Genomic DNA, 115343 nt, shown 5'->3' with positions numbered 1-115343 from the left:
CGAGTACGTCGCCGCCGAACGGCCCGCCACCTCGGACAACCCGAACCGCTCCAGCAGTTCGTCCGCCCGCTGCCGGGCCGCCCGCCGGGACAGATGCTGCAACCGGCCGAAGAGGACCAGATTCTGCCGCCCGCTGAGGACCTCGTCGACCGCGGCGTACTGCCCGGTCAGCCCGAGCACGCCACGGACCTGCTCCGGCTGGCGGGCAACGTCGTACCCGGCCACCCGGGCCTGACCGGCGTCGAACCGCAACAGCGTGGTCAGGATCCGGACCGCGGTGGTCTTGCCCGCACCGTTCGGCCCCAGCATCCCGTAGACCGTGCCGGCCGGCACGATCAGATCGAGCCCGTCCAGGGCCCAGGTCGTGCCGTACCGCTTGCGCAGCCCCTCGGCGACGACCGCTGACGTTCTGTTGTTCATGCCACCGACGGTCCCGGACCGCGCGCACCGGCCACGCACCGCGCGCTGACCGGCAGGCGCTCCGGATCCACCGCCCGCGCACCGCCCGCTGACGGCACCGTCCCGGGGGCCGGTGGCCCGGGCCCGACCGGCCCCGGCTCAGGACCGTTCGAGCAGTTCGAGCGCGGCCGTACGACTCAGCGCCGCGCCCCGCGCGAAGATCCGTTCGTACGCCGCGTCACCGAGCCGGGCCCGCACCGAACCGGCCACCGCCGTGCCGGCCACCGCCCCCGACGGATCGGTGCCGTCCTGCAGGGCAGACACGGCGCCGAGCAGCAGGCAGGCCCGCTCGGGGTCACCGGCCCGGAGCACCGGCCCGATCCAGCCCTCGACCGCGACCGCGAGCATCGCCGACTCCCACACCCCCACCGGCGCGGCCAACACCTGCCGGTAGCGTGCCCGCGCCTCGTCCGGCGCGCCCTCCGCCTCGGCGATCTGACCGAGCATGACCAGCGCGGCGATCCGGATCCCCTCGGCACCGAACCAGCCGGTCGGGCACTCGGCGAACGCCTGCTCGGCCAGCCGGCGAGCGCCCGCGAGGTCACCCCGGCGCCGGGCGATCTCGCCGAGCCCGAAGCGGGCGGCGGCCAGCAGTTCCGGCGCCCCGGCCCGCAGCGCCAACTCGGCCACCCGTCGGTAGTCCGCCGCCGCCCCGTCGAGTTCCCCGAGGCTGACCCGGCCGTCACCCCGGGTACGCAACAGCTCCGCCATGTCGAGGGTGGAGCCGAGTTCGTCGACCAGGCGCATCGCCTCGTCCAGCAACGCCGTCGCCGCCTCGCCACGGCGGAAGGCGAGCTCGATCATGGTGGTCAGCGCCAGTACGCTCCCCCAGCGCTCGCCGAGTGCCCGGAACCGTGACAAGGCACGGTCGAACTCCTCCCACGCCGCGTCGTACCGGTTCTCCATCATCCGCACCATGCCGACGCCGAGCGCGGCCAGTGCCTGGCTCCAGGGGTCGGGGCCGATGACGTGCCCCCAGGACTCCGGCACCCCCTTCGCCAGGATGGGCAGGTCCGGAGGCGGGCCGGCGGCGACCCCGGACAGGTAGAACAGGAACGGCTGGCTCGGCGGCCGGCCCAGGGTCCACAGGATCTCGCCGGCCCTGGCGACGGCCCCCGCCGCCGGACCGTACCCGCCGAGCGAGGCGTGCAGGATGGCGAGCGCGTACTCTTCCGCCAGACCGGGCGGGGGTGCGGCACCGAGCCGGGTGACGAGCTGACCGGCGAGCGCGGCCCCCTCCCCGCGCAGACCGCGCAGCCACCAGTAGAACGACAGTGCCGCGACCAGGCGGAGCCCCAGGTCGAGGTCGGCGTCGGCGACCGCCCGGCGCAGCGCGAGGTGCAGGTTGTCCCGGTCGGCGTCCAGCCGGCGCAGCCACTCCAACTGGTCCGCCCCGCGCAGCCGGAGGTCGGCGGTACGGGCCAGGTCGAGGACGTATTCGGCGTGCGCCCGGCGCAGCGGCTCCGCCTCGCCGGCCTCGACCAGCCGCTCGGCGCAGAACGCCCGGACCGTCTCCAGCATCCGGAAGCGTCCGCCGCCCGCCTCCACCAGGGACTTGTCGACGAGTCCGGTCAGTACGTCGAGCACGTCGGCGGAGTCGAGCGGCCCGCAGACCCGCTCGATCGCGTCCAGGTCGGCCCCACCTGCGAAGACGGTCAGCCGTCGGGCCAGTCGCTGCTCGGTCCCGTCCAGCAGGTCCCAGCTCCACCGCACCACGGCGCGCAACGTCTGGTGCCGGGGCTGCGCCACCCGGCTGCCCCGGTTCAGCAGGCGGAACCGGTCGTCGAGCCGGGCCGCGACCTCCCCGACCGGCAGCGCCCGCAGCCGGGCGGCGGCGAGTTCGATGGCCAGCGGCAGACCGTCGAGGGTGCGACAGATCCGCAGCACCGCGTCGACGTTCGCCTCGTCGACGTCGAAGCCCGGGGCCACGTCGGCGGCCCGGTCGACGAAGAGCCGTACCGCGGCGTAGCCACGCACGTCGGCGACGCTGACCTCCGTCGCCGGCACCGCCAGACCGGAGACCGGGCACACCGCCTCGCCGGTGATCCCCAGTGGTTCCCGGCTGGTGGCCAGGATCCGCAGCCCCGGACAGCTGGCGAGCAGTCGGGCGGCGAGCCGGGCCGCGTCGGCGACCACGTGCTCGCAGTTGTCCAGCACCAACAGCAGCTGCCGGTCGGCGAGCGCCGCGACCAGTCGGTCGACGACGTCCCGTGGCCCGCCGGGCGCCCGCAGTGCCGCGTCCCGCAGGTTCAGCGCGGCCAGCACCGCCGGCCCCACGTCCGCCCCGTCGACCAGCCCGGCCAGCTCGACCATGCGGACGTCCCCGGGCTGCCGCCCGGCCGCCTCGATCGCCAGCCGGGTCTTGCCCACGCCGCCCGGGCCGTGCAGCGTGACCAGCCGGGCCTCGTCGAGCAGTTTGCCGATCCGCCCGAGTTCGTCCTCCCGCCCGACGAAGCTGCTCACCTGGCCCGGCAGCCCGGCCCCCGGACCGGTGCGGGTGACCTGCGGCGTCGAGAGGTACGCCGACACCGGACCCGGCGGTCCAGCCGGGGCGGTCTCGGCCGGCCGGCTCTCCTCCGCCTGCGGAACCTTCTCAACCGGTCCAAGCGGCGCGGCGGACCGGGGCATGCCCCGTCGCACCGTCGGCCCGTCCGACTGTCCCACCGCATCGCCGTGCCGCACCGTCCGGTCGTCACGCGGCCGGGCCGGATCGTCATGCCTGCGGCCCGGATCGTCACGCGGCCGGGCCGGATCGTCATGCCTGCGGCCCGGATCGTCACGCGGCCGGGCCGGATCGTCATGCCTGCGGGCCGGGCCGTCGCGCAGCAGGGCCGGATCGTCGCGCAGCAGGGCCAGGTGGAGCGCGGCGAGATCCGGCGAGGGGTCGGCGCCGAGTTCGTCGGCGAGCAGGCGCCGCCCCTCGGCGAAGACGGCGAGCGCCTCGGCCCGCCGGCCGCCCGCGTGCAGCGCCCGCATCAGCTGGCCCCGCAACCGCTCCCGCAGGGGGTACGCAATCAACAGGTCCCGCAGTTCGCCGATCGGCGGTCCCGGCTCGGCCAGCCCCAGTTCCGCCTCCACCCGGTCCTCGATCGCACCGAGCCGCAGCTCCTCGAGGCGCACCGCCTGCGCCGCCGCGTACGGGGCCGGCCGTACATCGGCCAACGGCTCGCCCCGCCACAGCTCAAGTGCCTCACCCAGCAGCTTCACGGCGGATCGCCGGTCGCCGTCACGCAGTGCCCGGTGTCCCGCCTCCGCCAGCCGGGTGAACCGGTGGACGTCGACGTCCTCCCGGTCGATGGTGAGGCGGTAGCCCGCCGGGTGGAACTCCAGCAGCGTCCCGGCTCCGGCTCCTCCAGCACCGGCACCAGCTCCAGCTCCGGCTCCGGCTCCGGCTCCGGCTCCGGCTCCGGCTCCGGCTCCGGCCAGGATCTGCCGCAGTCGGCTGACCTGCGACTGCAGGGCGTTCGCGGCACGTGCCGGCGGATGGTCGCCGTACAGGGCATGGATCAGCCGGTCGGCGCTGACCACCCGGCCCGCGTCGAGCAGCAGCAGCACCAGCAGGGCACGGAGCCGGGCACCGCCGACGGCGAGTCGAGTGCCGTCGTCGGCGTACACCTCCGTCACGCCCAGGATGCCGAACCGCATGCCGTTGATTCTCACCCAACCGCGCTTTCCACATTTCACCGCGCGGAATGGAGACATCTGGCTAGCTTTGGAGGTGTTCAGTGTCTTTCGCGCAGTTGGGAGGGTCGGCCATGGACGTCGAGGTCACCATCCGGGTGGACGGGACGGACCGCCGGCTCACCGTGGACACCCGGACGACCCTGCTCGACGCCCTACGGGAACGGCTCGGCAACACCAGCCCGAAGAAGGGCTGTGACCACGGCCAGTGCGGCGCCTGCACGATCCTGCTCGACGGGCGACGGGCGAACAGTTGTCTGGCTCTCGCGGTGGCGCACGACGGCGCCGAGATCGTCACCGCCGCCGGCCTCGCACCGGACGGTCAGCTCCACCCGATGCAGCAGTGCTTCATCCGGCACGACGCCTTCCAGTGCGGCTACTGCACGCCCGGCCAGATCGTGTCGGCCGTCGCCATGCTCCGCGAGGCGGAAGCCGGCTGGCCGAGCGCGGTGACGATGGACAGCCCGGACGGCGGCGCCGACGGCGGCCCGGTCCGGCTCGACGCGGACGAGATCCGCGAGCGGATGAGCGGCAACCTCTGCCGCTGCGCGGCGTACGCGAACATCGTCCCGGCGATCGAGGAACTCGCCCGCCGATGAGACCCTTCCGCTACACCCGTGCCGACGACGTCGACGGTGCCGTCGCCCTGCTCGCCGCGACACCGAACGCCGCCTTCCTGGGCGGCGGGACCAACCTGGTCGACCTGATGAAACTCGACGTCGCCACCCCGGAACTGCTGGTCGACGTACGTCGGCTCACCTCCGACCGGGTCGACGAGCTGCCCGGCGGCGGCCTGCGGATCGGGGCCGCCACCCGGAACAGCGACCTGGCCGCCGACCCGCTGCTCCGGCACCGGTATCCGATGGTCTCCCAGGCCCTGCTCGCCGGCGCCTCCGGTCAGCTCCGCAACCTGGCCACCGCCGGCGGGAACCTGCTGCAACGCACCCGCTGTGTCTACTTCCAGAACGTCACCACGCCGTGCAACAAGCGACAGCCGGGCACCGGGTGCTCGGCGGTCGAGGGGTACCACCGGGAACTCGCCGTCCTCGGCACCTCGCCGGAGTGCGTCGCGACCCATCCGTCCGACTTCGCCGTCGCGCTCGCCGCGCTGGACGCGGTGGTCGTGACGAGCGGGCCGGACGGTGAACGGCGCATCCCGATGGTCGAACTGCACCGGCTGCCCGGGCAGGAGCCGCAGCGGGACACGACGCTGACACACGGCGAGTTGATCACCGCCATCGAGCTGCCGCCGCTGCCCTTCGCCACCTGCTCCCGCTACCGCAAGGTCCGGGACCGGGCGTCCTACGCCTTCGCCCTGGTCTCGGTGGCGGCGGCACTGGACGTGGCGGACGGGATGGTCCGGGACGTCCGGATCGCGCTCGGCGGGGTGGCGCACAAGCCGTGGCGGGCGACCCGGGCCGAGGAGCTGCTGCGTGGCGGCCCGGCCCGGGAGGACCGGTTCCGCGCGGCGGCCGAGGCGGAACTCGCCGACGCCCGGCCGCTGCCCGGCAACGCCTTCAAGGTGCCGCTGGCCCGGAACACCCTCACCGGCACGCTGCGCGAGCTGACCACGGGACAGGTCTGAACCGGCTCCCTGGGTCGTCTGCCCACCTGAGTAGGTTGAACTGGTTGAACCTCGCACAACCTGGCCCGCGTCCCGGGCCGCACGACGGCAGGAGAACACCCCGATGAGCGAGCAGCTGGCCGTACCGACCCTTCCGCTGGCCAACGGCGCCCGGATCCCCCAGTTCGGCCTCGGCACCTGGCCGATGTCGGACGCCGAGGCGGAACGGGCCGTCGCCGAGGCGATCGGCACCGGCTACCGGCTGATCGACACCGCGTACAAGTACGGCAACGAGACGGGTGTGGGTCGCGGGCTGCGCGCCTCCGGCGTACCCCGGGAGGAGCTCTTCGTCACGAGCAAGTTGAACGGCGAGTGGCACGGCCGGGAGAAGGTCCGGGAGGCGTTCCGGGACAGTGTCGGCAAGCTCGGCGTGGACTACCTCGACCTGTACCTGATCCACTGGCCGATGCCCTGGCAGGACCGGTACGTCGACGCCTTCCTCGGCCTCACCGACCTGCTGCGGGAAGGACTGGTACGGGCGATCGGGCTGTCCAACTTCAAGCCGGCGCACATCGACCGGATCCGGGCCGCGACCGATGTCACGCCCGACGTGAACCAGATCCAGTTGAACCCGACGCTGACCCGTGAGGCCACCCGGGCGTACGACCGTGAACACGGCATCGTGACCCAGTCGTGGGGGCCGATCGGGCACGGCCGCGAACTGCTCTCCGAACCGGTGGTGACGGAGATCGCGGAGCGCTACGGCCGGACGCCGGCGCAGGTCGTGCTCCGCTGGCACGTCGAGCTGGGGCTCGTGCCGATTCCGAAGACCTCCTCGCCGGAGCGGATGAAGACCAACATCGACATCTTCGACTTCTCGCTGACCCCGGCGGACGTGGCCGCGCTCTCCGCCCTCGACCGGGGCGAGGAGGCGGCCACCGACTCAGACTCGGTCGGGCACTGAACCGCCGACCGGTGCCGGCGCCCGCCGGCACCGGTCAGGGCAGCTCCATCGTCTCGGTGGTGGCGATCTCACCCAGCGCCGCGTCCAGGTAGTCGCCGACCGGCCGACCGGTGACGGCCAGCAGGTCGGCCACCAGCAGCGGGGCGTGCCGGGCCGCCGTCGACCGGTCCGGCGGCGGCACCTCCCCGACCTCCGGGTGTACGCCGAGCGCGCCGGTCAGCAGCAGCGCCAGCGCCTGGACGTCCAGGTCGGGCAACCAGACGGCGTTGGTCCGGACGCAGCGGGTCAGCACCGCCTGGACGTCCTCGCCGGCCAACCCGTCCGGGTGCGTCTCCTCGAGCTGCATCCGCAGCACGGCGCCGAGCACCCGGCCGACCTGCTCCTGGTTCTGCGCGGCCAGGTCCTCGACCGCCGCCTCGAAGGCGGTGAGGTCCCGGACCCGGGCCGCCTCGACGGCGTCGACCGTGGCACGCCTGATGGCCTGCACCACCACCGGTACGGAAGTCATCCGCCCATTCAACCGGACCCGGCCCGGACCGCCGCCACCGGCGGCTCATCCCGCCCACCGCCACCGGTGGCTCATCCCCTGCCCGGGCCAGGCTCGTCCCCCGCGCCCGCCCGGGCCAGGCTCATCCGTCGTTCCGGCCACCGTTGAGCAACTGGTCGAAGGACGTGGTCAGCGCGAACGGGTCGGCGACCGTGGCCGGCTCCCGCCGGACGATCTCCTCGGCCAGTTCGTCCGCCGCACGGCTGATCCGACTGTGCAGACTGCCCTGCGGGTCACCGCCGCCCCAGTCCTCCGGGGCCGCGAAGACCCCGGTCGGCACGACGATCGCCCGCAGGTAGCTGAACATCGGGCGCATCGCGTGGTCCAGGGCCAGCGAGTGCCGGGCGGTGCCGCCGGTGGCGGCGATCAGCACCGGTCGGCCGAGCAGGGCCTCGTCGCCCAGCACGTCGAAGAACGACTTGAACATTCCGCTGTACGAGGCGTTGAAGATCGGCGTGACCGTGATGACGCCGTCGGCGGCGGCGACGGTGTCGAGCGCCGCCTTCAGCGACTCCGAGGGGTAACCGGTCGACAGGTGGTTCACCACGTCGTGGGCGTGGTCGCGCAGCTCCACGACGTGGGTCTCGACCTCCGCGTGCCGGCGGGCGAGTGCCGCGCCGGCCGCCTCCGCGAGCCGGTCGGCGAGCAGCCTGGTGGACGACGGGACCCGCAGGCCGCCGGAGACCACCGCGAGGGTACGTCTCATCGGTCCGCTCCCGCCTCGACCACGGCACCCGTGCCCGTACCGGCCGCCTCGGCGTCCCGCGCGGCCTTCAGGCTGGCGTGGGTCGGCGCCTCCGGCACGTGCGCCGGACGCAGCGCGGCGAACTCCCGGCGGAGCACCGGAACCACCTCCTCACCGAGGAGGTCGAGCTGTTCGAGCACGGTCTTCAGGGGCAGGCCGGCGTGGTCCATCAGGAAGAGCTGGCGCTGGTAGTCGCCGACGTACTCGCGGAAGCCCAGCGTACGGTCGATCACCTGTTGCGGGCTTCCGACGGTCAGCGGGGTCTCCCGGGTGAAGTCCTCCAACGACGGGCCGTGGCCGTAGACCGGGGCGTTGTCGAAGTAGGGCCGGAACTCCCGGACCGCGTCCTGGGAGTTGCGCCGCATGAAGACCTGGCCGCCGAGTCCGACGATGGCCTGGTCGGCGGAGCCGTGCCCGTAGTGCGCGAACCGCTGGCGGTACAGCCCGATCATCCGCTGGGTGTGCTCCTTGGGCCAGAAGATGTGGTTGGCGAAGAAGCCGTCACCGTAGTACGCGGCCTGCTCGGCGATCTCCGGGCTGCGGATCGACCCGTGCCAGACGAACGGCGGGACGCCGTCCAGCGGCCGGGGCGTCGAGGTGAACGACTGCAGCGGGGTACGGAACTTGCCGGACCAGTCGACCACGTCCTCCCGCCACAGCCGGCGCAGCAGGTCGTAGTTGTTGATAGCGAGCGGGATGCCGTTGCGGATGTCCTGCCCGAACCAGGGATAGACCGGCCCGGTGTTGCCCCGGCCCATCATCAGGTCGACCCGACCGTCCGCGAGGTGCTGCAGCATCGCGTAGTCCTCGGCGATCTTCACCGGGTCGTTGGTGGTGATCAGGGTGGTGGCGGTCGAGAGCAGCAACCGGCTCGTCCGCGCCGCGATGTAGCCGAGCATGGTGGTCGGCGAGGAGGGTACGAACGGCGGGTTGTGGTGCTCGCCGGTGGCGAAGACGTCAAGACCGACCTCCTCGGCCTTGAGCGCGATGGCGACCATCGCCTTGATCCGCTCGCCCTCGGACGGCAACCGCCCGTTCGTCGGGTCCACGGTGACGTCGCCGACGGTGAAGACCCCGAACTGCATGATCAGCTCCTCGCGTGAAGACCGCCCGGGCGCGTCTGTCCCGGCACGTTCCCCACAACATACTTGACTCGGCAAGTATTCCGGACGGGCAAGGGTCCCTCCCTCCCGACGCAGCCCAGGTGTTAGGAGGGGGCCCTTCCTATACAAAAGGCGATGACAAGGGGCCCTTCCTTGCACCGGGGGTGGGTGCGCTATTCATGTCGGATGGAGACTGGCAGCCCGGTGGAGCCGCTCGACGAGTGGCGCCGGCCCGGGCCGAATCCGACGCAGCGCCGCCGCGATCTGTACCTCGGACTGTCGACGGCCGCCGCCGCCATGCTCAGCGTGGTCCTCACGAACAGCATGGGGTTGTTCCCGCTCGGCGCCCCGCCGTCCTGGCCGGAACAGTTGGCCGGGGCGGTGGCGATGTCCCTGCCGCTGATCTGGCGGCGTACCCGTCCCGAGGTGGTGACGATCGTGATCGCCGTGGTGTTCATCGCCGCCCAGGCCCGGGGGAACCCGGAGACGTTGGCCTCGTCGTCCGCCCTCTTCATCGCCCTCTACACGCTCGGCGCCTGGGGCCGACACCGTCGGTGGGCGGCCTGGATCCGGATCGGGGTGATCTTTGCCATGTTCGCCTGGTTGGCCACGTCTGCCACGATCTCGATCATGACGAGCCCCGGGCCGAACTTCGAGGGCGCCGCCGGCCCGCTGCATCCGCTGCTGGCCGCCAGCCTGTACAGCATCCTGTTCAACCTGGCCTTCTTCCTGCTGGCGTACCTGCTCGGCAACAGCACCTGGATCTCGGCGCGCAGCCGTCACCAACTGCGGGTGCAGGCCGAGGAACTGCGGCGGTCCCGGGGCGCCGAGGCCGAGCGGGCGGTGACCCAGGAACGGGTCCGGATCGCCCGCGAACTGCACGACGTCGTCGCCCACCACGTCTCGGTGATGGGGGTGCAGGCCAGCGCCGCCCGCCGGGTCATGGAGAAGGACCAGGCAAAGGCGCGGACCGCCCTCACCGCGGTGGAGCAGAGCGCCCGGACGGCGGTCGACGAACTGCGGCGGATGCTCGGCGTGCTGCGCAACGCGGGCGCCACCGACCGGACCGGGGCGGACACCGGCGACCACACCAGCGGCTACGGCCTGGACCAGGTCGACTCCCTGGTCCGGGGTGCCCGTGACGCCGGCCTCACCGTGGCGTACCAGACCTTCGGTACGCCGCTGCCGGTGCCGGAGTCGGTCTCGCTCGCCAGCTACCGGATCGTCCAGGAGGCGCTGACGAACACCATCAAGCACGCCAGGGCGGGCGCCGTCGACGTACGCGTCCGGTACCTGCACCGCGAGGTCGAGGTCGAGGTGACCGACGACGGACGGGCGGTGCCGGCGACTCCGACCGCCCGGCCAGCGGCGACCGGTGGACTCGGCCTGATCGGCATGCGGGAGCGGGTCGCCGCGCACGACGGGATTTTGGAGGTCGGCCCCCGCCAGGACGGCGGCTTCCGGGTACGCGCCCGCTTCCCGGTGGTCCCACCCGGGCGGGCCGTCGAGGACGACGGATCGGTCCGGTCTGTCGGACAGGCGGCCACGGCATGACCAGCGGCCCCATCCGGATCCTGCTCGCCGACGACCAGCACCTGGTCCGGACCGGCCTGCGGATCATCCTCGAGACGGAGGACGACGTCGAGGTGGTCGCCGAGGCGGTGGACGGCCGGCAGGCGGTCGAACTGACCGCGGCACACCGCCCGGACGTCGTCCTGATGGACGTCGAGATGCCGCACCTGGACGGGCTGGAGGCGACCCGGCGGATCGTCGCCGACGGTGGGACCGACGGACCGGCCGTACTCATCCTCACCACCTTCGACCGCGACGACTACCTCTTCGCCGCCCTGCAGGCCGGGGCCAGCGGGTTCCTGCTCAAGAACGGCACCCCGGAGGACCTGATCGACGCGGTACGCGTGCTCGCCCGTGGGGACGCGCTGCTCGCGCCGCAGATCACCCGGCGGGTCATCGCCGCCTTCGCGTCGCCCGCACCGGCGGGCCCCGCCCGGACACCGACCCAGCGCGGGGGCGCCGTCGGACCGGCCCGGGGCCGGCTCTCCGAACTCACCGAGCGGGAACGGGAGGTGCTGGTCCAGCTCGCCGCGGGCGCCTCCAACGGGGAGATCGCCCAGCGGATGGTGCTCGGTGAGGCGACGGTGAAGACCCACGTCTCCCGGGTGCTGATGAAGCTCGGCCTGCGGGACCGGACCCAGGCCGTGATCTTCGCGTACGAGCACGGCGTGGTGACCCCGGGCGCCGCCGTCGACTGAACCGGTGCGGTCCGGACCGGCCGCCCACCGTGCCACCCGCACTGTTCCGTCGTGTACTTCCGCCGCACGGTTCCGTCGCGCGGCGGACGTCAGGGGCGCCGACGCGGACTAGCGTCTACTCCGCCGGAGCAACGGTGGCTCCGGCAGCACAGACTGGCGGAGGAACTGGATGCTACGTGTCTCGTCCGTGAACCGGACGTTCGGTGATCGGAGGGTGCTGGACGACATCTCCTTCGAGGTGGCGCCGGGGCGGATGACCGGGTTCGTCGGTGCGAACGGCGCCGGCAAGACCACCTCGATGCGGATCATCCTCGGCCTGCTCGCGGCCGATTCCGGTACGGTGAGCTGGCACGGCGCCCCGATCACCCGCGCCGTACGGCAGCGCTTCGGCTACATGCCGGAGGAGCGTGGGCTGTACCCGAAGATGAAGGTCCGCGAGCAGCTGACGTACCTCGGCCGGCTGTACGGGCTCGGCGCGGCGGACGCCCGACGCAGTGTCGACGAGTTGCTGGACCGGATGGGTCTGACCGAACGGGCCGACGACCTGCTGGAGACGCTGTCGCTCGGCAACCAGCAGCGGGCGCAGGTCGCCGCGGCACTGGTGCACGACCCGGAGCTGCTCATCCTCGACGAGCCGTTCTCCGGCCTCGACCCGATCGCGGTGGACGTGGTCGCCGGGGTGCTGCGGGAACGGGCCGCCGACGGCGTACCGGTGCTCTTCTCCAGCCACCAGCTCGACGTGGTGGAGCGGCTCTGCGACGACCTCGTCATCATCGCCGCCGGTGCGGTCCGGGCCACCGGCAGCCGTACCGAGCTGCGGTCCCGGTACGCCGCCGCCCGGTACGAGCTTGTCGTCGACGGCGACGCCGGCTGGGTACGCGACCTGTCCGGGGTGTCCATCGTGGACCTGGACGGGGCCCGGGTCGTGATCGAGCTCGCCGATCCGGCCGACGACCAGCGGGTACTGAACGCCGCGCTGGAGCGCGGTCCGGTACGCGCCTTCGCCCCCGTCGTCCCCTCGCTCGCCCAGATCTTCCGGGAGGTCTCCCAGTGACGACCACATCCGCCCCCTCCCCCGCCCGTCAGACCCAGCCGGGGCGACCGGACCGGACCGGACCGGCGGCCAGCACCAGCTCGTTCTGGGCGGCGACCCGACTCGTCGCCGGCCGGGAGATCACGGTCCGGCTGCGCGACAAGACCTTCCTGTTCAGCACGGTCTTCTTCCTGCTGTTCGCGCTCGGCTCGGCGGTCGTGCCGGCGATGTTCGCCGGTGACAGCTCCACCGTGGCGGTCGCCGCCGGCCCGGAGGCGGCCAGCGTGCTGGACCGGGCCGGCCTGGAAGTGGTCGCCGCGCCCGACACCCAGCGGGCCGAGCAGCTCGTCCGGGACGGGGACGTCGACGCCGCCGTTGTCGCGGGCGACGGTCCGGGCGGGATCCGGATCCTCGCCATGAAAGAGGCTCCGGACGATCTGGTGTCCGCGCTGAGCAGCTCACCGCCGGTGCAGTTGCTCGACCCGGACGCGGTCGACCCGGTGGCGGCCTTCCTGATCCCGTTCGCCTTCGGGATGGTCTTCCTCTTCGCCTCGCTGAGCTTCGGCATCCAGATCGCGCAGAGCGTGACCGAGGAGAAGCAGACCCGGATCGTCGAGATCCTGGTCGCCGCCGTACCGGTCCGGGCGCTGCTGGCCGGGAAGGTGCTCGGCAACGGCGCGCTGGCGCTGGGCCAGGTGGCGCTGATCGGGCTGGTCTCGGTCGTCTCGATGCGGCTGATGGACTCCGGCCCGCTGCTCGGCCTGCTCGGTCCGGCGATCGGCTGGTTCATCCCGTTCTTCGTGGTCGGGTTCGTGCTGCTGGCCTCGCTCTGGGCGGTCGTCGGTGCGCTGGTCAGCCGTCAGGAGGACATCTCCGGGGCGTCCACCCCGATCCAGATGCTGGTCATGATCCCGTTCTTCGCGGTCTCGTTCCTCAACGACAACCCGCTGGCCATGGCCGTGCTGTCGTACGTGCCGTTCTCCGCGCCGACCGCGATGCCGGTGCGGCTGTTCGCCGGCGACGCCGCCGGCTGGGAGCCGTTCCTGTCGCTGCTCGTGCTGCTCGGCGCCGCGGTCCTGTGCCTGGCGCTCGCCGCCCGGCTCTACGAGGGGGCACTGCTGCGGACCAACGGCAAGACCTCGGTACGGGTCGCCTGGCAGGACCGGGAGATGCGTTCCGCGGCCTGACCGGCCGGGGTTGACCAGACAGAGTCAGGGTCGTTTCGCGGCGAGGCCGGCACAGCGCCTCGCCGCGGCGATCCGGCTCTCACTCCGGCCCCGGGTCACTTCCGGGTCAGTCGGGCGAGCAGTTCCAGCTGTCGGGGGTCCTGCAGGGCGGATCCGACGGCGACCACCCGGCAGCCGGCGTGCAGGAAGTCGGCGGCGTTGTCGGCGTCCACTCCGCCGGTGGCGACGAACCGCACGGTGGGGAACGGCGCGAGCTGGGCCCGGATCCAGCCGGCACCGAGCTGCGCGGCCGGGAACGCCTTGAGCCAGGTGTGACCGGTACGCAGTGCCTGGTTGATCTCCGAGGAGGTGGCCACGCCGGGCAGATGCGGCAGGCCGAGAGTGGCGCATTCGGCCGCCACCTGCGGGTCGTACCCGGGTGCCACGGTGAAGGCGGCGCCCGCCTCGTGCACCGACCGGGCCTGCTCCGGGGTGACGACCGTGCCGGCGCCGACCGGCCGGCCACGGTCCCGGCCGGCGGCGAGGGCCGCGTGCAGGGAGGGCAGCGCGTCGGTGCTCTGCACCGGCACCTCCACCACGTCGACGCCGATGTCCCAGGCGCGTTGGCAGAGTTCGACCGTCTGCGCGGGCGGCAGGCCGCGCAGGATCGCCATCACCGGCTGGTCGGTGAAGAGGGTGTCGAAGAAGGGTGTGGAGTGGGTGTCCACCTCGGCTCCGTTCATGGTCGGCGGTCCGCGTTCCACCCGAGGTCACGGGAGATCGCGGTACCGGTCTCGGTCAGGTCGGGCAGGTACTCGCGGAGTTGCCGCAGCGGAGCCAGCGCCCGCAGCGCGGTGATCGACACCGCCGCGACGACCCGGCCCCGGGCGTCCCGGACCGGCACCGCCACGCAGTTGACGAAGTCCTCGAACTCGCCGTCGTCCTCCGCCCAGCCACGCTCGGCGATCCGGTCCAGCTCCGCGCGGAACGCCTTCGCGCTGGTGATGGAGGTGGCGGTGTGCGGCCGGAAGCTGATCCTGGCCAGGAACCGGTCCCGGGCCTCGTCGTCGAGGTACGCCAGGACGGCCTTGCCGACGCCGGAGGTGTGCGGGTCGACCGTCTGACCGACCCGGGACCGCATCCGTAACGCTCCCCGACCGTCCACCTTGGCCACGTAGACGATCTCGTCGTCGACGAGTTGGGCGAGGTGCACGGTGTGGCCGTACCGGTCACCGAGCCGGACCAGGTGCGGGTGCGCGATCGGGTGCAGCTCCAGGTGGTCCACCGCCTGGTGGGCGAGCGCCACCATGCGGAAGCCGACGGTGTACCGGCCGGCCACCGACCGGGCGAAGCCGCCGGCCTCCAGGGTCTGCAGCAGCCGCAGCGCGGTGGACTTGTGCACTCCCAGGTGCTCGGCGACCTCGCCGAGCGAGCGGGGCCGCTCCGCGAAGAACTCGATGATGCTCAGGGCACGCTCGACGGTCTGGGACACGTGGTCGCTCCCGGTCAGGCCCGGGTTGCGGCCGGCCGGTCCGTACCGTGCCAGACGTCCGACGTGGTGCCGAGTTCGGCGCAGATCGTCTCCACCGGGGGCAGACTGGCGAAGTCGCCGACCGAGCCGAGCGCCGCGGTGGCGACCAGGTGCCCGAGCCGGAGCCGGGCGGTCTGGTCGAGCCCGCGCAGCGCGCCGGACAGCCAGCCCGCCGCGAAGGCGTCGCCGGCCCCGACCGGCTCGACCACCTCCACGCGCCGTGCCGGTACGGTCGTCGTCCCGCCGTCGTGGAACGCGACGGCGTCCACCGCCCCGTTCTTCACCACCAGGGTGCCGGAGGCGCCGAGCAGGTCGCGGACCTGCTCGGGGGTGTGCACGTCCCAGAGCCGGGCCGCCTCGTCGAGGCCGACGAAGACCACGTCGGCGAGCCGGGCCAGCCGGAGCAGTTCGGCGGCCTCGTCACCGGTCCAGAGTGCGGGCCGGAAGTTGACGTCGAAGGAGATCAGTCGGCGCCCGGCCGGCCGGCTCGTGATGAGCTGGTCGACCAGGTCCCGGCAGGTCTCGGAGAGGGCCGGGGTGATGCCGCTCAGGTGCAGTACCGGGGCCGGTACCTCGGCGATCCGGTCCGCGTACGCCCGGTCCATACCGGCGGCGGCGGATCCGCGCCGGTAGTAGTAGACGCGGGTGCCGTCCGGCCCGGGATCCTTGAGATAGACGGCGGTCGGCCGGGTCGGGTCGACCTCGACCAGCGAGGTGTCGACACCGACCTCGGCGACCTGACTCACAACAAGATCACCCAGCGGGTCGGCACCGACCCGGCTCGCCCAGGCGGCGCGGTGGCCCAACGCGGCCAGGAACATCGCGACGTTGGACTCGGCGCCGCCGGCCCGGAGGACGAACGTCGACTCCGCGTCCAGCCGTCCGCCGGGCGTCGGAGTCACCATCACCATGGTCTCGCCGACGCAGACGGCGTCGAGGTGTCGCGGGTCGTCCGAGGTCGGTACCGAGATCACCGCAACCCACCCTCTCCGTTGCAGATGTTGCAACGCGCTACTCGTCATGCGCATCGCCGGATGCGGGGCACCACCCTAGACCAGCAGGTGCCGGGACCGCCAACCCGGACGGTCAACGCGGCAGCGGCGGGGCCAGCCAGCGCAGATGCCCGTCGGCCCGGAGCAGCGGTACGGCGACCTCCAGCTCCGGACCGTGGAACGCCAACTCCTCCCGGGCCACGACCAGCCCGTGGTGCGGCGCGGACGGTGGCTCCTGCCACACGTGGTAGAGCGGCCCGTCGTCGCCGATCGAGTCGATCGCCCGGTCGAAGGCCGCCCGCCGCACGGCCGGTACGTGCATTCGGGTCGCCGCGTGGAAGACCACCCGCGGCTCGCCGGCCGGCAGGCTCCGGCCCAGCCGGGGGCAGACGTCGACGGCGTCGCCCGCGATGACGGTGGGCGGGTCCGCCGCGACGCTGTCCAGGGCAGCCTCCAACAGCGTCGCCGCGTCCCGGTCCTCGGGCCAGACCAGGGCCCGGAGCCACCGCCGGTCGCGCACGTCGGTCACGTCCACCGGATGCAGGTCCACCCCGGTCCGACTCGCGATCCTCGGTACCTCGTCGAGGTCCGGCGGCGGCGAGTCGCCCCGCCACCGGCTGTCGACGGTGAGCGGCGCGTCGGCCGGACCGAAGCGGTGCTCACCGATGGCGTACCGGTAGCGGTCGACGTGCAGGTGGATGCCGGCGCTCGCACCGACCTCGACCAGGTGCACCGGTCCCGGGCAGTGTTGCCCGACGACCCAGAGGGCGTACCGCAACCCGACCACCCGGCGTACCACGTTCGTCTGCACCAGCCGGGTACGGATCACCTCCGTCACCGGATCCTGATACCTTCGGCAGAAGTCGAGCAGGGCGGGCCCGGCGTCCGCCGGATCGGCCGCCGACGCGCCCATCAGCGACGGATAGAACCGCCGCAGCGGGTGTGGCACCCCGCTCAGCAGCAGATAGTGCACCGCCCCGAAGAGCAGGTACGACGGTTGCTGACCCTGACGCCGGTGCACCAGCAGGTCGAGGATCTCCGGTTCCTCCGCCACCACCGGGCAGAGCGCCCGGTAGAGCGGGGACGTCTCGAACACCTCGGGCGACTCCGCGAAGTGTGCCGACAGGCGCCCGATCTCCCGGCTTGAGGCCATACCCCTCCCGTCGACGGTGTCCACGTCCCGCTCCGCGACTCCCCCGTAGATGCTCCGTCGGAGGTGTTACCGGACGGGTGCCCGGGCGCCGTGTCCGGGCTGTGAGTTGAATTACCAATCGCCGGACGGGGAATGCCGCCGGAGCCCTGCGGTTGGTCGCTGTTGTGATCTTCTCTGTCCGGGCCCGCAATGCCCGGCACCAGCCGAAAGGACGCCATGACCGTCACCGGTGAGCACGTCGAGGCGCCCGCGCCACCCCGTACCCCGGGCGACCTGATGAGCCGCGCCCAACGGCTCAGACTTGTTCTTGTCCTCGGCTCGTTGATCGCCATCGGGCCGTTGACGATCGACATGTACCTGCCCGCGCTGCCCTCCATCGCGACCGACTTCGAGACGCCGTCGGCGGCGGTGCAGCTGACCCTCACCGGAACCCTCGCCGGGCTCGCCTTCGGCCAGCTGTTGATCGGCCCGTTCTCGGACGCCGTGGGCCGGCGTACGCCACTGCTGGCCGGGCTGGCCCTGCACATCGTCGCCTCGGCGCTCTGCGTGATCGCGCCGAACATCGGGGTGCTCGGCACGCTGCGGGTGCTGCAGGGGCTGGGCGTCGCCGCCACCTCGGTGGTCGGCATGGCGGTGGTGCGTGACCTGTTCAGCGGTTCCGAGTTCGCCCGGATGCTCTCCCGACTCATGCTGGTGATGGGCGCGGCACCGGTGCTCGCACCCACCCTCGGCAGCGAACTGCTGCGCTGGACGCAGTGGCAGGGCGTGTTCGTCGCGCTCGCGATCTTCGGCCTGCTGTTGATCACCGTGGCGGCGCTCGGGCTCCCCGAGACACTGCCCCCGCGGCGTCGCCGGCGCGGCGGGGCGCTGGACACCGCACGGACGTACGGTGGGCTGCTGCGGGACCGTACCTTCCTGGGACTCGTCCTGGTCGCCGGGCTGGCGATGGCGGCGCTGTTCGCGTACGTCTCCGGGTCGTCCTTCGTCTTCCAGGAGCAGTACGGCCTGAACGAGCAGGAGTTCGGATTCGCCTTCGGCGCGGGCGCGATCGGCCTGATCACCGCCACCCAGTTGAACGTCCGGCTGCTGCGCCGGTACTCGCCGCAGCGGATCCTGGTCACCGCGCTGGTTGTCGGCAGCCTCGCCGGGTTCGCGCTGCTCGGTTTCGCCGTCACCAACTACGGCGGCCTGCCCGGCATCCTGGCGTCGCTCTGGGTGGTGCTGGCCGCGTCCGGGCTCGCCATGCCGAACGCTCCCGCGTTGGCGCTGAGCCGGCACGGGGAGGCGGCCGGCACGGCGGCGGCGCTGCTCGGCGCGGTCCAGTTCGGCGTCGGCGCGGTGGCGGCACCGCTGGTCGGGGTGCTCGGCAACGGCAGCGTCGGGATGGCGCTGGTGGTCGTCGGCGGGATGGTGTCGGCGCTCACCGTCCTGGTGGTCGTCGTCCGGCCGGCCCGGCTCCCGACCGCCGACCTCGCGGTCGCCACCGCCGCCCTGCACTGAACCCCGCAGGCGTCGCGCCCCGCCCCGGCGCGCGGGACCGCCCCGGCGGTATCCGCCGCCGGGGCGGCGCGTACCCGGGGGCGGGGCGGTCCCGCGCGGCGGCGCGTCCTCCCCGGCGGCGTCGGGCGGTGCACCGTCGGGAGCGGCGGTCCCGTCACCTCACGGTCACGCCCGCTGCGGCACGGTGAGGATCTCGGCTCCGTCGTCGGTGATGGCGATCGTGTGTTCGCTGTGTGCTGTCCGGCAGCCGGTCGCGCTCCGCAGGGTCCAGCCGTCGGCGTCGGTGACGAGCGTGGCGGTGTCCGCCATGACCCATGGCTCCAGGGCCAGCAGGAGCCCGGGACGCAGCCGGTATCCGCGACCGGGCTGGCCCGTGTTCGGGACGTGCGGGTCCTGGTGCATCGTCGATCCGACGCCGTGACCACCGAACTCGGTGTTGACCGAATATCCGGCCGCGCGGAGGACCGAGCCGATGGCGTGCGAGATGTCACCGATCCGAGCCCCCGGCCCGGCTGCGGCGATTCCGGCCCGCAACGCGCGCTCGGTCGCGTTGATCAACGCGACGCTCTCCGGCGGCTCCGTGTCACCCACCACGAAGCTGATGGCGGAGTCGGCGACAACTCCGCCCTTGGCGACGGCGAGGTCGAGCGACAGCAGGTCGCCGTCGGCGAGCGGATAGTCGTGGGGAAGCCCGTGGAGTACGGCGTCGTTGACCGACGTGCAGATGTAGTGGCCGAACGGCCCGCGTCCGAAGGACGGCTCGTAGTCGACGTAGCAGGACTGCGCACCGGCCTCGACGATCATGGCCTGGGCCCACCGGTCGATGTCCAGGAGGTTCGTGCCCACCTCGCAGCGGCTCTTCAGGGTCTGCAGGATGTCGGCGACCAGGGCGCCCGCCTGCCTGGCTCGGGGTAGTTCGCTCGGGTTCAGGATCTCGATCATGCGATGCCCACTCGGTCAGCCAATAAGTATCCCGGCCATATTATCCCGGTACTAGAATCGGATCCATGGTCAGGTTGCCGCTCACTCCCGCGGAGGTCGAGCGCGGGCAGCGCCTCGGTGCCCTCCTGCGTCGCGCCAGGGGAAAACGCTCGATGCTCGGTACCGCACTGGCCGCGGGTGTCTCGCCGGAGACCCTTCGGAAAATCGAGTCCGGTCGGGTGGCCACCCCCGCCTTCCCGACCATCGCCGCGATCGCCGACGTCCTCGGCCTCTCCCTCGACGCGGTGTGGTCGGAGATCAACCGACCGGAGGGCAGGGTCGAGTTCGCCGGGTCGGGCCACGACCCCGCGCACCGGTTGGCCTCCTGAGTCCCGCGGCGAGAGATTTCCCGGGAGCGGCCGGCTCTGCGTCAACCAGCGCGAATGCTCCGTGCTGCTGCGCAAGGCGGCCACGCTGGGCTGACCTCTCCCGCGCCGCTGGCAGGGGCGGGTCACGCCGTCAGCCGAAGCGCACCCGGGCAGCCGTGGTCAGCGGTCGCGGTCGGCGGACCGGGACGTGGAAGCTACCGGTGGCGGCGCTTGCGAGCGGCTCCGCCGTGGCGGACCGGGTTGCCACCGCGCGCCCGGGACGCCGTACCGCGCCGGGCCGGGTCCGGCCCGGCTGACGACGCCGCCCCAGCGGCCGCCCAATGCGCCGGGTGGGTCAGCCCCGGCGGCAGAGCAGTGCCGGCATCTCCACGGGCCGCGTCGAGCTGGGACTGGACCAGGAAGATGCTGCCGGTCAGGTTGGCGCCCCGCAGGTCGGCGCCGCGCAGGTCCGCCCCGGTCAGGTCGGCCAGGTGCAGGTTCGCGCCGCGCAGGTCCACCCCGATCAGGTACGCCCCGCGCAGGTTGGCACCGCGTAGGTCGACCCGGCGCAGGTCTGCGCCGATCAGGTCGGCGCCGCGCCGATCGGCACCCGAGGCACCGCCCCGGACCAGATCACTGGTCCTGACCAGCAGGGTGTTCACGTACCGGCGGTGGTCGTCGACGTCGAGGGCGACCAGGGCCTCCGGCCCGCTTCGGGTGAGGGCCACGGTCCGGTCCCGGGCCACCCCGAGGTCGTCCGCCAGGCTGTCACCGGGCTGCGGCGCCGACGCCTCGGTCAGGGCCAGCGCCTCGGTCAGGTAGTACAGCAGCTCGTGCAGGTGCCGCATGACCGGGAAGACCGCGAACATCGGCCCGGCGAGCGCCGGCTCGTCCCGCCAGGTGCGTCCGCCGAAGGTCACCTGGGTGACCTGCTGCCCGGCACCGAAACAGTCGAAGACCGTACATCCGGCGAAGCCCCGGTCGCGCAGCTGGGTGTGGATGCCGCAGCGGAAGTCGTCGCCGAGATTGGGGCAGGCGTGACCGGCGGGCTTGTCGATGGCGAAGTCGGCCGAGGCGGCGAAGGCGGGGACCACACAACACAGGCCGGCGCAGCGGCCGCAGTCGGCACGTAGCCCGGGCCGGCCGTCCGCCGGGCCGCCGGTGGGTCCCGCCGGGTCGCCGGCCGATCCGACCTGGTCGTCACGCCCGGCGGCTGTCGCGTTCTCCGCGCTCACGATGACCTGCTCCCCCGATCCTCGGCCACCCGGTTGTCGGGCTGAGCTGGGACAAAGGGTACCGGCCGTCCGCTGGCGGGGCTCGCCGCGCAAAGGTTCGGATGATCCACTCCTGCAGGCCAACCGGCATTCATCCCCGGCCTCTACCGTCCGATCGATTTCCGGCTACGAGATGAGGAGCGATGGGAGTTATCAAGCGGGTCGGCGTGGGCGCCGCGGTCGCCGCCCTGGCGATCACCCTGCCGGGTGCGGCGTCGGCCGCGAACCGGGGTGACTGGGGGCGGGCCGAGCTGGTGCGGTTCGCCGTGTTGCCGGCCGAGACCTACGTGCCGGGCAGCGAGCCGGCCGGGTCCATGCTCGGCACCGCGCCGGTCAACGGGATCAGCGCGCCCTTCGCCGACCAGCCCGTCCAGGGCTTCAGCGGCGTACTGCGCAACAGCGACGGCACCTTCGACGTGCTCTCCGACAACGGCTTCGGCAACAAGGCGAACAGCGGGGACTTCCTGCTGCGGATCCAGCGGGTCGCGCCGGACTTCGGCACCGGTCGGGTCGACGTGCTGGGTGGGCTCAACCTCACCGACCCGAACGGCAAGGTGCCGTTCCCGCTGACCCGGCCGGACCGGGTGCTGACCGGCTCCGACTTCGACGTCGAGTCGATCACGCGTACGGCGGACGGGACCTACTGGATCGGTGACGAGTTCGGGCCGTACCTGCTGCACTTCGACCGGGCCGGCCGGCTGCTGGACGCGCCGGTGCCGCTGCCCGGGGTGTTCGCACCGGAGAACCCGGGCCGGGGAACCACGCCGTCCAACCTGAACAGCAGCAAGGGTTTCGAGGGGATGGCGCAGTCCCCCGACGGCCGTTTCCTCTACCCGCTGCTGGAGGGCACGGTCGCCGGTGACCCGGCCGGCTCGCTGCGGTTCAACGAGTTCGACCTGACCACGGCGGCGTACACGGGTCGGCGCTGGACGTACCAGCTGGACGCGCCGGGCAACGCGATCGGTGACGCGATCGCCGTCGACCGGGACCGTTTCCTGATCATCGAGCGGGACAACGGCGAGGGCGCCACGGCGGTGACCAAGAAGATCTACCTCGCCGACCGGCGGGACCGCGACCGGAACGGCCAGCTGGACAAGACGCTGGTGGCCGACCTGATGGACATCAACAACCCGAAGCGGGTGGGTGGGTTCGACAAGCGGTTCACGTTCCCGTTCCAGACCATCGAGGACGTGGTCATCCTCGACGACCGCACCATCGCGGTGCTCAACGACAACAACTTCCCGTCCTCGGCCGGTCGTACCCCGGGTAAGGCGGACAACAACGAGTTCATCGTGCTGAAGCTGGACCGTGACCTCGACGCGGACAAGCGGATCCTGAACCGCCGCTGACCCGCCGGCCGACCTCGGCGGCGGTGCGGCGTGGACGCACCGCCGCCGGGGTCGGCGACTCAGCCGGCCCGGCCGGCCGGCTGCGGCTCGGGCTCCGGGCCCGGCAGCGGGTCGCCGGTCTCCAGCAACGTCTTCAGGCTGGAGAGCAGCTCGGACCAACCGCCGCCGACGCTGTCGAGCAGGGCACTGTCGGGGGCGAAACCATCGTGTACGACGGTCAGCCTGACCACCTCACCCCGTGGCTCGATCTCGAACCGCACCTTCGTACGCGGTTCCTCGGCCAGTTTGGCGACCTCGGCCGGATCCATGTCGTACGCCTTGGCGAACTCGGGCGTGAAACTGTGCCAGGTGTAGGAGAGCAGCCGGTAGGGCTCGGCCTCGAGCACCACCTGGGCCGGGTCGGCGATCCGTACGTCGTTCGGCAGCATCCAGGCCACCTCCGAGCCGACCTGCCAGTCGGATCCGAAGGTGACCCCCCAGTAGCGGCTGGTGAAGGCGGGGTCGGTCAGCGCCTGCCAGAGGCGTTCCGGGGTGGTGCGGATGAAGGTGGTGTAGACGAATTCACGGGTGGCCATGGGCGCCTGCTCCAATGCTCGTTTGAGGTCGGCGAGGGCCGTCACCCGCCCGCGTTCGTACCGCTGGATCCAGCGGTCGGTGATGGCGTTGATCGGCTCCGCGTTGAGGTAGTGCAGCTTCTCCCGGCCGCGCCACAGCGTGGTGACCAGGTTGGCCGCTTCCAGCACCGCCAGGTGCTTGCTCACGGACTGCCGGGTGGACGCCATCCCGGCGCAGAGTTCACGCAGACTCTGCCCGTTGCGGGCGTTGAGGGTGTCGAGCAGTTGTCGCCGGGTGGCGTCGGCGAGCGCCCGGAAGACCTCGTCCATGTTGTCGTTCCCGGCGCGCACCGCCTGTCCACCTGCCCGTCCCGGTCCTGAACCAAACATGCAACCAATCGGTTGCCTGAACAATAGGCAGCCGATTGGTTGCATGTCAACCGGATCAACCGAGGCGCCGGCCCGACCGGCTCGGCGGGACAGGACCCGACTCAGCCGGGCAGGGTCACCCCGCCGATCGGCGCCAGCACCTCACCCGTGTAGTACGACGAGAGCTGGTCGCTGGCGAAGAAGACGTACGACGGGGCGATCTCGTCGGGTTGGGCCGCCCGCCCCATCGGCACCTGCTGGCCGAAGTCCTGCACCTTGTCGGCGGGGAAGGTGGCCGGGATCAGCGGGGTCCAGACCGGGCCGGGCGCGACGCAGTTGACCCGGATCCGCTTCTTGATCAGTGACTGGGCCATCGAGTACGTGAACGCGATGATCGCGCCCTTGGTGGCCGAGTAGTCGATCAGATGGTCGTTGCCCTTGAGCCCGTTGATCGAGGCGGTGTTGATGATCGCCGAATTCTCCGGCAGGTGTTCGAGCGCCGCCCTGGTCACCCGGTAGTAGGAGTGGATGTTCACCGCGAAGGTGTGCAGCCACTGCTCCTCGGAGATCTCGGTCAGCGAGTTCGCGTTCTGCTGGTAGGCGACGTTGTTCACCAGCAGGTCCAGGCCGCCCAGTTGCGCCACCGTCTGCGCCACGACCTCCCGGCAGTGGTCCGGCTCGGCCAGGTTGCCGGGAAGCAGCACGCAGCGGCGCCCGGTCGCCTCGACCAGCTTCGCGGTCTCCCGGGCATCGTCGTGTTCCTCCAGGTAGGCGATCGCGACGTCGGCGCCCTCCTTGGCGAAGGCGACCGCCACCGCCCGGCCGATCCCGGAGTCACCGCCGGTCACCAGCGCACGGCGCCCCTGCAGCAGGTCCCGGCCGGTGTAGTCGGCCATCCGGTCGCGGGGGCTCGGCGCCATCTCGTCCGACTCCCCGGGGTACGGCTGCTCCTGTGCTGGCGGTTGGGGCATATCGTCGAAAGAGTTCATTTCAGGCCGATACCCGTGGTTTCCGGCCGCCAAACGCCGGTGCACCCGCCGGGGACCTCCCGGGGCAGGGTCAGTCGCAGAGCAGGTCGAGTACGGCGCGCTCGGCGGCGGGCCCGGGCGGCACGTCGGCGAGCGGGGCCAGCCGCCCGGCGTGGTAGAGGTCGAGCAGGCGCGGGTCGACGTACGAGGCCCGGGCCACCGCCGGGGTGTTGCCGAGCAGGTCCGCCACCTCCCGCATCACCGCCGCCGTCGCCCGTCGCCGTCGGGTGGCGGAGGGCTCCGGACCGGTGGCGGCGAGACGGGTCGCGGCCAGCACGGTGGCGTGCCAGGTACGGAAGTCCTTGGCCGTCATCTCGCAGCCACCGGCCTCCCGCAGATACTCGTTCACCTCCTCGGCCCGTACGTCGTGCCACCGGCGCCCCTGCCAGTAGGCGAACAGTCGTTCCCGTCCCCGGTGCCGGCGGCGCAGGTCGCGCAGCACCTGGCAGACCTCCGGGTCGGTGATCCGGCGACGCTGCTCGATGCCGCCCTTCGCCGGGAACTCGAGTACGACACAGCCGCCGCCACCACGGACGTGGTCGGGCCGCAGCGTCGCCACCCCGAAGCTCGGCGCCTCGCCGCTGGCGTACCGGTCGCCGCCGATCCGGAACATGCCCAGGTCGAGCAGTCGGACGATGGTGGCCAGCACCCGGGGTCGGGTCAGTCCCCGGCCCCGCAGGTCGCTCTGCACGTGCTTGCGGAGGTCGCCGAGGTGCTCCGCGACCTCCAGCACGTGCGCGAACTTCTCCCGGTCCCGTCTGGCCCGCCAGACCGGGTGGTAGAGGTACTGCCGCCGCCCCGCCTCGTCGACCCCGGTCGCCTGGATGTGGCCGCGCGGGTCCGGACAGATCCAGACATCCCGCCAGGCCGGCGGAATCGCCAGCTCCCGTAGCCGGCTCAGCTCGGCCGGATCGGCGATCCGTCGCCCGTGCCGGTCCAGGAAGGTGAATCCCCGGCCGTGCCCCCGCCGCCGGTGGCCCGGCGCGCCCGGGTCAGCCCGCCGCAGCCGCATCGTCACTCCGCTGTCGCACGGCTCCGCCGATACCCCGCCCGAATTCCCACTACACCTGGGAGACGACCGCACCGCCCGAATTCCCACCACACCTGGGAGACGACCGCCCCGCCCGAATTCCCACCACAGCGGGGAGACCACCGCCCCCGCCGGATCTCCACCACGGTCGCGCGCGCTGCCCGGCATCCCGACCAGCCCTCCGCCACACCGCGCGAGGCCGGTTGATCATCCCGGATCGCCGGTCGCCGCATACCCCGGTCGGGCGTGGTGAAAAGCTGAGGGCATGAGTTCCGACAACGCACCGGCCGCTCCACCAGTCGATCCGACCCCGAACGACCCCGACGACGGCCCCGGCACCTTCGCCGACCTCGGCCTACGGACCGAACTGCTGGAGGCGCTGACCGCGCTGGGCTACGAGGAGCCGACGGCGATCCAGCGGGAGGCGATCCCGCCGCTGCTCGCCGGACGTGACCTGCTCGGCCAGGCGGCCACCGGAACGGGCAAGACGGCCGCGTTCGCGCTGCCGCTGCTGCAGCGGATGCCGGCGGACCGCTCCGGGGATCCACTGGCGCTGATCCTGGTGCCGACCCGGGAACTGGCCGTGCAGGTGTCGGAGGCGATCCACCGGTACGGCCGCGACCTGGGGATCCGGGTGCTGCCGATCTACGGCGGACAGCCGATCGCCCGGCAGCTGCGGGTGCTCGACGGCGGGGTCGACGTGGTGGTGGCGACCCCGGGTCGGGCGCTGGACCACATCGCCCGGGGCACGCTGAGGCTCGGCCAACTCGGCACCGTGGTGCTGGACGAGGCGGACGAGATGCTCGACATGGGATTCGCCGAGGACATCGAGGCGATCCTGCAGCACGTGCCGGAGCAACGGCAGACGGTGCTCTTCTCCGCCACGATGCCCAGCCGGATCGACGGGCTGGCCCGGCAGCACCTGCGGGAGCCGGTCCGGATCGAGATCGCCCGGCAGCCGACCCCGTCCGGCGCCGGCCCGCTGGTCCGGCAGATCGCGTACGTCGTCGCCCGCGCCCACAAGGCGGCGGCGCTGGGCCGGGTCCTCGACGTCGAGTCGCCGACCGCCGCGATCGTCTTCTGCCGCAGCCGGGAGGAGGTCGACCGGCTCACCGAGACGATGAACGGCCGGGGGTACCGGGCCGAGGCACTGCACGGCGGCATGACGCAGGAGCAGCGTGACCGGGTGATGGGGCGCCTGCGGGCCGGTACGGCGGACCTGCTGGTGGCGACGGACGTGGCCGCCCGGGGGCTGGACATCGAGCAGCTCACCCACGTGGTCAACTACGACGTGCCGTCGGCGCCGGAGTCGTACGTGCACCGGATCGGCCGGGTCGGCCGGGCCGGCCGGCAGGGGGTGGCGATCACCCTGGCCGAACCCCGGGAACACCGGATGCTGAAGACGATCGAACGGACCACCGGGCAGCGGATCTCGATCGACAAGGTGCCCACCGTGGCCGACCTGCGGACCCGACGGTTGGAGATGACCCGGGCCGCCCTGCACGAGAGCCTGCTGGAGGACAACCTCGACCCGTACCGGGTGATCGTGGAGACGCTCACCGACGAGTTCGACGTGATGGAGGTGGCGCTCGCGGCGGTGAAGCTGGCCCACGAGACCACCGGCGGCAGCGTCGACGAGGAGGACATCCCGCAGATCGGGTTCCGTGTCGAGCGGGACGGCCGGCCCCGCCGGGACGGCGGCGGGCGGGACGGCGGGCGCGACGACCGACGTGGCGGCCGCCCCCGCCCCGGCGGCATGACCTGTCTCTTCATCGGGGTGGGACGGCGGGCCGGCATCCGGCCGCAGGATCTGGTCGGTGCGATCACCGGCGAGACCCGGGTCAGTGGCCGCGAGATCGGGGCGATCGAGATCGCGGACCGGTTCTCGCTGGTGGAGGTGCCGAACGCCGCCGCGGCCGAGGTGATCGCGAAGCTACGGCAGAGCACCATCAAGGGCCGCCGGGCGACGGTACGCCGGGACCGGGAGGACGGCCGGGACCAGTGACATCGGGCCGGGACACGGGGGCGCGGCGGGGTAGCATGAAACATCGACCGTCGTTGATATTCGCGGAGGTGGCCCGATGGCTTCGCCGTTTCCCCGACCCCGGCCGCCGCGACCGGTCCGGACGCGACGCCGCCCACTGACCGCCCTGGTCGCCCTGGCCCTCGTCACCACGACGGTCACCGGGCCCGCCCGCGCCGCCGCCCCGACGACGGTGCGGGTGGACAACCCCTACCTGGGGGCCACGGCGTACGTGAACCCGGAGTGGTCCGCCCGCGCCCGCACCGAGCCGCTCGGCGCCGCGGTCGCCGACCAGCCCACCGCGGTCTGGCTGGACCGGATCGGCGCGATCGACGGCGCCGGCGGGGCGATGGGGCTGCGGGCCCACCTCGGGGCGGCGCTCGGGCAGGGCGCCGACCTCGTCCAACTGGTCCTCTACAACCTGCCGGGCCGGGACTGCGACCGACGGGTCAGCCAGGGCGAGCTGACCGCGACCGGACTCGGCCGGTACCGCACCGAATTCATCGACCCGATCGCCGAGATCCTCGCCGACCCGGACCACGCCGGACTGCGGATCGTGGTCGTCGTCGAACCGAACTCGCTGCCCAACCTGATCACCCACACCTCGCCCCGGCCCACCGCGACCGCCGGCTGCGACCAGGTCCGGGCCGCCGGCAGCTACCTGAACGGAATCGGGTACGCCCTGGCCCGGCTCGGCGCGATCGGCAACGTGTACCCGTACCTCGACCTCGGGCAGCACGGGCGGCTCGGCCGACCGGCCGACCTCACCCCGATCGCCCAGCTCTACTCCGCCGCCGCCCTAGCCGGGGGCGGCACCCTCGGAAACGTGCACGGCTTCATCGTCAACACCGCCGACCACGCGCCGCTGACCGAGCCGTTCTTCCAGGTCCACGACGTGGTCAACGGCGAACCGGTGACCGGCACCCGGTGGGTCGACGGCAAGGTCTTCGTCGACGAACTGCCGTACGCGCGACAGTTGCGCCCGTACCTGGTCGGTGCCGGGTTCTCCACCGACGTCGGGTTCCTGGTCGACACCTCCCGCAACGGCTGGGGCGGGCCCGACCGACCCATCGGCCCTGGTCCACTGACCACCGCCGAGGAGTACGTCGACGCCAGCCGGATCGACCGGCGGGGCTGGGACGGCAACTGGTGCAACCAGACCGGCGCCGGGATCGGCGCCCGTCCCGTCGCTGCTCCGGCCGCCGGCATCGACGCGTACGTCTGGGCGAAGCCGCCCGGCGAGTCCGACGGGGCCAGCGACGTGCTCGGCGCCAACCGGCCGTACGAGCCGATGTGCGACCCGTGGTACCGGCCGCCGGCCGCCCCGTACGTCCGGACCGGGGCGCTCGGCAACGCTCCCCCGTACGGGCAGTGGTTCCCGGCGCACTTCCGGCAACTGCTGGCGAACGCCTGGCCACCGCTGCCGTAGCCCAGCCGTCCCTCCGGCCACGGTCGGCGGAGGTTCAGGACATCCGAAGCACGGCGACCGGGGCCGGCGAGTGGTGCAGCAGTGCCTGACTGACCGAGCCCAGCAGCAGCCCGGTGAAACCGCCCCGGCCCCGGGCCCCGACCACCACGAGTTCCACCCCGGCCGCCTGCTCGACCAGTACCTCGGCCGGGCGGCCCGGCATGGTCGTGCTGCGTACCGGAACGTTCGGGTACTTCTCCCCCCACCCGGCGAGCGCCTCGGTGAGCAACCGGGCCTCGGCCCCGGCCGGACCGTCGGCAGCCGGCCCTGACGATGCCCGCCCGTTCGCGCCGCCCGGCCGTCCCGGGCGGGTGACGTGCACCGTCGCGACCCCGAGGCCGTGCCGGTGGGCGTAGTCGAAGGCGAAGCCGACCGCGAGAGCCGACAGGTCGGAGCCGTCGACACCGACCAGCACCTCCCCGGGCACCACACTGGCGGCGGTCGACTCGTGAGCCTCGCCCCGGACGACCACGACCGGGCTGGCGGCGTGCGCGGCGACCTGGACCCCGACCGAGCCGAGCAGCAGACCGGAGAAGCCACCGAGTCCGCGACTGCCGACCACCACGAGGTCGGCACCGTGGGACGCCTCGATCAACGCCGCGGCCGGCGTACGTTCCGGCAGGTCGACGGTGACGGTGAGGCCGGGCGCGACGCGTCGGGCCCGGTCGGCGGCGCCGGCCAGGATCCGCTCCGCCTCCTGGCGCAGTCCGGCGTCGGGTGGGGCCATCGGGGCGGGGCCCAACGGGACGTGCAGCATCGGCCAGAGGAAGGCGTGCAGGATCCGCAGCGGCCGGCCGCGCAGCCGGGCCTCCTCGGCGGCCCAGTCCACGGCCCGCAGGCTCTCCGGCGAACCGTCGACCCCGGCGAGCACCCCGACGGTCGGCTGGCTGGTCATGATCGGCCCTTTCGGTCGGTGGGTGGCGACGAGCGCGGGGTTCCTGGGTCAAACGGTCCTACCGCGTCGGAGGTCACGTACCCGAGGAACTGTCCCGCCCGGAGACCGCGGCCGGCAGCCGCCCGGCGCGGACGCGCAGCTGGTCAGCTCAGTGCGGCCACCGCCGCGCGAAGCTGCCGACGCAGCTTCTCGTCCGCCCAGACGGTCTCGTTCCAGGTGCCGGAACGAACCACCCGTTCGTCGCGTTCGGCCAGCTCGCCGAGTCCGGGCACGGCCGTGGTCGCACCCATCTCCACCAGCAGCGCCACCGCGGCCGGGCCGCTGTCGGGGTCGGCGACGGCGGCCAGCAGCGGACCGACCAGGCCGGCCGGGTCCACGCCGTGCCGCCACAGCGCGCGGGCCGCCTCGACCCGGGCCCACCTGTTGTCCAGCGTCTCGTGCAGCAGCGGCCGCAACCGGTCGGCGGCGGGTGCCAGGTCGGCGGCCAACCGGGCGGCCTGCCGGGCCGAGGTGGCTCCGGCGCGGAGCGCGGCCTCGACGGTCGGCAGTACCGCCGCCGGGTCCCCGGTGGCCCGCCACACCACCCGGGCGGCAGCCACGCACGCCCAGCGAGCCGGAACGGTCCGGTCGGCCGGCCCGGTCAACGCCGGGCGCAACCGCGGCACCAGGGGCGCCGTCGCCGGGCCGGTCTCCGCGACGAGGTTCAGCTCATGTTCCAGGCTGTACGGCGGTGTCCGCCTCAACATCTCGGCCACGGCCCGTACCAGCGGTCCGGGATCGCCGGTGAGCCGCCAGACGGCGTACCCGGCGCGGCTGTCGCCGGTCCGGCGCAGGGCCGGGACGGCGTCGCGGGCGGCCGGTCCGATCGCGGCCAGCGCCAGCGAGGCGGGGGCCGGGGCGGTCGGCAGCACGGCGACGAGTTCGGGAATCGCCGGGGCGGCGTTCGGGCCCCAGCCCACCAGCGACATCACCGCCTCACTGATCGGATTGCCGGTCACGCCCGCGTCGAGCAGTGCGGTGATCCGCCGGCGCACCCCGTTCAGGGCGGCCGGATCGAACTCCGGCACGTGGTCGTCGAGCAGCGGGTCGGCGGCGGTCCAGTAGCCGGCCTCCCACGCGGCGAGCAGGGGCTGCCGCCAGTGGCTTCCACCGAGCCGGACCAGGACGGTGAGTGCGGTGGCCGCCGGTTCCGGGTACACCGCGAGGCCGCCGGTCGTGATCCGGAAGAACGGGTCGTCCGTCCGTTCCGGGGCGGCCGCGAGGCCACCGGCGGCGATCCTGGCCAACTCGTCGGCGACCGCCGAGGCAGCCTCGCCCGCGTGCCCGGCCGCGTCCACCGCCGCCGTGACCACCTCCCCGTCCGGGTCGGTCAGCAGCGCGCGCAGTCGGGGCATCAGCGCCACCGGCGCGGACCGCTTCGCCCGGAACCGGGAGAGCAGCGCGCGGGCCAGGGCCACCCGCCCGGCGGGTGCGGCGCCGTCCAGCAGCGCCGCCGCGAGCGCGTCGGCCGACCCGACGTCGAGCCGCCTCAGCACCTCGTTGAGCGGGCCGCTCTCCGCCCACGGGGTCCGCCATTCCCCGGCGGCGAAGGCGGCGGCCGCGGGAACCACGGTCTCCGGCGGCAGCGCGAGCCCGGCTTTCGCGTACGCGAGCACGGCCGCCGCCGGGACCGGGGCCGCCTCGCCGGTGGCCGCCGTACGCAGCAGGTCGACGCACTCGGCACCCTCGTGGTACGCGATGCCCATCAGCAGTGCGGCCCGGACCGTGGGGTCGGACTCGACGGTCCACCGGCTCCGGAGCGCCGCCGCGCTGTGTGGCCGGCAGCGGCCCAGCACGTAGGCGGCGCCGGCCCGGATCTCCGGGTCCGGATCGGCGAGGTGCGGCGCCAGGGCATCGCGGTGGTCGGCCACCGCCGTCTGGACCGCCGGCAGGTCGGGACCGCGACTCTGGTCCGGATCGGTGAGCATGCCGAGGGTGACGAGAAGCCGCTCCCGCTCGTGCACGCCGGGCGTGGTCGCCAGCTCGACCAGGAAGGGCACCGCCACCACGGTCACCGGATAGACGCTGCCCTGATGCCAGATGGAGGAGTGGAAGTCATGTCGGCCCGTCTCGGCGGCCTCCGGATCCGGGTCGGCCATCGCCCGCAGGAGAGCCGGCGCCTCGACGGCCGGGCCGTAGGCCCCCTCGTACGCCGACCAGTCGATCTCACCGAGTCCCGCGAGCATCCGGCCAATATAGAGGTCCACCCACACGACAACCCGGAAGCCCACGACGGGACCGACCGCCCCGTCCCGCCCGCCCCACCGGGCCCACACCGCCCGGGCCGGACGACCCTGCCCACATCCCGGGCGGGAGCGGATCGGCCGGGTCGACAATGGGACCACCGGCCGGTGGCGGCCGGTTCAGCCGAGAGGTCAGGTGAGCCGTGGCTCCCAGCGTGTACGTCGCCGGACTCGGACCCGGTGCGGGGAAGGCCACGGTCGCGCTCGGTCTCGCCGAGCTGCTCTCCCGGCGGGTCGCCCCGCTCGGGATGTTCCGGCCGATCGTGCCGGCCACCGCGGAGGACCCGGTGCTGGCCCTGCTCACCGCCCGGTATCCGGTCGCCGCCGGCTACCCCGACTCGTACGGGGTGACCGGTGTCGAGGCGGCCGGGCTGGCCGCCGAGGGCCGGCAGGAGGAGCTGATCGGCCGGATCGTGGCCCGCTACCGCGACCTGGAACGCCGGTGCGCGGCCGTGGTGGTGGTCGGCGGGGACGTCAACGACGGTGACGCCGGGGCACCGACCGGGCCGGACCGGCTGCTCGCCTTCCACGTCCGGCTCGCCACCGAGTTCGGCAGCGTGGTCGTGCCGGTGGTGGACGGCCTGGGCGGTACGCCCGAACTGGTCGCCGCCGCGGCCCGGACCGCGTACCACGACGTGGTGGAGGCGGGCGGCACGGTGCTGACCGTGATCGCGAACCGGGTGCCGCCCGGTACGCCGGCCCCGACCGGGCTGCCGGTGCCGGCGTACGCGATCCCGGAGGTGCCGGTGGTCTCCGCGCCGACGGTGGCGGAGGTGGCCAGCGCGCTGGACGCGACGGTGCTCTCCGGCGGGCCGACCGCACTGGACCGGGACGTGCTGGACGTGGTCGTCGGCGCCGCCCACGTGCCGGTGCTGCTCGACCATCTCACCGAGGGCTGCCTGATGATCACCCCGGGCGACCGGGCCGACCTGCTGGTCGCGGCGAGCGCGGCACACGCCGCCGGGGTGGTGACCCTCGCCGGGCTGGTCCTCACCCTCGGCGAACACCCCGACCCCCGGGCGGTACGGGTCATCGAACGACTCGGCACCGGCCTGGCGGTCCTGGTGACCGGCGCCGACAGCTACCACACGGTCAACGCGGTCGGGCGGATCGAGGGCCGGCTCTCCGTCGCCACCCCGCGCAAGGTCGACGCCGCGCTCGGCGCCTTCGAGGCGCACGTCGACGGTGCCGAGTTGTCCCGCCGGCTGGAGGTGACCCGGTCGCACCGGGTCACCCCGCTGATGTTCGAGAACGACCTGATCGACCGGGCCCGTACGCGACGCCGGCACCTGGTGCTGCCGGAGGGGACGGAACGGCGCATCCTGCGGGCGGCCGAGACGGTGTTGCGTCGGGACGTCGCCGAACTGACCCTGCTCGGCGACCCGGCCCAGATCACCCGTCGCGCCCACGAGCTGGGAGTGGACATCGGCCGGGCCCGACTGGTCGACCCGGAACGCAGTGACTGGCGCGACGACTTCGCCGCCCGCTACGCCGGGCTGCGCCGGCATCGCGGGATGACCCAGGAGCTGGCGTACGACCTGGTCCGGGACGTGAACTACTTCGGGACCCTGATGGTGGACGCCGGGCTGGCCGACGGCATGGTCTCCGGCTCCACCCACACCACCGCCGCCACGATCCGGCCGGCGTTCGAGATCATCAAGACCGTGCCCGGGGTGTCGGTGGCGTCCAGCGTCTTCTTCATGCTGCTCGCCGACCGGGTGCTGGCCTACGGCGACTGCGCGGTCAACCCGGACCCGGACGCGGCGCAGCTCGCCGACATCGCGCTCTCCAGCGCCGACACCGCCGCCCGGTTCGGCATCGAACCCCGGGTGGCGATGCTGTCGTACGCCACCGGGACGTCGGGCGCCGGTGCGGACGTGGACAAGGTCGCCGAGGCGACCGCGCTGGTCCGGATCCGGCGGCCCGACCTGCCGGTCGAGGGGCCGATCCAGTACGACGCCGCGGTCGACCCGACGGTCGCGGCGACAAAACTGCCGGACAGTCCGGTCGCCGGGCACGCCACCGTACTGGTCTTTCCGGACCTGAACACCGGCAACAACACGTACAAGGCGGTGCAGCGGTCGGCCGGGGCGGTCGCGGTCGGGCCGATCATGCAGGGGTTGCGCCGGCCGGTCAACGACCTGTCCCGGGGCGCGACCGTGAAGGACATCGTGAACACCATCGCGATCACCGCCGTCCAGGCCGCCGCCGCCCCGCCCGCCGACCAGGCCGGGGGTGTGGTCCCGGCGACCAGCGGGGTGCCGGCACCGGCGGTCGGGGAGGACGTCACACGATGAGGATCCTCGTGCTCAACAGCGGTTCCTCGTCGCTGAAGTACCGGCTGTTCGCGCAGGTCGGCGACGGCGCCGAGACGGTGGACCGGGGGCTGGTGGAACGGATCGGCGAGCCCGGTGGGCAGGCCCCGGACCACGCGGCGGCGCTGCGGGACGTGCTCGGCCGGGTCGACCTGACCGGGCTGACCGCGGTCGGACACCGGGTGGTGCACGGCGGCACCGAGTTCACCGCGCCGACGCTGCTCGACGACACCGTGGTCGCGGCCGTCCACCGGCTGGTTCCGCTGGCGCCGCTCCACAATCCGGCCAACCTGACCGGGATCGCGGTGGCCCGGCAGCTGCTGCCGGACGTACCGCAGGTCGCGGTCTTCGACACGGCGTTCCACGCCACCATGCCGCCGGCCGCCCGGACGTACGCGCTCGACGCCGCACTGGCGGACCGGTTGGGGATCCGCCGGTACGGCTTCCACGGCACCTCGCACGCGTACGTCTCGCGGCGGACGGCGGAGCTGTTGGGCCGGCCACCGGAGCGGTTCGACCTGATCACCCTGCACCTGGGGAACGGGGCGAGCGCCTGCGCGGTCTCCGGTGGGCGCAGCGTGGCCACCTCGATGGGACTCTCCCCGCTGGCCGGCCTGGTGATGGGCAGCCGCAGCGGCGACCTGGATCCGGCGGTGCTGTTCCACCTGCACCGGGTCGGCGGGCTGTCGGTGGACGAGATCGACGAGCTGCTCAACCAGCGCAGCGGGCTGCGCGGGCTGGCCGGTGACAACGACATGCGGGCCGTGCTGCGTCGGCGGGCCGCCGGCGACCCGGCCGCCACGCTCGCCTTCGACGTCTACTGCCGGCGGATCACCGAGTACGTCGGCGCCTACCTCGCGGTGCTCGGCCGGCTCGACGCGATCACCTTCACCGGCGGGGTCGGTGAACACTCCCCCGACGTCCGGGCCGGTGCGCTGGCCGGGCTGACCGGGTTGGGGGTCATCCTCGACCCGGAACGCAACCGTGTCTCGGCGCCGGTCATCTCCGCGCCGGGTGCCCCGGTGACGGTCTGCGTGGTGCCGACCGACGAGGAGCGGGAGATCGCCGAACAGGTCCGGACGGTGCTGGTCGGCGACGCTGGGTGATCCAGCCGTCGTCCAGAAAATAGCGGTAGGTCGATTGCTACGGTTTGCCCGCCTGGCGACGGGAGGGAGGCCGGTGATGACCCCGCCGGTTACGGTCACGGTTCCGACGCCCCGGTTCGGCCGGCTGGGCGGGGGTACTTGTGTCGCCGCCGTCGCCCTGTCGGTCGCCGCCGGCGCGGCGGTCGTGCACCTGGTCACCGGCCGGTTCTGGGGTGACCTGGCGGTCTACCGGACGGGTGCGGCCGCCGCCGCGGCCGGCGACGGCGGCCTCTACGAGGTGACCTTCCGGGGCGTCGACGGGGTGGCGCTGGGCTTCACCTACCCGCCGTTCGCCGCGCTGCTGTTCCAGCCCCTGCGGTACGTCGACCTGACGGTCGCCGTGGCGGTGTGGACCCTCGCCTCGGTGCTCGCCCTGCTCGCCGCGATCGGGGTGACCCTGCGGGCGGCCGGGGTGCCGGCCCGGCGTCGTACCGTGCCGACGCTGCTCGCCGGGATCGCCGCGCTGCCGATGTTCCCGGTCGCCGGTCACCTGCAGGTCGGTCAGGTGGGCATGTTCCTGATGCTGGCGGTGCTGCTCGACCTGACCGGGGACCCACGCCGACGCGGGGCCGGTCTGGCGGTCGGGATCGCCGCCGGGATCAAACTGACCCCGCTCATCTTCGTGGTGTACCTGGCCGCCACCGGTCGGCTCCGGGCGGCCGGCGTGGCGGTGGGCGGCTTCCTCGGCACCGTCGGGATCGGTTTCCTCTGGCGGCCGGCGGACTCGGTACGGTTCTGGAGCGGCACCCTGCTGGACGCGTCCCGGGTCGCCGAGGATCCCCGGACGGTCCTCAACCAGTCCCTCTCCGGCGCCCTGGTCCGACTCTCCGGTTCCACCGACCCGTGGTACGGCTGGCTACCGGTGCTGCTGGTCGCGCTGGCCGGCCTCGCGGTGGCCGCCTGGTGCGCCCGCATCGGCGAGGAACTGCCCGGTGTGCTCGCCTGTGCGACCACGGGTCTGCTGGTCTCCCCGGTCTCCTGGCACCACCACTGGGTCTGGTGGGTGCCGGTGCTGGTGCTGGGCGTGGTGTGGGCCGGGCGGGCCGGTGACCGGTGGGGCTTCGTGCTGGCCGGCGGGGTCTGGCTCGGTTTCGTGTCGAGTACCGGCTGGGCCGTCGGAGCCGACCCGCCGGGTCGGCTCTGGGACGTCGGCTACGCGAATCTCTACGTCCTGTTCGGACTGGCCCTGCTCGGTTGCCTTCCGGTGCTGCTCCGTCGGCGACGGGCGGCCTCGACCCCGTCGCCTCCGCGACCCTTCCGTCCGGCACCGCCGGAGCCGGTCCGTCCGGCACCGCCGAACCAACCTCCCGGGGAGACACCGTTGGCGCCGAGAAACGACACCCTGCCCGCCCCCACACCGGCTCCGAAGGTGCCCGCCGTACGCGTGTCGGTGATCGTCCCGAACTACAACAAGGAGAAGACGCTGGCCGCGTGTCTGACGGCGGTCCACGCGCAGACCGTCGCGCCGGCCGAGGTGATCGTGGTCGACGACGCCAGCACCGACCGGTCCCGGGAGATCGTGTCCGGGTTCCCGTGCCTCCTGGTGCCGTTCCCGACCAACCGGGGCGTCTCCGCCGCCCGCAACGCCGGAGCCGCCCGGGCCACCTGCGACGTGCTGTTCTTCGTCGACTCGGACATCGCGCTGGCACCCGACGCGCTCGCGAACGCGCTACGGGTGCTGCGGGAACATCCCGACTGTGGCGTCGTGCAGGGCGTCTACGACCTGCACCCGTTGTTCCCGGACGGCCCGGTCGAGGCGTACAAGACGCTCTTCGAGCACTTCTGGCGGTCGCGGGCCGCCGGCGAGACGTCGACGACGATGTTCGCCCTGACCGCACTCCCCCGGGTCGTCTTCGACACCGTCGGTGGCTTCGACGAGAGTCTGCGGGACGCCGAGGACGTGGAGTTCGGCACCCGCCTGCCCGCGTCGTACCGGATCCGGACCAGTGCCGAGGTGGTCGGGCGACACGACGACGTGGACCGGCTGTGGCCGTACCTGTCGGAGCTGTTCCGCCGGGCCCGGACCTACGCGGGCGCGGTCGTGCTGGCCCGGTGGGCGCCGCCGGTCGTACCCCGGGCCGAGGCCCCTCGGCGCCCGCCGCACCGGATCGACCTCGGTGTCCTGGCCGGCATGGCGGGCAGCGTACTGGCGGTGGGCACGCTGCCGTTGGCCGCCGCCGGCCGCTGGCTGTGGATGGTGCCGCTCGGCCTGTTCACCGTCTTCCTCGTCGCCGACCGGGCGCTGCTGTGGTTCGCGCTCCGCCGTCGCGGGCCGCTCTTCCTGCTCTACGCGACGGTGCTCCGCTGGCTCACCCACCTGACCGAGTTCGTCGGACTGCTCGTCGGGGTGGCCCGGGCGCTGACTGCCCGGAACCGCCGGGCCGGGGCCCGGGCGGCCTCCGCGGGACACCACCGGTGACCGGGTCGGCCCCGGCGCCCACCCCGGCGCGGGAGTCGTCCACCCCGGTGGCGGCGCCCACTCCGACCGGGGCGGCCGGGCCCGGGCGGCGGGACTGGTGGCGGCTGGTCAACCAGGTCGTCGCGGTGGTTTTTGTCGTCGCGCTGGCGGTCGGCCTGGTGCTGTTCGTCCGGGGCCAGGACTGGACGCCGGTCCGCGACCTCACCACCCGGCTCGATCCGTTGCATGTCGCCGTGGTGCTGGTCGGCGCGCTGCTGATCAACGCGGCCGGGCTGCTGCTCGGAGTCGTCTCCTGGTACGCGCTCTTCGCCGACCTCGGCGCGCCGGTCGGCCGGTGGACCGCCGCCCGACTCTTCTTCGTCGGTTTCCTGGCCAAGTTCGTGCCGGGCCGGTTCGTCGCCCTGCCCGTGCTGCTGCGGATGGGCCGGGAGATCGAGGTCGGCCCGGTCCGGCTGGCCGGGGTCTTCCTGCTCAGTTGGGCGGTGGTCGCACTGACCGGGATGACGGTCGCGCTGGCGGCCGGCCCGGCGCTGCTCGGCGGCGCCACCGGCTGGCTGCTGCTGGCCGTGGTGCCGCTGGTCGTCCTCTTCACCCGGCCCGACCTGCTCAACCGGACGCTCGCCGGGCTGGCCCGGCTGCTGCGCCGGCCGCCGCCCTCGGTCGCCGCGTCCCGGGTCGGGGTTCGACGGGCCATCACCACCCAGTCGCTCTCCTGGGTGATCAGCGGGCACCACCTGTGGCTGCTCGCGGTCACCGCGGGCGCGCCGCCCGTACGGTCCTATCTGGTCTGTGTCGCCGGCTTCGCCGCCGCCACCGTCGCCGGGCTGCTGGTCGTGGTCGCCCCGGACGGCCTCGGGGTACGGGAGGCGGTGCTGCTGGTCGGACTGGCGACCGTACTGCCCGCGTCGGTCGCCACCCCGGTGGTGCTGGCGAGCCGGCTGGTCTGCGCGTTGAGCGAGGTCCTGGTCGGTGCGGGCGGGCTGGCCGTGGCGCAGTACCTGCACCGGCGCCGGTCCGGGCCGCGGGCACCGGCCCCGACCACGTGAGAGAAGAACCCCGATCGATCAGAGAGTGTCGGTGACGTCATGGCGAACCCGCTCGTCCGTACGCTGGCCCGGCTGACCAGCTTCCCCGTCCGGGTGTTGATCCGTCCGCACCGCCGACTGCACGCGGCCCTGTGGAACGTGCAGTACGCCCTCGGCCTGTGGAGGTACCTGGACGACATGTCCGACGGGGCGATGCCGCTGTCGCTGATCGAGACCTGGGCCCGGCAGCCGACGATCCTCGACCTGGGCTGCGGGACCAGCGCCAACCTGCCCCTGGCCGGCGGCCGCTACCGGCACTACCACGGGGTCGACCTGAGTCAGCGGGCGATCGAGGCGGCCCGGGCGCTCGGCCGGCCGGACACCTCGTTCGAGGTGGCTGACATCCGGAGCTACCGGACCGGGCGACGGTACGACGCGATCCTGCTCCGCGAGGTCATCTACTACCTCTCCCCGGCCGAGTCGGCGGCACTGCTGGGCCGGCTGCCCACGATGCTCACCGACCGGGGGCGGATCGTGGTGCAGATCTACGACGTCGCCCGGGCCGACGCGTTCGTACGGGTCATCCGGGAGTGTGGGCTGCCGCTCGTCGCGGAACTGCCGGTCCGGCTCGACGACGGCCCGGCCGGTGCCTTCTTCGTACTGGCGGGGGCGTCGTCGGCCGGGGTCAGACCGGTACCCGCCGTTCCCACCACGGACAGACCGTGACCGGTTCGCTGCGCAGCAGCCGGCGGTGCAGGTCCTGCAGCCGGTGCCCGGGTTCGACACCGAGGCGTTCGGTGAGGGTCATCCGGGCGTCCTCGAAGGCGGTGAGTGCCTCGGCCCGGCGGGAGGTCTGGCCGAGGACGATCAGCAACAGTTCCCAGAGGCGTTCGCGCATCGGCTGGGCCACCAGCATCCACCGCAGTTCGGCGACGAGGTTCTCCACGTCGCCGAGGAGCAGGCGTACGCCGGTGGTCTCCTCGACCACGTCCTGACGCAGCTCGGCCAGGCGGATCCGCTCCGCCTCGGCCAGCGGGCCGGCCGCCTCCTGCAGGGCCAGGCCGGACCAGCGGGCCAGTCCCTGCTGGAAGAAGTGCAGCGCGCGCGGCAGGTCGCCCTGGGCCCGGGCGGCCCGGGCCACCTTCACGTCCCGTTCGAACAGCGTGCTGTCGACCGCCTCCGCAGGTATGTCGAGGGTGTAGCCGGGACGGGTCGAGCGCAGCACCCGGGGCAGTGCGGGTGGCCGGGAGCGGCGCGGATGCGCGGGTGCGGCGGGCGGCCGTTCGAGTGCCCGGCGCAGCCGGCCGATGTAGGTGTGCACCATGTTCTCCACCGAGTCCGGTCGGCGGACGCTCCAGATCGCGTCGACGATCTGCGGTACCGACAGCACCAGGCCGCTGCGCAGCGCCAACACGGCGAGCACCTCGCGTTGGCGTGGCGTACCCAGGTAGAGCGCGGTGTCACCACGGGTGGCCCGGATCGGGCCCAGCAGCAGGATCTGCAGGTCATCGTCGGCCATAGCTCTTCCCCCCAGGACGTTCGGGCGGCGTTGCCCGGCTTCGCGTACCTTCCACAGCTGACACCGTCATCCGTTCAGCCGCCGTCGTCGGCGGGGACGACGAACCGCAGGCCCCGGTCCAGCAACCGGGGAAGCACCGTCGCCAGGGCGGTGACGGTCTGCGAACGGTCCCCGCCGCCGTCATGGCAGAGCAGTACGTGACCCGGGCGACTACGGGACAGCCGCCGGGTGATCCGGTCGACTCCCGGACTGCGCCAGTCGCTGGGGTTGACCGTCCAGTCGACCGGCAGCAGACCGAGTTCGCTGGTCGCCCGGAGCACCTTCGGCGACCAGTTGCCGCCCGGGGCACGGAACAGCCGGGGTACGGCCCCGGTCACGTCCTCGACGGCACGCTGGGTCTCGACGATCTCGGCGCGTACCCGGGCCGGGGAGAGGGCGGCGAACGGCTGCGGGTGCCACATCGAGTGGTTGCCGACCACGTGTCCCTCGGTCAGGATCCGCCGGGCCAGCTCGGGGTGTTCCCGGACCCGGGCGCCGATCAGGAAGAACGTGGCCCGGATCCGGTGCCGGGCGAGCAGGTCCAGGACCTGGGGGGTCCACTCCGGATCCGGTCCGTCGTCCACGGTCAGCGCCACGCCGGGTCCGGGTACGCCGAAGACCGGCCAGCGCCGGCCGCCGAGCCCGGCCCGGCGGCGCAGGAACTGCTGGCCGCGTACCGCGAAGAGGAGGTGGTGCAGGACCTGGGCGGACAGGTACGACCAGGGGGTGTGGTCCGGGTCCGGCGCGCCGTTCATGACTTCGCCGGGGTGCTGGCCGGACGGGTCGGGCCGAAGTCCCGGTCGGCCAGGTGGCGCAGGCCGCCGAGCACGGCACCGGCGACCACCGCCCACTGCACCAGCAGGTGGACGCCGTAGAAGAAGGGCACGAAGCCCGGTCCCCGGCGGCGGGCCACGAAACGCAGCAGTCCGGGGTCGGCGCACACGAACAGCACGAGCAGACCGAGCGGCACCAGCAGCAGTCCGGGGGCGAGCAGGGCCAGCGGCAGGGTCGTCGGCAGCAGCGCGGCGCCGAGCAGGCCCAGTGGACTGTTCGCCCGCAGTCCGGCCGGGCCGCGTTCGGCCAGGGCGACCGGGATCAGCAGCTGGGAACGGCTGAACTGCTTGCGCAGCAGTGGACCGAGCCGGCTGTCGTCGTCGTGCCGGCAGACGACGGTGTCGGTCAGTACGGTCGCGTACCGGTCGCCCATCCGGTCGCCGAGTTCGACGTCCTCCGAGGCGCGGAGGTTCTCGTCGAAGAGGCCCACCGTGTCGAACACCTCCCGGCGGATCAGGCAGACCGCGAAGAGGGTGGTCCGGACCCGTCCGACGTTGCGCAGCCGCCAGTGGTGGCCGTGCAGCAGCCGGTACGCCTCGATCGGGCCGTCGTCGAAGAGTGGCAGCAGTGAGTAGATCCCGTGTACGCAGCCGACGTCGGGGTGGCGGGTCAGGATCGCCAGCGCATTGCCCAGCGCGTCCGGCTCGGGGGCGCAGTCGGAGTCGAGGAAGAACAGCAACTCGCCGCCGCTGGCCCGGATGCCCCGGTTGCGGGTGGCGGCCGGTCCGGTGTTCCGGTCGGTCACCAGCAGCCGGCAGGGGAACTCGCCGGCGATCTCGCGGGTCCGGTCGGTGCTCGCGTCGTCGACGACGATCACCTCGGTGACCGGGTGTCGCTGGGCGTAGACGGCCTCCAGGCAGGCCCGCAGTGTCTTGGCACCGTTGTGCACCGGGATGATGACCGACACCGTCGGTGACATGATGGGCACCCCAACAAAAAGGTTTGGCAACAATTCGGGCATTGATGCTCGGAGATCTGGTTCTGATGCGACCCAAGTTATCCACCCCGATGTCCACTGGCAAGCGTTGCCTTACGTAGTCAAGGTTGCGTACAGCGCTGGTCCAGAGAAGATCGCGTGCCAATCGATAGCGTCTCGGCATGCCCAATCTGGTCAGTCTGGAGGATTGCGAGCGCCTCACCGCCCGGGAGGTGCACGACCTCTATCGCCGATACGTCAACGCGAGCCAGGTCGCCCTCATGACCTCGTTCGGCTTCGGCCGGGAATTGGTCGACCACGCCGAAGGCGCGTACCTGGTGCTGCGCGACGGGCGTCGAATCCTCGATCTCACCGGCGGGGTCGGCGTCCTCAACCACGGTCACAACCACCCGCGGATCCTCGCCGCCCGGGAGCGGTTCGCGAGGCAGCGGCGGATGGAGGTGCACAAGACGTACTTCTCGCCCTATCTGGCGGCGCTGGGGCACAACCTGGCGCAGCTGCTCCCCGCCGACCTGTCGATGTCCTTCCTGCCCAACTCGGGCGCGGAGGCGGTCGAGGGAGCGGTGAAGCTGGCCTTCAAGTACCACGGGGGCCGACGGCGGACCATCCTCCGGGCGGACCGGGGATTCCACGGGAAACTCCTGGGTTCCGGTGGGCTGACCGGACAACCACAGTTCGAATTTCCTACCATTCCCGGCATCGTCCCGTTCACCTACGGCGATCTGGATTCGGTCGAGGCGACGATCGCGGCACACCCGGACGACGTGTACGCGCTCATCGTCGAACCGTTCAGCGCCTCCACCATTCAGTGGTGCGACGAAGATTTTCTCCGGGGCGTACGCGAGTTGTGCGACCGACACGACATCGTGCTCATCTTCGACGAGATCTACACGGGCTGGGGTAAGACCGGCAGCCTGTTCTACTTCATGCGCTATCCAGGTCTGGTGCCGGACGTCCTTACCACATCCAAGTCCTTCGGTGGTGGAAAGTCATCGATTTCTGCATTCGTCGCCCGGGAAAGGGTGTTCCGGCGGGCGTACGACAACCTGACCGACGCGCTGCTGCAGAGCACCAGCACCACGTACTACGGGATGGGCGAGGAGTGCGTCACCGCGCTGGAGGCGATCAACATCGTGGTGGACGACGACTACCCGGCCCGCGCCCGCGAGCTGGAGCGGGTGCTCCAGCCGGCTCTGGAACGGCTGGCCAAGGAGTTCCCGGACGCGGTGGGCCGGGTCGCCGGGGCGGGCGCGCTCTGGGGTGTGCAGATCGACGGCGGGCCGAGGATCCTCGACCTGGTGGCCCGGCTCGCCCCGGCGGGGATGGCCCGGGACCCGAGGTTCAAGGCGAAGCTGGTCACCTGCGCGGTGATCAACGCGCTCTACCAGGACCACGACGTCTACACCTACTACACCCTCAACGGCCGTAACCCGCTGATCGTCGGCCCGTCCCTGGTCACCGACCCGGCCGACGTGCAGCGGGCCACGGAGGCGCTCGGCGAGGTGCTCGGCCAGGGCCTGACCCGGCTGGTCACCCGGTTCGTCGCGCAGAAGGTGGGATCGCTGTGGTGATCACCGTGACCGGCGCCGCCGGCATGCTCGGCTCCCGACTGGTGGACCGGCTCCGCGCCGACGGACACGAGGTGCGCGGGGTGGACCTGCGGGCGGATCCCGGGGTCACCGAGGTCGGTGACATCCGCGACCCGAAGGTGATGGCCCGGGCCACCGACGGCGCGACGGTGGTGCTGCACTGCGCGGCGGCGCTGCCCAGCTATCCCGCCGCCGAGATCCGGTCGATCATCGTGGACGGCACCCGGAACGTGCTCGACGCCGCCCGCCGGGCCCGGGTGGACCGGGTGGTGCACATCTCGTCGACCGCGGTCTACGGACTGCCCCGACAGGTGCCGACCCCGGAGGAGCACCCCCGGGAGCCGGTGGACACCTACAGCGCGGCCAAGGCTGCCGCCGAGGAACTCGTGGAACGCCACCGGGCCGACGGCCTGCCGGTCGCGGTACTGCGCCCCAAGACCTTTCTCGGACCCGGTCGGATGGGTCTGTTCGCCATGCTCTTCGAGTGGGCCGAGGAGGGGCGGCACTTCCCGGTGCTCGGCGCGGGTGACGTCCGGATCCAGATGTTCGCCGTCGACGACCTGGTGGACGCGGTGGTGACCGTGCTGGCCGCGCCGGACGAGGTGGCCGTGGACACCTACAACCTCGGCGCGGAACGGTTCGGCACGCTGCGCGAGGACTTCCAGGCGGTGCTGGACGCCGCCGGGCACGGCAGACGGGTCGTCGGGCTGCCCGCCGGGCCCACGTTGGCGGTGCTCAGCCTGGCGGAGAAGGCCCGGCTCTCCCCGGTCTACGGCCGGCTGCTGCACAAACTGCGGTACGACTCGTACGTCAGCGTCGACAAGGCCCGGGAACGGCTCGGGTTCACCCCAAAGCTGTCCAACCAGGACGCGATCCTGCGCACCTACGAGTGGTGGCGGGCCGAGCGGACCACTTCGCCACCGGTGGGCGGGGCGCGGTCCGGTCGTACCGGAGCCGCCGGTCGGACCAGCCGGGACCCGTGGCGGCAGGGCGTCCTCTCCCTCGCCAAGATCTTCTTCTGAGCGGGGGCCGATGGTGACCGCCGTGGAGAGCACGGTCGACCGGACCATTCCGGCCGCGACCGCCCGCACCGGCCGGATCGACGGGCCGGGCCGCCGCCGCCCGCTACTGGCCCGCCACCTGGTCACGCTGGCGCGGCCCGGTCACGCGGTGAAGAACCTGCTGGCGGTGCCGCTGGCGCTGGCCGACACCCCGCAGTGGACGACCGCCGCGCTGGCGCGTACCGCCTGGGCGGTGCTGGCGTTCACCCTCGGCGCGTCGGTGATCTACGTACTCAACGACATCGTGGACCGCCGGCTCGACCGGGCGCACCCGGACAAGCGGCGCCGTCCGATCGCCGCCGGGCTGGTCAGCGTCCCGGTCGCCGGGCTGTTCGCCGCCGGGCTGGCCGGTGGGCTGCTGGCCGTCCTGCTCGCCGGCCCCGACCTCAACTGGTGGCCGCTGGTCGGCTACCTCGGGCTCTGCGTCGCGTACAGCCGGTGGCTCAAGCACCTGCCGCTGCTGGACATCTGCGTGATCGCCGCCGGCTTTGTGCTGCGCGTGCTGCAGGGGTACGCGGCGACCGGCGCGACCGCCTCCGGTCTGCTGCTGACCGCCGTCTTCAGCGGCTGCCTGGTGCTGATCCTGGGCAAGCGGCGGCACGAGCTGACCCTGGCCGGCATCCCGCACCGGCCCGCGCTGGCCGGGTACACCGTGCAGCTCGCCGACCACCTGCTCGGCATGACCGCCGCGCTGGCCAGCATCAGTTTCCTGCTCTACCTGCACACCGAGGCTCCGCTCGGGGTCCACCGTCCGGCCGCCCTGGCGGTGGTGGTGCCGCTCGGGCTGCTCGCCGCGTTCCGCTACCTGCAGACCGTGCTGGTCGGCGGGGCGGGCGGCGACCCGATCCGGGCCGTACTGCGCGACCGCATGATCGTGACCAGCGCGGTCCTGTGCGGTGCCGTCCTGACCGTGGCCCAGCTCGGGGCCCGTTATCCGAATCTGTTGACCTGGATGGACAGATGAACTCACCGCTCGTGTCGGTCATCGTGCCGAACTACAACTACGGCCGGGCACTCGGCCTCTGCCTGGAGTCGATCCGCCGGCAGACGTACCCGAACCTGGAACTTCTGGTGGTCGACGACTGCAGTACCGACAACTCGGTGGCGGTCGCCGAGTCGTACGGCGCGCGGGTGCTGCGTACCCCGGTGAACTCCGGACCGGCGGCGGCCCGCAACGTCGGCGCGGCGCACGCCGCCGGGGAGATCCTGTTCTTCATCGACTCGGACGTGGCGGCGAAGCCGGACGCGGTCGCCAACGCGGTCGAACTGCTCGCCGCCGATCCGGCGATCGGCGCGGTCTGCGGCAACTACGACCCGGTGCCGCTGGTCCGGGACAGCCTGCTGGAGGAGTACCGCTGCCTGCAGCAGTCGTACTGGCTGATCGCCGACGAGGGACGGATCATGACCCTCTACACCGCGCTGCTCGCCGTCCCGGCCCGGGTCTTCGCCGAGATCGGGCCGTTCAACCCGAAGCTGCGGGAGACCGAGAACGCCGACTACGGGCTGCGGCTCGCCCAGCGGTACCAGATCTGGCTCTCGCCCCGGGTCCGCGGCGTGCACGACCACGACCACGAGCTGTCCGTGCTGGTCCGCAAGGTCTTCACCCGGACCGCGCTGCACATCCCGATGTACGCCAACAAGCCGGAGTTCCCCGGCGGGCTGCGCAGCGGCCCCCGGGCCTGGGTCAGTGTCGCCGCCCTGCTGGCCGTGCTGACCCTGGCCCTGCCGGTGCTGTTCGGCGCGGCCCTGCTGCCGGTACCGCTCGCCGCCCTGGTCGCGTTCCTCCTCGGCGACCTGCCGATGTACCGGTTCGTGGCCCGGGAGCGGGGACCGCTGTTCCTGGTCTACTTCGCCGCCATGCACCTGTTCCTGAACCTGGTGATCGCGGTCGCGGCGCTCTGCGGGGTGCTGGCCTGGCTGGCCTCGCGGCGGTTCCGCGGCCTCTACGACCGGGCCGAGGTGGCGACCCGATGACCCCGGACCCCGGTCGGCCACTCGTCTCGGTGATCGTGCCGAACTACAACTACGCCGAGTCGTTGGACCTGTGTCTGCGTTCGATCCTCGACCAGACGTACCCGAACCTCGAGATCCTGCTGGTGGACGACTGCAGCACCGACCAGTCGGTGGCGGTCGCCGAGGCCCTCGGCGTACGGGTGGTGAGCACCGGTGTCAACGGCGGGTGCGGGCGGGCCCGCAACATCGGCGCCGCGCAGAGCGCCGGGGAACTGCTCTGCTACGTCGACTCCGATCTGGTGCTGGCCCCCGACGCGGTCGCCAACGCGGTGGAACTGCTGGTCGGTGACGCGCGCATCGGCGCGGTCTGCGGGATCGAGGACCCCGAGCCGTTGCTGCACGACACGGCGGTGGCCCGGTACCGTGGCCTGCAGTACCACTACTGGTCGATCAGCGCGGAGGGCGACGTGTCGTTCCTCTTCCCGGCGGTGTGCCTGATCCGGCGGACGGTCTTCGAGGAGATCGGTCCGTTCAACCCGGCGTTGCGGCACACCGAGGAGGTCGACTACGGCTACCGGCTGACCCGGCGCTACCGGCTGCTCCTCACCTCCCGGGTACGCGGCCGGCACGACCACGACCACGAACTGCGCGGCCTGCTGCGCAAGCTGTTCCACCGGGGTCGGCTGCGCATCCCGCTCTACGCCCGGGCCCGCCGGTTCGGGCAGGGTTTCGAGACCGCGTCCCGGGCCTGGGGCAGCCTGGCCGCGTTCGCGGTGCTGCCGGCGCTGGCGGTGCCGCTGCTGTTCGGCCCGTGGGGTGCGGTGCTGCCGGCCGCCCTGCTCGGCGTCTCGCTGGCCTGCGACGCCGGCATGTACGCCTTCGTCCGGCGCCGGCACGGCCTGCCTTTTCTGATCTTCTTCGCCGGTCTGCACTTCCTGGTCAACGTGACGATCACCGCCGGGGTGGCGACCGGTGCCCTGCAATGGCTCGCCTCGGGCACCTTCCGTCGGCTCTACGACGCCTCCTTCCCGGTCGACCACCCACCGCTGCGGGGCACGGCGTGACCGTCGCCGGGCGGTCCACCGGCGTCCCGCCCGCGCCTGACGGCACCGGTTCGGAGACGGCTTCCGGCACCGCGACCCCGGAGACCACTCCCGGTACCGCGACCACGGACGCCGCGCCCGGCACCGCAACCCCGGAGACTGGTTCCGGTACCGCGACCACGGACGCCGCGCCCGGCACCGCAACCCCGGAGACTGGTTCCGGTACCGCGACCACGGACGCCGCGCCCGGCACCGCGACCGGGGCGGGGAACGCCGGACGGCCGGGTGCCCGGCGGTGGCCGGCGGGCGGGCGACGCGGCTGGCGCTGGTGGCTCTACACCGCCCTGGTCGGTGCCGCCGGGGTGTGGCTGGCCTTCAGCGTCGCCCACCTGGTGCTCAGCGGGCAGTGGTGGCTGTGGCTGGCGGTCGACGCGATCCCGCCGCTCGCCTTCCTGGTGGTACCGGTGACGCTGGCGGTCGGCGCCGCGCCCTGCCGGCGCTCCCGCCGGCCGGTCGCGCTGCTGGCCGCCGCCGCGCTGCTGCTCGGTGCCGAACGCTCCGGGGTCAATCTGCGGGCCCTGGCCGGCGGGGACGGTCCGGCGCCACCGGACGCCGTCCGGATCTTCACCTGGAACACCGGCTACTGGGACGAGGGCGGCCAGAGCGAGTCGCTGTACCGGGTGCTGCGGGACGCGGACGCCGACGTCTACCTGCTGCAGGAGTACTGGTACGCGGAGACGGCCGGTCCGACCGGCGCCACCCTGGACCGGCTGCGCGCCGAGTTTCCCGACCTCCATCTCGCGGTCGTCGGCGAACTGGTGACCCTCTCCCGGTTCCCGATCCTGCATCGGCTGCCGCTGGAGGCGCCGGACCTGCCGCCGGTGGTAGCCGGGGCGGGTGAGCAGTGGCGGTACAAGGTGCTCCGGACCGATCTGGACCTCGGGGCGGGCCGGGTGTTGTCGACGTACAACGCGCACCTGCCGGTGCAGCTCTCCCCCGACCACAGCCCGTTCGGCGCGGACTTCTACCGGATCATCCGGGAGCAGCACGCCCAGCGGGAGCCGCAGTGGCGGGCACTGGCCCGGGACGTGCCCACCAACCGGCATCCGGTGCTGGTCGCCGGCGACCTGAACACCAGTCCGGCCATGGGTGACCTGGCGAAGCTGCCGGACGGGCTGCGCGACGCCGGGTACGCGTCGCGCTCCCTCTATCCGGCGACCTGGTCCGACACCCCGGGCTGGCCGCGCTGGTGGCGGCTCGACTGGGCGCTGGTCTCGCCCGAGGTGCGGGTGCACTCCTACCGGTTCGGTGGCACCACACACGGTGCGTCCGACCACCGGGGTCAGCACCTGGTGCTCTCGATCCCCTGAACGCGAGCACCAGGTGCTCGATCCGCTGAACACCACACCGCCCCGGCGTCGGGTGCCGCCCACTCGGCCACGCCCGTCCCCGGCGCGGGACCGCCGGTCAACGCGGGGTGGACCGGGCGGCCGGCACCGCACCGTTGCCGACCGCGGCGCCGACCCCGGTGGAGGCGGCGAACGGGACCTCGGCGTCGCCGGTCGTCAGCGGCCCGCCGTCCGGATGCCGCCACAGGCCGCGCCGACGCAGGATCGGCAGCACCCCCTCACCGAACCAGTACGCCTCCTCCAGGTGCGGGTGTCCGGAGAGGATGAACTCGTCGATCCCCAGCTGGTGGTACTCGGAGATCCGGTCGGCCACCTCGGTGTGGCTGCCGACCAGTGCGGTGCCGGCGCCACCCCGGACCAGGCCGACCCCGGCCCAGAGGTTCGGTGACACCTCCAGGCCGTCCCGGGATCCGCCGTGCAGGGCGAGCATCCGGCGCTGTCCCTCGGACTCGCTACGTGCCAGCCCGGCCTGGACGGCCTGGACGTCGGACTCGGCGATGCCGTCGAGCAGTCGGCGGGCCTGGGCCCAGGCAGCCTCGGCGGTGTCCCGGGTGATGACGTGCAGCCGGATCCCGAACCGGATGGTCCGACCGGCGGCCCCGGCGAGTTCCCGGATCCAGGCGAGTTTCTCGGCGACCTGGGTCGGCGGCTCGCCCCAGGTGAGGTAGACGTCGCTGTGCCGGACCGCCACCGGGCCGGCGGCCGGTGACGAGCCACCGAAGTAGATCGACGGGACGGGGTCGGGGAGGCGGCTCAGCCGTGCCTGCTCCACCCGGACGTGCGCACCGTCGTGGCTGACCGTCTCGCCCCGCCACAGTGCCCGTACGACGTGCAGGAACTCGTCGGTGCGGGCGTACCGGGCGTCCTTGTCGAGGAAGTCGCCGTAGCCGCGCTGTTCGTGTGACTCCCCGCCGGTGACCACGTTGAGCAGCAGCCGTCCCTGGGAGAGCCGTTGGAACGTGGCGGCCATCTGGGCGGCCAGGGTCGGTGACATCAGCCCGGGCCGGAACGCGACCAGGAACTTCAGTCGCTCGGTGACCTCGGTCAGCATCGCGGTGGCGAGCCAGGCGTCCTCACACCACGCGCCGGTCGGGGTGAGCGCGCCGACGAAACCGAGCTGTTCGGCGGTCCGGGCGATCTGGCCGAGGTAGGCCACGGTGGCCGGTCGGGCGCCGCCGGCCGCGCCCGGGGGCAGGCCGTGGCCACCGCCGACGATGTCCCGGCTGTCGCCGTAGGTGGGCAGGAACCAGTGGAAGGTGAGCGTCACGGGTGTCTCCAGCTGACGGTTGTACGCGGGCCACGACCCCGCCGCAGGTCGGATGGAACGACCCGGCGGCATCGATGCCGCCACTCTATCCATAAAACCTATTGGTTTAGTAGTCTATCCCCTCGCCCCCTCCGGACCGGTCCACACCCTCCCCCAGGAGCACCCATGTCCCATCCCGTTCGACGCTCCCCCGCACCTCCCCGTCCGTCGTCGCGGCCCGGCCGACGGCCACGGACCCGACTGGCCGGCCTGGTCACGCTGATCGTGCTGGCCACGGTCGCGCTCACCGGCTGTGGCGACGAGACCGCCGGCGCGGACGACAGCGGACCACTGCGGGTCGGCTACCAGCGGTTCGGCGGACTGAGCCTGGTGAAGGCACGCAACGCCGCCCCGGACGTCGAGTGGTCGCTGTTCGAGAGCGGCCCGGCGCTGACCGAGGCACTCAAGGCCGGCGCCATCGACATCGGCCAGGTCGGCGAGGCGCCACCGGTCTTCGCCGCGGCCGGAAAGATCAGGTTCAGGATCATCGGCACCTCCGCACCGGTGCCGCAGGGCGAGGCGGTCCTGGTCAAGGAGGATCGCGGGTTCCGCGACTTCGCCGACCTGCGGGGCAGGACCGTCGCCCTCAACAAGGGGTCAAACGTGCACTGGCTGCTGGTCCGGCTGCTGGAGGCGAACAACATGACGCTGGCCGACATCAACGTCAAGTACCTCAAGCCGGCCGAGGCGCGCCCAGCCTTCGACAACAACCAGGTCGACGCCTGGATCATCTGGGACCCCTACTTCGCCCTCGCCGAACAACCCGGCGTACGGATCCTGGCCGACGCCACCGGGCTGGCCAGCAACCGCGAGTACGTCCTCGTCTCACCGCAGGCGCTGGAGAGCCGGTCCGACCAGATCCGGACGTTCCTGGAGACGTACCGGAGCACCACGGACTGGGGCATCGCGAACCCGGAGGAACGGACCAGGACCCTGGCGCCCGAACTGAAGATCGACGAGGCCACCACCGCCCGGGCCCTGGCCCGCAGCGCCCAGCCGCTCGCCCCGGTCACCCCGGCGATCGGCGCCGAACTGCAGGCGATCGCCGACGGGTTCACCACGTTGGAACTGGTTCCCGGACCGGTCGACATCGCCAGCCTGGTCGACGACCGGTACAACGCGGTGTTCGGATGACCACAACCGCCCTCGTCGAGAACACCGACCGTACGCCGACACCGACCGCACCGACCGGGTCGCCGCGCCGCCGCGACGTCCGGAACCGACACCGGTGGCGCCGCGCGGTCACCCCGGTCGGACTGTTGGTGTCCTGGCAGGCCGCGTCGCAGACCGGGTTCCTGCCGCCGGAAAAACTCTCCGCGCCCAGCGAGGTCGCGCGTACCGCCTGGCGGCTGGCCCGGGACGGCACGCTCGGCGTCCACCTGCTCGACTCGCTCACCCGAGCGGGCATCGGACTGGCCGTCGGCGGAACACTGGCCCTGCTCCTCGGCGTCGTGGCCGGCCTGCTCCGACTCGGGGACGACCTGGTCGACCCACCGGTGCAGATGGCCCGGATGCTGCCGCACCTCGGCCTGGTCCCGCTCCTGATCATCTGGGTCGGCATCGGCGAGTCGCTGAAGGTCACCCTGGTGGCGCTCGGCGCGTTCTTCCCGATCTACTTCAACACGTACGCCGGGATCCGGGACATCGACGAACGCCTCGTGGAGGCCGCCCGAACCTGCGGACTCGGCCAACTGGCCCGGATCCGCCACGTCGTACTGCCCGGTGCGCTCCCCTCCCTCTTCCTCGGCCTGCGTCTCGCCCTCGGCGCCGCCTGGCTGAGTCTGGTGGTCGGCGAGCAGGTCAACGCGCAGACCGGGATCGGTTTCCTGATGATGGAGGCCCGCGAGTTCAGCCAGACCGACGTGGTGGTGCTCGGCCTGCTCGTCTACGCGGTCCTCGGTCTCCTCTCCGACCTCGCCATCCGGATCGCGGAAAGGAGGACCCTGCAATGGCGACGCGGTCTCCAGGCGGTCTGACCGACTTCCCGACGACGCCGACCGGGACCCGACCGGTGCTCACCGCCCGCGACGTCCGGCGGGCCTTCGCCGGGACCGTCGTGCTGGCCGGCGTCGACCTCACCATCGCGCCGGGCGAGGTGGTGGCCCTGCTCGGCGGCAGCGGCTCCGGCAAGAGCACCCTGCTGCGCATCCTGGCCGGCCTCGACCCGGACGCCACCGGCGGGATCTCCCGGACCGGCAGCCAGGCGGTGGTCTTCCAGGAACACCGGCTGCTGCCGTGGAAACGGGTCGCCGACAACGTCGCCCTCGGGGTACGCCGCACCGACGCGCCACACCGGGTCGCGGCCGCGCTCGCCGAGGTCGGGCTCGCCGACCGGGGCCGGGCCTGGCCGGCCGAACTCTCCGGTGGTCAGGCCCAACGGGTCGCGTTCGCCCGCGCGCTGGTCCGGGAACCGGCGCTACTGCTGCTCGACGAACCGTTCGGCGCTCTCGACGCGCTCACCCGGCTGCGGATGCAGACCCTGTTCGGCCGGCTGCACGCCGAGCACGGGTTCGCCGCGCTGCTGGTCACCCACGACGTGGACGAGGCGTTGCTGCTGGCCGACCGGGCCCTGGTCCTCGACGACGGACGGATCGTCGAGGAGGCGCCGGTCCCGCTGACCCGGCCACGCGCCCCGGACCACCCCGGCTTCGGCCCGTTGCGGCGACACCTGCTCGGCCGGCTCGGGGTACGGTCCGCGCCGGCCGGCGGCACGGACGCCTGACCCCCGCCCGCGCTACGCCCCGCGCCGGTCCGGGATCCGAGCGGGGTCCGGCGGGCCCAGGGTGCACGACAGTTCCCGGGCCGGCGGATCCGAACTGGACCGCCGGCCCGGGGGACGTCGTCGATCAGGCGCGACCGGTGAGGGCCGCGACGTAGCCGGTCGACACCTCCGGGTCGGCGAGCGACGACTCGGTCACCGCCAGCCCCGGTCGCACCTCGGCACCGAGTTCGGCGAGCAGTCCGCGCAGGTGCCGCTCCGACTGGGCGGCCTGCTGCGGGGTCGCCCCCACCGTGACCGGGACGGCGACCACTCCGGCCAGACCCTGGTGCGGCAACCGGTCCAGGAACACCTTCAGCAGACCGGTGTAGCTGCCCTTGTAGGTGGGCGTGGCGACGACCAGTACCCGGGCAGACCGGACGCTGGCCAGCCCACCGGCCACCCCCGCGTCGTCCGGGACCAGCAGGCGCTGCCCGTACTCCGCCAGGTCGACCACACTCGGTGCTGCCGTACCGTCCCGTTGGGCGATCTCCGCGCCCACCCTGACCGCCATCGTCCGGGTCCGCGACCCGGTGCGCGGGTTCCCGGAGAGAACCACGATCTCGCTCATGCGACGTCCTCGCCGCGTCCGTTCACGCTTCCTCCTTCTGCGTCACGACGCCCGCTCCCCTGCTCCGCTGGTGCCGTGCCCCACTGTCCTCGTGGTCCGGGTTGCCCCGCTGGCCGACAGTCCTCGCGCCCGGGGTCAGCGGGCCGAGCCGCACTCCGGAACGACCGGAGAGTCGGTGGTCGACCATGTCACTCCTAGCCGACAACCGTGGAGAGGAACTGGTTGGCCGGCCGGGGCAGGCCGTAGTTGTCGCGCAACGTCGTACCGGTGTACTCGGTGCGGAACAGGCCGCGGCGCTGCAGGATCGGCACCACGTGGTCGACGAACGCGACCAGTCCGGAGGGCAGCACCGGCGGCATGATGTTGAAGCCGTCGGCGGCGCCCTGGTTCCACCACTCCTCGATGGCGTCGGCCACCTGCTCCGGCGTGCCGGCGAAGGTACGGTGTCCGCGCCCGCCGCCGAGCCGACCGATCAGCTGGCGTACGGTCAGCCGCTCCCGGCGGGCCAGGTCGACGATCAGGGTACGCCGGCTCTTCGCCCCCTCGATCTGGTCCTCGTCGGGCAGCTCCGCCGGCAGCTCCCGGTCCAGGTGCAGGACGTCCGGTGGCACGCCGAGGGTGGTGGCGAGCTGACGCAGCGCGTACTCCGGTCTGATCAGCCGTTCCAGCTCGTCCTCGAGCGCCCGGGCCTGCGCCTCGGTCGCGCCGAGCACCGGCACGATCCCGGGCAGGATCCTGATGCCGTCCGGGTCCCGGCCCAGGGCCGCGGTCCGGGCCTTCAGGTCGGCGTAGAACGTCTGCGCCTCGGCCAGGGTCTGCTGGGCGGTGAAGACCGCCTCGGCGTAGCGGGCGGCCAGCTCCTTGCCGTCCTCGGACGAGCCGGCCTGGACCAGCAGCGGATAGCCCTGCGGCGGGCGGGGCACGTTCAGTGCGCCGGCCACCTTGAAGAACCGTCCGACGTGTCCCGGCGGGAAGATCCGCTCCTGGTCGCCCCAGATTCCGGCGGCCTTGTCGCCGCGCGGGGCGTCGTCGGCCCAGCTGTCCCAGAGTTTCCGCGACACGTCGACGAACTCGGCGGCCCGCGCGTACCGGTCCCGGTGCGCGGGCAGCTCGTCGAGGTTGAAGTTGCGCGCCGCGTCCACCCCGGCGGTGGTGACGATGTTCCAGCCGGCCCGACCGCCGCTGACGTGATCCAGCGACGCGAACCGTCGGGCCAGGTTGAACGGTTCGTTGTACGTGGTGGACGCGGTGGCGATCAGTCCGATGTGCCGGGTCACCCCGGCGAGCGCGGTGAGCAGCACGGTCGGCTCCAGTGCCCCCGAGGGCCGCCGGCCGACGTTGTTCCACAGCACCGGGCTGTCGGCGAGGAACAGCGAGTCGAGTTTGCCGCGTTCGGCGATCCGGGCCAGTTCCTGGAAGTGCCGGACGTCGGTGTGCGCGTACGGGTCACTCTCCGGCAGCCGCCAGGCGGCCTCGTGGTGGCCCACACCCATCAGGAAGGCGTTGAGGTGCAGCGTGCCGGGTCGGCGGGTCATGCGGCGGCTCCTTCGGCCTGGTTGACGCCGAGGGCGGCCAGCAGCCGCTCCCGGTACTCGACGACGTTCGGATGCCGGTGCGACCGCGGTCCCGGCAGGTTGATCGCGAGGTCGACGGTGAGCCGGCCGTCGTCGAGCACCAGCACCCGGTCGGCGAGCATGACCGCCTCGTCGACGTCGTGGGTGACCAGCAGGACCGCCGGCCGGTGCCGCTGGCACAGCTCGCGGAGCAGGCCGTGCATCCGGATCCGGGTCAGCGCGTCCAGCGCGCCGAACGGCTCGTCGGCGAGCAGCAGCCGAGGTTCGCTGACCAGGGCCCGGGCCAACGCGACCCGCTGCTGCTCGCCACCGGAGAGCTGGTTGGGCCAGGCCCTTTCCCGCCCGGCGAGGCCGACCTCGGCGAGCCGCGCCCGTCCCTGTCCGTCCGCCCCCGGGCCGGCGAGCCCGAGTACGACGTTGTCCAGCACCCGCTGCCAGGGCAGCAGCCGGGCGTCCTGGAAGATCACCGACGTGCTCCGCGGCACCGCGACCCGGCCCGTGCCGTCCACGTCGGCGTCGAGCCCGGCCAGCGCCCGCAGCAGAGTGCTCTTGCCTGATCCGCTGCGGCCGAGCAGGGCGACGAACTGGTTCTCGGCGATCTCCAGGTCGACGTCGTCGAGCACGGTACGTCCGTCGAACCGGCGGGTCAGTCCGCGGACCCGCACCGGCGGTCCGGTGACCTGACCAGGCCGGAGGTCCGGGGCGGCGTCGGCGGGAGCGGGGGCCGGTGCTGTTCCGGCCGGGGTGGTGGTCAGTCGGCCAGTGTGCGTCGCCATGACAACGCCCTCCTCTGTGCGAGCCGGACGGCTCCGTCGGAGAGCAGGCCGAGGATGCCGTAGAGGACCAGGCCGACGATGATCACGTCGGTCTGCCCGTACTGGCGGGCCAGCTCCATCATGTAACCGATCCCGCTTGTCGAGTTGATCTGTTCGACCACGACCAGGGAGAGCCACGCACCGACGACCGCGAACCGGAGCCCGAGCAGGAAGCCGGGCAGCGCACCCGGCAGGACCACCCGACGGATGAACCGGGCGTGGTTGAGTCGCAGCGCTTCGGCCAGTTCGACGTACCGGTTGTCGATGCTGCGCAGCCCGTTGTGGGTGTGGATGTAGACGGGTACGAAGACGCCGAGGGTGATGGTGATGACCTTCATCTGCTCGTCGATGCCGAACCAGAGGACCAGCAGCGGCAACAGGGCCAGGGACGGAATCGCCCGCTTGATCTGGACCGGCCCGTCGATGACCGCCTCGCCCCAGCGGCTGAGGCCGGAGAGCAGGGCGAGCACCGCGCCGATGAGCACCCCGAAGGCCAGGCCCAGGCCGGCCCGTTGGGTGGAGACCAGCAGACTCTCCTGGAGCCGTCCGTTGGAGATCAGGTCGCCGGTGGTGGTCACCACCGTCCATGGCGCGGAGAGGGTCCGTTCGTCGAGCAGACCGGTCACCGAGCCGACGGCCCAGATCACGAGCAGCAGCAGGGGTCCGATCGCGGCGCCGAACGGGATCGGTCGGCCCGGACCGAGTCGCCGACGACGCCGACGAAGGGCGGAGCCGGTCCGCCGGCCACCCGCGTCCGATGTCGCCGCCCCCGATGTCAGCACGTCCGCTGTCGCCGTGGCCGCTGTCGCCGTGGCCGCTGTCGCCGTGGCCGATGTCGCCGTGGCCGATGTCGCCGTGCCGGGGACCGGCGGATGGCTGGTCCTCGCCGGGTTCGCCTGTGTGGTCATCGGGTCACACCCCCCTTGACCGCGTCGGCGGCCAACGTCTCGTACCGCAGGTCGTACAGGTCGGCCGCCTTCAGCGGCTTGTTGCCGGTCTCGACCGCGAGCAGGTCGACCGTCTGCTGGTGCCGGGCGATCACGTCGGTCCAGCTGGCCGGGATGTCCGGCACCCCGGCGTTCTCCACCAGCCACAGACCGTCCTCACGGGTCAGCCCCTGGTCCTGGACGTAGTACCGCTCGATCCACTCGTCCGGGTTCTGCTCGACCCAGATCAGTGCCCGGGCCCAGTGCTGGACGTACGCGCGGATCGCGGCCGCCTTCGCCGAGTCCTCCAGTACGGTGACCGGCGAGTACAGGTGGCTGGGATCGTCGCGCAGCCCGTGCGAGATGGTGGTTCCGCCGTCCCGGGCGTACTTGGCCTGGTAGCGCTTGACCTGGATGCCGCCGATCGGGGCGACGTCCACCTGTCGGCTGGCCAGGGCGGTCGCGTACACGTCACCGGTGCTGGCCAGTTCGACCAGCCGTACGTCGCTCTTCGCCAGCCCGGCCTTCTGCAGCACCCGCAGCACCAGGGCGCCCTGGGCCTGTCCCGGGCTGTAGGCGATCCGCTTGCCGCGCAGGTCGGCCAGGCTCGCCACGGTGATCCCGGGTGCGACACCGAGCTGGTAGATCGGGTGGTTCACCGGATCCTGCCGGAACCGGGCCGCGACTATCCGGACCGGCAGCCCGGTCCAGGTCGCGTGGATCGGCGGAATGTCCGCCACCGCGCCGATGTCCAGGGCGTCGGCCCGGAACGCCTCGATGGTCTGCGGGCCGCCGCTGATGTTCGCCCAGGAGACCTCGAAGGCGAACTTGTTGATCTCTCCGGAGAACTCAATCGCCTTCTGGGTCTCCTTGTCGCCGACCCGCAGCACGGTGTCACCGGGCACCTCGGCCGGCAGTGGTGCGTCGAGGGCGAGCCGCACCGCCGGGGTGTCCTCGCCGGCACAGGCGGTGAGACCGGTGGCCGCGACGCCGAGCGCGGCCGCGAGAAGGGTACGCCGACGCAGGACGGGCGGGCCGCCGGTCGCGGAGAACGGAATGGACGGAGGGGACATGGTTGACTCCTGCACGCAGGTTCGACGGACCGTCGGATCGCATCGGCGGCCCGGTACGGAATGGAGACGCTGGGTGGCGGAACGCTGACCGCTCAGCTGGCGGCCGGCAACCCGTCGGTCAGGGACGCGTACCGGCCCATGTGGTAGAGCAGCGGCGCGACGCCGTCGTCGTCGTGCGCGCCGACCAGCGGCTCGGCCAGCACGATCGTGTGGTCGCCGGCCAGCACCCGGTCCACCACCCGACACACCAGCCAGGCGAGCGTCCCGTCCAGCAGCGGTACGTCGTACGGGCCGGGCCGCCACCGTCGGTAGGCGGCAAACCGGTCGATGCCGCTGGTCGCGAACGTCCGGGCCACCTCGCGCTGCCCCTCGCCCAGCAGGTGTACGCCGACGTGTCCGGTCGTGGCCACCGTCGGCCAGCTCGACGAGGTGCGGTCGAGGCAGAACGAGACCAGCGGAGGGTGCAGGGAGACCGAGGTGAACGAGGTGGCGGTGAAGCCGGCCGGCGGCTCCCCCGCCGCGGTCACCACGGTCACCGTGGCCGCCTGTCGGCGCAGCAGCGTCCGGAACCGCGCTGAATCGAGTTGGATCGACTCGGAAATTGTCATGACATCTCTCCTGTCCGTCACGTGGCCAGCGCCGTCGAAAGCGAAGATGGGTAGCGGACACCCACGGCGGACGACCCGTAGAAAATGGGACGCTGCCGCTGGGCGGGGCACGGGAAATGAATCCACCGACACGTCGGCGTGTGGCAGGACGTATGACCGGATCAGCGGGGCTCGGCCGGCGGGATCAACCCGGCAGCAGGCCGGGCGGCGCGGTCAGCGGGGACAGCCTGCGCTGGCGTGGCGAGCCAGATCGATGTGCAGGCGGCTGACGAGGTGGAGGATGTATTGCCGCTGCATGTGATGAATAATCCGCGCCAGCATCAGGCACGGTCAACATCGTTCCAAAATCCGGGAACCGCATCCGCAATTCTGGCCCGTCACCCGAATTCGTCGGGGATATGTCCGGACAACCCCGTAGGAATAAGAGAACGACGAGTCAACCAACTATTAACATCTGCGCCGGACACGTTTCCCGCCGGGCCGCCACCTGTCCGGCAGCCGTCCCGACCCTCGTTGGGGCCACGTCCGGTGTGCGGCGGCAACACCCCTCCGGCGGCCACCGGTCGGTACGGCACGACGAGCGCAGGGCCGCCCACCGTAGGCGCCACGCCGGGCCGTACCGCGCCGTACGGTGCCGCGCCGAAGCGGGTCGCAAGCCCCCCGGACCAGGGTCCCGCCGAACCACCGCAACCGGGTCACGTACCGCCCTCATCTGGCTCCGGAGGGCCATCCGTGCGCCCGGCGGTGGCCGCCGTGCGTGTTCTCTGGGAGCCGTGTACAGTAGTGCCCCGTGCGGCCCTGCAAGTGCCGAACCGGTGAGATCATCACTCGGTCGGTCAGGTAGGGTTGCGGAGCAAGTCCGGGTGGCGGAATGGCAGACGCGCTAGCTTGAGGTGCTAGTGCCCGTATAGGGCGTGGGGGTTCAAGTCCCCCCTCGGACACAGAATTTTCGCATCGGTACGCAATACGCCGTACAGGTGTTCAGGCCTACTTGAACACCTGTATCTATCCTCTGACGTCACTGCTAGTGATCGCCGCGCAGAGGCGGGGTGGCCGCGATGACCGCCCTCGTGCCGCCGGTAGTTCCCCAGTCGACTCCCAGAGGCGCCGCTGCCGACCCAGGGCCACTGACGTCGGGCGCGACGGCCGCTTCCCGTGCCGGCCTCGGATGCCCACTTCACACGAGTGACCGACACCGTGTGCGCGTTGAGCGCGGGGGACAAGAGAAGCCGCGACACGCACTCAATTCGACATGACCGTGCGCCACGCATCTGCTCGGTCGTCACCCTGCGTAGCTCGGAGACGCGCGCGCCACAGCAGATCCGGGTGCAGTCGCCGCCGCTCCAGTTTCCTGACGCGGAGGAGACCGAAATACGGCTGCTGCGCCGGAAGCGCTGAGTTACGGTGCTCCGGTGCAGGCGAATGCGGCCCGGCGGGCAACACAGGCAGCCATGTCGATCGCCTCATCGCTCGGCCTGACCGCCTACGATGCCGCCGTCCTGCACGACTCGAACAAGCTCACTCTGCGTCTGCAGCCCTGTGACGTGCTGGCACGGGTGACACCGGCGGCGCACCAGTGCGCCCAGCTTGAAGTGGATACCGCTAAGCGACTGTTCGAGATCGGGAGCCCGGTGGCCGCGCTGGAAGCGCCCGAGGTCTTCGTCTGGGACGACTACGTGGTCACTCTGTGGACCTACTACGAGCCAGTGACTACTCAAGCGATCCCACCCGCGGACTACGCCAGAGCGCTCGAACGTCTGCACGCCGGAATGCGCCGGGTCGACCTGCCCACCCCGCACTTCACGGACCGCGTTTCCGCGGCCCAAACGCTCCTGGCGAACCACGACCGGACGCCGAAGCTGGCCGACGCAGACCGGATCTTTCTCGCCGACAACCTGGAGCGCCTGCGCCGAGCGGTCAGCGATAGCGGCCGGCCCGAACAACTCCTGCACGGCGAACCTCACCCGGGCAACCTGCTCTCGACCCCGATCGGCCTGCTCTTCATCGACTTCGAGACGTGCTGTCGGGGGCCGATCGAGTTCGACCTCGCCCACGCACCCGACGAGGTCGGAGACCTCTACCCGGGAGTCGATCACCAGCTGCTCCGAGATTGCCGGGCCCTCATGCTGGCGATGATCACTACGTGGCGCTGGGATCGCGACGACCAGTTCCCCGACGGCCACAGCCTCGGCATCGAGTGGCTGAGCGAACTCCGGAAGGCGACGGCTCGGTAAATTACCGAGCCCGTTATCGCGAGCCCCGTTATCGGCAGTTCAGGATGCTGCATGACCCGCTGCCTGGTTACCCGCTGCCCAGTGGGTGCGCGGCGATCCCGAGGAGATGGACCCGTCGGGTGGCCCACCTCCATGACCACCAGTGCGTAGCCCGCAAACGCCTGTTCTCGGCCCCAGGCCAACAAAGTGCTCTAGAGGTTGACGTCGATGGTGGCCATCGAGGCAGTGAACGCCTCCGGCCTGGGCAGTGGACTCCACCACGGATGGCGGTGTTGACTCGCCATCACCGGGGTCCGCTGGCGAGCCGCAGCCCGCCCTGAGCTGCGATATCGGCTTGGATAGGGTTCAATGACCATGCGGGTGAGCCCGACGACGTCGACGTGCGAGGTCTACGCCCACCCGCTGTTCATTCAGCGCACAGCGGGGCCGAGAATCTGGTCGGCCTCCTCGGTCAGCGTCGTGAAGCCGGCCACCACCGCTTCGTCGCGCATGGCCCGCGCCCGCCGCACGGCCTCGACGCCCCGTCCGGTGGTGACCTCGACGTAGGCCAGCTTGAGACCGGCCCGGATCCGTGGCATCGGATAGCTCAGCCGCTCGCACAGTGCGTACGCCTCACCAAAGCACCGTTCCGCCTCAACTAGAGAGTCCACCCTGAGCAGCGCGTTCCCGAGCGTGAGCAGCAACTCCGCCTGGGTCCGCTGGTCCCGGGTCGACCGGGCCAGCGCCAGCGCACGGCGCGCCGTGTCCACCGCGGCGTCGTGCTCGCCCAGCCTCGCGTGCATCTGGCCCAAAACCGCTGGTGCGCGGTCGGTACAGTGGTCAGAATTTCGTGGCCATGGCATAGGTCGGGCACTGTACTGGGCAGCTTGACGACGTGTGAATGGGACGGACCGGTGGACGAAATCTGGGAGCGGTTGACCCCGCAAGCCCGCGATCGGGTCGACGCGGCGTTGCTCGAGCGCGGCCTACTGCCGGCGATCGTGGTGCTGCGCGGTGAATGCGGACTCGACCCCACACCCGGTCTGTATGACGCTCAGGAAGCGGTACTGCGACGCCGACACCGTTTGATCGACCGAGGCATGCTAGAGGCGGCGCCGCGGCAGGAACTCGATGTCTCGAACGTTCTCGCAGCGACGAAGGCGATCACCGACTCGGTCGTGGCGGTCGAGGCGGTGTGGGACGGCGACACCCAGGGCTGGATGGTCGACCTGGTTGCGATCGTGGACCGCGCCGGCCGGCACCACGAACGCTTCGACGAGGTGCGGCTGGCGTCCATCCGCCACGGCGGCGATCTTCGATTGTTCAACGGACAGGTGCCGCCCTGGCCGGAGGCAGTCGAGGCCCAGCGGATCGGCGGCAACGTGGCGGCGCGCCTGGGTGTGCAGTTCCACTTCACCAGCCCGGAAAGTCCCGACACAGACCTGGCCCGCTGGTGGGACGGCCGACCCGCCACCATCCACCAGCGCCGGTATCGGTACGTCGGTCCGGCGGACGTGCTCGCCGCCGTCACGCCGGACGACAGCGGCCACCGGATCACGTCACTCGACGATCTGGCCACGTGGATGGCCGCACTGACACCGGCTGAGCGCCGCGAGCCGCACACGTACATCATCGATGTAGCGGGCGATCTGCGCGTCGCGCTCCGGCGCAGCGAGCACGTCGCGTGTGCGGGCGGTCGTCCGGTGCTCAGCGCCGGGGAGATCAGCTTCACCCGACAGGATGGGCGCTGGACGGTCGCCGAGGTGAGCAACCAATCCACTGGATACTGTCCCGAGCCCTCCTCATGGCCGGCTGTAGCCGCCGCCTGTGAGCAGGCGGGACTGGAGTGCCCCGGAGGGTTCACCGCGGCGTTCGAGTTCCGCCGCTGCCCGGTCTGCGGTCAGATCAATATCGTCAAGGACGATGACTTCGCCTGCGCCGCATGCGGCGGGGAACTTCCGTGGAGTTGGAACGTGTCGCGTTGAGCGACTCGTCATCAAGCTGAACTGAGGAGAATCGACGGTGGATGACCGGACACGGGAACGCCTCGACGCTGCGGTACGCGAGCAGCTTGGTGCCCATGGGCGAGTTCTGTCGCCGTGGCGGGCGTATCCGGAGATCGAACGGTTCAGCATCGGCTGGCGCATGGGCTACGGCGAGTGGCACCTGATGATCTGGTGGCACTGGTGGGAGTCCGCTGCCATGGACGAGGCGGCAAGAATCGCCTACTTCCAAGCCGACGAACCGCCGCACGAGTGGCTGGACTGGGCCGCGCACCAGATCTGGTCGAACGAGGACGTCGGTGAGGCTGGCATACGCCGCCTCGCCGAACACGGGATCGGCGCAGCACGGTGATCGATCGTCCGCTGCTGTTCCTCGACGTGGACGGAACGCTCCTGCCGTTCGCCGGCGCCGCGTGGCAGATTGGCGATGATGCCAATCCGCTGCTTGCCGGGCTCGACCCCGAACACGGCCGCCGCCTGTCCGCGTTGCCTTGCGACCTGGTCTGGGCCACGAGCTGGATGGCTGAGGCGAACGAGGTGCTCGCAGCACGGCTCGGCCTGCCTGAGCTGCCCATCGTCGACTGGCCCGACGACGATGACGTCGACGGTCGGCTGCACTGGAAGACGCGCCACCTCGTCGAGTGGGCCGCGGGACGCTCTTTCGTATGGGTCGACGACGAGATCACGGACGTCGACCGGACCTGGGTGGCGGCACACCACAGTGCTCCCGCGCTCCTGCACCGCGTGGACCCGCGCCGTGGCCTCACCGAGGCGGACTATTCCGCCATCGCAGAGTGGCTATTGAAGGACAACAAAGGCTGAGGAGGCGGTGCTCCACGAACCGCCTCCACCACGTCGGTGTCGAGAGCGGCACACCTGCGACGATCAGCCGCTAGACCATTGGGATCGACGCCGACAGCATCGGACCCGGTTGGACAGTTGCAGGGTAGCCGGCTGGGGCGCCGGGCGGGCGGCCCAGCGCCGGGCAGGCCGAGATCGCCCGGTTGCGGCGGGAGACCGGGCAGAACCGGCCAGTTCCTGCGCACCCCGGCATGAGCCTGGCCCGCCGATCAGGTCTGGCCCGCCGACCAGGTCTGGCCCCTACGCGGAGCCGATGGCAGTCACGTACAGCATTCTGGTCAGTTCGTACCGGGTCTGGCCGGCCCGGAAGCGAAACGTGGCCGCCCCGGCCGCCGGTGCCGTCGACGACGCTGGTGCGGTGACCTGCCACGAGACGGTCTGCACGGCAGCCGGGGCGAGATCCGGCCGCAGCGCCGGTCCGGTGGGCACCGCTTGCCAGCCATCGGGCACGGCGATCGCGGCGGTCAGGCCGGACACGGTCTCGTCGCTGACGTTCTCGACAGTGGCGATGACCGTGGTGGTGGCGCCGGCGCCGACGCTGGCCGGCTCGGCCGACAGGACGGCGCCGACCGGCGGCCGGTTCGGGTCGGCAGGGCCGCGGTACGCGCCGGTCGGGCCGGCCCGGTACATGACACGGCTGACCTCGATCGGCGGGTTCACGGCGCTGATGGTGACGTTTCCACGGGTGACGTTGCCACGGCTGCCGTCGACGATGCCGGTGATGGCCGGGTTGGTCACGTGGTTGTCGGTCAGGGTCAGGTCGCCGGTGTCGTTGCCGTTCTGGATGTTCGCGTGCGCCCACTGCTCAGCGGTGTCGACGAACACGTTCCGCCTGGCGGTCAGGTATCGGGAGCCCTCGTCGAAGTAGAGGCCGAGCTGGCCGCTGCCCTCGCAGAAGTTCTCCTCGATGATGCTGCGTGGCATCGCCGACAGGGTGTAGATGCTGCCAGCGTCGAACATCGTCTGTACGACGTTGCGGACGTGGTTGCCGACCACGCGCACGTCGCTCAACGTCGTCGGAGTCTGATAGATGGGCTGGAAGTCGTAGAGGCCCCGGTCGAGGTACTCCGGGTTGCCGCCCGGATCGTTCGCGCCCCACCCGTAGCCGATCCCGATGCCGGTGTACGGCGCGTCGCTGATGTGGTTGTGCGCGATGGTGAGCCGGGTGACGTAGCTGGCGAAGATCGGGTTCTGGTCGAGGAACTCCAGGATCGACGCGTAGAACCGGTTGTCGCGGATCTGGATGTCGCTGTTGACCATGCGGGGGTCTGACGGGTGGTGGGCGTCGGGACGTATGCCGCCGACCGTGATGCCGCCGCCGGCGCTCGCGGTGAACATGTTGCCGACCACGGAGACGTCCCGGGCGCCCAGCCCGACCCCGGTGGCGTGGGCGTTGGCGTCGTTGCCGATGCCGAGCCCGATGGAGCCGAGATTGACGAAGGTGTTGTCGCGGAAGCTGATGCCCTCGGCCGCCGAGACCTGCACCGCGGCGGGCGCCTGCGCCCAGCCGTTGCGGGATCCTTCGAATCCGCGGCAGCCGGCCGCACAGGAGGTGAACGCGTCGGCAGGACGGTCGGGCTGGACCCCGGTGATGAACGCCCCGGTCTGCTGGCTCGCGTACCCGTCGGGTGAGCTGGGGTGCAGCCAGGTGGTACCCGTGAACGTCAACCCTTCGAAGCGCAGGCTCCGGGCCGGTTCGTCGTAGCCGCCGCCCACCTGGAGCAGTGATTCCAGCCGCGGCAGCTCGACCCGCGCATGCCGCATGTCCTGCCCCGGCAGCGGCTTGTAGTACAGCGTCCCGGTCGTGGGGTCGAGGTACCACTCGCCGGGCTCGTCCAGGAAGTGCCGTGAATTCAGCAGGAAGTAGGTCGGTTCACGGAACGGGGCGCCGAGGGCGTCGTACCCGTAGGTGTTGTTGTCCCAGGCGGGCTGTTGCATGACGACGGTCATGGCGGAGATGCTCCGCACCGGTGCGAACCGGTTGGTGAACGACTGGATCGCCTGGAAGTCGATGCGTTGCTGGTCCGGCAACGTGGCCAGGTAGGCCAGGTCCGGGTTGTCGAGGGTGAAGCCGGTCGGGTCGAGCGTGATGTCGGTACGGTCGAGCCGGAGCCGGGCGCGCTGCGCCGGAACTCCGTCGACGTACAGCTGGCGGGTGTCGAAGCCGGCACCGACGTGTGCCTGGTAGATACCCTTCTCGGCGTCGTCGAGTTGCCAGCCGGTGACCGGCTGGGATCCGCTGAGAACCGCCGTCCCACCCGACGCCCGCCAGGTGACCGTGTGAGCGTCGCGGCCCGAGTCGGCGGCGTCGAACCGCAGCGGCTCGGTCAACCGGTACGTGCCGGCGAGTAGTAGGACGACGACGTCCTGATCGCCTCCTGCGGCTGCCACGCGTGCCCGCCGTTGCGCCTCCCGCAGGGTGGCCAACGGCCGTCCGAGGGTGGCTGGACCGCGGTCGCTCGCGTTTCCGGCGCCGGGTGGCGCGACCACGATGACGTGTTCCGCGGGGTGGGCTTCCGCCGGGTGGGCTGGCGCGGAGTGACGCACAGGATCTCATCTCCTTCGTGGGTTCGCTTTCCCGGATCGCGCCCGCGACCGGTGGCAGCGGCAGCGGCACCGGGCCGGGGTTCGACCCGCCGACGCCGGCACAGGCCAGGCCCGGCCCGGCTACCCGGCGCCCGCGGCGGCGACACGGACGACCGCGCGGACCCGGCGCAGGTGCGGCGCGACCTCCTCGTCGGGTCGCTGGTCGAGCACCAGGTGCCCGTCGGCGGCCCAGTGGATGCGTCGCAGCGCCGTGCAACTCCCCCGCCGCGCCGTGGAGCCGTCGTCGTAGGTCAGCCGCGCCCACGGCAGCTCGCGGACGGCCTCCCCGGTCGTGGCCTCGATCGGGGCGACCTCGACGGCGACGTTGCGGATGCGCCCGAACCGGCGCCGTAGCCGCATGGCATCGGCCTCGCCGAGCGGCAGCGCACAGGTCAGGACGTGACCGGGTGCCCCGTCGGGTACCGGTGGCATGGGCACCACGGGCGCCGCCGGGGACGGTGGTGCCCACGGTCCTTGCGGAGCGGCCGAGCTGGTGGACCACGTCCGGCCCTCGTCATCGGTCCACCAGAGCACGAGCTCAGCGCGCGCCTGGTCGTACACCCCGCGTGGGCGTCGCACACCGCCGCCGGCAGCCACCCGGACGAGGCCGACCTCTTCGTACCGGATGAGGTCCGGCGACTGGAACAGCAGCACGGCCGAGCCGGCCGACGGCTCCGGCGAACCGTCCGGCAGGGCGGGCGAGGCGACGACGGCGTACCCACCGGGGACCGCGAACACCCATGGATCGGTGAGGGTACGCACGCGATGGATGTCGAGGTGCTCGGTGGGGGCCGCGCGGGGGAACAGGACCCCGCGGTCGTCGTTGAGCCGGGTGACCGCGCCGTCCGGCGTGGCCAGCGCCAGGTGCAGGCTGAACGCGATTCGCGGCGGGTAGACCATCGGGTCGGGGTCCGGACGCCGCGTGCCGGCCAGCAGTACCGGCGCGCCCGGCGGCAGCACCGTGACGTCGAAGGTGTCCGGGTCGTCGAAGGTGTCCGGGTCGTCGGACGTGTCCGTGGCCTCGGGCCCGGCCGCGACCGTGATGCGGGCGACGACTGCGGCCGCCGCCCGGTTGGTGATCACGCCGGCGGTGACGTCGACGTCGGGATGGTCGGTGCTGAGCCGGACGCCGGCCGGCACGGCGGTGCCGGAGCGGAGGAACGGCGGCAGCACCACGCGGGGCCGCAGGGCGGACCTGGATCTGGTCAACCTTTGAACGCACCTTCCATGATCCCCTGCACCAGGCGACGGCCGACGAAGACGAACAACACCAGCAGCGGCAGCGTGGCCAGGAACGAGCCGGACATGGCCAGCCCCAGGTCGATGTCCCGGTTGTTCTGCAGTGCCTTGATGGCGATCTGGACGGTGTACCGCTCCGGGGACTTCAGCACGATGAACGGCCACAGGAAGTCGTTCCAGGCGTTGACGAACCCGAACAGTCCCAGGACGAACGCCGCCGGGCGGACCAGCGGGAAGGCGATGCGCCAGAAGATCTGCCAGGTCGTCGCGCCGTCCACGCGGGCGGCGTGCATCAACTCCTCGTTGATGACGCTGCTGATGTGCTGGCGCATCCAGAAGATACCGAAGGCGGTCACCAGCCCGGGGACGATCACGGCCTGTAGGGTGTCCACCCAGTTGAGCCGCGACATGATCAGATACTGCGGGATGACGAACAACTGGGCCGGTACCGTCATGGTCAGTACGACGATGAGGAAAAGTGTGTTGCGGCCGGGAAAGTCCAGCTTGGCGAAGGCGAACCCGGCCAACGCGCAGAGCAACGCCTGACCAACACCGATCGCGGTGGCGACTGCGATGCTGTTGAGCAGCGCCTGTACGAACGGCACGATGTCGAAGACCAGCCCGGCCAGGTAGAAGAAGTTGTCGCCGGGCAGGATCCGCGGTGGAAGGTTGTACGCGGTGGCCGAGTCCGTCGTGGCCACCACGAACATCCAGTAGAGCGGAAACACGCTGAGGAACACCATTGCGCCGAGCGCCGCATAGACGGCCGGGTGGATCCGGTTGGCGCTGCGCCGGCGGCGTGGCGCCCGCCCGGTGGTCGAGGGTGGGGTGTTCATGGTTGCTCCGAGCGGATGCGGGTGACCAGCAGGTAGTTGATCGCGGAAACGATCACGACCATCACGAAGAGCGCGACGCCGACGGCCGCACCGTAGCCGAAGTGGAACCGACCGAAGGCCTGCTCGTAGAGGAAGAGGGTGAGGGTCTGACACTGCCGCGCCGCTCCGCACGTGAGTCCGCCCACCGGGTTGGCCAGCAACGGCTCGGTGAAGATCTGCAGCCCGCCGATCGTCGACGTGATGACGGTGAACACGATGATCGGCCGCAGCGCCGGGATGGTGATGTGGCGGAACTGCTTCCAGCTGTTGGCGCCGTCGACGGCGGCAGCCTCGTACAGGTCGCGGGGAACCGCCTGGAGCGAGGCGAGGTAGAGCAGTGTGTTGTAGCCGGTCCAGCGCCAGGCGACCATCACGGCGATCATGAAGTGGCTGCCCCACACCGACGCCGTGAAGTCGATGTGCTCGAAACCCAGCATTCCGAGGAACCAGTTGAGCATGCCGTAGTCGCGGTCGAAGAGCTGGGCGAAGACGATGGTCGTCGCCGCCACGGAGGTGACATAGGGGACCAGCACCGACATCCGGAAGAACCCGGCCGCCCGCAGCCGGACGTGATTGAGTATGTGCGCCATGCCGAGCGCGAGCAGCAACTGCGGGACCGTCGACAGCACCCAGATGCTGAGCGTGTTGCGCAGCGCGCCCCAGAACCGCGGGTCGCGGACAAGTTCAGCGAAGTTTTCCAGCCCGACGTAGCTGCGCTCGCCGATGGGGTCCCAGTCGAACAGGGCGACGTAGAACGTGAACAGCAGCGGGAACAGCCCGAAGATGAAAAAGAGCAGGAAGAACGGCGCGATGTACACGTAGGGCGCCAGTCGCTCGCGTACGCCCTGCTGGACGCGGCGGTACCGGGTCGGCCGTGCGGGAGCCTTCGGGGCCGTGGCCGGGGTGAGCGTGGTGGTCACAGCGGTCACCTTCTCCGACGTGTGGGGGGGGGGGGGGGGGGGGCGGCCCCCCCCCCCCCACACGTCAGTCGTCTGTTCAGCCGCGGAGGGCGTTCTTGACGTTGGTCAGCGCGGTGTCCCACGCTTTGTCAGGAGCGACCTTGCCCTGCTCGACGCTGGTGAGGGTGTTGAGCAGTTCGCTGCCGATGGTGGCGTCGTCCGGACCGATGTAGAACGGCTTGATGTTCACCACGGACTGGGTGTAGATCTTGCCGATCGGGGCGTTCGAGAAGAACGGCTCCGCCCTTCCCACGAGCTGCGGATCCGTGTAGACGGACGGTGTCGTCGGCAGATTCCCCTTCATCAGGAAGTTCGTCAGTTGGCCGGCCGGCGACTGCATCTCGGCGATGTAGCTCCAGGCCGCCGTCGGGTTCTTCGCTCGCTTGGGGATGGCCAGGTAGCTTCCGCCCCAGTTCCCCGAGCCGCCGGGGATGGTGGCGATGTCCCACTTGCCGGCGGTACCGGGTGCGTTGGTACGGATGTTGTTGAGCATCCACGCCGGCGCGGAGACGACAGCGAAGTCACCCTTGCTCATGCCCGCGGTCCATCCGGTCGAGAACGAAGCCTGCTTACCGGAGATGCCCGTAGCGAAAATCTTCAGCGTCAGGTCGAACGCGGCCTTGACCTGTGGGTTCTTGTCGTACGACAGGTTGCGGTCCGCGTCGTAGTAGCGCTCCGTGCCCTGGTTGACCGCCTGGAAGAAAACACTCGTCGGCGTGTTGTCCAGGAACGGCTTGCCGGTCGCCTGGACGTACCTCTTACCGACGTCCGCGAACGCGTCCCAGTTCGGCCACAGCCTGGACACCTCGTCCCGGTCGGTGGGCAGACCGGCGGCCTTGAACAGGTCGGTACGGTACGCGACCGCCATGCCGCCGACATCCGTCGGTATCCCCACGATCCTGCCGTCCCCGGTCGTCGACTGCTTCATCACCCAGTCGAGGTAGTCGCCCTTCATCCTGTCGGCACCGAGCGTGGTCAGGTCCACGAAGTTCTCCGGGGACTGCATGAACTTCGGCAGGTCGTCGCCCTGGATCAGCACCAGGTCGGGGACCTTGCCACCGGCCAGTGCCGCGGTGAGTGCCTGGGCCGTCTCGGTTGTGCTGCCCACCTCGGTGAGCTTGACGTTGATGTCCGGGTGCGCCTTGGTGTAGGTCTCGACGTCGGCCTTCTGGTTGATCCCCGTGAACGACCAGAACTCGAACGTCTTCGGGTCGGACGAGCCCGAGTCGCCGTCCGATCCTCCTGGCGTACAACCGGCCACCAGGAGCGCGGCTGCGACGAAGACGCTGGTGGTGATGCTGACGCGCTTCAAGCGGCCCTCCATACTCGTGAGCCGTTGCGGCCTCGATGAACGTCCGACATCTGTCGTGTGATGTTTGACGCTAGTCAATGTCTCAGAATCCGTCAACGACCCGGGTCCGGCAGGCATCCCGCCTCGTCGTCCATGTCGAACCCGCCTGCTGGCACCCGCGATCCAGCAGATCGTCGCCGCGCTCGACGCGCGGACCGCCGTCCCGCCCGCATGCCCGCACTCGCCGCCTCGGTCGGCCCATCAGCGGCACCCACTGCGGCCACGAACGCCCCCGGCGGCGAGGAAGACAACACCGTCGACATAGATGATGGTCAGTGCCCGAGTCGTAGATTCGTGGGCAGTACGCGGCGATTGTTTCGAGGTTCCGTCAGCCGTCCTGGTCCACGCGAATGGTTCGGGGTCAGCATTCCACGCGCCTCTGTCCAGGCGGTGACGTCGGCCTCCGGAGCGCTCGCGACGGCGCAACACTGCTGCAGGCAGAACGGAGCCGGATTCCCGCGCAGCAGCGGGCACTCACGGCCCTGACCCACTCGGCTGAGGGGAGCCCGTTCGATGTCGTGTCCTCCAGCAAGGTGAAACTTGAACTATTTTCCTCTTCTGTCCGAGATTCCCGCTGACTGTGAGTACGGTGAGATTCGGGCGATCAAGCAATCCACCGCGGCAACGGAATCCGGCCGCCATCGTCCACGCGCCGCTCGACGGTGCTCTCGACCGGTTGCGGCTTCGGCTGGGTCGCATTGGCAGCCACGCCCACCTGCCCGCCTTCGGAAACCACTGACCAACGAGGGGAAACACATGCTCGGTATCTCGCTACGTCGGCCGAAGATCATCGCCGCAACGCTCGCCGCCGCAACGCTCATTACGGCGCTCGGCGCGGCCACCCCACACGTGTTGGCGGACTCCGGTCCGCGACCAACCCCCAACGGGGGGCATGACACCAAGCCAACCATCGTTCTGGTGCATGGCGCCTGGGCCGACGGCTCGAGTTGGAGTGGAGAGATCAGCAGACTACAGGCACGCGGTTTCGAGGTCCAGGTTGCGCCGCAGCCCAGCCGGGGGCCGACGATCGACAGCGGCTACCTGGAGGACTTCCTGTCCACCATCGAAGGTCCCATCGTGCTCGCGGCCCACTCGTACGGCGGCTTTATAGCAAGCGACGCCGCGACCGGCAACAGCAACGTCAAGGCGCTCGTGTTCGTCGACGCCTTCGCCCCGGACGAAGGGGAAACCGTGGAAGAACTCACTGCCGGCTCCGGCTCGGTGCTTGAACCGGCCTTGACCGACCCCACGAGCGTCTTCAGGCTCGTGCCGTTCCCCGGTGCCCCGGAAGGCGCGGTCGACACGTACGTCCTGCCGGAGGTGTTCATCACCGGCTTCGCCAACGATCTGCCTCGGCGGCAGGCGGCGGTGCTCGCCGTAACCCAGACTGCCCTGGCCACGAACGCCCTGGCGGAGCCCGCCACGGAGCCGGCGTGGAAGACGATCCCCTCATGGGCGGTGATCGGTACCGAGGACCGGGTCATCCCACCGGCCCGCCAGGAGGAGATGATGAACCGGGCGGGGGCCAGGATCACCCGGATCGACGCCTCTCACCTGGGACTGATCTCGCATCCCGACGAGGTCACCGAGGTCATCCTGGAGGCGGCCCGGGCGACCGTCTGACGGGACCTCGTGACATCGACAGCGCAACCGTGGCCGCGTGGGCCGACCCGGCCGACGCGACCGACGCGGCCACGGTGACCGCGATACCTGAGACCCGGTTGGTGCGCCGTTCACCTCGGGTACGGCCATGCAGGAACTGCGTGGCCGTACTCCTGTTTGACTCGCCTACCCCGCTTCGCGACTGGTCAAGCCGTCGCGCTACCAGGGCGGACACCGACCTCCGCCTCGACCTCGACGGGAACCGCAAGGTGGCGGCACAACTTGGTCCCGGGTCGAGCGGGCGAGCGCCAGCGCACGGCGGGCCGTGTCCACCGCGGCGTCGTGCTCGCCCAGCCTCGCGTGCATCTGGCTCAACTCGTCCAGCGTGCAGAGCTGGCCAGTGGGTGAGTGGGTCTAGACGAAGTAGGCCAGCGCCTCCTGCAGGTGCTCCCGGGCTTCCGTCATCCGCCCCAGCATCCGCAGCGTCATGCCCAGGTTGGATCGGTTGCCCGCCGCGGACTGCCTGCCGGCCGGCCCTCGTTGATCCGCAGGGCCGCGGCGAAGAGCGCGGCGCCGACGATGAGGCGGCACACCCTCGCCAGGCCGGGGCGTCCTGGCGTGGTCAGTGCGTGGTCAGATCGGGCACCGCCGCAGTTCACGCAATGTTGATCATATGGGCAGAGGCTGTCCGGGCGAACAGACCCGTACCATCCTTGGGAGCCCCACACATGCGTGACAGCACTCGACTGCTCCGGCCCGGCCCGATCTTCCGGCGCGGCCGATCCGCCCTGGTCGCCGCGGTGGCCGCCGGCCTGCTGCTGGCTGGTGGGGCGGCCTCGCCGGCCGCCTCGGCCTCACCGGCCGACGACGCGGCCGGTTCGGCCGGCGCCCGACCGGGTACGCCGGTCCCGGTACAACTGTTGTCCATCACGGACCTGCACGGCTACTTCGGCGACTACACGACGACCGTGCCCGGAGCTCGGGCCGGCGAGCCGGCCCGGCAGGTCGGCGGCGGCGCCTACCTGACCGCGCACCTCAAGCAGCGCCAGGCCGGCCAGCGGAACTCGATCCTCTTCTCCGCCGGGGACGACTTCAGCGGATGGCCGAACGAGACCGGGTGGTTCTGGAACGAGCCGACCATCGAATACCTGAACTCGATCGGGCTGGACTTCTCCACCGTCGGCAACCACGAGATGGACCGGGGCTACGAGTTCCTCCGGCACATGGACGACGGCACCTGCCGGTGGCGGCCCGACAACGACATCTGCTTCACCGACTCCACCGGCCGGCGGTTCCACGGCGCGGACTACGACTACTACTCCGGCAGCCTGGTGGACGACCGCAGCGGCAAGCCGAAGCTGCCGCCGTACCACGTGGAGTACGTCAGCGACGGGCGCGGCGGCCGGCTGCCGGTCGGCTTCGTGCACGCCACCACCAAGCTGATGTCCGAGGAGCAGATGTCCTACACCCCGGAGGGCTTCGACTTCCTCGACGAGGCCGACACGGTCAACAAGTACGCGGCGGTGCTGCGCCGGCAGGGCGTACGGGCCATCGTGGCGGTCATCCACGAGGGCTTCTCCCAGCAGTCCGGTGCCGGGTACGACGAGTGCGTCAACCCGTTCGGCCCGATGGTCGACGCCAACGCCCGGATCACCCCGGACGTCGACGCGATCGTCACCGGACACTGGCACGCCCTGGTGAACTGCATGCTCCCCGACCCGGCCGGCAACCCGCGCCCGGTGGTGGAGGCGGCCAACCACGGCCGGCTGTTCAACGAGATCAACCTCCAGCTCGACCCGCGTACCGGCGAGGTGCTGCGGGACCGGACGACCTCGGTCAACCACGCCAACACCCAGGACGTGACCCCGGACCCCGAGACCCTGCGGATCGCCGACTACTGGCGGGCGGAACTGGCGAAGCGGTCGAACCTGCCGGTCGCGCGGGTGACCGCCGACCTGACCCGGGCACCGGGCGACAGCGCCGAGTCGACCATGTACAACGTCACCGCCGACGCGTTCCTCTGGGCCGCGAACCGGGACGGCAGGGCCGACCTGGCGGTCGCGATGCCCGGCATCCTGCGCCGGGACGTCCGCTACGCCGCCGACCCGGCCAACCCGGCCGACGTACCGGGCCGGGTGCTCTTCTCCGAGCTCGCGCTGGGCACCGTCTACGACAGCGGCATCGGGGTGGGGCTGGTCCGGGGCGACGTGACCGGCGCGCAGCTCGACCAACTGTTGGAGAGTCAGTGGCAGCAGGCGGCGGACGGCACGGTGACGTACCGGCAGATGGCGGTGTCGGACAACGTCCGGTACCGCTACGACCTCTCCAGGCCGGTCGGCGACCGGGTCGACCCCGGCAGCGTGCGGATCGGCGGGAAGCCGCTGAGGCTCGGGTCGACGTACCGGATCGCGACCCTGGCGAACAACTTCTTCGCCAAGAACGCCACGCCCGGCTTCACCGCGCTGTTTGAGGCGCGCAAGCAGGACCGCAGCCTGTACAACGGCGGTGACGCCCTGTGGCGCTACCTGGAGAGGATGTCCCCGGTCCGCCTACCCGCGCTGGACCGGGCGACCCCGGCACTGTCCCGCTGACGCGGGTCGGCGACACCGGTCCGGGTGCGGGCGGCCAGGCACCGTCCGCACCCGGCCCGACCCGGCATGGAGCGGAGCCCGTCGGCGGCGGCACGGGGTACGGTATGTCCCGTACCGCACAGGTACGGCCGGACCCCGAAGGCTGCTCGTGACTCTTCGCTACGACCTGCTGGGCCCGCTGATGGTGGCTCGCGACGACGGTCACGCCGTCCCGTTGGGCCCGGTCAAGCAACGTCTGCTGCTCGCCGCCCTGCTGCTGCGCCCGAACGAGATCGTCGGTGTCGACGAACTGTTCTCCGTACTCTGGGCCGACACACCACCGGCGTCGGCGGCCGCCAACCTGCGCGCCTATGTACTGGGCCTGCGTCGGTGCCTGAACGACGACGACGGCCCGTCGCGGCTGCCCGCCGTGACGGGCGGATACCTTCTGCGGGTCGAGCCCGGGGAGCGGGACCTGGACCGCTTCGACGCGGCGGCGTCGCGCGGCCGACGCGCGCTCGCCGCGAACGACCCCACCGGCGCGGCCGTCGAACTCGCAACGGCCGTCGGTACCTGGCGGGGGACACTGCTGGCCGACCTTCCGCTGCCGGGACCGTTGGCCCACCTGGCCGGTCAGTTGGAGGAGCGGCGAGCGCTCGCCGAGGAGGACTACGCCGACGCGTTGCTGGCCACCGGTGCCCTGGACACGGCGCTCCCCCGTCTGCGGGCTCTGCTGGACCGGCATCCGCTCCGGCAACGGGCCTGGGGTCAGTTGATGATGGCCCTGTACCACGCCGGCGACGTGGCGGGCGCGATCGAGGCGTTTCAGCAGGCCCGTCGGGTGCTGGCCGAGGAGACCGGCCTGGATCCGGCGCCGAGGCTCCGCCAGATCCACACCGAGATCCTGCGCCACGGCGAAATCCCCCAGCCGCGGCAAGCCCCGTCCACCGCCGGGCTGCCAGGACCGACACCGCCCGCCGCCGGTGGGGACGGCACGGCCAGCGGGTCGGAGCTGGCGGTCCCCCACGCCAGGACCGGCATGACGGCGATGTCCGGGCCTGGTGAGGGCAGCCGTCCGGGCGTCCTCGTCCCCCGGCAACTCCCGCCCGAGACCGCGGAATTTGTCGGACGCACCGCCCAGCTGCGCCAACTGTCCGAGCTGGCGGACGACCCGGAGCGGGCAGGGGTCGTCATATCGGTGATCACGGGCCCGGGTGGGGTGGGCAAGACGGCACTGGCGTTGCACTGGGCCAACGCCGTCGCGGACCGCTTCGTCGATGGCCAGCTCTACGTCAATCTCCGTGGCTTCGGTCCGAGCCGTTCGGTGACGAGCCCGAACGAGGCGATTCGTGGTTTCCTCGAGGCATTCGGCATCCCGTCCACCCGCATTCCGATCAGCCTCGACGCACAGGTGGGCCTCTACCGCAGTCTGCTCGCCAGCCGGCGGGTGCTGGTCGTGCTCGACAACGCGCTCCACGCGGAGCAGGTCCGACCACTGTTGCCGGGCACGTCGGGCGGCGTTGTCGTGATCACGAGCCGCAACCAGCTGTCGGGGCTGGTCGCGGTCGAGGGCGCCCACCCTCTGCCGATGACCGTGCCATCCCGTGCCGAGGCACGAGCCCTCCTCGCACATCGGCTGGGAAACGCACGCACGGATTCCGAGCCGGATGCGGTCGACGAGGTGGTCGAGAGGTGCGGCAGGCTGCCGCTGGCCCTCGCGATCGTCGCGGCCCGGGCCGTCACCGCGCCACGGTTGCCCCTTGCTCAGCTGGCTGCGGAACTGCGCGATTCCCGGACGGTCCTGGACATGGTCACCGGCGACAACGGGAGCAGAGATGTCCGGGCGGTCCTCTCCTGGTCCTATCAGGCGCAACCGGGGCCGGTCGCGCGGCTGTTCCGTATGCTGGGCCTGCACGTCGGCGCCGAGGTCAGCGTCGAGGCGGCGGCCAGTCTGGTCGGCCTGCCGGCCGGCGAGGCACGGCGCGCCCTGGCCGAACTCACCAGCGCCAATCTCATTGACGAGCACCGTCCCGGCCGCTACACGCTGCACGACCTCATGCGCGCGTACGCGGCCGAACTCGTGACGCAGACGGAGACCGAGGACGAACGTGCGGCCGCCCTACGTCGGTTGTTCGACCACTACCTCCACTCGTCCCGTTCTGCGGACCGGCAGATCGCACCACAGCTCGATCATCAACTGGAACCGCCGGTTCCCGGAGTCACCACCGTCGCGAGCCCCGACCACGAACGGGCCGTCGCGTGGTTCAAGACCGAACATCAGGCCCTGCTCGCCGCGAACGAACGCGCCGCCGATCTGGGAATGCCGGAACTCGTCGCGCCACTGACCTCGACCCTCGAGTCCTACCTGCACATGTCCGGGCGACTCCTGGACTGGGTCACCATCCGGAGGTCCGCCCTGCGGACAACTCTCTCTCTGGGGGATCTCGCCGGCCAGGCGGCGGCACACCTGGGCCTGGGTCGCGCCCACAGCAAGCTCGGCCGGTACGACGACGCGGACGTCCATCTCCGAAAGGCGCTCGACCTCTACCGCACGGTCGGCAACGCGACCGCCCTGGCATACGCACACCTCGCGCTCAGCCACACCCTCGAGCGCAGCGGCCGGATACCCGCGGCGCTGGAGCACGCCCACAGTGCGCTCGACCAGTTCGTGGCCGAGACGCACCAGGCTGGTACGGCCCGTGCCCTGAACGCGGCAGGCTGGTGCCACGCCCTGCTCGGTGACCACACCCGTGCCCTCCCCCTGTGCGAGCAAGCGCTTCGGCTCTACCAGGAGCTGCGCATCATCCTCGGCGAGGCGAACACCTGGGACAGCCTCGGCTACATCCATCACCATCTGGGCGACGCGGCACGAGCAATTCACTGCTACGAGCAGGCACTCCGGCTGTCCCGCCGGGCCGACAGCCGTTTCTACGAAGCCGAGACACTGTTCCGGCTGGGCGACGCCTACCAGAGCGGCGGGAGGCATGCGGACGCCCACGCCGCCTGGCGACAGGCGTTGGAGATCTTCGAGCTCACCAGCCACCCGGACGCCGGCAAGCTCCGCGCGAGGCTGTCCAGGGTGGCGGACCTGCCGGTGCGCCCAACCTGACGCCCGTGCCGGGTGCGGCGCCTGTCCGGTACAAATGGACGGGTGCTTATGCGCTTCGACCTTCTTGGTCCGCTGGTGGTCTGGCGCGAGGGCCGACCGGTTTCGCTCGGCTCGGTGAAGCAGCGTCTGCTGTTGGCGGCCCTGCTGATGCGGCCGAATGAGGTCGTCGGTACGGAGGAGCTGGCCGCGGTGTTGTGGGCCGACGAGTCTCCTCCGTCAGCGGCGGCCAACCTGCGTACCTACGTGCGGGGGTTGCGGCGGTCGCTGGGGGGCGGCGAGTCGTGGGCGGGGATCGCCGCCTCGGCCGGTGGCTACCGGCTCCGGGTGGGTCCCGACGAGCGGGATCTGGACCGATTCGACGCGGCTGCGGCCCGCGGCAGGGACGCGCTCGCCGCCGGAGACGCGGTCCGGGCCGAGAACGAGCTCACCACCGCCGTCGCCATGTGGCGCGGCGCGGCGCTTGCCGATCTGCCGCCACGTCCACTGCTGGCCCGACGGGTCCGGCAACTGGAGGAACGGCGGATGGTCGCCGAGGAGGACCTGGCCGAGGCGATGTTGGCGCTCGGCTCGTCGGCCGAGGTGGTCCAGCGGCTTCGGGCCCTGCTCGATCGGCATCCGCTGCGGCAGCGGGCGTGGGGTCAGCTGATGCTCGGTCTGTACCGCATCGGCGACGTGGCCGCCGCGCTCGACGCGTTCCGGCAGGCGCGGCAGGTACTGGCGGAGCGGGCCGGTCTGGACCCGACGCCACAGCTGACCCGGCTGCACAACGACATCCTGCACCACCGCCCGACGACGCATTGCCGGATCCACTCAGTGGACATCCCGCGCAACTGCCGCTCGCGGTGTCCGGATTCGTGGGCCGCAGCGCTGAACTCGCCACCCTTGACACACTCCTCGACAGCCAGGCCCAGGAACCGACGACGGTGGCCATCGCCGCGTTGTCCGGTATGGCCGGCGTCGGTAAGACCGCCCTGACCCTGCACTGGGCACACCGGGTCGCCGGACACTTTTCCGACGGCCAGCTCTACGCGAACCTTCGCGGATACGACGACGCCGACGTGGTGTCCCCGGCCGATGCCCTGCTCGGCTTCCTCGAGGCACTCGGCGTGCCCCACGACCGGATCCCGGCCAGCATGGAGGCACGGAGCGGCCTCTACCGCGGGCTGCTGGCCTCCCGCCGGATGCTCGTGGTGCTCGACAACGCACGCGACTCCGCCCAGGTACGTCCGCTGTTGCCGGGCACCGGCAGATGTGTCGTCGTGGTCACCAGCCGCGACCAGCTCAGCGGCCTGGTCGCCGCGGAGTGCGCCGTACCGCTGACGCTGGACGTGCTCACCCCCGAGGAGTCGATGAACCTGTTGGCCAGCCGGCTCGGCGCCAACCGACTCGTCGCCGAGCCCGCCGCTGCCGCCGGCATCATCGCCGCCACCGGCCGACTTCCACTCGCCCTGTCGATGGTGGCCGCCCGCATCGCCACGCACCCCTCGTTCCCACTCGACGCCTTCGCCGCCGAACTGCACGCGGCCGAGGCGAGACTCGACGCCCTGGCGAACGGGGATGCCCGGCGCGTCTTCTCGTGGTCATACCTGGCGCTGAGCCGGGACTCGGCACGACTGTTCAGACTGCTGGGACTGCATCCGGGCCCGGATCTGACGGCCGACACGGCCGCGGCGCTCGCCGGAGTGTCCGTACCGGCGGTCGTACCGGCGCTGCGTGAACTGACCCGGCTCCACCTGTTGACCGAACACGTACCGGGCCGGTACGCCTTCCACGATCTCCTGCGGGGTTACGCGGGCGAACTGGCGGAATCGTCGGAGCACACCGACGAGCAGGTGGCCACCCGGCACCGGTTGTACGACCACTACCTGCACAACGCCTATCCGGCCGCCCTGCTGCTCCAGCCGCAGTGGGCGCCGATCGACCCGGTGCCTCCACTGTCGACGCACGCGGGCCGACCCGTGACCGACCACGACACCGCACTCGCCTGGTTCGCGGCGGAGCAGCACGTGCTGCTCCGTCTGGTCGTCCAGGCCGCCGAGACGGGATTCGAGGCGTACGCCTGGCAGATCGCCTGGACGCTGAACACGTTCCTCGCACCGCGCGGTCTCTGGCAGGAGCAACTCGCCAGCCAGCAGGTCGCGCTCGCGGCCGCCGAGAAGATCGACGACATCGCCGGGCAGGCCGCGACCAACCGACTGCTGGCCCGTGCGTTCACTCGGCTCGGCCAACACGACACCGCCGAGTACCGGCTGAGGCGCGCACTCGAACTACACGAACGCCTCGGCGATCCGACCGGCCAGGCACAGACCCTGCACAACTACTGCGAGCTCTGCTACCTGTGCGGCCGGCTGGACGAGGCACTCGCGCACGGCCGCGAGGCGCTGCGGCTCTACCGGCTGTCCGGCAACGGAGCCGGGGAGGCACGGACGCTGAACGCGATCGGCTGGTTGCACGCCAGCGCGGGCGACTACGCCCAGGCCATCGCGAGCTGCACGGAGGCTCTCGCCCAGCAACAACGCAGCGGCGACCGTAACGGCCAGGCGGCGACGCTGGACAGTCTCGGCTTCGCGTACCACCACCTCGGCGAACACGATCGGGCACTGGGCTGCTACGAACAGGCGATTCAGCTCTTCCGCGACTCCGCGGACCGGTACCACGAGGCCGAGACCCTCATTCGGCTCGGCGACACGCGGGAAGCGATTGCCGACCTTCCCGGGGCGGCGGCCGCATGGCGGCGAGCGGCGCGGATCTACGACGATCTGGGCGATCCGGCGGCGGAGGAGACCCGCCGCCGTCTTGACCGCCTGGGTTGATCCTCCGGTCAGCCGACGCCGGAGGGGCGGCGGAGGGCTGCTGGTCGAGGTGCACCCCACCTGGGAAGAGCGAATGGTGGGCGGTCGCCCTGTACGCCAGTTGTACCGGGGATGTACGCACCCCGCCGTACGGTTCTACCGTCCGTACTGCCCCATCGGCGAGCACTCCATACCCGGGATGCGCGACGCGGCGCAGAGCGCGGACGACGGAACGCTCAGCTACTCGAATCTGGAGGACCTGTACTCATGCGTAAATCCATCGTGGCCGCCGCTACGGCGCTGACCGGTCTCGCCTTGGCGGGAGTTGTCATGCCCGCCGGGCCGGCGACCGCGGCGCTCAGCGACGTTCCCGCGGACTGCGGGGTCTCCACGGCGGCGTACCGATTCGACGGGCAGCGCCTCAGCTACGTCTACTCCGACAGGACGACCAGTACCAGGGCCTACGCCAACGACATTCTCGGCTGGGTGCCCTCGGCGCACCAGCAGATCGGCGGCGCCGGTGACGACACCATCTTCCGCAGCACCGAGTACGCCGCCCATCCGACCAACGGTCGGCTCTACATCGTGCGCCGTCAGGGCGAACTCGTCGACGGCGAGTGGAGAATCATGGAGTCGAGCGCCGGCATCCTCGCATCCGGGTTCGCCGACACCCGCATCCTCGCGTCGGCGTCGCCGTACCTCTACCGCGTGGCCGGCAGCTCCCTCTACCGCTACACGGAAACCTACGTGGACGACGTGTTCACGCTGTCGTCGCCGGTGAGGCTGACCAGCTCAGGCTGGGACGGGGTCAACACGCTGACCTACGAGCGCACCGAAGGTACCGGCAGCGCCGCCGTGGACGTGCTGATCGGTACCAAGGCCAACGGGGAACTCAAGGAGTGGCGAATCAACCGGGCCACCCCGACGACGATCACCTCGACGGTGTTGCGGGCGAGCGGCTGGGCGGCCTTCACCAGCCTCAGCACCGGGTACTGTGACGCGCACCCCAACGGTCGGCCGCTGCTCGCGATCAAAGCCGACGGCACGGCCTCCGTGCACTTCGACGCCAACAAGACGGACGGGGTCGGCACAGACATCAAGGGCGGCTCCCTCGGTGCGCTCGGGTGGACCGCAAGGGCCTACGGCCAGTAGCGGGACACCCCGGGTTCGTCCGGGGTCGCCGCCGCGTGGACTTGTCCGAGGCGTGGTGCCGACGATCCCTGTCCGGGGTCGTCGGCACGGCCGTGCACCCAGCCACCGTCCCCGACTCCGACCGGAGACCACGCGGTGATGGTGGTTCGCCTGGTCCGGTTCCGACCCTGCTACTCGTCGAACACCTCGAACCGGTCCAGGAGCACACCGGGCTCGTCGGACATGACAACGGCCTCCAGCTCGAGCAACGGTATCGCGTCGTTCCCGTCGTCGTCCTGTTCGACGAATGGCCGGCCCACGTAAGGGTTTCTGCTGGTGCCGGTGGGGTCGGGGTTGTAACGCCAGCGCGCGCGGCGGTGGCGCCGGGCGATCTCGCCGACGTACCAGATCGCCCCCTGGACGAAGTCGTCGTTCACCGGATCGCGCAAAGCGTCCCTGGTCGGGATCTGGCGTCGTACGACCTGCTCCAGTGTCAGCAACGACTCCGGACTGAAGTCCAGTTCGTCGGGCCGGCCGGTGGCGGCGGACCACTCGGGGAACATCCGTTCACGGGTGGTCAGCCACTGTACGAGCCATGGATCGGTCGAGGCGGCGTCCGAGGTCTCAGTGCCCAGCGCCGGCCGATCGGTGCGACGCGGTTCCCACGAGGGATCCTCGTACCGGCGGGCGGTCGCCAGCGCCCGGACACGTTCGTACTCGGCCGGCCACACCGTCCCGGTCCGTTGTACAAGGGCGTCAAGGACGAGCCGCATCGGCTCGGCCGTTTCGCCGACGCCGAGGCCGGTGACGGGGAGGTCGGAGTCCGGGTCCCAGGTCCAGGCGCCTCCGCCGACGGTGAGCAGTACCTCCCCGAGGTAGCCGCCGACCGCTTCGGCCAGTCCCTCGCGCGGCGGTCGCCCGGCCGGTGTCTCGGCGAGCAGGGCGTGTTCGAGGTTGCGCAGCGACTCGACGGAATGATCGAGGGGCTTGTCGGGTCCGACGACAAAATCCTGGAGTCCCGCGAGCATCGGCTCGAGGCGCTCGCGCCAGTCGTTCAGCTTGGCGTCGGTCACGTCCTGCATGGCGGTCACCGGAGCAATGACACCTTTCCATCGTGGGTTGCGACCGACGTCGGCGTCCCCGGAAGTGGTCCGGGGACGCCGCCCGGGGACGCGGTCACAGGCGGCCGCGGGCGGACCTGGTGCGGTGGGCCGTTTCCGCCGGCCCGGCGTCGAAGAAGGACCGCCATTCGATGGCCTGCCGGTGGGTCGGGTTGCCGCTGAGGGTCGCCGCGTGCAGTCCGGTGACGTCCAGCAGCGGTCGTAGCTGCCGCCACTGGTCGAACGACAGCTCCAGGTACACCAGCGACGGCAGGTCGGCCAGGACGGCCAGGTCGGCCACGTCGGCTCTGGCAAGGGACAGGCCGTGCAGGTTCGCGACGGTCCGCAGCGGCGTCAGGTCGCACGGCGCGGCACCCTGGGTCAGGCCCAGCGAGCGCAGGGTCGGGTGGCCGGCCAGTGGGGTCAGGTCCGACTCCGGGTTCACGTGAAGGTGTTCCACCGGAAGCTCCCGCAGCGGTGTGAGGTCCGCCTTGGCGGTCATCGACAGCGAACGCAGCCGGTGCAGCCCGGCGAGCTCCGCGGTGTCCACGGTGCCGTAGTACAGCCGCAGTTCCTGTACCTCCGGCAGCTGCCGCAGCGGCTCGAGGTCGATCTCGCCGCCGCGCCTCTCCAACCGGAGGTCGGACCGGCTGACGACCGGACGCGGCCCGCCGGCCAGCACCGCGGTGACCGACTCGGCCACGTACCCGGGTCGGGTGCTCCAGTCGACGCCGACGTTGATGACCTGGCCCGGCCGGCCGTGACGGGCCGGCGCGAGGTCGACCACGAGGAAGTTGCCGCCGGAGTCATCGGCGATCGGAATCCATCCGGGGTGGCCGCTCGCCCGGCGGATCGTGTCGGCCGGGTCGGCGTCGAGAATGACCCGGTTCCACACGCCGGGCCAGGAGCTCTCGGCCGGGGCCGAGGTGATCTCGTACATGTCGGTGAGTTCGGCGAGGGAGTACCGGTTCCAGCCGTCGATGGTGCCGCCCCCGTCGGCGAGCGCGTACAGAGCCCGCAGGTCCGGCGGCAACCGGTGGCCCAGCTTCGCCTCCACGGCCGCGATCTGATCCTCGGCCGCACCGGGAGGCAGGTCTCCGTCGGCCTGGTCCAGCAGCAACGCGACCGCACGGTCGGGATCACCGGCGTACGTCGGGTCCAGGACGACGGGCTCGGGATCGAGCGTTTCCGACGGCAGGTCGGTGCGGAGCACGACGGTGTACGAGTTACCGACACCCGACCCGCGCAGACCGAACCGGGCGACCGCGTCGAACTCGCCGTCAGCGTCGACCGTCAGGTGCACCGCGGCCTGCCGGAACGTGGTGCCCTCCGCGAGCCGGCCGAACAACTCGATCATCGGGGAGGCGATCCCGGCATGGTCCATCTCGGGAACGTGGACTCCGGAGCCGTCCGCGGTGCGGTACCGCACCCCCTCGCCGCCGTGACCCCGGGCGACCAGGTCGACCGACAACGTGGCGGTGCGCCAGCCGGCCGGACCGTGGTCGAACAGGAGCCGGGCGGCGTCGCGCAGGGCCTCCGAGCCGGCGTCGCCGGGCGCGGTGTCGTCCGCGGAAGCAATCATGACCGACACCGTACCGTCGCCCCTCCGAGAGGATTGGCGCGCTCTCCCGAGCCGTTCGGCCCCGGCTGGCGACCGGTACGCGACGGTGGCTCAAACAGTTCCTCAACCAGCGCGCCCCGTGGAACTGGACGTCGGTGTTGCCCGCTGTGGCCCACGTACTCCTGGTCGCCGATGTTCCGGTACCTGTGGCGTCGACAATGGACGCGATCGCGCGTCGTTCTCTCGCCCAAGTCCGACGACCCGACCGGACCCTTCGCCTACCTGCACAAACATGCTTTCGTCGGCCCTCAACCTCTTTGGGGCGTTTCCGGAATATTTCCGGAAGTTGTTGACACTGTGGCCAGCCGGTATCGATACTGACCTTTCCAGCCGCATACATGGACATCGATCACCGGCGTCGTGCATCGAGGAGGACGCGTGAACGGCAGCCTGAGACAGCGTAGAAAAATTGCGAGAACAGCCTTGCCGACAGCGGTGTTGTTGCTGGTGGGCGGCACTGTGATGGTCCAGTCCATCGACCCGGCCGCCGCGGCCGAGACCACGTTGCGGGCCGCGGCCGCCAACGCCGGGCTGTTCTTCGGCGTCGCCGCCTCACCCAACCGGCTGTACCCGGTCGTCGGTCAGGAATTCAACCAGCTGACTCCCGAGAACGACATGAAGCCGGACAGGATCGCCACGTCGAGCGGCGGCCTGCAGAACACCAGCGGCGCGGACACCCTGGTCAACCACGCCCAGAGCAACAACATGCTGGTCCGTGGCCACACGTTGGTGTGGCACTCGCAGGCCGGCGCGCTGCAGGGAGCCAGCCAGGCGACGCTGAACACCTTCATCGGCAACGCCATAAACCGCTGGGGCAGCAGGATCGCGTACTGGGACGTCGTCAACGAGGCGCTGGAGGACAACAACACCGGCCGACGCCGGAACCAGTGGCCGCACACCATGAACCGGGACGCGAACGGCGACGGTGACTTCTTCGACGCCGGCGACACCGACGTCATCCGGGACTCGTTCATCCGCGCCAAGCAGGTCGTGCAGGCCGGCGGGCTGACCACCAAGCTCTGCATCAACGACTACGACGTCGAGGGCCTGACGGTGCAGGGCGGCACCCAGAACCGCAAGGCCAACGCACTGTACGACATCGTCCGCAACTACCGGCAGTACATCGACTGCGTCGGGTTCCAGGCGCACTTCAACGACAACCCGAACAGCATCATCACCAGCGACCTGCAGGCCAACATCCAGCGCTTCGCCGACCTCGGGGTCGAGGTGCACCTCTCCGAGGTGGACATCGACGACGACCTGAGCAACAACGACATCGGCGCGGGCCAGGCGGAGAACTACCGCAAGGTCGTCCGGGCCTGCCTGAACGTCGCGAAGTGCACCGGCATCACCGTGTGGGGCATCTCCGACAGCGAGTCGTGGCGCTCCTCCGAGCGGGGCCTGCTGTTCACCGGCGGCAACGGGAGCTACCAGAAGAAGGCCGCCTACCACGCGGTCCTCGATGAGCTGAACAAGGGCCGCAACTCCACCCCGCCGACCACCCCGCCGGTGACGCCGTCCGTCCCGCCGACCACACCACCGGTCGACCCGACCACTCCGCCGCCGACGACCCCGCCGGTGACGTCCGCCCCGCCGACCACGCCACCGAACCCGACAACCGGCTGCTCCGCCACGGTCTCGCTGAACTCGTGGACCGGTGGCTTCGTCGCCACCGTACGGGTCACCGCCGGCACCTCGCCGATCACCGGGTGGAGCGTCCAACTCACCCTGCCGTCCGGGGCCACGGTGACCAACACCTGGAACGCCAACCGCAGCGGCAGCAGTGGCACGGTGCAGTTCAGCAACGTCAACTACAACGGCTCGGTGAACGCCGGCCAGTACACCGAGTTCGGCTTCCAGGGCTCCGGCACCGCCACCGGCCTGACGCCGGTGTGCACCGCCTCCTGAAGCACCACCTGTCCTGGGCGGGCGGCTCGCGCCCGCCCAGGACAGCCGAGACGGTGATGGCCGGGTTCTCCCCCACCACCGGCGTCATTCATGTCGTTCGACGGCGTGCTGGAATCACCGGTCAGCCCTTCACCGCTCCGGCGGTGAGCCCCTCGGTCAGGAAGCGCTGCCCGAAGGCGTACATGATCACCACGGGGATGCTGACGAGCAGCGACGCGGCGGCGAGCTGCCCCTGCGGTACGACGTCCCCGGTGATCATCGACTGCATCCCCACCGGGAGCGTCTTGTACTCGTCCTTCGTGATGAACACGAAGGCGAAGAGGAACTCGTTCCAGGCGTTGGTCAGGGTGAACAGCGCGACCGCCAGCAGCCCCGGCTTGGCGAGGGGCAGCACCACCCGGCGGAACGCCTGGACGCGGGTGCAGCCGTCGACCAGCGCGGCCTCCTCCAGCTCGACCGGGATCGACGAGAAGTACCCGGTCAGCAGCCAGGTGGCGAACGGAAGCGTGAAGGTCGGGTACGTCAACACCAGAGACCACAACGAGTCGGTCAGCCGCACCCCGATGAGCAGCTGGTACAGCGGGATGAACAGCAGTGCGCCCGGCATCACGTAGGTGATCAGCACCGTGACGGTGAAACCCTGCGCCCCGCGGAACCGCAGCCGGGCCAGCGCGTAGCCGGCCAGGACGGCGCAGACCAGCGCCACCACGGTCGACGCCGCGGACACCAGTACCGTGTTGAGATACCAGCGCCCGAACGGCTGGTTGCTGAACAGGGCGCTGAACTGCTCCAGGGTCCACGGCGTCGGCCACAGGTCGTTCCCACGCATGACGACCTGGCCCTCGGACTTGAAGGCGGTGACGGCGATCCAGTACATCGGGCCGAGCACGAAGGCGAGCAGGCCGGCCAGCGCGACACCGGAGCCCAGGCCCGACACGAGGGACGACGCACGGCGACCTCCCCGGGTCTGGAACGCCGAGGCCACCCGACCGACCGCCGCCGCGATCAGCAGGATCACCCCGAGGACCACCGCCGCCTTCCAGAAGATCTGCGGCGACGCCCAGAGCAGCAGACCGGTGACCGCCGCGGTGACGACCCACGGCAGCGCCTTCCGTACCGTCCGGCTGTGCCGCAGTGGCTTGGTACCGGTGTCCTGGCGCAACAACCGGACCAGGATGAACACCAGCCCACCGATGATCGGCATCATGACGAGGGTGACCGCCGCCCCCGCCCCGTACTGCAACTGCTGGATCGCCTTGGAGTAGGCGACGAGCACGTACGGCGCGGTCACGTCGCCCGGGCCGCCCTGGGTCAGCAACCAGATGAGGTCGAAGTTGTTGAACGTCCAGATCGACGACAGGGTCACCGTCACAGTGATCACGTGGCGCAGTCCGGGCAGCGTCACGTGCACGAACCGCTGCCACGCCGAGGCGCCGTCGATGGTCGCCGCCTCGTACTCCTCCGCGGGGATCGCCTTCAACCCCGCGAGGAAACAGACGGTGAAGAACGGCACGCCCTTCCAGACGTTGACCAGGATCACGGACGGCATGGCCAGCGAGGCGTCGGACAGCCAGCCCGCCGGCCAGCTGTCGACCAGATGTGCGGAGGCCAGCAGCGGCCCGATCCCGGAGGCGGTGAGCAGCGTGTTGACGCTGCCGAAGATCGGGTCGAGCAGGGAGCGCCAGCTGAACGCCGTCACCACCGTCGGCACCACCCACGGCACCAGGAGCAGCCCGGTCAGCAGGGCCCGCCCACGACGCATGTGGTGCAGCAGCAGCGCCGCGGCCAGCCCCAGCACCACCTTGAACACCTCGGCGTACGCGGTGAAGACGAACGAGTTCACCACTCCCGTGTGGAACTGCTCGTCACCGACGAGGGCGAGGTAGTTGCCCAGGCCGACGAACACGCTGTCCGCGCCGTGCCGTTCCGTGGTGCTGGTGGCGACCGACTGGGCGATCGGCACCAGCACGAGCGCCCCGACCAGCACGGCCGTGGGCGTCAGGAACAGCGCCGCCAGCCGCCAGTCACGACCCAGCCGCCGCTGGACGGTGGTGAGGGAGCCGGACCCCGGCGGCGAGGATGCCCTCGGCACCGGGGCCGGCGATGAACGAACCGACCTCACTGCGGCAGCCCCTGCTGCGTGAAGATCTGCACCATCTTCGCGTGCGCGGCCGCCACTGCCTGCGCGGGCGCCGTTCCCTGGATGACCTCCTGCATCATGTCGGTGAGGACGTAGGCCGCGACGACGGCCTGCTGGCCGGCGCTGGCCTTCTGCGGAAAGGCCAGGCCGTTCCTGGTGGACAGCGGCAGCGGCTGCTGGGACATGGTGCGCAGCATGGCGAAAGCCGGGTCGCCGCCGGTGAAGAACGGGTCGGCGTCCCAGACCTTCTCCCAGGCCGGCATCGCCAGGCCGGGCGCCTCCTTGGCCACCCCGACCAGCGCCGGCCCACTGACCAGATACTGCGCCAGGAGCTTGGCGAGCGCGGGGTTCTTGGCGCCCTTGAAGACGACGAAGCCCTGGGACTGGCCGAACAGCAGGGGTTTGTCGGTCGCCGGCCCGATGCAGTCGGAGAAGACGTGGGTGTTGCCGTACACCGGGTTCTTCTTGGTCTTGGAGTCCGCGTAGACGCTGAACTGGTTGCGGGTGTAGCCGGTGACCCCGGCGAGCCAGTTCTCGTTGTTGCTGGTGTCGGTCCAGCTGGCCACCCCGGGTGGCAGCATCGGCGTGTACCTGGGGTTGGTGTAGATGTCTGCCAGGAAGGTCACCGCCTGCACCGTCTCGGGCGAGTTGAACGTGACCTTCCGGCCGTCGTTGGAGGCGATCGCCCCGCCGTACGAGTTGATCAGTGCCTCGATCATGCCGTTGCCGTCACCGGACCGGTTGACGGTCATGCCCCAGCCGAACCGGCGCTTGGTCGGATCCGAGATCGCCAGGCACAGGTCCCGCAGCTCCTCCCAGCTGTAGACGTCCTTGGGGGTGATGCCCTTGTCCTGCATCCAGTCCTTGCGCAGGAAAGACCCGATCCCGATGAAGTGGTACGGGATCGCGAACCACTTGCCGTCGAAGACGCAGAAGTGCTTGGCCTCCGCGCAGGGCTCGCCGTACCTGGCTGTCAGCGCCTCGACGACGTCCGTCACGTCCTCCAGGTCGCCCAGCGCCTGGAACTGCGCGACGAACCGAGAGTCGGTCATGAACGCCAGGTCACGCGCCACGCCGCCCTCGACCTCTGCGTGGATCTTGGCCACCACGTCACCGGCGTCGGCCTGGACCAGACTGTTCTCGATCTTCGTGCCGGTGCTGTCGGCGAATTTCTTGATCGAACCGTCGAGCACCTCGTTCGCCGCCGCCGAATACAGCTTCTGCGACAGCATCCCCATCGACGAGCCCTTCAACGACGCCGCGGCGTCGAGCAGCTCCTTCGGTACCTCCGCCTGCGCCCTCGGCGGCGACTCCGAGCCGCCCCCGCACGCGGCCAGACCGGCCGCGCCGAGCACCCCCACCCCCATTCCCAGAAAGCCGCGCCGGGACCACAACGGGTTGTCCTCCATGGCCACTCGCCTTCCTCTCCCCTCACCGCCGCACGCCGGAGGGGGCCGGAAGGCCTGCCGCCTCCCTTGTCGCCACCTGCGAACCGCACACGAGGACAGATCGCCCGAACGGGGTGGTCGCAGCCCGCCTCTGCCGCACAGTCATCGGAAAATCGCCCCGGTGCGCGGCCGGCCTTCCCCCCGACTTGCCCCCGAGACATACGCACCGCCGGCCCGGAACGTCGGCCTGCCCGGCAGTGGGCTCACCTTACATATTCCAAAAGGTTGCGCCTAGAGGGATGAAGCAAAGTGTGGACGGCAGAGCCATTGGTAGCCGTCAAACCCCACAACCGACATCGGGCACGGCCCTCGGGTCCACACCATTCGGCATCGACGATGTCACTCTTCGTTGTGGCGTCGAGGTCCACCGATAGGGTGCTCGCGATGTCGCTCTGCCGACCGCCTGGCCCTCGCGATCCGAAGACGTTCAACGACGACCGTCGAGGGCACAGACGTACTCGACAGCGGGCGGCCCGGTGGAACGCGCTCGACAGCGGTCACGGCGCCCCGCCGCGGACCCGTCGATCAACGTGACAGTTGAAGCTCGCTAGCTGTCGGCACTGCGCTCGTCCCCTGTCCGCAGTGCCGACAGGCGTCGCGCCGGCGCAGGTGGTAGGCGACGGCGGCCGTACCGAGAGCGGCGCCCCAGAGCACCCAGGCCACGCTGGGCAGACGCAGACCCCACCCGTCACCGATCGCGGGGTCCCAGAGCATCATCAGCCCGGCCGGGATGAGGATGACGGCGACGAGGGATGCCGGAACGGTGGCGAGTGCCGGCGGTACCCGTTTCCCCGCCTTGAACCAGATCCACCGTGGGTAGACCTCGCCCCACCGGGCGACCAGACCGTGGGTGAGTACGCCACCGAGCGCCGACGCGACGGCGCAGCCCAGCCCGACCTCGAGCATGCCGTCGGTGTCCTGCATCATCGTCAGAAAGTCCCGGCTGATGCCGAGCGGGTGGCCGAGGTACCAGGCCACTCTGGTGATCTCGTAGGGCAGTGGCGCCAGGCAGGCGACCGCGACCGCCCAGCGCCCCCACCGCAGCAGCGTCTGCCGGGACGGGCCGTCGCCGGCCGGTCCGTGCCGACGCCCGCAGTGCTGACATGCCGCACGCCTCCGCCGCTGGTAGGCGAGCGTGGCCGCGGCCCACAACAGCCCGCCCACGAACAGGATGATCAGGTTCGTGCGGTGCCAGTACAGGATGTCACCGACGCCGTCCTGCGGGCCGGGCACGCCGGTGAAGGCGAACACCACCAGCAGCGGGCCGAACGCCACAAGGGCGATCAGGGTGTAGTCCGGGATGATCAGGGTCAGGCCGACCGCCACGATCCAGCCGAAGGCGACCATCGCCGCCGACTGGCGGCGGGAGCCCACGCCTCGGGCCATCGCCAGCGCGACAACCGTGCCGAGCAGGCCGAGCACCGCCATGAGCGGTGCGGTGACCTCGACCGGGCTGCCCTCCAGAATCGAACTTGAGCTGCGGTCGTCGTCGATCGGCGCGAACGGGAAGCCGTCGCCGCCGGCCGTCCAGTACAACCCGAGCATGGCGTACATCAACGACCAGCCGGCCGCCACGTACCCCGACCAGGCCGGCCAGCGCCGCCACCACACGGTGCGCGCCGTGACCGGCGCCGGGGAGATCCGCTCAGTCACCATGGACGACGAACCCCCCGGTGCGAACCTGGTGGCGGGGCTGACCCGGATACTCCACGTCGAAGTCGAGACACCTCGTCGGCGGCCGGTCCGGCCCGCCCCGGGCCTGGATGAACGCCACCTGGTCCGGCCGCGCACCACCACCGTCGAGGACCTTCATGTAGAACGCGTGGTTCTTCATCGGTCCCACCCCCTCGGGCACGACCGCGGTGAACAACGCGACATTTCCCGTGACCCGCAGGCAGGTCACGTCGGCCCAGCCCTGCCCCAGCAGCGAGCCGTCCGGAAGCAGGTGCCGGAACCAGAAACGGCCGCGCGACTCCCCGTCCACCGCAGCCGAGGCCGCCACTCCGAACCACACCGGATGCCCGAGTGCACCCGGCTCACTGAGCACCACCTGCCCGAGGCCGGCCAATTTCGCGTGATCGGCCGGCGCTGCCTGCGCGACGGACGGCGTCGTCAGGACACCCACGGCGGCGATGGCCGCCACCCTCACCCATGGAGACATGTCACTCCTCGTGATCGCGCGGCGTCGCCCGCCGCTGCCTCTCCAGCCTCGGCCGTGCCGGGTGTACGCCACCATCTGCCGATGTGGCGAGGCGAGCACGCCGGCCGCGCTGTCCTATGCCGATCGGCATACGGCGAGGCCCACCTACGATCGAACGATGACGCGTCGGTACCTCGGCTGGATCAGCATGGCGGCCAGCGGTTCCGTACTGTGTGTGACGTTCGTGGTCGACCTCGGCAGCCCGCCGTACCTCTTCCCGCTGCTGATGGCCGTGCTCGCCGCGCTGGCGGCCGTCGCGGTCCGGTGGGGGCCGCACCAACACCTCGCCCCTGCTGCCGGGCTCGCCGGGGCCACGATGGCGCTGGTGCTCTGGTCGTTCACCGACGGGATGGCCACCGCGCCACGGCTCGCCGCGGCGGCGGTCTGGACGCTGCCCGCCGTTGTCGCGGTCGTCGTCGGCGGCTACCCCCGGCTGATGGTGCACCAGCGGGCCGTGGCCGTCGAGCAGGCCCGACAGGCCCAACGTTTGCAGGTGGCGCGTGACCTGCACGATTTTGTCGCCCATGACGTCAGCGGGATCGTGGCGCAGGCCCAGGCGGCCCGCTTCGTCGCCGACAGCCGGCCCGAGGCGGCCGGTCCGGCACTGGCGCGTATCGAGGCCGCCGGTCTGGCCGCCTTGGCCACGATGGACCGGATGGTCGGCATGCTGCACGAACCGGACGGCGTCACGGTACGGCCGCTGCCCACGCTGGATGACCTGCCGGGGCTCGTCGACCGGTTCCGCGCCGCCGGTCACCTCGATGCGCGACTCGTGCAGAATTCCCGGACAGCCGAGGTGCCACGCGACAGCGCCATGGTGGCGTACCGGATCGTGGTCGAAGCCCTGACCAACGTCCGGCGGCACGCGTCGACAGCGACCCGGGTCGACGTCTCCGTCACCGGCGACGCCTCCGGTGTCGAGGTACGGGTCCGCAACGACACGGCGGGGCCGCCGCCCCAGCAGGGACGCGACAGGCACGGTGGGTGGGGCCTGTCCGGCCTACGGGAGCAGGTCGCCGCGGCTGGCGGCACCCTGTCGGCCGGGCCGTGTGAGGGTGGCTGGGAAGTCGTCGCCGTCATCCCGGCGGTCGCGGCATGAACAGCACCCGGGTCCTGCTCGCCGACGATCAGCCGGACGTACGCAGCGGCTTCCGCCTCGTCCTGGACTCCCAGCCCGACATCACGGTGGTCGGCGAGGCCACCGACGGAACCACGGCCCTCGCCCTGGCCCGCAGGCTGCGACCCGACGTCGTGCTCACCGACATCCGGATGCCCGGCATCGACGGGCTGGAACTGACCCGGCTGCTCAGCGAAGCAGGCCAGCGGGTGGTCGTGGTCACCACCTTCGACCTCGACGAGTACGTGGACGCCGCGCTGCGCAACGGCGCTTGCGGTTTCCTGCTCAAGCGGTCCGGGCCGGCGCTTCTCGTCGAGGGGGTCCGTGCCGCGATGGCCGGCGACGCGCTGATCAGTCCGCAGGTCACCGTCCGGCTGCTGCGCGCGGTGACCAAGGGTGACCGGCCCCCGGTGCCCAACCCCCTGACAAGCCGCGAGACCGATATCGTGCGGCTGGTCGCTCAGGGTCTGACCAACGCGCAGATCGGCGCGGAGCTGTTCATCTCCGCCGGCACCGCCAAGACCCACGTGGCGAACATCCAGGCGAAGCTGGGGCTGACCAACCGGGTGGGCATGGCCGCCTGGGCGTGGCGGGCCGGTCTGGCCGACCCGTAGGCCGGACAGGTCGTCGCCGTCGCGCCTTCGGCGGAGAGCGCGCGGGGTGGGGTCTCGTCGACGTGCCGTCGCGACCGGGCCGTCGAGGGCCGACCCACCGCGCGTTCGGCTCTGCGTACCTGATCGCGCGGTTCCCCGCCAGCGACGCCATCCTGCGCCCGGACCGCTACGGCGGGTCCGTTCCCCGGTGACCCGGAGCACCGCCCCGTGGACCGGTCATCTGCTCACCGGGTCGCCGGCACGGTACACCGCGAGCGGGCGGCGCAGTACCGTGATGTCCCTCGTCGGGTCGCCGTCCACGACCAGCAGGTCGGCCTCGAATCCGGGGCGGACGCGGCCCTTGCACCGCCCCAGGCCACACACCTCGGCGCCGACGGAGGTGGCCGTGGCGAGAGCGGCGGTGGCGGGAATGCCGCACGCGACGTACTCGATGAGCGTCTCCGGCAGGATCCCGTGCGGCTTTGCGGGGCCGAGGCCCGCGTCCGAACCGGCCACCAGGCGGACCCCGGCCCGGTGCAGGGTGGCGAGGCCCTCGCGCATCGTGGCCTCGCTGAGCCCGGCCCGCGCCGCCATCGCCACCACCTCCGGCGGCGTGACCACGGCCGGGTCGGTGCCGAGCGTGACACAGACCGCCACCCCGGACGCGGCCAGGCGGTCCGCGAGTTCGTCGGGGACGTGGGCGCCGGTCGCGGTCACGCACGTGCAGTGCTCGATGCCGTCGACGCCGACGCGCAGCGCCTGCTCGACCGCGCTGAGCGCGTGTGCGTGCGCGGTCACCGGCAGGCCCAGTTCGTGCGCCCGGGTCAGCGCGGCGGTCAGCTCCTGGTCGGTGAACTGCGGTCGGGTGGTGTCGGTGCCGGGAGTGAAGACCCCGCCGCTGGCCATGACCTTCACCAGGTCGGCACCGGCCGCCGCCCGCTGGCGCACGGCCTCACGGATCCCGTCGACACCGCTCGCCTCGCCCCCCAGCGACCAGCAGTGCCCACCGACGCTGGTGACCGGCGCGCCCGCCCCCAGCACCGTTGGCAGGTCGTCGCGCACCTTCCGGTCCCGCCACCGGAGCACCGCGCCGCGTCGGTCGCCCAGGTCCCGGACGGTGGTGACACCGGCCGCCAGGTGCGCGCGCAGTGACGCCTCGACGACCGGGTCGAGGTCCGTCTCGGGAAGCTCGGCGAGCCGGCCGAGCGCGTCGGGCCCGGCGTCGGCGCACAGGTGCACGTGCGCGTCGACCAGGCCGGGCAGCAGGGTGCCGTCCGGCTCCTCACGCACCGGCCAGCCCGCCGGCGCCTCGGCCCAGCCCCGGTGTACGTCGGCGATGCGCCCGCCGTCCAGCAGGACCAGCACGCCACCGTCCACGAACCGCTCGCCGTCGAACATCCGCGCCGCCCGGACAGCATGTTTCGTCACCGAACCTCCCCGTTGAGTCGCACCGTGGTGGCCGGACTTCCAGCGCTCTGCCACGCCGCCGCGAAGTGCCGGGACCTGCTCGCCGGTTCGGTGACGACACCTGCGGGCCGGCCAGGGACATCGGCGTTCATGACAACATCACCACGGCGGCAGTCTCCCGGCCCCGCCTTTGACAACGCTGAGAGAAGCTGAGACGCCGCTCAGCCGCGCTACCCGTCGACCGGCCCCGCTCGCCGCACCTGGCCGGTGCGACGAGTCCGCTCGTCGACTCCGCCGGGGACGTCGTCGCGGAACGCGACCGGCCGCTGGCGCCGGGCCGATCGGAGACGAGGCGCGCGGACGTGGACTCGGTCGTCGGTGACCCTGGTGTGACCGACGGCGGCCTTCTCCACCTGGAGCGCGAGTGTCCGATCGTGACAGCCGGGCCAGCACCGGTGGCGGAACTCGGGACGGGTCCGTCGCCGGCCCTCGTCGGCCGTTCTCAGGGGCCGTTGTTCAGCGGTCCGGGGTGATGTTGTGGTTGACGCGGAAGGTGTTGCGCGGGTCGAAGGCCCGCTTGACCTCCACCAGACGCTGGTAGGTTTCCGGTGCGTAGGCACGGGCCACCGCCTCGGCCGTGGTGTCGTAGCCGGTCAGGAAGTTGGCCTGCTTACCGCCGGTGGTCCAACGGGTCATCGCGTCGGCGAGCGTGGCCAACGGCGCACGGAACTCGTCCGCCATGCCGGGCCCGCCGAACGCGGCGGCGGAGAGCTGGAAGGCGGCGTCCCGGTTGCCGACGGCGTTCGGCGAGCGCGGTTCGCGGCTGAGTGCGCCACCGAGTTGACGGACTTCGATCATTCCCACCGGTGTGTCGACGCCCGGGCCCGCAACGTCGATCAGCGCCTCGGCGGCCTCGGCGGGAAAGTCGCGGAGCAGGGCTGACATCTCGTACGTCGGCGCCGGTTCGACCGGGTCCGCGTGGATGCCGGCCACCCCCGTGAACGGCATCTCCTTCACCGTGTCGATCAGGATCGGCGCCGTGGCGCGCAGGTCCGCGACGAGCCGTTGGCCGTCGGCGGCCGGACCCAGGTAGGCGATCCGCACGTGGACGGTGAACCGGTCCCGCAACGGTTCCGGCACGGACGGCACCGACGGCAGTCGCAGGAACGCGACCGACACCGTCAGCTCCTCCGGGGCGGCGGCGACCAGCCGACGGTACGCGTCGAGCACCTGCCCGACGTCTTCGCCGGCGAAGTACAGCCCGCCACCGTACAGGCTGGTCACCGGCACCAGGCCGATGGTGAGGGAGGTGACCACGCCGAAGTTGCCCATGCCGCCCCGGATCGCCCAGAACAGGTCCGGTTCGTGGTCCGCGTCGATCCGTCGAAGCGAGCCGTCGGCGGTGACGATCTCGGCGCCGTGCACGTGGTCGGCGGCGAAGCCGTACCTGCGACCGAGGCTCGAGCTGAGCCCGCCGCCGAGGACGTAGCCGACCACACCGACGTTGGGCGACGAGCCGGCCAGCAGCGCCAGATCGACCTCGGCCGCCGCCTCGATCAGTTGCTGGGCTGTGACGGCAGCGCCGATCGTCGCCGTACGCGATCCCGCGTCGACACTGACGCCGTTGATCCGACGCAGGTTGATCATGACCGCGCCGTCCGCTGTCACGACCGCACTGTGCCCGGTGGCGACCATGGCGACCGGCAGCCCGTTCGCGTCGGCGAAACGGACGGCGGCCTGCACGTCGGCGGCGGACGTGGCACCGACCGCGACAGCCGGGCGTTGCACCAGGGGCGTGTTCCAGGTGGCGGTCTCCGCGGCGTACCCCTCGTCGCCGGGGACCAGCACCGGGCCGGCGACCTCTGCGGCCAGCCGGGCCAGACCGTCCCGGTCGATCACGTCCGTCATCCCGTAGCCTTCCCAGGCTCGTTGCCCTCTACACGGTCGGAGGCGTCGGCAAGTTCGGCGACCGTCGCCACGTTGACGCCTGACACGAGTGCCGCAGCGCACGGTCGAGCGCGAGCCGGGCAGCACCGGTCGGATGCCCCGACACAGGCCGCGTGACCGGACCCCGACAAAAGGGCACAACGGCTGCGGGACTTCCCAGACCGCCACGGCTCCCGCGTGCCGGCCGAAGGTCCCCGCACACCGACTCCATCGCGGTCGGGAAAGACATCACCCCGACCGACGCGGCGGGAGACTCCTGCGGAACGGCCTGTCCGGCAGAAATGACGTCGCACGGGATGGGTATGCCGGACAGGCGCGGCCAGAGGTCGGCGGGACGCGGGCGACGACAACAAGGCCGAGGTGATTTCATGGCAAGAAACTGGCTGGCCAGCCTGACGAACGGGATCGTGGCAGGTGCCGCCGGTACGCTCGCCCGCGAGCTGTTCAGCAATCTCGACGTGGCCGTCCGGGCCCGCCCGATGAGCGACACGCACGAACGTGCCGTACAGCGGATCGTTGACCTGGCCCACGTGAACCTGGGGCCGGCGGACCGGGCGGCGCACCGGCGGGCCGGATTCGGGCCTGTGCTCGGGATCGTCAACGGAGTGTTGGCCGTGACGCTCTTCGCGGCGCTCACCGGGCGGCGGCAGCCACCGCTGCCGGTGGCGGCGGGAATGATCGGGATCGGCGGCATGCTGGTGGCTGACGGGTCGATGGCCGCGCTCGGGGTGACGGACCCGCGCCGCTGGGGCAGGGAGGGCTGGTTCGAGGATGCCCTGCCGTACGTCGCGTACAGCCTGGTTGCCGCCGCGGCGCTGAAGCGGTTGGACCGGGGCAGCTGACCCGGCCCGGTGCACCGGTGCTCAGCGGTCCCGGCGAGCGGGTTCCGGAGCCGTTGGCAGCAGTTGCCCACGGGCCGCCGCGACAACCGTCCGGACGGCGATGCCGCCGATCAGCGCGGTGATCCCGGCCAGCACCAGGTACGCGTAGACCCGGTGTCCGGACGGCCGGCTGTCGGCGATCCAGTGCAACGTGGTCGTCGCCACCGCCGCGAACGGGAACGTGAACGCCCAGAACGTGGGGGCGAACGACAGGCCCAGGTACGCGGGTAGGAGCCGGACCTGGGCGAGGACCATCAACAGCCCGTACCCGGCGACCAGCGAGACGAAGAAGTCGATCCGTTCCCCGTTGAGCGCGAACAGCGCCACCCCGGCCAGCGCGGCGGGCGCCACCTCGATGGCCAGCGTCGGGATCAGCGCCGGCGGCAGCGGCGGCCGGAAGAACAGCCGGTTGAGCGTCAGCGAGCCGATGACGAGCCAGCAGACCAGCCCGAGTCCCAGCATGAGTACCGAGAGCAGGCGCTGCCCGACCACGGCGGTGGTGGCGGAGGCGACGAGTCCGCCGGCCACGGTGGGCAGGAAGTAGCCGGGATGCATGCGGTCGAGGTCGAGCGGGCCGTAGATCCATTGGCCGGTTATCCAGCCACCGAACAGCACGGTAAGGACGAGGAACACGTCGACGACGATCCGGGCGGCGGTGAGGTTGCGCGGTGTGAGGCCCTGCGCGGCGAGCAGCATCGGCGTGATCACCGCGAGCGAGACGAACGGGGCGAGCACCGGGTCGAGCAGGTCAGCGACGAACGCGCGGCGGACCGACCAGGTGTAGGCCGCGTAGCCCACCGTGACGGCCAGCCAGACCACCGCCGCGAGCACGAGCAGGGCGTCGCCCACCCAGCTCGGCGCGTTGCCGTCGCCCGCCGCGACGACCCAACTGCCCGCCAGGCCGGCCAGCCCGAACGGGATGCCGAAGAAGTTCGGCGGGACACGGACGGCGGCCATCGGGACCTCTCCTGCTCGGACCTCGGGTACGCGCTGCCGCCGGTCACCGCCGGCCCGCGACGGGCGACGCCGGGCTGGCCTCGTGCGGGCTGCCCGGGCGGCCGACTCCGACGGTACTCAGCGGCCGTCAACCGCAGAGGCGATCTTGGCCGGGGCGTTCAGGGGCGCAAGCTGGTCCTCGCCCAGTCCGTACCGCTCGGCGAGGTACGCGGGGTCCTGCCAGGTGACCAGCGAGCCGGGCTGGCCGTCGTCGCGCACCATGAGTCGCATCGGCAGGTCGATGGCGATCTCGGGACGGGCCTGCATGAGCGGAGTCCCCGCCTGCGGGTTCCCGAAGATGATCACCTGCGTGTCGGGCATGCTCAGCCCGGCCTTGCGGGCGGCCGCCGCATGGTCGACCACCGCCGCCACCGCAGCGCCCACACGTTCCGCCTCGGCCCGCAGCGCGGAGATTGTCTCTCCGACGCCGTGGGGACTGCGCCTGGTCACCAGTCCATCGTTCACGGCCGACCCCCGCTCACCGTGTCACTGGGCGAATCCACCTCATCTTGCCCGCAACCGGGACCGGTCCGGGGCGGTTTGCCGGAGAACAGCCGCCGCCTCCCCACGGCGAAGCGCCCGCCGGGACCGCACCCGACGCCGGCCGCGAGCGACCGGTCCATGTGAACGTCGACAGGCGGCCCCGCACCAGGGCTATCCGAAGCGTTGCGCGAGGCGGTCGTACTCCGCCCGGGTCAGCGAAAGGACCGTACCGTGGCGGGGCCGGCCGGGCATGGTGTAGCTGGACACCATGCTCCACTGGCCGCTGGCCAGGTCGGTGGTGGTGAACGGGAGGTAGCCGCGGCCGCCGTACTCGTCGACGTACAGGTACCACCGGTTCTCGGTGTTCGACTTGAACACGAGCGGCCCCTCCCCCTGGCTCAGCGAGCCCTGGCCGATGCACTCCCGTACGAACGAGTAGTTCCGGTTGAGCACCGTGCTGGACCGCTCGGCCAGGATGAACTTGCCGCACGCCGACTGTGCCGGACCGCGTTCGTCCTTGGTGTAGCGGTAGTAGATGCCGTCGTGCTTGATCAGCGTGGAGTCGATGGTGGAGTAGCCCTTGTCCACCCAGACCTGCGCGGGGCTGAAGGTACGGAAGTCGCGGGTGGTCGCGTACATCATCCGGTTGTAGCTGCTGCCGGTGTGGTTCGGGTCGTCGGCGGCGTACAGCTTCGAGGCCCAGAACACCACGTACTGGCCGATGCCCTCGTCGTAGTAGGCCTCCGGCGCCCAGGTGTTGCCGGCGGTGTCGGGCGAGACCCGGACCAGCCGGGGGGCGCTCCAGGTCGCCAGGTCGGTGGACTCCCAGACCACGATGGATCTGCTTCCGGTGCGCTGCGCCGCGTCCCAGTTCCCGCCGCCGTAGATGCGCAGGTCGGTCGCGATCTGGAAGAACCGGTCGCCCTGTGGAGAGCGGATGATGAACGGGTCCCGCGCTCCCCTGGTACCGACGTTGGAGGCGAGGACCGGCTGACCGCCGTTGAGCTGCCGCCACCGGACCGGGTCGTTGCCCTGGCTCAGACCGAAGTAGATCTGCTCGCCGTTGGCGCTGCCCTCGCCTGTCATGTAGCTGAACAGGTAACCGACGTAGGCGTTGGGCGCGGTCGTGCCGACCTGGACCAGTTGCCACTGCTGGTTCGCGCCGCCGGTCTCGGTGTACTGCGAGACCCGCCCGCCGTCCGCGGTCGACCAGTCCCACACCTCCAGCGCCTTGCCGCTGTTCCGGTTGAGGAGCTTGACGAAACCGCTGTCGGTGTCCACCACCCTGAACTGCTGGTTGGCACCGCCGTTGTCGGGCCACTGCAGGACGTTGGCGCCGTCGGCGACGGAGGCGCCCGAGATGTCGATCAGGCTGCCGCTGTGCCGGGCACGCAGCTTGAAGTGTCCGCCGCCGGCATCGACGAACTGGAACTGCTGGTTGGCCAGACCGGTCCGGGTCCACTGCTGGACGCCCGCCCCGTCGGCGGTGGACTGGCCGGCGATCTCGATCGCCTTTCCGCTGTGGCGGGACACGATCTGGTAGTACGCCGACGGGTCGATCGTGGCGGCGTCGGCCTGCCGGGCGGGGATGAGCGCGGTGACCCCGGCGACGAGTACCGCGCCGGCCAGCACGGTGCGGACGCGACGGAGGCGACGACGGTGCGGGCCGGATGGCCGTTCAGCGAGGAACATGGTCAACTCCTGGAGACGGGACGCTTGGAACTGAGACCTGCGAACGGCCCGGGGTGACGTCGGCATCGATGCGTGCCCTCGGGCTACACCGTGACGCCGTCGACCTGATGGGTCTGCACCGATGCCTCGGGGATGGCGACACTCACCCGCTCGCCGTCGACCCGGGTGTCCTGACGTGCGGTGTACCGATCACCGCCGGCCGGCGCGGTGGACCAGCGCGGCACCAGGCCGCCGGAGCCGCCGGTCACCTGACCGAGCCCGACATGTCGAAGGTGAGATGGATGGCGGCCCAGTCCGCGCTCAAGTCCACCACCCGCCAGCGGATGCCCCAGCCTTCCCACATGCCGTGGTCGGCAGCGGGACTGATCGTGACCGTGGTGTCCGCGCGGGCGGGAGTGCCCACGACGGCACCACCTGTCGCCCCGGCACCCGCCGTGACCAGCAGGGTCCTGTGCTTGATCATCGGTCCTCCAGCAGGAGGTGGGACAACGGCCCACCGCGCCAGGAACAGGCGAAGGCGCCAGCACCGACCCGCGCCGGCGGCGGCTCAGGCCACATCAGTTGATAGCGCTCACATGCGTCGGACGCTACAGGGGCGGATGTTTCGGGCTTGTCTTGAAGTGTTGACGTTCGTCACTGCGATGTCAAGGTTGACGACGACGGTCCGGCCGACCGCGAGAGGCCTCGCGGCGCCGCGCAGTCGGGGTCGCCCCCGGACTCGCGTCCGGATCGCCACACCTGGGGCCCGGTACTCAACGACGATCGTTTTCGCTGGTCAGATTGATGAGGCGCGTGATGCGCCAGCCTCCTGATGTTCACGGTTGTCTATGTGATCGGGTTCGTCGATCCCGCGACAAAGGCCCGGTGGACCAACCCGGCGCGGCGGCTCCTCGGGACGGGCATGGGGGTGCGCGGCGAGCCGAGCGGCCGCGCCCAGCGGATCACCCCTGCCTGTTAGCGATAACACGCGCGGCCGGCGGCCCCGACATGCATCACGGACGACGCCGTTCCTTCTCATCAACACCGTCCGGGACCCACATTCGGTACGAGGTGCGGTGACGCCGAACGAGCGGTGTGCGGAAAAGACGTGTCATGGCTGCCGCTGCGCACCGACGTGCGTCATGGGCTTCCGCCGATGGGCCCACGCCGTACGGTATCGGATGAGCGAGATCACGAGAATCAGGCTCAGTACCGCCGCACCGCCATCCGTTATCCAGGAGGGCAGCAGACCCAGCACGCCGAAGCGCTCTCGGGTCACCTCGAACACTTCCGGCGGTATGACGACCACGCCGGCCGCCTGGGTCACGTTGACCAGCAGGATCAGCCAGAACACCCAGCCCCGCCCGGTCCGGGCCAGCAGCCCGAGGGCGTTACCGACGATGTAGGCGCAGCCCACGAGGCGGAAACCGAGCAGGAAGGCGGGCGCGTCCGCCGACGCCTGCTCGGCGGAGGCACCGGCACCGCGCATCATGTCCACGATGGCCTGCTGGTCGATGATGACGAAGGTCTGGAAGGTGGTGCCGATGACAAAGACGACCGAACAGGCTACAACCAGCGTCTGCAGCGGCACCGTCCATCGGGTGGGAGCACGGCGGGCGATGTCTGGCACAGGGGTGACCCTACGGGTGGCGGCGGAGCCGGAACATCCGTGAAGAGCCGGATGCGCTCCCGTAGGGGTTCGGGTTATCCCTTCACGGATCCCTGGAGCAGGGCCTTGATGAACTGGCGCTGGAAGATCACGAACACGATGAGGGTCGGGGTGAGGATGAGCAGCGACCCGGCGCAGAGCAACACCAGATCGGTGCCCCACTGGCCCTGGAACGCGCCGAGGGCGCCGGCCATCGTGCGTTTGGTGGCGTCGTCGACGAGCACGATCGCGAGCAGGAACTGGTTCCAGGTCCACAGGAACAGCAGGATCGTCAGGGACGCGATCGCCGGCCGCGCGAGCGGCACCTGGATCCGCCAGAACAGTTGCCAGGTGCTGCTGCCGTCCATCCGCGCCGCCTCGGAGAGCTCGGTCGGCACGTTGCTGAAGTGCGCCCGCATCCAGAACACCGCGAACGGCATGTAGAGCGCGATGAGCGGCAGGATGATCGCCCAACGGGTGTTGAGCAGGCCGAGATCGCGCATCTGGTAGTAGATCGGGGTGATCACCGCTTCGAACGGCAGGGTCAGGCCGAGCAGCAGGAGCCCGAAGGCGAACCTGCCGCCGGGCACCCGCAGGTGACCGAGGCCGAAGCCGGCCATGGTGGCGATCACCACGGAGACCGGTACGACCCCGACCACGATCAGCAGGCTGGAACGCAGCAGTGCGGCCATGTTCGCGGCGGTGAACGCGTCGACGAAGTTCCCCCACTGCGGATCCGACGGCCAGGCGAGCCCGGTGGGTACCGTGCCGCGGGGCTGCAACGCGGCGGACAGCATGCTCACGAACGGCAGGAGTGTGACGAGGACCAGCGCGATCAGGAAGACCCGGCCGGTCAGCCATTCGCGTCGACTCAGATTCATTCCTTGCCTTCCCGGGTGAGCCGCTGGATCGGCAGTACGCACGCCAGCACCAGCAGCATGAGCACGACGGCCAGCGCCGAGGCGAGCCCGACCTGACGTTGGGAGAACGCGAGCCGGTAGATCTCCAGCCCCGGCACGGTGGTCTGCAGACCGGGGCCGCCGCTGGTGGAGATGTAGACGATGTCGAAACTGGCCAGGGCGGCGATCACGGTCACGGTGAGGCACACCCCGATCTCGTTGCGCAGGCTGGGCAGGGTGACCGCGAAGAACTCGCGTACCGGCCCGGCGCCGTCGATGCGGGCCGCTTCGTACAGCGCGGGGTCGATCTTGCTCATACCGGTGACCAGCAGGATCGTGCAGAGACCGAGCAGCACCCAGGCGCCGATGACCCCGACGGAGGGCAGCGCCGTGTCGAAGTCGCCGAGCCAGGCACGGGCCAGTCCACCCAGACCGACCGCGCGGAGCACCTGGTTGACCAGACCGTTCGACGACAGCAGCCAACTCCACGCGATGCCGGCCGCCACCAGCGGGATCACCTGGGGCAGGAACAGGATGGTACGTACGGCGGTGCCGAACGGTCCCGCGGTGATCCGGCGGACCAGGCTGGCCACCAGCAGCCCGAGCGCGACCGGGATGAGGCTGAAGAAGATGATCAGGATGAACGCGTTCGAAATGATCTTCAACAGATCGCTGTCGGTGAACACGGTCAGGTAGTTGTCCAGGCCCGCCCACCGGGCCACCCCGATGCCGTTCCAGTCGTAGAGCGAGTACTGGACCGTCAGCGCGAGCGGACGCAGGACGAAGACGGCGTACATCAGCATGGCGGGCAGCACGTAGAGCCAGCCGGCCCAGCGGGCCGTGCGGCCCCACCGGCGTCGGTGGGGCCGCACGGGCGACGGCTGGTTCGGAGGGACCGACGACGGGGTTGTCGCCCGCCCGTTCCGGGCGCTGCCGACGGCAGACGTCATCGGGACAGTTCCTTCTGGTACTCGGCCTGGACCGCCTTCACGTACCCCTCGGGGGTCTGCTGGCCGGCGACCAGCTTCTGCATCTCCGGGGTGATCGCCGCGGCGAAGATGCCGCCGGTGGCGTTCGCGGTGAAGTCCACCGCCCCGTTCTCCGCCCCGAGCTGCTGTGACGCCTTGAGCGTCTGGGCCAGCACGCTGCCCTCGGCCACGGTGGGGATGGCCAGGTCGGACGGGCCGCCGGGGTGGGAGCCCCCGACGGTCACGGAGATCTCCCGGGCCTTGGCGTCGGTGTGGACCCAGTTGAGGAAGAAGGCGGCCGCGTCCGGGTGCTTGGCCTTGGCGCCGACGCCGAAGGTGTTGGGTGCGGACATCGCGACGTGGTTGCCCCCGCCGGACTCGGTGGGGAACAGGAAGAAGCCCACCTTGCCGCTCATCGACTTGTCGAGATTGCCCGACTCCCAGTCGCCGTTGAACATGAACAGGCCGTTGCCCTTCTGGAACTCGCCCATCATCGCGGTGTAGTCCAGGGCGTTGGCGTCCTTCGGGAAGTACCCGGCCTGGGCCCACCGTTGGATGACCTGGGTGGCCTTCAGCGCGGCCGGTGTGTCGAAGGTGGCGCCCGGCTTCTGGAAGATCCAGTCGGCGATCCGGGCCGGGTCACCGAACTGGTTCTGCAGCGCCTGGTGGGGGAAGTTGATCCCGGCGGTGTTCTTGTTGAACTGCATGATCGGCTGGATGCCGGCGGTCTTGGCCTTGGCCAGCAGCTCCTCGAACCCGGCGACGGTGGTCGGCGGCGCGGTCATGCCGACCCGCTCGGCGAGGCTCTTGTTGTAGAACACCCCGGTCACGCTGTACCCGAGGCCCATCCCGTACAGCGACCCGGCACCACGCGGACGACCGCCCTCCCCGACGCGCAGCTGCACGAGCTGCGAGGCCGGGAACCTGTCCCAGCCGTACGCGGTGAAGTACGGGTCCAGGTTCTTCAGCAGCCCGTCCTTGACCAGGTCGACCATGGTGGGCAGCCGAATGATGTCCGGCGCGTTGTCCGAGGCCAGTACCCGGGGCGCGTTCTCCACGATCACCGTGAACTGGTCCTCCCGGACGTTGAACTTCACGTTCGGGTGCTGCCGGGTGAACTCGTCGGCGAGCGCCTTCGCGAGCGGGAAGCCGGTCTCCGCGTACATCTCCAGGGTGATCGGTTCGGTCCCCAGGTCAGTGCTGACCGGTGCGGCGGAATCAGTCGGGGATTCCTGATCCGATCCGGGAGCACTGCACGCGGTGATCGACACGGCGGCAGCAACCAGCGAGGCGAGCACCGCGAGCCTGCGCCGCGTGTACCTCGTCGAAAATCCGTCCACTCCTACGGCTCCTTGACTATTCCGCGCGCCTCGCCGATCGGCAGTTGTCCCGGCAGGTTGGTCGGACCCGCCGCGACAGCCTGCGGCCGCCACGTGAGGCACGTCGCGGGCCAGCCCCCGGCCCGGCGCGCGGTACCCAACCATGGCCACTCCAGCGAGGGGCGTGAGCATGCCCTCGGCGGGAGCACAGCGTCCGCTAAACTGATTTAGCAGAGCATGAACGCGTCGCCGTGGAGCTGTCAAGGACAAGCCGGCAACGGCTCGGAAACGACGGGTTCACCTGACCCGGACCACGCCGGGCCGTCGCCGGTCGCTGGACAGCATCGGCCCACCCGACATGATGGGCAGCGGTGGTGTCGGATCAACCGCCCCGATTCGGAGGATTGATGGGCCGCAACAGAGCAACCCTGGCCGACGTCGCACGGCTCGCCGGGTTGTCCAAGACCGCCGCGTCGATGGTGCTCAACGGGCGGGAGGGCACCCGACTCTCCCCCGAGGCGCACCAGCGCGTCTTCGCGGCCGCCGAGGAACTCGGCTACCGGCCCAACGTCGCCGCCCGCAGTCTGCGTACCCGCAAGACGGCCACCATCGCGTTCGTCTCCGACATCGTCGCCACCACCCGGTTCGCCGGCGGTCTGATCCGCGGCGCGCTGGACGCGGCCCGCGAACGTGACCACGTACTGCTCATCGCCGAGACGCAGGGCGACGCGGCCTTCGAGCAGTACGCCATCGAGGCGATGCTCGACCGTCAGGTCGACGGGGTCATCTACGCGGCGATGGCGACCCGGCGGCTGGCGGTGCCGCCCGCCATCCGGAACGGCCCCGTGGTGTTGCTCAACGCCACCAGCCCGGAGAACCTGCTCTGTGTGCTCCCCGACGACGAGCGGGCCGGTCGGACCGTCACCACCGCGCTGCTCGACCGGGGCCACCGCGACCGGATCGCGCTCATCGGCCGTAACCGCCTCAAGGAGCGCGAACCCGAGGTCTCCCTCGCCGCGCAGGCTCGCCTGCGGGGGATCCAGGAGACGCTCTCGGCCGCCGGCGCCACCCTGCTCGCCGACGTGTTCTGCAACGACTGGTTACCCGAACACGGTTACGCCGCCATGCGCGGCCTCCTGGCCAAGCCCGTACGCCCGAGTGCCGTCATCTGCATGAACGACCGGCTGGCCTTCGGCGCCTACCAGGCGCTCGGCGAGGCCGGACTGGCCGTTCCCACCGACATCTCCGTCGTCTCCTTCGACGACGACCCCATCGCCACCTGGCTGCGTCCCGGCCTGGCCACCGCCGCCCTGCCGCACGAACAGATGGGGCGGCGCGCGGTGGAGATCCTCCTCGACGGCGGTACCACGGAACCGACCCTCGTCCCCATGCCGCTGCGCCGACGCAGGTCCATCACGACGCCGGCGCCGTAACACCGGTGGTCGCAGGCGCCGCCGGGGCACCGTGCTGATATTGCTAAACCGATTTATCTGGTAGCTTCCTCGCCATGCTCCGTCTGCCAGACCACTGGGTGTGGGACAGCTGGTACGTGCAGGACGACGATGGGCTGCGGCACGCGTTCTTCCTGCGCGCCTCCCGTGCCCTGCTCGACCCGCACCGCCGCCACCTGCGCGCCACCATCGGCCACGCCGTCTCCACCGACCTGCGCGACTGGCGCCTGGTCGCCGACGCACTCGTCCCCGCCGACACCCCCGGTTGGGACGACCTGGCCACCTGGACCGGATGCGTCGTACGGGGCCCGGACCAGCGGTGGTACCTGTTCTACACCGGAGTCAGCCGCGCGGAGGACGGGCTGGTGCAACGCATCGGCCTGGCCGTCTCCGACGACCTGATTACCTGGCACCGACACGGCACCGGTCCGCTGGTGGAGGCCGACCCGACCTGGTACGAGACCCTGGACCGGAACCTGTGGTACGAACAGGCCTGGCGTGACCCCTGGGTATTCCCCGACCCCACCGGCACCGGCTGGCACATGCTCGTCACCGCCCGGGCCAACCACGGCGCGGCGGCCGAACGCGGGGTCGTCGGCCACGCGACCTCCGACGACCTGGTCAACTGGACGGTCCAGCCGCCGCTGTCCACGCCGGCCGGGTTCGGGCACCTCGAGGTCCCCCAGGTAGCGGTCGTGGACGGCCAGCCCGTCCTGCTGTTCTGCACCAACGCCGTGGCCACCCCGCAGCACGCCGGGCACCGGATCTGGACCGCCACCGGCCCCACCGTCAACGGTCCCTGGGACGTCGCCTCGGCGCAACCGTGGCCGCACCCACACCTGTACGCGCCCCGGCTTGTCCCCGACACCGACGGCCGGTGGGCGCTGATCGGCTTCCTCGACGACGTCGACGGCGAGTTCGTCGGCGAACTCACCGATCCCATCCCCGTCCGGTACCGACCCGGCACCGGGCTGGTCACGGACCGGCCGGCCGAGCATGGCGCGCTCGGATCGACCGGGCCGGCGTCGGGATCCGACAGTCGGTAGCGCCCGGTGAGCGAGGACCCCACCACCCGAGCCGGGAGGCACGTCGTGAGCGCGGCAGCGGTCACCGTCATCGGCGAGGCCGTCGTCGACCTTGTCGAAGGGCCCGACGGCCGCCTCACCGCGCACCCCGGCGGCAGCCCGCTCAACGTCGCCGTCGGGCTCGTCCGGCTCGGGGTGCCGACCAGACTGCTCGCCCGGCTCTCCACCGCCCCGTTCGGCCGACGGCTGCGCGAGCACGCCGAAGCCAACGGCGTCGACCTGACGTACGCGGTGGCCGCGCCCGAGCCGGCGACCCTCGCCGTTGTCACCACGTCCGACGACGGCGCCGCGGCGTACGACTTCTACGTCGATGGGACCGCCGACTGGCAATGGCAACCTGCCGAACTGGCAGCCGTGCTCCACCACCAGGGCATCCTGCACACCGGTTCACTGTCGGTGTTCCTGCACCCCGGGGCCGGACACATCGGCGACACCCTGCGCGCCGCCCGCGAGCGGGGCATGACGGTCAGCCTCGACCCGAACATCCGTCCGGCCCTGGTCGGTACTGCCCACCAGGCCCGCACCCGCCTCGAGCAGCTCGTCGGCCACGCCCACGTGGTGAAGGCCAGCGAGGAGGACATCAGCTGGCTCTATCCGGAGGACCGCCTCGAGGACGTCCTCCGGGGTTGGCGTGACCTCGGCACCGTGCTCGCGATCGCGACTCTCGGCCCCCGGGGCGCGGTCGCCGCGACCGGCGCCGGCCTGCTGCGTCAGCCGGCACCGGCCGTGGACGTGGTCGACACCATCGGCGCCGGCGACGCGTTCACCGCCGGTCTGCTCTCCGAGTTGTGCCGGCGCGGCTCAGGGCCGTCCTGGCAGGACGACGACGTCGCCACCGCCGTACGGTTCGCCACGGAGGTGGCCGCCGTCACCTGCACCCGTGCGGGTGCCGACCCGCCACACCGGCACCAGGTGCCGCCCAGGACGTCCTGAGCGGCACCTGGCTTCGACGACTCCGTCGACAGGGCGGTGCGACGGTGTGACCCGGGGGCGTGGCCGGTGCGCTACCTCTGCTGGAACTGCCACCAGTCGATGTTGAGCAGGTAGCCGCTGCCGCCGGCGAATCGCAGGTACAGGTCGTGGGTGCCGGTCGCGCCGGTGGTCGGACAGGTGACGGTCGTCCAGGTCTGCCAGCCTCCGGTACCCGGGACGTTGCAGGTGCCCACGAGGGTGCCGTTGGTGCCACCCAGACGCAGTTCGATGCGGCCGCCGCTGGTGGCCGAGGCCACCCGGGCGTTGAAGGAGGCGGCGCCGCCGCCGAAGGCAACACCCTTGACCTTGATCCAGTCGCCGTTCTCGATCCAGCCGACGTTCATGCCCCCGCCGCTGGCCGGCTCGGTCTCCACACCGGTCTCCCAGGCGATCGTCTCGGCTTCCTGGCGGATGTAGGGGTTCAGGGTCCCGACCTGCGGAGCTCCGGTCGTGGTCATGTTGATCGTCGGGATCGTGCCGTCGGAGTTGTAGGTGAACCTCTCCACCGCGACCGAACGTGTGAAGCCACCGCCGCCCGGCAGGGCACCGTTGTGGTAGAAGAAGTACGAGCTGCCGTTGAAGTCGATGACACCCGCGTGGTTGGTGAAACTACCGCCCTGCCGAGGCATGACCGTGCCACGGTAGGTCCACGGCCCGGTCGGTCCGGGGGCGGTCGAGTAGCCGATGAACTCCGAGCAACACTCCGCCGCGAAGACGTTGTAGTACAACCCGTTCCGCTTGTAGACCCAGGGTGCCTCTTCGTACAGGGTCGGACGGCTCGCGTTCCCGCTACGGGCGCCGAACCCCGCCGCGGTCAACGGAATCTGCGTCGGACCACCCGAGAACGAGATCATGTCGGAGTTCAGCCGCACGTACCAGAGATTGGGGTTGCCCCAGTACAGGTACGCCTGCCCGTTGTCGTCGATGAAGGCGGCCGGGTCGATCTCCCCGTTCTCCACGAGCGGGCGACCGAGCGCGTCCCGGAACGGCCCGGTGGGGCTCTCCGACACGCCCACCCCGATAGCCATCCGGCCGGTCGCCCGGTTCTTGACCGGCACGTACCAGTAGAACCTGCCGTTGCGGTAGATGGTGTGCCCGGCCCAGGCGTCGGCGCTGGCCCAACTGAAGGTGGCCAGGCTCATCGGCGAACCGTGGTCGGTCCAGTTCACCATGTCCGCCGACGACCACACCCGCCACTCGCGCATGGTGAAGTACGTCGAGCCGTCCTCGTCGTGCCCGGTGTAGAGGTACACCCGGCCGTTGTGCACCAGCGGGGCCGGATCGGCCGTGTAGATGGTCTGCACGATGGGGTTGTCCGCCCGGGCCACCCCGGGCAACAGCACCACGACACACAGCAGCACGGACAACCAGGCCGCGCCCCGCCCGCCCACCGCACGGCCGAAGAATCCGGACCTCATGGTTACCTCCTCAGGTTCCCGCACGCTCCGGGGCGGGTCACTTCGTCGCGGACGCTGATCGCCGGTCGGGGCCGGCGCGGAGCTTGCCCCCTCCGCGCCGGCCCTCCCACGGACGTGAGCGGCGACGGACCTCCCATCGGTCCTCCCCTGCGACCTCCACCTGCCTCACCAATGCTGTTAGCGTTAACATTGACAGTGATCACGATTTTGGCCTCAGGGACAGGCAAGGAAGGAGCACTCACGTCGATGCATGGGAGATTGCCAGATTGTTTCGCGGCCTTCAAGAGGCAGGCGAGCATTCGTACGCGAAATCCCACCGGCCCGGAGTCCGCTTCGGGGTACGGACTTTCGACGAGCGTGCTCGATAACAATTTCTCGGCGCGGTGACGAAACAAGGAGAGTAGAACGTCACAGCGAATTTCTGTTATGTGAACCGGTGACGCCCGGTCGTGGCGCCTCCCGCCCGGCCATGAGCGCTTCGACGACTTCAGGGGCACGGCCGGCAGGCACCAGAGGAGAGTGGTACCGACGAGGGGCGGCCCGGCGACGGGACGTCCGACAACGCGGGCGACCGGTCGCCGTGCGCCCGGGCACCCGCCACGACGGCCAGGAGACAGCTCGGACGCATTCGCCCGGGACGCCGCACGCAAGGTCCGTACTCCCCATCCGGTCCACCGCGGCAGGTGCCGGGCTCTCCCCGGAAACCGCAGCGACAGGGAGGCGACCGGGAAGGGTCGGGTGGCGTCCCGCCCGGACCGTAGGACACAGTGTCCGAGCCGCCGAGCGTCCCGTCTTGCGCTTCCCCGGAGCGAGGCGTATGTTAGCGCTCACATTGATGAACCCCCATGGATGGCGTACGCCACCCGACGTGGCTCTGGCCTGGTCCACGGGAGCGGCCTCGGCCCGAGTGGTACGGGGCGGCAGCTCACCCGGACCTCCGGAACCCGCCGGGTGGGGAAGTTCGACCGGCCTCACACCCCGGACGTGTCGCCGTCCGCCCCCGTAGATCGTTGGAGGCCCGATGCAGGCACGTACGAGACTGTTGGCCGTCCTGACCACAGCCCTGGTGGCGGTGGGGGTGGCCGTTGCCGAACCCATCGTCTCGCCGCGCCCGGCACAGGCGTTGAACAACGGCGTGGCCCGGACTCCCCCGATGGGTTGGAACAGCTGGAACACGTTCGGCTGCAACATCAACGAGACGCTGATCCGGCAGGTGGCCGATGCCATCGTCAGCTCCGGCATGCGAGACCTGGGCTACAAGTACGTCGTGGTCGACGACTGCTGGATGAACCCGACCCGGGACGCGCAGGGCAACCTGCAGGCCAATCCGTCCCGGTTCCCGAGCGGGATGAAGGCACTGGGTGACTACCTGCACGCCAGGGGTCTGCTCTTCGGCATCTACCAGGCGCCGCTGGACCGCACCTGCGCCCAGTACTTCGGCTCGTACCCGGGGGCGACCGGCGCCCAGGGGCACGAGGCCCAGGACGCCCGCCAGTTCGCCGCATGGGGCGTGGACTACCTGAAGTACGACTGGTGCTCACCCAGCGGAACGAGCGACGACCAGGTGCGCACCTTCGCCATCATGCGCGACGCGCTGGCCGCCACGGGCCGGCCGATCGTCTACAGCATCAACCCGAACAGCATCCATGCCAAGACCGGGCCCCAGCGCAACTGGGGCGACGTCGCCAACATGTGGCGCACCACCGAGGACATCACCAACGCGTGGGACACCGGTCAGACCAACGGGTACCCGATGGGCATCCAGAACATCGTCAACGTCACCGTCCCGCTGGCGCACTACGCCGGGCCGGGTGCCTTCAACGACCCGGACATGATGGAGGTCGGCCGGGGCGGCATGAACGACACAGAGATGCACAGCCACTTCGCGCTGTGGGCGATGATGGCGTCTCCGCTGATCGCCGGCAACGACGTGCGGAGCATGAGCTCGATCACCCAGGCCATCATGAAGAACCAGAACCTCATCGCGATCAACCAGGACCCGCTGGCCGTACAGGCGACCCAGGTGTCCTTCGACGGAACCCGGCGGGTACTGGCCAAGCGCCTGTCCAACGGTGACGTCGCGGTGGCCCTGTTCAACCAGGGCGGCTCCACCACGACGATCTCCACGACCGCCGCGGCGATCGGCAAGACCGGCAGCTCGTTCACGCTGCGTGACACCTGGACCAACGCCACCGCCAGCAGCACCGGTACGATCTCGGCCAGCGTTCCGGCGCACGGCACGGTGGTGTACCGGGTCAGTGGCGGTGGCGTCACCAACCCGCCGTCGACGTTCCGGCTGCGCGGCGAGTCCAGTGGCCGATGCCTGGACCTCGACAACAGCAACACGGCCAACGGCACCGGCACGCTGATCTGGGACTGCCACAGTGGGGCCAACCAGCAGTTCACCCAGTCCGGCCAGACCCTCCAACTGCTCGGCAAGTGCCTGGACATCCCGACGAACGCCACCACCGGCACCCGGGTACAGATCTGGGACTGCAACGGCGGCACCAACCAGCAGTGGGTCCTGAACGGCAACGGCACCATCAGCAGCGTCCGGTCCCCCACGCTCTGCCTGGACGTCAACAACGCCGGTACCACCAACGGCACCCCCGTCATCGTCTGGTCCTGCCACGGCGGGACCAACCAACGCTGGGCCCGGGCATGACGTCGCCGAACGGCACGGACCACCGGACCGCGCGACGCCGCCCCGCCGGCGGCTCCCACCCCACCTCGTCCTGCCCGCCGTCTGGAGGATCAGCATGATCGCCCGTACCCGTCCCGACGGGTCCCGACTTCGGATGTTCACGGTCTGCGGAACCGCCGCGCTCGCCGCAGCCCTCGTCGTGTCGTTGGTGCCCAATCTCGCCCGCGCCGCCGAGAGCACCCTCGGCGCGGCGGCAGCCCAGTCCGGCCGCTACTTCGGCACCGCCGTGGCCGCGAACAAGCTCAGCGACAGCGCGTACACCACGATCCTGAACCGCGAGTTCAACCAGGTCACGGCCGAGAACGAAATGAAGATCGACGCGACCGAGCCGCAGCAGAACCAGTTCACGTTCACCAACGCGGACCGGATCGTCAACCACGCGACCAGCCGCGGCTGGAAGGTCCGCGGCCACACCCTCGCCTGGCACTCCCAGCAGCCCGGCTGGATGCAGAGCATGAGCGGCACCGCGCTGCGCTCCGCGATGCTCAACCACGTCACCCGGGTCGCCACCTACTACCGGGGCAAAATCGACTCCTGGGACGTGGTGAACGAGGCGTTCGCCGACGGCAACGGCGGCGGCCGCCGTGACTCCAATCTGCAACGCACCGGGAACGACTGGATCGAGGCCGCGTTCCGCGCCGCCGACGCCGCCGACCCCAACGCCAAACTCTGCTACAACGACTACAACACCGACAACTGGACCTGGGACAAGACCCAGGCCGTCTACCGCATGGTCCAGGACTTCAAGCAGCGCGGCGTGCCGATCGACTGCGTCGGCTTCCAGTCGCACTTCAACAGCGGCTCGCCGTACCCCAGCAACTACCGCACCACACTGTCCAGCTTCGCCGCCCTCGGCGTCGACGTACAGATCACCGAACTGGACATCGA

General features: G+C 71.3%; 95 protein-coding genes, 1 tRNA gene and 1 pseudogene (1 of these 97 running past the window's edge). 46 read left to right on the top strand and 51 right to left on the bottom strand.

Features of this window, described 5'->3' with window-relative positions; genetic code table 11:
• Together V1633_RS28370 and V1633_RS28365 are read right to left on the bottom strand one after the other, a co-directional pair.
• A protein-coding gene (locus V1633_RS28370; RefSeq protein WP_331217336.1) for an ATP-binding cassette domain-containing protein crosses the window boundary here: on the bottom strand, positions 1-420 show its 5' end (the start). Its footprint begins 552 nt before the window's first position; only the first 420 of its 972 coding nucleotides appear in the window; the start codon lies at positions 418-420; its stop codon lies beyond the left edge, outside the window.
• A gap of 138 nt (positions 421-558) precedes the next feature.
• Positions 559-4104: an AfsR/SARP family transcriptional regulator gene (locus V1633_RS28365; protein ID WP_331217335.1), complete on the bottom strand. Its 3546-nt coding sequence runs from the start codon at positions 4102-4104 to the stop codon at positions 559-561.
• A gap of 110 nt (positions 4105-4214) precedes the next feature.
• On the opposite strand from V1633_RS28365, the gene V1633_RS28360 reads away from it, so the two are divergent.
• The 3 genes from V1633_RS28360 to V1633_RS28350 all read left to right on the top strand — a co-directional run bounded on the left by V1633_RS28360 (position 4215) and on the right by V1633_RS28350 (position 6668).
• The gene (locus tag V1633_RS28360; RefSeq protein ID WP_331217334.1) at positions 4215-4739 is read left to right on the top strand and encodes a 2Fe-2S iron-sulfur cluster-binding protein; all 525 of its coding nucleotides are present in this window, start codon (positions 4215-4217) and stop codon (positions 4737-4739) included.
• A complete protein-coding gene (locus V1633_RS28355) occupies positions 4736-5725 on the top strand; it encodes an FAD binding domain-containing protein (protein WP_331217333.1) in 990 nt (329 codons plus the stop codon). The genes V1633_RS28360 and V1633_RS28355 overlap by 4 nt, the downstream gene beginning before the upstream one ends.
• Positions 5726-5828: 103 nt before the next feature.
• Positions 5829-6668, top strand: coding sequence for an aldo/keto reductase (locus V1633_RS28350; protein ID WP_331217331.1), 840 nt, complete (start codon positions 5829-5831; stop codon positions 6666-6668).
• 34 nt (positions 6669-6702) lie between these two features.
• Here V1633_RS28350 and V1633_RS28345 read toward each other — a convergent pair whose 3' ends face one another.
• From V1633_RS28345 to V1633_RS28335, 3 genes are all read right to left on the bottom strand, one after another.
• Positions 6703-7176 carry a hypothetical protein gene (locus tag V1633_RS28345; RefSeq protein WP_331217329.1) on the bottom strand — a complete coding sequence of 158 codons (474 nt, stop codon included), beginning with the start codon at positions 7174-7176 and terminating at the stop codon, positions 6703-6705.
• A 121-nt stretch (positions 7177-7297) separates the two neighbouring features.
• Positions 7298-7921, bottom strand: a complete 624-nt coding sequence (locus V1633_RS28340; protein ID WP_331217328.1) for an FMN reductase — start codon at positions 7919-7921, stop codon at positions 7298-7300.
• Positions 7918-9045 (bottom strand): LLM class flavin-dependent oxidoreductase, encoded by a 1128-nt coding sequence (locus V1633_RS28335; RefSeq protein ID WP_331217327.1) that lies wholly within the window; start codon positions 9043-9045, stop codon positions 7918-7920. The genes V1633_RS28340 and V1633_RS28335 overlap by 4 nt, the downstream gene beginning before the upstream one ends.
• A 204-nt stretch (positions 9046-9249) precedes the next feature.
• Between V1633_RS28335 and V1633_RS28330 the strand changes: the two genes are divergently transcribed.
• From V1633_RS28330 to V1633_RS28315, 4 genes are all read left to right on the top strand, one after another.
• On the top strand, positions 9250-10617 hold the full coding sequence (locus V1633_RS28330) for a sensor histidine kinase (RefSeq protein WP_331217326.1): 1368 nt from the start codon (positions 9250-9252) through the stop codon (positions 10615-10617).
• Complete coding sequence (locus tag V1633_RS28325; RefSeq protein ID WP_331217325.1) at positions 10614-11333, top strand: response regulator transcription factor; 720 nt, start codon at positions 10614-10616, stop codon at positions 11331-11333. Before V1633_RS28330 ends, V1633_RS28325 begins: the two co-directional genes overlap by 4 nt.
• Positions 11334-11502: 169 nt before the next feature.
• Positions 11503-12387, top strand: a complete 885-nt coding sequence (locus V1633_RS28320) for an ABC transporter ATP-binding protein (protein ID WP_331217324.1) — start codon at positions 11503-11505, stop codon at positions 12385-12387.
• Between the two features lie 119 nt (positions 12388-12506).
• Positions 12507-13553, top strand: coding sequence for an ABC transporter permease (locus V1633_RS28315; protein ID WP_331217370.1), 1047 nt, complete (start codon positions 12507-12509; stop codon positions 13551-13553).
• 95 nt (positions 13554-13648) lie between these two features.
• On the opposite strand, the gene V1633_RS28310 is transcribed toward V1633_RS28315, so the two are convergent.
• The 4 genes from V1633_RS28310 to V1633_RS28295 form a co-directional block, all read right to left on the bottom strand.
• Positions 13649-14275 (bottom strand): bifunctional 4-hydroxy-2-oxoglutarate aldolase/2-dehydro-3-deoxy-phosphogluconate aldolase, encoded by a 627-nt coding sequence (locus V1633_RS28310; protein ID WP_331217323.1) that lies wholly within the window; start codon positions 14273-14275, stop codon positions 13649-13651.
• Positions 14272-15024: an IclR family transcriptional regulator gene (locus V1633_RS28305; protein WP_331217322.1), complete on the bottom strand. Its 753-nt coding sequence runs from the start codon at positions 15022-15024 to the stop codon at positions 14272-14274. Before V1633_RS28305 ends, V1633_RS28310 begins: the two co-directional genes overlap by 4 nt.
• 14 nt (positions 15025-15038) lie before the next feature.
• Positions 15039-16037, bottom strand: coding sequence for a sugar kinase (locus V1633_RS28300; protein ID WP_331217321.1), 999 nt, complete (start codon positions 16035-16037; stop codon positions 15039-15041).
• Between the two features lie 112 nt (positions 16038-16149).
• Positions 16150-17208, bottom strand: a complete 1059-nt coding sequence (locus V1633_RS28295) for a DUF2332 domain-containing protein (RefSeq protein ID WP_331217320.1) — start codon at positions 17206-17208, stop codon at positions 16150-16152.
• 276 nt (positions 17209-17484) lie between these two features.
• Here V1633_RS28295 and V1633_RS28290 point away from each other — a divergent pair, with 276 nt between their 5' ends.
• Positions 17485-18708 (top strand): multidrug effflux MFS transporter, encoded by a 1224-nt coding sequence (locus V1633_RS28290; RefSeq protein ID WP_407952121.1) that lies wholly within the window; start codon positions 17485-17487, stop codon positions 18706-18708.
• A 165-nt stretch (positions 18709-18873) separates the two neighbouring features.
• Here the strand turns inward: V1633_RS28290 and map are convergent, their stop codons facing one another.
• On the bottom strand, positions 18874-19650 hold the full coding sequence (map, locus tag V1633_RS28285; protein ID WP_331217318.1) for a type I methionyl aminopeptidase: 777 nt from the start codon (positions 19648-19650) through the stop codon (positions 18874-18876).
• Positions 19651-19715: 65 nt separating this feature from the next.
• On the opposite strand from map, the gene V1633_RS28280 reads away from it, so the two are divergent.
• Entirely contained in the window at positions 19716-20018 is a 303-nt protein-coding gene (locus V1633_RS28280) for a helix-turn-helix transcriptional regulator (RefSeq protein WP_331217317.1), read from the top strand.
• A 194-nt stretch (positions 20019-20212) separates the two neighbouring features.
• On the opposite strand, the gene V1633_RS28275 is transcribed toward V1633_RS28280, so the two are convergent.
• Positions 20213-21100: a pentapeptide repeat-containing protein gene (locus V1633_RS28275; protein WP_331217369.1), complete on the bottom strand. Its 888-nt coding sequence runs from the start codon at positions 21098-21100 to the stop codon at positions 20213-20215.
• Positions 21101-21414: 314 nt separating this feature from the next.
• On the opposite strand from V1633_RS28275, the gene V1633_RS28270 reads away from it, so the two are divergent.
• Positions 21415-22620: an esterase-like activity of phytase family protein gene (locus tag V1633_RS28270; RefSeq protein ID WP_331217316.1), complete on the top strand. Its 1206-nt coding sequence runs from the start codon at positions 21415-21417 to the stop codon at positions 22618-22620.
• Positions 22621-22679: 59 nt separating this feature from the next.
• Here V1633_RS28270 and V1633_RS28265 read toward each other — a convergent pair whose 3' ends face one another.
• From V1633_RS28265 to V1633_RS28255, 3 genes are all read right to left on the bottom strand, one after another.
• Positions 22680-23525: an ArsR/SmtB family transcription factor gene (locus V1633_RS28265; RefSeq protein WP_331217315.1), complete on the bottom strand. Its 846-nt coding sequence runs from the start codon at positions 23523-23525 to the stop codon at positions 22680-22682.
• Positions 23526-23665: 140 nt separating this feature from the next.
• Positions 23666-24532: an SDR family oxidoreductase gene (locus V1633_RS28260; RefSeq protein ID WP_331217314.1), complete on the bottom strand. Its 867-nt coding sequence runs from the start codon at positions 24530-24532 to the stop codon at positions 23666-23668.
• A gap of 70 nt (positions 24533-24602) precedes the next feature.
• Positions 24603-25583, bottom strand: coding sequence for a DNA topoisomerase IB (locus tag V1633_RS28255; protein WP_331217313.1), 981 nt, complete (start codon positions 25581-25583; stop codon positions 24603-24605).
• A 283-nt stretch (positions 25584-25866) separates the two neighbouring features.
• On the opposite strand from V1633_RS28255, the gene V1633_RS28250 reads away from it, so the two are divergent.
• Positions 25867-27606, top strand: a complete 1740-nt coding sequence (locus V1633_RS28250) for a DEAD/DEAH box helicase (RefSeq protein WP_331217312.1) — start codon at positions 25867-25869, stop codon at positions 27604-27606.
• Positions 27607-27682: 76 nt separating this feature from the next.
• Positions 27683-29053 (top strand): glycoside hydrolase family 6 protein, encoded by a 1371-nt coding sequence (locus V1633_RS28245; protein WP_331217311.1) that lies wholly within the window; start codon positions 27683-27685, stop codon positions 29051-29053.
• A gap of 34 nt (positions 29054-29087) precedes the next feature.
• On the opposite strand, the gene V1633_RS28240 is transcribed toward V1633_RS28245, so the two are convergent.
• Together V1633_RS28240 and V1633_RS28235 are read right to left on the bottom strand one after the other, a co-directional pair.
• A complete protein-coding gene (locus tag V1633_RS28240; protein ID WP_331217310.1) occupies positions 29088-29987 on the bottom strand; it encodes a universal stress protein in 900 nt (299 codons plus the stop codon).
• Positions 29988-30130: 143 nt separating this feature from the next.
• On the bottom strand, positions 30131-32212 hold the full coding sequence (locus tag V1633_RS28235; protein ID WP_331217309.1) for a HEAT repeat domain-containing protein: 2082 nt from the start codon (positions 32210-32212) through the stop codon (positions 30131-30133).
• A gap of 200 nt (positions 32213-32412) precedes the next feature.
• Here V1633_RS28235 and pta point away from each other — a divergent pair.
• The 5 genes and pseudogenes from pta to V1633_RS28210 all read left to right on the top strand — a co-directional run.
• A pseudogene (pta, locus tag V1633_RS28230) lies at positions 32413-34482 on the top strand (phosphate acetyltransferase); the annotation flags it as partial.
• Positions 34483-34562: 80 nt separating this feature from the next.
• A complete protein-coding gene (locus V1633_RS28225) occupies positions 34563-35690 on the top strand; it encodes an acetate/propionate family kinase (RefSeq protein ID WP_331217308.1) in 1128 nt (375 codons plus the stop codon).
• A 76-nt stretch (positions 35691-35766) separates the two neighbouring features.
• On the top strand, positions 35767-38148 hold the full coding sequence (locus V1633_RS28220; RefSeq protein WP_331217307.1) for a glycosyltransferase 87 family protein: 2382 nt from the start codon (positions 35767-35769) through the stop codon (positions 38146-38148).
• Positions 38145-39194, top strand: a complete 1050-nt coding sequence (locus V1633_RS28215) for a lysylphosphatidylglycerol synthase domain-containing protein (RefSeq protein WP_331217306.1) — start codon at positions 38145-38147, stop codon at positions 39192-39194. The genes V1633_RS28220 and V1633_RS28215 overlap by 4 nt, the downstream gene beginning before the upstream one ends.
• A gap of 39 nt (positions 39195-39233) precedes the next feature.
• Positions 39234-39899, top strand: a complete 666-nt coding sequence (locus V1633_RS28210) for a class I SAM-dependent methyltransferase (RefSeq protein WP_331217305.1) — start codon at positions 39234-39236, stop codon at positions 39897-39899.
• On the opposite strand, the gene V1633_RS28205 is transcribed toward V1633_RS28210, so the two are convergent.
• From V1633_RS28205 to V1633_RS28195, 3 genes are all read right to left on the bottom strand, one after another.
• Positions 39859-40692: an AfsR/SARP family transcriptional regulator gene (locus V1633_RS28205; RefSeq protein ID WP_331217304.1), complete on the bottom strand. Its 834-nt coding sequence runs from the start codon at positions 40690-40692 to the stop codon at positions 39859-39861. The genes V1633_RS28210 and V1633_RS28205 overlap by 41 nt on opposite strands.
• 74 nt (positions 40693-40766) lie before the next feature.
• Positions 40767-41486, bottom strand: a complete 720-nt coding sequence (locus V1633_RS28200) for a polysaccharide deacetylase family protein (protein ID WP_331217303.1) — start codon at positions 41484-41486, stop codon at positions 40767-40769.
• Entirely contained in the window at positions 41483-42493 is a 1011-nt protein-coding gene (locus V1633_RS28195) for a glycosyltransferase family 2 protein (protein WP_407952120.1), read from the bottom strand. The genes V1633_RS28200 and V1633_RS28195 overlap by 4 nt, the downstream gene beginning before the upstream one ends.
• A 269-nt stretch (positions 42494-42762) precedes the next feature.
• Between V1633_RS28195 and V1633_RS28190 the strand changes: the two genes are divergently transcribed.
• The 6 genes from V1633_RS28190 to V1633_RS28165 are packed head-to-tail and all read left to right on the top strand — an operon-like array spanning position 42763 to position 49518.
• A complete protein-coding gene (locus tag V1633_RS28190) occupies positions 42763-44073 on the top strand; it encodes an aspartate aminotransferase family protein (protein ID WP_331217368.1) in 1311 nt (436 codons plus the stop codon).
• The gene (locus tag V1633_RS28185) at positions 44067-45113 is read left to right on the top strand and encodes an NAD-dependent epimerase/dehydratase family protein (protein ID WP_331217301.1); all 1047 of its coding nucleotides are present in this window, start codon (positions 44067-44069) and stop codon (positions 45111-45113) included. The genes V1633_RS28190 and V1633_RS28185 overlap by 7 nt, the downstream gene beginning before the upstream one ends.
• Before the next feature lie 22 nt (positions 45114-45135).
• Positions 45136-46116, top strand: a complete 981-nt coding sequence (locus V1633_RS28180; RefSeq protein ID WP_331217300.1) for a UbiA prenyltransferase family protein — start codon at positions 45136-45138, stop codon at positions 46114-46116.
• On the top strand, positions 46113-47126 hold the full coding sequence (locus V1633_RS28175; protein ID WP_331217299.1) for a glycosyltransferase family 2 protein: 1014 nt from the start codon (positions 46113-46115) through the stop codon (positions 47124-47126). Before V1633_RS28180 ends, V1633_RS28175 begins: the two co-directional genes overlap by 4 nt.
• A complete protein-coding gene (locus tag V1633_RS28170; protein WP_331217298.1) occupies positions 47123-48169 on the top strand; it encodes a glycosyltransferase family 2 protein in 1047 nt (348 codons plus the stop codon). The genes V1633_RS28175 and V1633_RS28170 overlap by 4 nt, the downstream gene beginning before the upstream one ends.
• Positions 48166-49518, top strand: a complete 1353-nt coding sequence (locus V1633_RS28165) for an endonuclease/exonuclease/phosphatase family protein (protein WP_331217297.1) — start codon at positions 48166-48168, stop codon at positions 49516-49518. The genes V1633_RS28170 and V1633_RS28165 overlap by 4 nt, the downstream gene beginning before the upstream one ends.
• Positions 49519-49615: 97 nt before the next feature.
• Here V1633_RS28165 and V1633_RS28160 read toward each other — a convergent pair whose 3' ends face one another.
• Positions 49616-50824 carry an LLM class flavin-dependent oxidoreductase gene (locus V1633_RS28160; RefSeq protein WP_331217296.1) on the bottom strand — a complete coding sequence of 403 codons (1209 nt, stop codon included), beginning with the start codon at positions 50822-50824 and terminating at the stop codon, positions 49616-49618.
• A gap of 165 nt (positions 50825-50989) precedes the next feature.
• Here V1633_RS28160 and V1633_RS28155 point away from each other — a divergent pair, with 165 nt between their 5' ends.
• Genes V1633_RS28155 through V1633_RS28145 form a run of 3 tightly spaced genes read left to right on the top strand, consistent with a single transcriptional unit; the run spans position 50990 to position 53585 of the window.
• Positions 50990-51997, top strand: coding sequence for an aliphatic sulfonate ABC transporter substrate-binding protein (locus V1633_RS28155; protein WP_331217295.1), 1008 nt, complete (start codon positions 50990-50992; stop codon positions 51995-51997).
• Positions 51994-52839, top strand: coding sequence for an ABC transporter permease (locus tag V1633_RS28150; protein ID WP_331217294.1), 846 nt, complete (start codon positions 51994-51996; stop codon positions 52837-52839). The genes V1633_RS28155 and V1633_RS28150 overlap by 4 nt, the downstream gene beginning before the upstream one ends.
• A complete protein-coding gene (locus V1633_RS28145; protein ID WP_331217293.1) occupies positions 52812-53585 on the top strand; it encodes an ABC transporter ATP-binding protein in 774 nt (257 codons plus the stop codon). Before V1633_RS28150 ends, V1633_RS28145 begins: the two co-directional genes overlap by 28 nt.
• A 124-nt stretch (positions 53586-53709) precedes the next feature.
• On the opposite strand, the gene V1633_RS28140 is transcribed toward V1633_RS28145, so the two are convergent.
• The 7 genes from V1633_RS28140 to V1633_RS28110 form a co-directional block, all read right to left on the bottom strand.
• Positions 53710-54192 (bottom strand): NADPH-dependent FMN reductase, encoded by a 483-nt coding sequence (locus tag V1633_RS28140; RefSeq protein ID WP_331217292.1) that lies wholly within the window; start codon positions 54190-54192, stop codon positions 53710-53712.
• Between the two features lie 22 nt (positions 54193-54214).
• Positions 54215-54379 carry a hypothetical protein gene (locus V1633_RS28135; protein ID WP_331217291.1) on the bottom strand — a complete coding sequence of 55 codons (165 nt, stop codon included), beginning with the start codon at positions 54377-54379 and terminating at the stop codon, positions 54215-54217.
• Between the two features lie 7 nt (positions 54380-54386).
• Positions 54387-55727, bottom strand: coding sequence for an LLM class flavin-dependent oxidoreductase (locus V1633_RS28130; protein WP_331217290.1), 1341 nt, complete (start codon positions 55725-55727; stop codon positions 54387-54389).
• The gene (locus tag V1633_RS28125; RefSeq protein WP_331217289.1) at positions 55724-56542 is read right to left on the bottom strand and encodes an ABC transporter ATP-binding protein; all 819 of its coding nucleotides are present in this window, start codon (positions 56540-56542) and stop codon (positions 55724-55726) included. Before V1633_RS28125 ends, V1633_RS28130 begins: the two co-directional genes overlap by 4 nt.
• Positions 56518-57489, bottom strand: coding sequence for an ABC transporter permease (locus V1633_RS28120; RefSeq protein WP_331217288.1), 972 nt, complete (start codon positions 57487-57489; stop codon positions 56518-56520). The genes V1633_RS28125 and V1633_RS28120 overlap by 25 nt, the downstream gene beginning before the upstream one ends.
• Complete coding sequence (locus V1633_RS28115) at positions 57486-58580, bottom strand: ABC transporter substrate-binding protein (protein ID WP_331217287.1); 1095 nt, start codon at positions 58578-58580, stop codon at positions 57486-57488. The genes V1633_RS28120 and V1633_RS28115 overlap by 4 nt, the downstream gene beginning before the upstream one ends.
• Positions 58581-58672: 92 nt before the next feature.
• Positions 58673-59188, bottom strand: a complete 516-nt coding sequence (locus V1633_RS28110) for a flavin reductase family protein (RefSeq protein ID WP_331217286.1) — start codon at positions 59186-59188, stop codon at positions 58673-58675.
• Positions 59189-60045: 857 nt separating this feature from the next.
• Here V1633_RS28110 and V1633_RS28105 point away from each other — a divergent pair.
• Positions 60046-60129, top strand: a tRNA-Leu gene (locus V1633_RS28105).
• Between the two features lie 471 nt (positions 60130-60600).
• Positions 60601-61422 (top strand): phosphotransferase family protein, encoded by an 822-nt coding sequence (locus V1633_RS28100; RefSeq protein ID WP_331217285.1) that lies wholly within the window; start codon positions 60601-60603, stop codon positions 61420-61422.
• Positions 61423-61832: 410 nt separating this feature from the next.
• Here V1633_RS28100 and V1633_RS28095 read toward each other — a convergent pair whose 3' ends face one another.
• The gene (locus V1633_RS28095) at positions 61833-62204 is read right to left on the bottom strand and encodes a hypothetical protein (protein WP_331217284.1); all 372 of its coding nucleotides are present in this window, start codon (positions 62202-62204) and stop codon (positions 61833-61835) included.
• Between the two features lie 111 nt (positions 62205-62315).
• Between V1633_RS28095 and V1633_RS28090 the strand changes: the two genes are divergently transcribed.
• From V1633_RS28090 to V1633_RS28080, 3 genes are read left to right on the top strand one after another with little or no spacing between them, the layout of a single operon-like run.
• Complete coding sequence (locus V1633_RS28090; protein WP_331217283.1) at positions 62316-63386, top strand: hypothetical protein; 1071 nt, start codon at positions 62316-62318, stop codon at positions 63384-63386.
• A 37-nt stretch (positions 63387-63423) separates the two neighbouring features.
• Positions 63424-63756, top strand: a complete 333-nt coding sequence (locus V1633_RS28085; RefSeq protein WP_331217282.1) for a hypothetical protein — start codon at positions 63424-63426, stop codon at positions 63754-63756.
• Complete coding sequence (locus tag V1633_RS28080; protein ID WP_331217281.1) at positions 63753-64226, top strand: HAD domain-containing protein; 474 nt, start codon at positions 63753-63755, stop codon at positions 64224-64226. Before V1633_RS28085 ends, V1633_RS28080 begins: the two co-directional genes overlap by 4 nt.
• Before the next feature lie 279 nt (positions 64227-64505).
• On the opposite strand, the gene V1633_RS28075 is transcribed toward V1633_RS28080, so the two are convergent.
• The 5 genes from V1633_RS28075 to V1633_RS28055 form a co-directional block, all read right to left on the bottom strand.
• On the bottom strand, positions 64506-66656 hold the full coding sequence (locus V1633_RS28075; protein ID WP_331217280.1) for an NEW3 domain-containing protein: 2151 nt from the start codon (positions 66654-66656) through the stop codon (positions 64506-64508).
• Positions 66657-66932: 276 nt separating this feature from the next.
• Positions 66933-68060, bottom strand: a complete 1128-nt coding sequence (locus V1633_RS28070; protein WP_331217279.1) for a hypothetical protein — start codon at positions 68058-68060, stop codon at positions 66933-66935.
• Positions 68057-68926 (bottom strand): carbohydrate ABC transporter permease, encoded by an 870-nt coding sequence (locus tag V1633_RS28065; RefSeq protein WP_331217278.1) that lies wholly within the window; start codon positions 68924-68926, stop codon positions 68057-68059. The genes V1633_RS28070 and V1633_RS28065 overlap by 4 nt, the downstream gene beginning before the upstream one ends.
• Positions 68923-69894 (bottom strand): carbohydrate ABC transporter permease, encoded by a 972-nt coding sequence (locus tag V1633_RS28060; RefSeq protein ID WP_407952119.1) that lies wholly within the window; start codon positions 69892-69894, stop codon positions 68923-68925. Before V1633_RS28060 ends, V1633_RS28065 begins: the two co-directional genes overlap by 4 nt.
• A gap of 67 nt (positions 69895-69961) precedes the next feature.
• On the bottom strand, positions 69962-71236 hold the full coding sequence (locus V1633_RS28055) for an ABC transporter substrate-binding protein (protein ID WP_331217276.1): 1275 nt from the start codon (positions 71234-71236) through the stop codon (positions 69962-69964).
• A 795-nt stretch (positions 71237-72031) separates the two neighbouring features.
• On the opposite strand from V1633_RS28055, the gene V1633_RS28050 reads away from it, so the two are divergent.
• From V1633_RS28050 to V1633_RS28025, 6 genes are all read left to right on the top strand, one after another.
• Positions 72032-72898 (top strand): alpha/beta fold hydrolase, encoded by an 867-nt coding sequence (locus V1633_RS28050; RefSeq protein ID WP_331217275.1) that lies wholly within the window; start codon positions 72032-72034, stop codon positions 72896-72898.
• Positions 72899-73605: 707 nt separating this feature from the next.
• Entirely contained in the window at positions 73606-75468 is a 1863-nt protein-coding gene (locus V1633_RS28045) for a bifunctional metallophosphatase/5'-nucleotidase (protein ID WP_331217274.1), read from the top strand.
• Positions 75469-75616: 148 nt separating this feature from the next.
• A complete protein-coding gene (locus tag V1633_RS28040) occupies positions 75617-78556 on the top strand; it encodes an AfsR/SARP family transcriptional regulator (protein ID WP_331217273.1) in 2940 nt (979 codons plus the stop codon).
• Between the two features lie 48 nt (positions 78557-78604).
• Positions 78605-79531 carry an AfsR/SARP family transcriptional regulator gene (locus tag V1633_RS28035; protein WP_331217367.1) on the top strand — a complete coding sequence of 309 codons (927 nt, stop codon included), beginning with the start codon at positions 78605-78607 and terminating at the stop codon, positions 79529-79531.
• Entirely contained in the window at positions 79504-81369 is a 1866-nt protein-coding gene (locus V1633_RS28030) for a tetratricopeptide repeat protein (protein ID WP_331217366.1), read from the top strand. The genes V1633_RS28035 and V1633_RS28030 overlap by 28 nt, the downstream gene beginning before the upstream one ends.
• A 246-nt stretch (positions 81370-81615) precedes the next feature.
• Complete coding sequence (locus V1633_RS28025; protein WP_331217272.1) at positions 81616-82500, top strand: hypothetical protein; 885 nt, start codon at positions 81616-81618, stop codon at positions 82498-82500.
• Between the two features lie 170 nt (positions 82501-82670).
• Here the strand turns inward: V1633_RS28025 and V1633_RS28020 are convergent, their stop codons facing one another.
• Positions 82671-83570 (bottom strand): hypothetical protein, encoded by a 900-nt coding sequence (locus tag V1633_RS28020; RefSeq protein WP_331217271.1) that lies wholly within the window; start codon positions 83568-83570, stop codon positions 82671-82673.
• An 85-nt stretch (positions 83571-83655) separates the two neighbouring features.
• Positions 83656-85161 carry an SMI1/KNR4 family protein gene (locus V1633_RS28015; RefSeq protein WP_331217270.1) on the bottom strand — a complete coding sequence of 502 codons (1506 nt, stop codon included), beginning with the start codon at positions 85159-85161 and terminating at the stop codon, positions 83656-83658.
• Positions 85162-85662: 501 nt separating this feature from the next.
• On the opposite strand from V1633_RS28015, the gene V1633_RS28010 reads away from it, so the two are divergent.
• Positions 85663-87108: an endo-1,4-beta-xylanase gene (locus V1633_RS28010; RefSeq protein ID WP_456238648.1), complete on the top strand. Its 1446-nt coding sequence runs from the start codon at positions 85663-85665 to the stop codon at positions 87106-87108.
• A gap of 121 nt (positions 87109-87229) precedes the next feature.
• On the opposite strand, the gene V1633_RS28005 is transcribed toward V1633_RS28010, so the two are convergent.
• The 4 genes from V1633_RS28005 to V1633_RS27990 form a co-directional block, all read right to left on the bottom strand.
• Positions 87230-89200, bottom strand: a complete 1971-nt coding sequence (locus tag V1633_RS28005) for an ABC transporter permease (RefSeq protein WP_331217268.1) — start codon at positions 89198-89200, stop codon at positions 87230-87232.
• Between the two features lie 26 nt (positions 89201-89226).
• A complete protein-coding gene (locus V1633_RS28000) occupies positions 89227-90657 on the bottom strand; it encodes an extracellular solute-binding protein (RefSeq protein WP_331217365.1) in 1431 nt (476 codons plus the stop codon).
• Between the two features lie 564 nt (positions 90658-91221).
• Positions 91222-92352 carry an NYN domain-containing protein gene (locus V1633_RS27995; RefSeq protein ID WP_331217267.1) on the bottom strand — a complete coding sequence of 377 codons (1131 nt, stop codon included), beginning with the start codon at positions 92350-92352 and terminating at the stop codon, positions 91222-91224.
• On the bottom strand, positions 92342-92857 hold the full coding sequence (locus V1633_RS27990; protein WP_331217266.1) for a hypothetical protein: 516 nt from the start codon (positions 92855-92857) through the stop codon (positions 92342-92344). The genes V1633_RS27995 and V1633_RS27990 overlap by 11 nt, the downstream gene beginning before the upstream one ends.
• Before the next feature lie 157 nt (positions 92858-93014).
• Here V1633_RS27990 and V1633_RS27985 point away from each other — a divergent pair, with 157 nt between their 5' ends.
• Both V1633_RS27985 and V1633_RS27980 read left to right on the top strand, forming a co-directional pair.
• A complete protein-coding gene (locus tag V1633_RS27985; protein WP_331217265.1) occupies positions 93015-93995 on the top strand; it encodes a sensor histidine kinase in 981 nt (326 codons plus the stop codon).
• Positions 93992-94627: a response regulator transcription factor gene (locus V1633_RS27980; RefSeq protein WP_331217264.1), complete on the top strand. Its 636-nt coding sequence runs from the start codon at positions 93992-93994 to the stop codon at positions 94625-94627. The genes V1633_RS27985 and V1633_RS27980 overlap by 4 nt, the downstream gene beginning before the upstream one ends.
• Before the next feature lie 216 nt (positions 94628-94843).
• Here the strand turns inward: V1633_RS27980 and V1633_RS27975 are convergent, their stop codons facing one another.
• Together V1633_RS27975 and V1633_RS27970 are read right to left on the bottom strand one after the other, a co-directional pair.
• Positions 94844-96034, bottom strand: coding sequence for an amidohydrolase family protein (locus V1633_RS27975; RefSeq protein ID WP_331217263.1), 1191 nt, complete (start codon positions 96032-96034; stop codon positions 94844-94846).
• A 495-nt stretch (positions 96035-96529) separates the two neighbouring features.
• Complete coding sequence (locus tag V1633_RS27970) at positions 96530-97921, bottom strand: FAD-binding oxidoreductase (protein ID WP_331217262.1); 1392 nt, start codon at positions 97919-97921, stop codon at positions 96530-96532.
• Between the two features lie 407 nt (positions 97922-98328).
• On the opposite strand from V1633_RS27970, the gene V1633_RS27965 reads away from it, so the two are divergent.
• Entirely contained in the window at positions 98329-98802 is a 474-nt protein-coding gene (locus tag V1633_RS27965) for a hypothetical protein (protein WP_331217261.1), read from the top strand.
• A gap of 21 nt (positions 98803-98823) precedes the next feature.
• Here the strand turns inward: V1633_RS27965 and V1633_RS27960 are convergent, their stop codons facing one another.
• The 9 genes from V1633_RS27960 to V1633_RS27920 form a co-directional block, all read right to left on the bottom strand.
• Positions 98824-99798, bottom strand: a complete 975-nt coding sequence (locus V1633_RS27960) for an SLAC1 family transporter (RefSeq protein WP_331217260.1) — start codon at positions 99796-99798, stop codon at positions 98824-98826.
• 117 nt (positions 99799-99915) lie between these two features.
• Entirely contained in the window at positions 99916-100287 is a 372-nt protein-coding gene (locus V1633_RS27955) for a DUF302 domain-containing protein (protein ID WP_331217259.1), read from the bottom strand.
• A 204-nt stretch (positions 100288-100491) separates the two neighbouring features.
• Positions 100492-102012, bottom strand: a complete 1521-nt coding sequence (locus tag V1633_RS27950; protein WP_331217258.1) for an RICIN domain-containing protein — start codon at positions 102010-102012, stop codon at positions 100492-100494.
• An 83-nt stretch (positions 102013-102095) separates the two neighbouring features.
• Positions 102096-102260 (bottom strand): hypothetical protein, encoded by a 165-nt coding sequence (locus V1633_RS27945; RefSeq protein ID WP_331217257.1) that lies wholly within the window; start codon positions 102258-102260, stop codon positions 102096-102098.
• Positions 102257-102475 carry a hypothetical protein gene (locus V1633_RS27940; protein WP_331217256.1) on the bottom strand — a complete coding sequence of 73 codons (219 nt, stop codon included), beginning with the start codon at positions 102473-102475 and terminating at the stop codon, positions 102257-102259. Before V1633_RS27940 ends, V1633_RS27945 begins: the two co-directional genes overlap by 4 nt.
• 627 nt (positions 102476-103102) lie before the next feature.
• Complete coding sequence (locus tag V1633_RS27935; RefSeq protein ID WP_331217255.1) at positions 103103-103621, bottom strand: hypothetical protein; 519 nt, start codon at positions 103619-103621, stop codon at positions 103103-103105.
• A gap of 74 nt (positions 103622-103695) precedes the next feature.
• A complete protein-coding gene (locus V1633_RS27930) occupies positions 103696-104520 on the bottom strand; it encodes a carbohydrate ABC transporter permease (protein WP_331217254.1) in 825 nt (274 codons plus the stop codon).
• Positions 104517-105410: a carbohydrate ABC transporter permease gene (locus tag V1633_RS27925; RefSeq protein ID WP_331217253.1), complete on the bottom strand. Its 894-nt coding sequence runs from the start codon at positions 105408-105410 to the stop codon at positions 104517-104519. The genes V1633_RS27930 and V1633_RS27925 overlap by 4 nt, the downstream gene beginning before the upstream one ends.
• A gap of 74 nt (positions 105411-105484) precedes the next feature.
• Positions 105485-106846: an ABC transporter substrate-binding protein gene (locus V1633_RS27920; RefSeq protein ID WP_331217252.1), complete on the bottom strand. Its 1362-nt coding sequence runs from the start codon at positions 106844-106846 to the stop codon at positions 105485-105487.
• A 386-nt stretch (positions 106847-107232) separates the two neighbouring features.
• Between V1633_RS27920 and V1633_RS27915 the strand changes: the two genes are divergently transcribed.
• From V1633_RS27915 to V1633_RS27905, 3 genes are all read left to right on the top strand, one after another.
• A complete protein-coding gene (locus V1633_RS27915; RefSeq protein WP_331217251.1) occupies positions 107233-108258 on the top strand; it encodes a LacI family DNA-binding transcriptional regulator in 1026 nt (341 codons plus the stop codon).
• Between the two features lie 74 nt (positions 108259-108332).
• Complete coding sequence (locus tag V1633_RS27910; RefSeq protein ID WP_331217250.1) at positions 108333-109322, top strand: family 43 glycosylhydrolase; 990 nt, start codon at positions 108333-108335, stop codon at positions 109320-109322.
• A 45-nt stretch (positions 109323-109367) separates the two neighbouring features.
• The gene (locus V1633_RS27905) at positions 109368-110294 is read left to right on the top strand and encodes a carbohydrate kinase family protein (protein WP_331217249.1); all 927 of its coding nucleotides are present in this window, start codon (positions 109368-109370) and stop codon (positions 110292-110294) included.
• Between the two features lie 71 nt (positions 110295-110365).
• Here V1633_RS27905 and V1633_RS27900 read toward each other — a convergent pair whose 3' ends face one another.
• On the bottom strand, positions 110366-111751 hold the full coding sequence (locus tag V1633_RS27900) for a glycoside hydrolase family 43 protein (RefSeq protein ID WP_331217248.1): 1386 nt from the start codon (positions 111749-111751) through the stop codon (positions 110366-110368).
• A gap of 1021 nt (positions 111752-112772) precedes the next feature.
• Here V1633_RS27900 and V1633_RS27895 point away from each other — a divergent pair.
• A complete protein-coding gene (locus V1633_RS27895; RefSeq protein WP_331217247.1) occupies positions 112773-114416 on the top strand; it encodes a glycoside hydrolase family 27 protein in 1644 nt (547 codons plus the stop codon).
• Positions 114417-114510: 94 nt separating this feature from the next.
• Positions 114511-115343, top strand: an 833-nt coding sequence (locus V1633_RS27890; RefSeq protein ID WP_331217246.1) for an endo-1,4-beta-xylanase, incomplete at its 3' end; no start/stop codon positions are given.

It is taken from the genome of Plantactinospora sonchi (assembly GCF_036422035.1).
Classification (GTDB): domain Bacteria; phylum Actinomycetota; class Actinomycetes; order Mycobacteriales; family Micromonosporaceae; genus Plantactinospora; species Plantactinospora sonchi.
Note: the sequence above shows the minus strand (reverse complement) of the source record. Positions and strands in the feature narration are given on the sequence as shown.

Coding starts and splice junctions, on each gene's coding strand:
- V1633_RS28365 (WP_331217335.1), bottom strand. CDS start 4,104: ATGCGGTTCGGCATCCTGGGCGTGACGGAGGTGTACGCCGACGACGGC.
- V1633_RS28360 (WP_331217334.1), top strand. CDS start 4,215: ATGGACGTCGAGGTCACCATCCGGGTGGACGGGACGGACCGCCGGCTC.
- V1633_RS28355 (WP_331217333.1), top strand. CDS start 4,736: ATGAGACCCTTCCGCTACACCCGTGCCGACGACGTCGACGGTGCCGTC.
- V1633_RS28350 (WP_331217331.1), top strand. CDS start 5,829: ATGAGCGAGCAGCTGGCCGTACCGACCCTTCCGCTGGCCAACGGCGCC.
- V1633_RS28345 (WP_331217329.1), bottom strand. CDS start 7,176: ATGACTTCCGTACCGGTGGTGGTGCAGGCCATCAGGCGTGCCACGGTC.
- V1633_RS28340 (WP_331217328.1), bottom strand. CDS start 7,921: ATGAGACGTACCCTCGCGGTGGTCTCCGGCGGCCTGCGGGTCCCGTCG.
- V1633_RS28335 (WP_331217327.1), bottom strand. CDS start 9,045: ATGCAGTTCGGGGTCTTCACCGTCGGCGACGTCACCGTGGACCCGACG.
- V1633_RS28330 (WP_331217326.1), top strand. CDS start 9,250: ATGGAGACTGGCAGCCCGGTGGAGCCGCTCGACGAGTGGCGCCGGCCC.
- V1633_RS28325 (WP_331217325.1), top strand. CDS start 10,614: ATGACCAGCGGCCCCATCCGGATCCTGCTCGCCGACGACCAGCACCTG.
- V1633_RS28320 (WP_331217324.1), top strand. CDS start 11,503: ATGCTACGTGTCTCGTCCGTGAACCGGACGTTCGGTGATCGGAGGGTG.
- V1633_RS28310 (WP_331217323.1), bottom strand. CDS start 14,275: ATGAACGGAGCCGAGGTGGACACCCACTCCACACCCTTCTTCGACACC.
- V1633_RS28295 (WP_331217320.1), bottom strand. CDS start 17,208: ATGGCCTCAAGCCGGGAGATCGGGCGCCTGTCGGCACACTTCGCGGAG.
- V1633_RS28290 (WP_407952121.1), top strand. CDS start 17,485: ATGAGCCGCGCCCAACGGCTCAGACTTGTTCTTGTCCTCGGCTCGTTG.
- map (WP_331217318.1), bottom strand. CDS start 19,650: ATGATCGAGATCCTGAACCCGAGCGAACTACCCCGAGCCAGGCAGGCG.
- V1633_RS28280 (WP_331217317.1), top strand. CDS start 19,716: ATGGTCAGGTTGCCGCTCACTCCCGCGGAGGTCGAGCGCGGGCAGCGC.
- V1633_RS28270 (WP_331217316.1), top strand. CDS start 21,415: ATGGGAGTTATCAAGCGGGTCGGCGTGGGCGCCGCGGTCGCCGCCCTG.
- V1633_RS28260 (WP_331217314.1), bottom strand. CDS start 24,532: ATGAACTCTTTCGACGATATGCCCCAACCGCCAGCACAGGAGCAGCCG.
- V1633_RS28255 (WP_331217313.1), bottom strand. CDS start 25,583: ATGCGGCTGCGGCGGGCTGACCCGGGCGCGCCGGGCCACCGGCGGCGG.
- V1633_RS28250 (WP_331217312.1), top strand. CDS start 25,867: ATGAGTTCCGACAACGCACCGGCCGCTCCACCAGTCGATCCGACCCCG.
- V1633_RS28245 (WP_331217311.1), top strand. CDS start 27,683: ATGGCTTCGCCGTTTCCCCGACCCCGGCCGCCGCGACCGGTCCGGACG.
- V1633_RS28240 (WP_331217310.1), bottom strand. CDS start 29,987: ATGACCAGCCAGCCGACCGTCGGGGTGCTCGCCGGGGTCGACGGTTCG.
- V1633_RS28235 (WP_331217309.1), bottom strand. CDS start 32,212: ATGCTCGCGGGACTCGGTGAGATCGACTGGTCGGCGTACGAGGGGGCC.
- V1633_RS28225 (WP_331217308.1), top strand. CDS start 34,563: ATGAGGATCCTCGTGCTCAACAGCGGTTCCTCGTCGCTGAAGTACCGG.
- V1633_RS28220 (WP_331217307.1), top strand. CDS start 35,767: ATGACCCCGCCGGTTACGGTCACGGTTCCGACGCCCCGGTTCGGCCGG.
- V1633_RS28210 (WP_331217305.1), top strand. CDS start 39,234: ATGGCGAACCCGCTCGTCCGTACGCTGGCCCGGCTGACCAGCTTCCCC.
- V1633_RS28205 (WP_331217304.1), bottom strand. CDS start 40,692: ATGGCCGACGATGACCTGCAGATCCTGCTGCTGGGCCCGATCCGGGCC.
- V1633_RS28200 (WP_331217303.1), bottom strand. CDS start 41,486: ATGAACGGCGCGCCGGACCCGGACCACACCCCCTGGTCGTACCTGTCC.
- V1633_RS28190 (WP_331217368.1), top strand. CDS start 42,763: ATGACCTCGTTCGGCTTCGGCCGGGAATTGGTCGACCACGCCGAAGGC.
- V1633_RS28175 (WP_331217299.1), top strand. CDS start 46,113: ATGAACTCACCGCTCGTGTCGGTCATCGTGCCGAACTACAACTACGGC.
- V1633_RS28170 (WP_331217298.1), top strand. CDS start 47,123: ATGACCCCGGACCCCGGTCGGCCACTCGTCTCGGTGATCGTGCCGAAC.
- V1633_RS28155 (WP_331217295.1), top strand. CDS start 50,990: ATGTCCCATCCCGTTCGACGCTCCCCCGCACCTCCCCGTCCGTCGTCG.
- V1633_RS28150 (WP_331217294.1), top strand. CDS start 51,994: ATGACCACAACCGCCCTCGTCGAGAACACCGACCGTACGCCGACACCG.
- V1633_RS28145 (WP_331217293.1), top strand. CDS start 52,812: ATGGCGACGCGGTCTCCAGGCGGTCTGACCGACTTCCCGACGACGCCG.
- V1633_RS28140 (WP_331217292.1), bottom strand. CDS start 54,192: ATGAGCGAGATCGTGGTTCTCTCCGGGAACCCGCGCACCGGGTCGCGG.
- V1633_RS28135 (WP_331217291.1), bottom strand. CDS start 54,379: ATGGTCGACCACCGACTCTCCGGTCGTTCCGGAGTGCGGCTCGGCCCG.
- V1633_RS28130 (WP_331217290.1), bottom strand. CDS start 55,727: ATGACCCGCCGACCCGGCACGCTGCACCTCAACGCCTTCCTGATGGGT.
- V1633_RS28125 (WP_331217289.1), bottom strand. CDS start 56,542: ATGGCGACGCACACTGGCCGACTGACCACCACCCCGGCCGGAACAGCA.
- V1633_RS28120 (WP_331217288.1), bottom strand. CDS start 57,489: ATGACCACACAGGCGAACCCGGCGAGGACCAGCCATCCGCCGGTCCCC.
- V1633_RS28115 (WP_331217287.1), bottom strand. CDS start 58,580: ATGTCCCCTCCGTCCATTCCGTTCTCCGCGACCGGCGGCCCGCCCGTC.
- V1633_RS28110 (WP_331217286.1), bottom strand. CDS start 59,188: ATGACAATTTCCGAGTCGATCCAACTCGATTCAGCGCGGTTCCGGACG.
- V1633_RS28095 (WP_331217284.1), bottom strand. CDS start 62,204: ATGCACGCGAGGCTGGGCGAGCACGACGCCGCGGTGGACACGGCGCGC.
- V1633_RS28065 (WP_331217278.1), bottom strand. CDS start 68,926: ATGAACACCCCACCCTCGACCACCGGGCGGGCGCCACGCCGCCGGCGC.
- V1633_RS28050 (WP_331217275.1), top strand. CDS start 72,032: ATGCTCGGTATCTCGCTACGTCGGCCGAAGATCATCGCCGCAACGCTC.
- V1633_RS28045 (WP_331217274.1), top strand. CDS start 73,606: ATGCGTGACAGCACTCGACTGCTCCGGCCCGGCCCGATCTTCCGGCGC.
- V1633_RS28035 (WP_331217367.1), top strand. CDS start 78,605: ATGCGCTTCGACCTTCTTGGTCCGCTGGTGGTCTGGCGCGAGGGCCGA.
- V1633_RS28030 (WP_331217366.1), top strand. CDS start 79,504: ATGGCCGGCGTCGGTAAGACCGCCCTGACCCTGCACTGGGCACACCGG.
- V1633_RS28025 (WP_331217272.1), top strand. CDS start 81,616: ATGCGTAAATCCATCGTGGCCGCCGCTACGGCGCTGACCGGTCTCGCC.
- V1633_RS28015 (WP_331217270.1), bottom strand. CDS start 85,161: ATGATTGCTTCCGCGGACGACACCGCGCCCGGCGACGCCGGCTCGGAG.
- V1633_RS28010 (WP_456238648.1), top strand. CDS start 85,663: ATGGTCCAGTCCATCGACCCGGCCGCCGCGGCCGAGACCACGTTGCGG.
- V1633_RS28000 (WP_331217365.1), bottom strand. CDS start 90,657: ATGGAGGACAACCCGTTGTGGTCCCGGCGCGGCTTTCTGGGAATGGGG.
- V1633_RS27995 (WP_331217267.1), bottom strand. CDS start 92,352: ATGGTGACTGAGCGGATCTCCCCGGCGCCGGTCACGGCGCGCACCGTG.
- V1633_RS27990 (WP_331217266.1), bottom strand. CDS start 92,857: ATGTCTCCATGGGTGAGGGTGGCGGCCATCGCCGCCGTGGGTGTCCTG.
- V1633_RS27985 (WP_331217265.1), top strand. CDS start 93,015: ATGACGCGTCGGTACCTCGGCTGGATCAGCATGGCGGCCAGCGGTTCC.
- V1633_RS27980 (WP_331217264.1), top strand. CDS start 93,992: ATGAACAGCACCCGGGTCCTGCTCGCCGACGATCAGCCGGACGTACGC.
- V1633_RS27970 (WP_331217262.1), bottom strand. CDS start 97,921: ATGACGGACGTGATCGACCGGGACGGTCTGGCCCGGCTGGCCGCAGAG.
- V1633_RS27965 (WP_331217261.1), top strand. CDS start 98,329: ATGGCAAGAAACTGGCTGGCCAGCCTGACGAACGGGATCGTGGCAGGT.
- V1633_RS27960 (WP_331217260.1), bottom strand. CDS start 99,798: ATGGCCGCCGTCCGTGTCCCGCCGAACTTCTTCGGCATCCCGTTCGGG.
- V1633_RS27950 (WP_331217258.1), bottom strand. CDS start 102,012: ATGTTCCTCGCTGAACGGCCATCCGGCCCGCACCGTCGTCGCCTCCGT.
- V1633_RS27940 (WP_331217256.1), bottom strand. CDS start 102,475: ATGATCAAGCACAGGACCCTGCTGGTCACGGCGGGTGCCGGGGCGACA.
- V1633_RS27930 (WP_331217254.1), bottom strand. CDS start 104,520: ATGAATCTGAGTCGACGCGAATGGCTGACCGGCCGGGTCTTCCTGATC.
- V1633_RS27915 (WP_331217251.1), top strand. CDS start 107,233: ATGGGCCGCAACAGAGCAACCCTGGCCGACGTCGCACGGCTCGCCGGG.
- V1633_RS27910 (WP_331217250.1), top strand. CDS start 108,333: ATGCTCCGTCTGCCAGACCACTGGGTGTGGGACAGCTGGTACGTGCAG.
- V1633_RS27900 (WP_331217248.1), bottom strand. CDS start 111,751: ATGAGGTCCGGATTCTTCGGCCGTGCGGTGGGCGGGCGGGGCGCGGCC.
- V1633_RS27895 (WP_331217247.1), top strand. CDS start 112,773: ATGCAGGCACGTACGAGACTGTTGGCCGTCCTGACCACAGCCCTGGTG.